The 115,343-nt window shown below is 34.8% G+C and carries 106 protein-coding genes, 1 tRNA gene and 1 riboswitch (1 of these 108 running past the window's edge); of the genes, 40 read left to right on the top strand and 67 right to left on the bottom strand.

Translation table 11 applies throughout. From position 1 onward, the window contains the following. Positions 1–718, bottom strand: partial view of a tRNA pseudouridine(54/55) synthase Pus10 gene (locus IJL02_RS11035; protein WP_292816373.1) — the 5' portion only. The gene continues 491 nt to the left of window position 1, outside the view; only the first 718 of its 1,209 coding nucleotides appear in the window; its start codon is at positions 716–718; its stop codon lies off the left edge, out of view. Position 719: 1 nt separating this feature from the next. Continuing rightward, positions 720–2,069 carry a signal recognition particle protein Srp54 gene (locus IJL02_RS11030; protein ID WP_292816371.1) on the bottom strand — a complete coding sequence of 450 codons (1,350 nt, stop codon included), beginning with the start codon at positions 2,067–2,069 and terminating at the stop codon, positions 720–722. Positions 2,070–2,167: 98 nt separating this feature from the next. On the opposite strand from IJL02_RS11030, the gene hpt reads away from it, so the two are divergent. The 8 genes from hpt (at position 2,168) to IJL02_RS10990 (ending at position 6,605) form a co-directional block, all read left to right on the top strand. Next, on the top strand, positions 2,168–2,737 hold the full coding sequence (hpt, locus tag IJL02_RS11025; protein WP_292816369.1) for a hypoxanthine/guanine phosphoribosyltransferase: 570 nt from the start codon (positions 2,168–2,170) through the stop codon (positions 2,735–2,737). A 1-nt stretch (position 2,738) separates the two neighbouring features. Next, positions 2,739–3,743 carry a diphthamide biosynthesis enzyme Dph2 gene (dph2, locus tag IJL02_RS11020; RefSeq protein WP_292816367.1) on the top strand — a complete coding sequence of 335 codons (1,005 nt, stop codon included), beginning with the start codon at positions 2,739–2,741 and terminating at the stop codon, positions 3,741–3,743. Positions 3,744–3,843: 100 nt separating this feature from the next. After that, positions 3,844–4,386 carry an exosome complex RNA-binding protein Csl4 gene (locus IJL02_RS11015; protein ID WP_292816483.1) on the top strand — a complete coding sequence of 181 codons (543 nt, stop codon included), beginning with the start codon at positions 3,844–3,846 and terminating at the stop codon, positions 4,384–4,386. A 13-nt stretch (positions 4,387–4,399) separates the two neighbouring features. Continuing rightward, positions 4,400–4,678 (top strand): DNA-directed RNA polymerase subunit L, encoded by a 279-nt coding sequence (locus IJL02_RS11010; protein ID WP_292816364.1) that lies wholly within the window; start codon positions 4,400–4,402, stop codon positions 4,676–4,678. Between the two features lie 29 nt (positions 4,679–4,707). Next, positions 4,708–5,130: an NUDIX hydrolase gene (locus tag IJL02_RS11005; RefSeq protein WP_292816362.1), complete on the top strand. Its 423-nt coding sequence runs from the start codon at positions 4,708–4,710 to the stop codon at positions 5,128–5,130. A gap of 80 nt (positions 5,131–5,210) precedes the next feature. After that, entirely contained in the window at positions 5,211–5,519 is a 309-nt protein-coding gene (locus tag IJL02_RS11000) for a transcription factor S (RefSeq protein ID WP_292816360.1), read from the top strand. 11 nt (positions 5,520–5,530) lie between these two features. Then, positions 5,531–6,514 carry a topoisomerase IV gene (locus tag IJL02_RS10995; protein WP_292816358.1) on the top strand — a complete coding sequence of 328 codons (984 nt, stop codon included), beginning with the start codon at positions 5,531–5,533 and terminating at the stop codon, positions 6,512–6,514. Between the two features lie 16 nt (positions 6,515–6,530). Beyond that, positions 6,531–6,605, top strand: a tRNA-Arg gene (locus IJL02_RS10990). Here the strand turns inward: IJL02_RS10990 and IJL02_RS10985 are convergent. Then, positions 6,606–8,435: a helicase C-terminal domain-containing protein gene (locus IJL02_RS10985; RefSeq protein ID WP_292816356.1), complete on the bottom strand. Its 1,830-nt coding sequence runs from the start codon at positions 8,433–8,435 to the stop codon at positions 6,606–6,608. Positions 8,436–8,530: 95 nt separating this feature from the next. Between IJL02_RS10985 and cobI the strand changes: the two genes are divergently transcribed. Next, positions 8,531–9,235, top strand: a complete 705-nt coding sequence (cobI, locus tag IJL02_RS10980) for a precorrin-2 C(20)-methyltransferase (RefSeq protein WP_292816355.1) — start codon at positions 8,531–8,533, stop codon at positions 9,233–9,235. Here cobI and IJL02_RS10975 read toward each other — a convergent pair. Further along, complete coding sequence (locus tag IJL02_RS10975; protein ID WP_292816352.1) at positions 9,232–10,002, bottom strand: V4R domain-containing protein; 771 nt, start codon at positions 10,000–10,002, stop codon at positions 9,232–9,234. The two genes, cobI and IJL02_RS10975, sit on opposite strands and share 4 nt — an antisense overlap. Before the next feature lie 193 nt (positions 10,003–10,195). Then, positions 10,196–10,957 (bottom strand): TatD family hydrolase, encoded by a 762-nt coding sequence (locus tag IJL02_RS10970; RefSeq protein ID WP_292816350.1) that lies wholly within the window; start codon positions 10,955–10,957, stop codon positions 10,196–10,198. Positions 10,958–11,041: 84 nt separating this feature from the next. Between IJL02_RS10970 and IJL02_RS10965 the strand changes: the two genes are divergently transcribed. Both IJL02_RS10965 and IJL02_RS10960 read left to right on the top strand, forming a co-directional pair. Further along, entirely contained in the window at positions 11,042–11,758 is a 717-nt protein-coding gene (locus tag IJL02_RS10965; protein WP_292816348.1) for a tRNA threonylcarbamoyladenosine dehydratase, read from the top strand. Positions 11,759–11,831: 73 nt separating this feature from the next. Beyond that, a complete protein-coding gene (locus IJL02_RS10960) occupies positions 11,832–12,296 on the top strand; it encodes a dCMP deaminase family protein (RefSeq protein WP_292816346.1) in 465 nt (154 codons plus the stop codon). A gap of 51 nt (positions 12,297–12,347) precedes the next feature. Here the strand turns inward: IJL02_RS10960 and IJL02_RS10955 are convergent, their stop codons facing one another. Next, positions 12,348–13,946, bottom strand: a complete 1,599-nt coding sequence (locus IJL02_RS10955; RefSeq protein ID WP_292816344.1) for an AarF/ABC1/UbiB kinase family protein — start codon at positions 13,944–13,946, stop codon at positions 12,348–12,350. A gap of 964 nt (positions 13,947–14,910) precedes the next feature. Between IJL02_RS10955 and IJL02_RS10950 the strand changes: the two genes are divergently transcribed. From IJL02_RS10950 to IJL02_RS10925, 6 genes are all read left to right on the top strand, one after another. Continuing rightward, the gene (locus tag IJL02_RS10950) at positions 14,911–15,177 is read left to right on the top strand and encodes a hypothetical protein (RefSeq protein ID WP_292816341.1); all 267 of its coding nucleotides are present in this window, start codon (positions 14,911–14,913) and stop codon (positions 15,175–15,177) included. A 232-nt stretch (positions 15,178–15,409) separates the two neighbouring features. After that, on the top strand, positions 15,410–16,597 hold the full coding sequence (locus tag IJL02_RS10945; protein WP_292816339.1) for an ATP-binding protein: 1,188 nt from the start codon (positions 15,410–15,412) through the stop codon (positions 16,595–16,597). 912 nt (positions 16,598–17,509) lie between these two features. After that, positions 17,510–17,686, top strand: a complete 177-nt coding sequence (locus tag IJL02_RS10940) for a hypothetical protein (protein ID WP_292816338.1) — start codon at positions 17,510–17,512, stop codon at positions 17,684–17,686. Continuing rightward, entirely contained in the window at positions 17,616–18,110 is a 495-nt protein-coding gene (locus IJL02_RS10935; RefSeq protein WP_292816336.1) for a hypothetical protein, read from the top strand. Before IJL02_RS10940 ends, IJL02_RS10935 begins: the two co-directional genes overlap by 71 nt. Next, entirely contained in the window at positions 18,089–19,297 is a 1,209-nt protein-coding gene (locus IJL02_RS10930; protein WP_292816334.1) for a hypothetical protein, read from the top strand. Before IJL02_RS10935 ends, IJL02_RS10930 begins: the two co-directional genes overlap by 22 nt. A gap of 244 nt (positions 19,298–19,541) precedes the next feature. Next, positions 19,542–19,907 (top strand): hypothetical protein, encoded by a 366-nt coding sequence (locus tag IJL02_RS10925; protein ID WP_292816332.1) that lies wholly within the window; start codon positions 19,542–19,544, stop codon positions 19,905–19,907. 619 nt (positions 19,908–20,526) lie between these two features. Here the strand turns inward: IJL02_RS10925 and IJL02_RS10920 are convergent. The 5 genes from IJL02_RS10920 to IJL02_RS10900 all read right to left on the bottom strand — a co-directional run bounded on the left by IJL02_RS10920 (position 20,527) and on the right by IJL02_RS10900 (position 25,344). Next, positions 20,527–22,386 (bottom strand): IGHMBP2 family helicase, encoded by a 1,860-nt coding sequence (locus tag IJL02_RS10920; protein WP_292816330.1) that lies wholly within the window; start codon positions 22,384–22,386, stop codon positions 20,527–20,529. Between the two features lie 399 nt (positions 22,387–22,785). Continuing rightward, the gene (locus IJL02_RS10915) at positions 22,786–23,733 is read right to left on the bottom strand and encodes an HNH endonuclease (protein ID WP_292816328.1); all 948 of its coding nucleotides are present in this window, start codon (positions 23,731–23,733) and stop codon (positions 22,786–22,788) included. A 3-nt stretch (positions 23,734–23,736) separates the two neighbouring features. Next, positions 23,737–24,297 (bottom strand): hypothetical protein, encoded by a 561-nt coding sequence (locus tag IJL02_RS10910; protein WP_342765188.1) that lies wholly within the window; start codon positions 24,295–24,297, stop codon positions 23,737–23,739. After that, a complete protein-coding gene (locus IJL02_RS10905) occupies positions 24,290–25,015 on the bottom strand; it encodes an ImmA/IrrE family metallo-endopeptidase (protein ID WP_292816324.1) in 726 nt (241 codons plus the stop codon). The genes IJL02_RS10910 and IJL02_RS10905 overlap by 8 nt, the downstream gene beginning before the upstream one ends. Before the next feature lie 2 nt (positions 25,016–25,017). Continuing rightward, positions 25,018–25,344 carry a helix-turn-helix domain-containing protein gene (locus IJL02_RS10900; protein WP_292816321.1) on the bottom strand — a complete coding sequence of 109 codons (327 nt, stop codon included), beginning with the start codon at positions 25,342–25,344 and terminating at the stop codon, positions 25,018–25,020. A gap of 786 nt (positions 25,345–26,130) precedes the next feature. Here IJL02_RS10900 and IJL02_RS10895 point away from each other — a divergent pair. Together IJL02_RS10895 and IJL02_RS10890 are read left to right on the top strand one after the other, a co-directional pair. Next, on the top strand, positions 26,131–28,299 hold the full coding sequence (locus IJL02_RS10895) for a class I SAM-dependent DNA methyltransferase (protein WP_292816319.1): 2,169 nt from the start codon (positions 26,131–26,133) through the stop codon (positions 28,297–28,299). Next, on the top strand, positions 28,300–29,757 hold the full coding sequence (locus tag IJL02_RS10890; RefSeq protein ID WP_292816317.1) for a hypothetical protein: 1,458 nt from the start codon (positions 28,300–28,302) through the stop codon (positions 29,755–29,757). A 174-nt stretch (positions 29,758–29,931) separates the two neighbouring features. On the opposite strand, the gene IJL02_RS10885 is transcribed toward IJL02_RS10890, so the two are convergent. From IJL02_RS10885 to IJL02_RS10875, 3 genes are all read right to left on the bottom strand, one after another. Continuing rightward, complete coding sequence (locus tag IJL02_RS10885; RefSeq protein WP_292816315.1) at positions 29,932–30,150, bottom strand: hypothetical protein; 219 nt, start codon at positions 30,148–30,150, stop codon at positions 29,932–29,934. A gap of 51 nt (positions 30,151–30,201) precedes the next feature. Then, positions 30,202–31,488 carry an ATP-binding protein gene (locus tag IJL02_RS10880; protein WP_292816313.1) on the bottom strand — a complete coding sequence of 429 codons (1,287 nt, stop codon included), beginning with the start codon at positions 31,486–31,488 and terminating at the stop codon, positions 30,202–30,204. Between the two features lie 218 nt (positions 31,489–31,706). Then, the gene (locus IJL02_RS10875; protein WP_394357497.1) at positions 31,707–32,738 is read right to left on the bottom strand and encodes a tyrosine-type recombinase/integrase; all 1,032 of its coding nucleotides are present in this window, start codon (positions 32,736–32,738) and stop codon (positions 31,707–31,709) included. Between the two features lie 277 nt (positions 32,739–33,015). Between IJL02_RS10875 and IJL02_RS10870 the strand changes: the two genes are divergently transcribed. Together IJL02_RS10870 and IJL02_RS10865 are read left to right on the top strand one after the other, a co-directional pair. Then, positions 33,016–34,242, top strand: coding sequence for an FprA family A-type flavoprotein (locus tag IJL02_RS10870; RefSeq protein WP_292816308.1), 1,227 nt, complete (start codon positions 33,016–33,018; stop codon positions 34,240–34,242). A 39-nt stretch (positions 34,243–34,281) separates the two neighbouring features. Continuing rightward, positions 34,282–34,695, top strand: a complete 414-nt coding sequence (locus tag IJL02_RS10865) for a ferritin family protein (protein ID WP_292816481.1) — start codon at positions 34,282–34,284, stop codon at positions 34,693–34,695. Between the two features lie 52 nt (positions 34,696–34,747). Here the strand turns inward: IJL02_RS10865 and IJL02_RS10860 are convergent, their stop codons facing one another. From IJL02_RS10860 to metK, 5 genes are all read right to left on the bottom strand, one after another. Continuing rightward, positions 34,748–35,878, bottom strand: a complete 1,131-nt coding sequence (locus tag IJL02_RS10860) for a site-2 protease family protein (protein ID WP_292816306.1) — start codon at positions 35,876–35,878, stop codon at positions 34,748–34,750. A gap of 16 nt (positions 35,879–35,894) precedes the next feature. After that, complete coding sequence (gene glp, locus IJL02_RS10855) at positions 35,895–37,112, bottom strand: gephyrin-like molybdotransferase Glp (RefSeq protein WP_292816304.1); 1,218 nt, start codon at positions 37,110–37,112, stop codon at positions 35,895–35,897. A gap of 21 nt (positions 37,113–37,133) precedes the next feature. Next, positions 37,134–39,275, bottom strand: coding sequence for a phosphoribosylformylglycinamidine synthase subunit PurL (gene purL, locus IJL02_RS10850; RefSeq protein ID WP_292816302.1), 2,142 nt, complete (start codon positions 39,273–39,275; stop codon positions 37,134–37,136). Between the two features lie 10 nt (positions 39,276–39,285). Next, complete coding sequence (gene ileS, locus IJL02_RS10845; protein ID WP_292816300.1) at positions 39,286–42,522, bottom strand: isoleucine--tRNA ligase; 3,237 nt, start codon at positions 42,520–42,522, stop codon at positions 39,286–39,288. Between the two features lie 176 nt (positions 42,523–42,698). Then, entirely contained in the window at positions 42,699–43,865 is a 1,167-nt protein-coding gene (gene metK / locus IJL02_RS10840; protein ID WP_292816298.1) for a methionine adenosyltransferase, read from the bottom strand. Between the two features lie 277 nt (positions 43,866–44,142). Here metK and IJL02_RS10835 point away from each other — a divergent pair, with 277 nt between their 5' ends. After that, positions 44,143–44,808, top strand: coding sequence for a DsbA family protein (locus IJL02_RS10835; RefSeq protein WP_292816296.1), 666 nt, complete (start codon positions 44,143–44,145; stop codon positions 44,806–44,808). Here IJL02_RS10835 and IJL02_RS10830 read toward each other — a convergent pair. Together IJL02_RS10830 and IJL02_RS10825 are read right to left on the bottom strand one after the other, a co-directional pair. Continuing rightward, complete coding sequence (locus IJL02_RS10830) at positions 44,801–44,965, bottom strand: hypothetical protein (protein ID WP_292816294.1); 165 nt, start codon at positions 44,963–44,965, stop codon at positions 44,801–44,803. The genes IJL02_RS10835 and IJL02_RS10830 overlap by 8 nt on opposite strands. Before the next feature lie 190 nt (positions 44,966–45,155). Next, on the bottom strand, positions 45,156–45,401 hold the full coding sequence (locus tag IJL02_RS10825) for a hypothetical protein (protein WP_292816291.1): 246 nt from the start codon (positions 45,399–45,401) through the stop codon (positions 45,156–45,158). A gap of 524 nt (positions 45,402–45,925) precedes the next feature. Here IJL02_RS10825 and IJL02_RS10820 point away from each other — a divergent pair. After that, positions 45,926–46,252, top strand: coding sequence for a DUF192 domain-containing protein (locus tag IJL02_RS10820; RefSeq protein ID WP_292816289.1), 327 nt, complete (start codon positions 45,926–45,928; stop codon positions 46,250–46,252). Here the strand turns inward: IJL02_RS10820 and IJL02_RS10815 are convergent. The 19 genes from IJL02_RS10815 to rfbD all read right to left on the bottom strand — a co-directional run bounded on the left by IJL02_RS10815 (position 46,238) and on the right by rfbD (position 66,966). Then, complete coding sequence (locus IJL02_RS10815) at positions 46,238–46,930, bottom strand: dihydromethanopterin reductase (acceptor) (protein WP_292816287.1); 693 nt, start codon at positions 46,928–46,930, stop codon at positions 46,238–46,240. The two genes, IJL02_RS10820 and IJL02_RS10815, sit on opposite strands and share 15 nt — an antisense overlap. A gap of 1 nt (position 46,931) precedes the next feature. Beyond that, positions 46,932–48,203, bottom strand: coding sequence for a serine hydroxymethyltransferase (gene glyA / locus IJL02_RS10810; RefSeq protein WP_292816285.1), 1,272 nt, complete (start codon positions 48,201–48,203; stop codon positions 46,932–46,934). A gap of 1,313 nt (positions 48,204–49,516) precedes the next feature. Then, positions 49,517–51,505 (bottom strand): CoB--CoM heterodisulfide reductase iron-sulfur subunit A family protein, encoded by a 1,989-nt coding sequence (locus tag IJL02_RS10805; RefSeq protein WP_292816282.1) that lies wholly within the window; start codon positions 51,503–51,505, stop codon positions 49,517–49,519. A 300-nt stretch (positions 51,506–51,805) separates the two neighbouring features. Next, positions 51,806–52,711 (bottom strand): AEC family transporter, encoded by a 906-nt coding sequence (locus tag IJL02_RS10800; RefSeq protein WP_292816280.1) that lies wholly within the window; start codon positions 52,709–52,711, stop codon positions 51,806–51,808. Between the two features lie 53 nt (positions 52,712–52,764). Continuing rightward, on the bottom strand, positions 52,765–53,700 hold the full coding sequence (gene radA, locus IJL02_RS10795; protein ID WP_292816278.1) for a DNA repair and recombination protein RadA: 936 nt from the start codon (positions 53,698–53,700) through the stop codon (positions 52,765–52,767). A 22-nt stretch (positions 53,701–53,722) separates the two neighbouring features. Next, on the bottom strand, positions 53,723–56,383 hold the full coding sequence (locus tag IJL02_RS10790; RefSeq protein WP_292816276.1) for an OB-fold nucleic acid binding domain-containing protein: 2,661 nt from the start codon (positions 56,381–56,383) through the stop codon (positions 53,723–53,725). A 155-nt stretch (positions 56,384–56,538) separates the two neighbouring features. Further along, a complete protein-coding gene (locus IJL02_RS10785) occupies positions 56,539–57,942 on the bottom strand; it encodes an undecaprenyl-phosphate glucose phosphotransferase (protein WP_292816274.1) in 1,404 nt (467 codons plus the stop codon). A 49-nt stretch (positions 57,943–57,991) separates the two neighbouring features. After that, positions 57,992–58,849, bottom strand: a complete 858-nt coding sequence (locus IJL02_RS10780; protein WP_292816272.1) for a glycosyltransferase family 2 protein — start codon at positions 58,847–58,849, stop codon at positions 57,992–57,994. 3 nt (positions 58,850–58,852) lie between these two features. Beyond that, entirely contained in the window at positions 58,853–59,812 is a 960-nt protein-coding gene (locus tag IJL02_RS10775) for a glycosyltransferase family 2 protein (RefSeq protein WP_292816270.1), read from the bottom strand. A gap of 1 nt (position 59,813) precedes the next feature. After that, on the bottom strand, positions 59,814–60,773 hold the full coding sequence (locus IJL02_RS10770) for a glycosyltransferase family A protein (RefSeq protein ID WP_292816268.1): 960 nt from the start codon (positions 60,771–60,773) through the stop codon (positions 59,814–59,816). Between the two features lies 1 nt (position 60,774). Further along, on the bottom strand, positions 60,775–61,824 hold the full coding sequence (locus tag IJL02_RS10765; protein ID WP_292816265.1) for a CDP-glycerol glycerophosphotransferase family protein: 1,050 nt from the start codon (positions 61,822–61,824) through the stop codon (positions 60,775–60,777). Between the two features lie 57 nt (positions 61,825–61,881). Then, the gene (locus IJL02_RS10760) at positions 61,882–62,163 is read right to left on the bottom strand and encodes a hypothetical protein (RefSeq protein WP_292816263.1); all 282 of its coding nucleotides are present in this window, start codon (positions 62,161–62,163) and stop codon (positions 61,882–61,884) included. Then, positions 62,164–62,430 (bottom strand): hypothetical protein, encoded by a 267-nt coding sequence (locus IJL02_RS10755; protein WP_292816260.1) that lies wholly within the window; start codon positions 62,428–62,430, stop codon positions 62,164–62,166. Between the two features lie 246 nt (positions 62,431–62,676). Beyond that, positions 62,677–63,684 (bottom strand): dTDP-glucose 4,6-dehydratase, encoded by a 1,008-nt coding sequence (gene rfbB, locus IJL02_RS10750; protein ID WP_292816258.1) that lies wholly within the window; start codon positions 63,682–63,684, stop codon positions 62,677–62,679. A 4-nt stretch (positions 63,685–63,688) separates the two neighbouring features. Next, positions 63,689–64,249: a dTDP-4-dehydrorhamnose 3,5-epimerase gene (gene rfbC, locus IJL02_RS10745; RefSeq protein ID WP_292816254.1), complete on the bottom strand. Its 561-nt coding sequence runs from the start codon at positions 64,247–64,249 to the stop codon at positions 63,689–63,691. A gap of 4 nt (positions 64,250–64,253) precedes the next feature. After that, positions 64,254–65,120, bottom strand: coding sequence for a glucose-1-phosphate thymidylyltransferase RfbA (rfbA, locus tag IJL02_RS10740; protein ID WP_292816252.1), 867 nt, complete (start codon positions 65,118–65,120; stop codon positions 64,254–64,256). 331 nt (positions 65,121–65,451) lie between these two features. Next, a complete protein-coding gene (locus IJL02_RS10735; RefSeq protein WP_292816250.1) occupies positions 65,452–65,682 on the bottom strand; it encodes a barstar family protein in 231 nt (76 codons plus the stop codon). Position 65,683: 1 nt separating this feature from the next. Further along, entirely contained in the window at positions 65,684–66,130 is a 447-nt protein-coding gene (locus IJL02_RS10730) for a ribonuclease domain-containing protein (protein ID WP_292816248.1), read from the bottom strand. Next, positions 66,127–66,966 carry a dTDP-4-dehydrorhamnose reductase gene (gene rfbD / locus IJL02_RS10725; protein WP_292816246.1) on the bottom strand — a complete coding sequence of 280 codons (840 nt, stop codon included), beginning with the start codon at positions 66,964–66,966 and terminating at the stop codon, positions 66,127–66,129. The genes IJL02_RS10730 and rfbD overlap by 4 nt, the downstream gene beginning before the upstream one ends. 73 nt (positions 66,967–67,039) lie before the next feature. Here rfbD and IJL02_RS10720 point away from each other — a divergent pair, with 73 nt between their 5' ends. Then, positions 67,040–68,278, top strand: coding sequence for a nucleotide sugar dehydrogenase (locus tag IJL02_RS10720; RefSeq protein WP_292816244.1), 1,239 nt, complete (start codon positions 67,040–67,042; stop codon positions 68,276–68,278). Between the two features lie 21 nt (positions 68,279–68,299). On the opposite strand, the gene IJL02_RS10715 is transcribed toward IJL02_RS10720, so the two are convergent. Genes IJL02_RS10715 through IJL02_RS10705 form a run of 3 tightly spaced genes read right to left on the bottom strand, consistent with a single transcriptional unit; the run spans position 68,300 to position 72,791 of the window. Continuing rightward, positions 68,300–69,553, bottom strand: coding sequence for a UbiD family decarboxylase (locus IJL02_RS10715; RefSeq protein ID WP_292816242.1), 1,254 nt, complete (start codon positions 69,551–69,553; stop codon positions 68,300–68,302). Between the two features lie 8 nt (positions 69,554–69,561). Next, entirely contained in the window at positions 69,562–70,587 is a 1,026-nt protein-coding gene (gene purE / locus IJL02_RS10710) for a 5-(carboxyamino)imidazole ribonucleotide mutase (protein WP_292816239.1), read from the bottom strand. Between the two features lie 56 nt (positions 70,588–70,643). Continuing rightward, entirely contained in the window at positions 70,644–72,791 is a 2,148-nt protein-coding gene (locus IJL02_RS10705; RefSeq protein WP_292816237.1) for a Tex family protein, read from the bottom strand. Positions 72,792–72,945: 154 nt separating this feature from the next. On the opposite strand from IJL02_RS10705, the gene IJL02_RS10700 reads away from it, so the two are divergent. Then, positions 72,946–74,652, top strand: coding sequence for a glycosyltransferase (locus IJL02_RS10700; RefSeq protein WP_292816235.1), 1,707 nt, complete (start codon positions 72,946–72,948; stop codon positions 74,650–74,652). A gap of 61 nt (positions 74,653–74,713) precedes the next feature. Here the strand turns inward: IJL02_RS10700 and mmp11 are convergent, their stop codons facing one another. From mmp11 to hacA, 5 genes are all read right to left on the bottom strand, one after another. Beyond that, positions 74,714–75,652: a methanogenesis marker protein 11 gene (mmp11, locus tag IJL02_RS10695; protein WP_292816233.1), complete on the bottom strand. Its 939-nt coding sequence runs from the start codon at positions 75,650–75,652 to the stop codon at positions 74,714–74,716. A 7-nt stretch (positions 75,653–75,659) separates the two neighbouring features. After that, positions 75,660–76,076, bottom strand: a complete 417-nt coding sequence (ribH, locus tag IJL02_RS10690; protein WP_292816231.1) for a 6,7-dimethyl-8-ribityllumazine synthase — start codon at positions 76,074–76,076, stop codon at positions 75,660–75,662. 147 nt (positions 76,077–76,223) lie between these two features. Beyond that, positions 76,224–77,231 (bottom strand): isocitrate/isopropylmalate family dehydrogenase, encoded by a 1,008-nt coding sequence (locus IJL02_RS10685; protein ID WP_292816229.1) that lies wholly within the window; start codon positions 77,229–77,231, stop codon positions 76,224–76,226. Next, positions 77,206–77,685, bottom strand: a complete 480-nt coding sequence (locus IJL02_RS10680; RefSeq protein WP_292816227.1) for a 3-isopropylmalate dehydratase small subunit — start codon at positions 77,683–77,685, stop codon at positions 77,206–77,208. The genes IJL02_RS10685 and IJL02_RS10680 overlap by 26 nt, the downstream gene beginning before the upstream one ends. A 4-nt stretch (positions 77,686–77,689) precedes the next feature. Continuing rightward, positions 77,690–78,934 (bottom strand): homoaconitase large subunit, encoded by a 1,245-nt coding sequence (gene hacA / locus IJL02_RS10675; protein WP_292816479.1) that lies wholly within the window; start codon positions 78,932–78,934, stop codon positions 77,690–77,692. 129 nt (positions 78,935–79,063) lie between these two features. On the opposite strand from hacA, the gene IJL02_RS10670 reads away from it, so the two are divergent. Then, positions 79,064–80,269 carry a DUF2264 domain-containing protein gene (locus tag IJL02_RS10670; RefSeq protein ID WP_292816225.1) on the top strand — a complete coding sequence of 402 codons (1,206 nt, stop codon included), beginning with the start codon at positions 79,064–79,066 and terminating at the stop codon, positions 80,267–80,269. On the opposite strand, the gene amrS is transcribed toward IJL02_RS10670, so the two are convergent. From amrS to IJL02_RS10640, 6 genes are all read right to left on the bottom strand, one after another. Next, positions 80,266–81,138, bottom strand: a complete 873-nt coding sequence (amrS, locus tag IJL02_RS10665) for an AmmeMemoRadiSam system radical SAM enzyme (RefSeq protein WP_342765191.1) — start codon at positions 81,136–81,138, stop codon at positions 80,266–80,268. The two genes, IJL02_RS10670 and amrS, sit on opposite strands and share 4 nt — an antisense overlap. Beyond that, positions 81,122–82,051 carry a thiamine-phosphate kinase gene (thiL, locus tag IJL02_RS10660; protein ID WP_292816220.1) on the bottom strand — a complete coding sequence of 310 codons (930 nt, stop codon included), beginning with the start codon at positions 82,049–82,051 and terminating at the stop codon, positions 81,122–81,124. The genes amrS and thiL overlap by 17 nt, the downstream gene beginning before the upstream one ends. Positions 82,052–82,124: 73 nt before the next feature. Then, positions 82,125–87,962 (bottom strand): right-handed parallel beta-helix repeat-containing protein, encoded by a 5,838-nt coding sequence (locus IJL02_RS10655; RefSeq protein WP_292816218.1) that lies wholly within the window; start codon positions 87,960–87,962, stop codon positions 82,125–82,127. Positions 87,963–88,277: 315 nt separating this feature from the next. Next, positions 88,278–88,772: a sirohydrochlorin nickelochelatase gene (gene cfbA / locus IJL02_RS10650; RefSeq protein ID WP_292816216.1), complete on the bottom strand. Its 495-nt coding sequence runs from the start codon at positions 88,770–88,772 to the stop codon at positions 88,278–88,280. A 95-nt stretch (positions 88,773–88,867) separates the two neighbouring features. After that, positions 88,868–89,770, bottom strand: a complete 903-nt coding sequence (gene cfbA, locus IJL02_RS10645; protein ID WP_292816214.1) for a sirohydrochlorin nickelochelatase — start codon at positions 89,768–89,770, stop codon at positions 88,868–88,870. After that, a complete protein-coding gene (locus IJL02_RS10640) occupies positions 89,742–90,140 on the bottom strand; it encodes a Zn-ribbon domain-containing OB-fold protein (RefSeq protein WP_292816212.1) in 399 nt (132 codons plus the stop codon). Before IJL02_RS10640 ends, cfbA (IJL02_RS10645) begins: the two co-directional genes overlap by 29 nt. A 170-nt stretch (positions 90,141–90,310) precedes the next feature. On the opposite strand from IJL02_RS10640, the gene IJL02_RS10635 reads away from it, so the two are divergent. Together IJL02_RS10635 and IJL02_RS10630 are read left to right on the top strand one after the other, a co-directional pair. Beyond that, the gene (locus IJL02_RS10635) at positions 90,311–91,252 is read left to right on the top strand and encodes a hypothetical protein (RefSeq protein ID WP_292816210.1); all 942 of its coding nucleotides are present in this window, start codon (positions 90,311–90,313) and stop codon (positions 91,250–91,252) included. After that, on the top strand, positions 91,245–92,111 hold the full coding sequence (locus tag IJL02_RS10630; protein WP_292816208.1) for a hypothetical protein: 867 nt from the start codon (positions 91,245–91,247) through the stop codon (positions 92,109–92,111). The genes IJL02_RS10635 and IJL02_RS10630 overlap by 8 nt, the downstream gene beginning before the upstream one ends. Here IJL02_RS10630 and IJL02_RS10625 read toward each other — a convergent pair. From IJL02_RS10625 to IJL02_RS10610, 4 genes are read right to left on the bottom strand one after another with little or no spacing between them, the layout of a single operon-like run. Continuing rightward, positions 92,108–93,361: a magnesium transporter gene (locus tag IJL02_RS10625; RefSeq protein ID WP_292816206.1), complete on the bottom strand. Its 1,254-nt coding sequence runs from the start codon at positions 93,359–93,361 to the stop codon at positions 92,108–92,110. The genes IJL02_RS10630 and IJL02_RS10625 overlap by 4 nt on opposite strands. A 31-nt stretch (positions 93,362–93,392) precedes the next feature. Continuing rightward, positions 93,393–93,998, bottom strand: a complete 606-nt coding sequence (locus tag IJL02_RS10620) for a potassium channel family protein (RefSeq protein WP_292816204.1) — start codon at positions 93,996–93,998, stop codon at positions 93,393–93,395. Between the two features lie 10 nt (positions 93,999–94,008). Beyond that, positions 94,009–95,082 (bottom strand): precorrin-3B C(17)-methyltransferase, encoded by a 1,074-nt coding sequence (gene cobJ, locus IJL02_RS10615; RefSeq protein WP_292816202.1) that lies wholly within the window; start codon positions 95,080–95,082, stop codon positions 94,009–94,011. Between the two features lie 7 nt (positions 95,083–95,089). Then, positions 95,090–95,587: a hypothetical protein gene (locus IJL02_RS10610; RefSeq protein ID WP_292816200.1), complete on the bottom strand. Its 498-nt coding sequence runs from the start codon at positions 95,585–95,587 to the stop codon at positions 95,090–95,092. A gap of 164 nt (positions 95,588–95,751) precedes the next feature. On the opposite strand from IJL02_RS10610, the gene IJL02_RS10605 reads away from it, so the two are divergent. Next, positions 95,752–97,431 (top strand): DNA-directed DNA polymerase II small subunit, encoded by a 1,680-nt coding sequence (locus tag IJL02_RS10605; RefSeq protein WP_292816198.1) that lies wholly within the window; start codon positions 95,752–95,754, stop codon positions 97,429–97,431. An 11-nt stretch (positions 97,432–97,442) separates the two neighbouring features. After that, positions 97,443–98,030, top strand: a complete 588-nt coding sequence (locus IJL02_RS10600) for a class II aldolase/adducin family protein (protein WP_292816196.1) — start codon at positions 97,443–97,445, stop codon at positions 98,028–98,030. On the opposite strand, the gene IJL02_RS10595 is transcribed toward IJL02_RS10600, so the two are convergent. Further along, positions 98,027–98,194, bottom strand: a complete 168-nt coding sequence (locus IJL02_RS10595; protein WP_292816194.1) for a Met repressor — start codon at positions 98,192–98,194, stop codon at positions 98,027–98,029. The two genes, IJL02_RS10600 and IJL02_RS10595, sit on opposite strands and share 4 nt — an antisense overlap. Before the next feature lie 148 nt (positions 98,195–98,342). On the opposite strand from IJL02_RS10595, the gene IJL02_RS10590 reads away from it, so the two are divergent. Next, entirely contained in the window at positions 98,343–98,591 is a 249-nt protein-coding gene (locus tag IJL02_RS10590) for a UPF0147 family protein (RefSeq protein ID WP_292816192.1), read from the top strand. Between the two features lie 11 nt (positions 98,592–98,602). Here the strand turns inward: IJL02_RS10590 and IJL02_RS10585 are convergent, their stop codons facing one another. Together IJL02_RS10585 and IJL02_RS10580 are read right to left on the bottom strand one after the other, a co-directional pair. Continuing rightward, on the bottom strand, positions 98,603–99,616 hold the full coding sequence (locus tag IJL02_RS10585) for a cobalt-precorrin 5A hydrolase (protein ID WP_292816190.1): 1,014 nt from the start codon (positions 99,614–99,616) through the stop codon (positions 98,603–98,605). Then, positions 99,613–100,575, bottom strand: a complete 963-nt coding sequence (locus tag IJL02_RS10580; protein WP_292816188.1) for a cobalamin biosynthesis protein — start codon at positions 100,573–100,575, stop codon at positions 99,613–99,615. Before IJL02_RS10580 ends, IJL02_RS10585 begins: the two co-directional genes overlap by 4 nt. Before the next feature lie 140 nt (positions 100,576–100,715). On the opposite strand from IJL02_RS10580, the gene IJL02_RS10575 reads away from it, so the two are divergent. Both IJL02_RS10575 and IJL02_RS10570 read left to right on the top strand, forming a co-directional pair. Further along, positions 100,716–101,189 carry a DUF2299 domain-containing protein gene (locus IJL02_RS10575; protein WP_292816186.1) on the top strand — a complete coding sequence of 158 codons (474 nt, stop codon included), beginning with the start codon at positions 100,716–100,718 and terminating at the stop codon, positions 101,187–101,189. 645 nt (positions 101,190–101,834) lie between these two features. Next, positions 101,835–103,004 (top strand): Cdc6/Cdc18 family protein, encoded by a 1,170-nt coding sequence (locus tag IJL02_RS10570; RefSeq protein ID WP_292816184.1) that lies wholly within the window; start codon positions 101,835–101,837, stop codon positions 103,002–103,004. Here the strand turns inward: IJL02_RS10570 and pyrB are convergent. Further along, positions 102,997–103,932, bottom strand: coding sequence for an aspartate carbamoyltransferase (gene pyrB, locus IJL02_RS10565; protein ID WP_292816182.1), 936 nt, complete (start codon positions 103,930–103,932; stop codon positions 102,997–102,999). The two genes, IJL02_RS10570 and pyrB, sit on opposite strands and share 8 nt — an antisense overlap. Positions 103,933–103,961: 29 nt before the next feature. After that, the gene (gene hisG, locus IJL02_RS10560; RefSeq protein WP_292816477.1) at positions 103,962–104,822 is read right to left on the bottom strand and encodes an ATP phosphoribosyltransferase; all 861 of its coding nucleotides are present in this window, start codon (positions 104,820–104,822) and stop codon (positions 103,962–103,964) included. 202 nt (positions 104,823–105,024) lie between these two features. Here hisG and IJL02_RS10555 point away from each other — a divergent pair, with 202 nt between their 5' ends. After that, entirely contained in the window at positions 105,025–105,234 is a 210-nt protein-coding gene (locus tag IJL02_RS10555) for a histone family protein (RefSeq protein WP_292816179.1), read from the top strand. A gap of 42 nt (positions 105,235–105,276) precedes the next feature. Next, positions 105,277–106,569, top strand: coding sequence for an amidohydrolase family protein (locus IJL02_RS10550; RefSeq protein ID WP_292816177.1), 1,293 nt, complete (start codon positions 105,277–105,279; stop codon positions 106,567–106,569). On the opposite strand, the gene tfrA is transcribed toward IJL02_RS10550, so the two are convergent. Continuing rightward, a complete protein-coding gene (gene tfrA, locus IJL02_RS10545) occupies positions 106,562–108,205 on the bottom strand; it encodes a fumarate reductase (CoM/CoB) subunit TfrA (RefSeq protein ID WP_292816174.1) in 1,644 nt (547 codons plus the stop codon). The genes IJL02_RS10550 and tfrA overlap by 8 nt on opposite strands. Positions 108,206–108,386: 181 nt before the next feature. On the opposite strand from tfrA, the gene IJL02_RS10540 reads away from it, so the two are divergent. From IJL02_RS10540 to ribB, 4 genes are all read left to right on the top strand, one after another. Further along, positions 108,387–108,977, top strand: a complete 591-nt coding sequence (locus IJL02_RS10540) for a hypothetical protein (protein ID WP_292816172.1) — start codon at positions 108,387–108,389, stop codon at positions 108,975–108,977. Next, a complete protein-coding gene (locus IJL02_RS10535) occupies positions 108,967–109,269 on the top strand; it encodes a heat-shock protein (RefSeq protein WP_292816170.1) in 303 nt (100 codons plus the stop codon). Before IJL02_RS10540 ends, IJL02_RS10535 begins: the two co-directional genes overlap by 11 nt. A gap of 130 nt (positions 109,270–109,399) precedes the next feature. Beyond that, complete coding sequence (locus IJL02_RS10530; protein WP_292816167.1) at positions 109,400–109,774, top strand: DUF120 domain-containing protein; 375 nt, start codon at positions 109,400–109,402, stop codon at positions 109,772–109,774. Between the two features lie 348 nt (positions 109,775–110,122). Next, a riboswitch (FMN riboswitch) is annotated at positions 110,123–110,256 on the top strand. A gap of 49 nt (positions 110,257–110,305) precedes the next feature. Next, positions 110,306–110,989, top strand: a complete 684-nt coding sequence (gene ribB, locus IJL02_RS10525) for a 3,4-dihydroxy-2-butanone-4-phosphate synthase (protein ID WP_292816165.1) — start codon at positions 110,306–110,308, stop codon at positions 110,987–110,989. Here ribB and IJL02_RS10520 read toward each other — a convergent pair whose 3' ends face one another. The 3 genes from IJL02_RS10520 to gatA form a co-directional block, all read right to left on the bottom strand. Further along, entirely contained in the window at positions 110,990–111,403 is a 414-nt protein-coding gene (locus IJL02_RS10520; RefSeq protein WP_292816163.1) for a hypothetical protein, read from the bottom strand. Continuing rightward, positions 111,404–112,897: an AAA family ATPase gene (locus IJL02_RS10515; protein WP_292816161.1), complete on the bottom strand. Its 1,494-nt coding sequence runs from the start codon at positions 112,895–112,897 to the stop codon at positions 111,404–111,406. It abuts the gene before it with no gap. Between the two features lie 95 nt (positions 112,898–112,992). Beyond that, a complete protein-coding gene (gene gatA, locus IJL02_RS10510) occupies positions 112,993–114,363 on the bottom strand; it encodes an Asp-tRNA(Asn)/Glu-tRNA(Gln) amidotransferase subunit GatA (protein WP_292816158.1) in 1,371 nt (456 codons plus the stop codon). Positions 114,364–114,572: 209 nt separating this feature from the next. Between gatA and IJL02_RS10505 the strand changes: the two genes are divergently transcribed. Beyond that, positions 114,573–115,145, top strand: a complete 573-nt coding sequence (locus tag IJL02_RS10505) for a hypothetical protein (RefSeq protein ID WP_292816156.1) — start codon at positions 114,573–114,575, stop codon at positions 115,143–115,145. Positions 115,146–115,343: the final 198 nt, after the last annotated feature.

Below are 115,343 nucleotides of genomic sequence, written 5' to 3'. Positions count from 1 at the left end.
ATGGCCTGCCGGAACCCAACATTAACACATCAATGTCTTCACGGCCGGCACCGTGGAATTTTGCTTCACGACCTTTGGTTAACTTTAATACATGCTCGGAGATTAACTCTTCTACTGATTCGGGATATTGTTTTCCTGTGAAATTACATTCTTCACATCCTCTGCCTTTACATTTGCTGCAAGGCCATTTTGTCTGAGGTATTCCACGTTTTAATTTATTATATTTACCTTCAATGTATAACGGATTAATCTGAATTTTAACTTTTGGCTTTCTTCTTAAATCAACATTAAAAACAATGTCTTGTCTTTCAAATTCGGCTTCTTTATCATACCTTTCCCAAATTCCAAGACCAATTAACCGGTTTACTTCTTTTTTAATGGTTTCAACAGTTAAATCGAATTTTTCGGAAAATTCTTCATCTCTTTTTTGAATTTCCTTATCAATTTGAGATCCTACAAGAAATGTTTCAAATTCAACGCCTAACTGTTTGATTTTATCATCAATCTTTTTGTATAAATTCTCATCAAGTTTGTCAAACAGGTTATCGCAGATTACGCATTCAACGTCATCCAAGTCAATGCCGAACTCGTCACATACTTTATCAGCTCTTTCAATGTTGTTTGAGCCTTCAATTGTTTTTGATAATTTACGTCCTAAACAATTTTTACAGATTTTTCCATCTGTTTCATCCAAAATTTTTTTAGCTAATTCGTACATGTTATCTGTTCATGAATTGGCCCATCATACGATTCATTGCACCGCCGCCTAAACGGCCACCACGTTTTCCGATACCTTTCATGGTCTTTTTGGTGTTGTTGTAATATCTTAAAAGTTCTTTGACTTCACTTTCATCAACACCTGACCCACGAGCAATTCTGCGGACACGTGACTGTTTGATGATTTTAGGATTTAGCATTTCCTCTTCTGTCATTGAGGACATCATGATTTTATAGGAATCTATTTTATCTTCTGTCATTTTTGACGCTTCTTTTGTAATCTTGTTTCCCATTCCAGGAATCATATTAAGGACCTGCTGCATCGGACCCATACTGTTCATCATTTCAAACTGGTTTTTCATGTCCATTAATGTGAATTTACCTGTCAGCATGTTGTTCATGGTTTTTTCGGCAATGTCCTCGTCAATGTTTTCCTCAGCTTTTTCTATAAGGGATTTGATGTCTCCCATTCCAAGCAGTCTTGAAATAAATCTTTCAGGATCAAATAGCTCAAAGTCATCAATTCTCTCACCGGTACCGATGAATTTGATTGGAGCACCTGTTTCTGCTACAGCAGACATTGCACCTCCCCCTTTGGCTGAACCGTCCAATTTGGTAATGATGATTGATCCTATATCTGTAGCCTGTGAAAATGCTCTTGCCTGTTCACCTGCCTGTTGGCCTATTGTACCGTCAATAACAAGAATAGCTTCGGTAGGATTAATTATATTATCCAATTCGTCCATCTCAGCAATCAGATCTTCTTCCTGCTTGTGCCTACCTGCAGTATCGAAAATAATAACTTTTCTGTTTTTAAATTCCTGCAAACCTTTTTGGGCCAAATCGAGAGCATCCTTATTTTCAGGATCCCCATATAACGGAACATCCATCTCTTCAGTCAGTTGCCTTAACTGTTCGTAAGCCGCAGGCCTCCATGTATCTGTACAGACCACTGCTGGGTTGAAACCTTTCTTTTGCAGGTATCTGCATAATTTACCGATTGTAGTAGTCTTACCACTACCCTGAAGACCCAGGAACAGAATTTTGTAAGGCCTTTCATTAATGTCCAGTCCGGCAGCCTCACTGCCTAAAAGGTTTACCATCTCTTCATAAATGATGGTTATAACATGTTCTCTTGGAGTAATACCCTTTGGAGGTTCCTCTTCAAGAGCCCTTTCCTCAATTTTTTTTGATAAATCTAAAACTAATTTAATATTAACGTCAGATTGAATTAAAGCACGTTGAATGTCTTTGACAACTTCTTTTATTGTTTTCTTATCAATAACAGACATTCCCACTAACTTTTTCATCGTATTAGTAAGATTTTCTCCTAAATTTCCGAGCATTGCCATTTTTAATCACTCAATAAAAAATTCATATTAGCAAAATTATATAATCATATTAAAATATATTTATATTTACTTAAGTTTTAAATTTTTTGTGTGAGACTATGTTAGAGGAAGTAAAAAAATCTTTAGAAGCATCACCAATTGTGAAAAAAGGTGACTACAATTACTTTGTAAACCCAATTAGTGATGGAGTTCCTGCAATGGACCCTAAAATGTTGCGTGAATTATCATTAGCTGTTCATAAACATGCAGATTTAGATGTTGATAAAATTGTGGCTGTTGAAGCTATGGGAATACACTTGGCTACCGCCCTATCTCTTGCAACCGATATTCCATTTGTTGTGATACGTAAAAGACAATACGGTCTTGAAGGTGAATTTGAAGTTTATCAGAAAACAGGCTACGGTTCATCAAACCTTTATATCAACGATTTACATAAAGGGGAAAAAATATTGCTTATAGATGATGTTGTAAGTACCGGAGGAACATTAATAGCTTTAATTAAAACCTTACAGGATTTAGGCCTTGATATAAAATCAACAGTAGCAGTCATTGAAAAAGGTGAAGGAAAAGAAATTGTTGAAAAAGAAACTGGAATAGATGTATTGTCTATCGTGAAATTAGATGTTATCGATGGAAAAGTAGTTATTGAAAAAACAATCGAAGATTAAAATGTCAATGTATGATATGGATTTGGACAAAGTAATCCGTAAGATCAATTCAAAAGATGCACAAACCGTCGGCCTTCAGTTTCCGGAGGGTCTTAAAATGCAGGCGGTAAAAATTGCCCGTAAAATTGAGGCAGAAACCGATGCAACAGTCATTATTTCTGGTGACCCTTGCTTTGGAGCCTGTGATGTAAGTGACTGGAAAATGAAGGGGTCAGTCGATTTGATAGTACACTACGGACACACACCACTTCCACTGAAATATGAAGTTCCGACACTTTTTATTGAAGCTTTTTCAAAGATTGACATTAAAAAAAGTCTAGAAAAATCCCTGGAAGAACTTAAAAATTATTCAAGAGTTGGACTTGTAACAACAACACAACACCTGCATCTTTTAGCTGAAATTAAAGATTACTTGGAAGATAACGGCAAGGAAGTGATTTTAGGATCTTCCCCATCAACCAGAAAAGGACAGGTTTTAGGCTGTAACTTTTCATCCATCAAAGATTTGGACGTTGAAATAATCCTTTTTATCGGAAGCGGAAACTTCCACCCTTTAGGAATTAATCTGTTTGCAAGTACCCCAGTATTGGCTATTGATCCGTATAATAATGAATTAAGAACAATGGATGAGTATGCCGACAGAATTCTGAGGATTAGATTCGCCAGAATTACTAAAGCCCGGAGCGCAACAAAATGGGGAATTATTGTATCATCTAAAGAAGGACAATATCGGATGGAACTTGCAAAAGCAATCAAAAAGAATCTCGAAGACCATGGAATGGAAGCCTACATCATCTTAGCGGACAATATCAATCCGGATATATTGCTACCTTATCTTGAACTGGAAGCATTTGTTGTTAGTGCCTGTCCTAGAATTGCAATTGATGATTCGCAGATGTATAAAAAACCACTTTTAACACCGCAGGAATTGGAAATTGTATTGAATAAAAGAGAATGGGAAAACTACCAGTTGGATGAAATTTTATTCCATGAAAGGTATAAATAGCTTTAAATATTAATATAAATAAAATTATTATATTAAGAAATTTTTTATAAATCTTTTATTTTGGTGATTTTAATTGAGTGAGAAAGAAGATAAAATAGTAATGCCTGGAGATAAATTAGGAATAATCGAACAGTATCTCCCAGGAGAAGGTACTTATGACGATAATGGTGACATAAAATCATCAGTACTTGGTAATGTTAAAATTAATCAAAAAATGAAGGTTATTTCTGTTGAGGGTACTGCAAAACCAGCTCTTCTAAAAGTTGGAGATATAGTATACGGTCAGATTACCGATATTAAACCTCAAAGAGCAAACGTGAATATCGAATGCATTAAAGATAATGCAAGACCTTTAGCTCTTCCTTATATGGGAGCAATCCATATATCTCAAGCTAAAAAAGATTATCTAGAAAAATTATCAGACGCTTTTAGAATAGGAGACATTATCCAAGCTAAAGTAGTAAAAATTACAGGAGATAATGTTGATTTAGGTACCGTTGATGAGGATTGCGGAGTGCTTAAGGCAATGTGTACACGCTGCAGAGATTATATGCACACTACCTCAAAGGAAAATGAACTTCAATGTAATACTTGTAATAAAAAAGAAAGGCGTAAAGTTTCTAAAAACTACATTAATGATTAATTAGGTTGATAAAATGGAAAATATTGAAATTATTGAAGATAAAACTTTAGAATTAACATTTATTGTAAAAGATGAAAGTCATGGAGTTTGCAATGCATTAAGACACATTTTAATGCAGGATCCGGACGTTGAATATGCTGTTTACAATATTGATCACCCTCTAACTGGAAAACCAGAAATGACAATCAAAACAAAAAGAGGAAAAAGACCAAGAGTTGTCTTGAAAAAAGCAGCTGAAGAACTCCAAAAAGAAAGTACTGACTTTAAAAAACTTATTGACGAAGCTTTATAGCTTCACTATTATTTTTTTAATGTGATTTGATGGCAAATTACAAAATTCCTTCATTAACAACTGATATCTTTATTTTTGATGACAATCTTGATTTCATTTTAATTAAAAGAAAAAATGAACCTTATAAGGATTGTTGGGCGTTGCCTGGGGGATTTGTAGAATATGGCGAAACCGTTGAAACTGCAGCCATTAGAGAAGCAAAAGAAGAAACCAGCATTGATGTTACTCTTAAAGACCTGGTTAATGTCTATTCCAAGCCAGATAGAGATCCGAGAGGACATACCGTGACAATAGTTTACACAGCAAAAGGAGACATCAGTGAAAAAAAAGCTGACAGCGATGCAAGTGACATTGCAATATTTTCACTAGAAAAACTGGATGAAATAAATATTGCTTTTGACCATGAAAAAATTATTAACGATTGCTTAAAAACCGTAAAAAAGAGCATATGATGCTATATATTTAAATAATTTAAAAAAATAATTTATGATTATATAGAGTATTTATAAAAAAATTAATAGAGGAGAGTTAAATGGAATTTTGTCCCAATTGTAGAGCTATGTTATTTCCAAAGGATGGTAAATTAGAATGCAAATGCGGATATTCTAAAGATTTATCAAATGATAACAAATACAAAGTTTCTAAAGATATAGAAGCTAAAGATAATGTTAAAATGCTTGGAGAAGATATTGAAGTTGGCCCTACCGTAAATGAAACCTGTCCTGAATGCGGACATGATAAAGCTACTTATAAATTAATTCAAACCCGTAGTGCTGATGAAGCTCCAACCCGAATTTTTAAATGTTCTAAATGTAAACATACATGGAGAGCATATGATTAAGAGGGTGTTTTATGAAAGATTCTAAAGAAAAAGAGCATAGGATTTCTAATCTTAAAGATATGATTGACAACGTGACAACCAGCGAGGTCAATGATGTTAGTGATGATGTTGAAGAAGATGCTGAATTAATTAACTATCTCAACGAAAATCACGAAAACGGAGATTATGAAATAGATGATGAATTCATTTATCATCCGGATGATGATAACCCATATGCCATTAATTTAGAAGAAACCCCTATTGACGATGAATTCATAATCAATACACCAAAAGAAAAAGAATCATCCGAAGAAGATGAAGAATATGAATCTGAAGACATGTTTGATGATTTCACTAGTGACATGAGTGAAAGTTTTGACAACCTGATTAATGCAAAAGTTGGCAGAACCCCTGTTTTGGCACTTGTTAGTGCATTTTTAGGATTGATACTGATAGCTGTCGGCGCATTTGTTTTCTCATCACGTAGTGACAGAGTCATAGATAATGTTGTTTCAGGTGAAACAAACTTTATATCCGTTATATTTTTCATATTTGGACTATTATTATTAATCTATGGATTAATTAAGGTTTTAGGATTTAATCCTCTGGAAGGAATTTCAAATAATATAAATTCCGTTGATAAGGATGATGACGATGAATCTTCCAAAACCAAAAAAGAACAAGAAGAAAAAATCATCCCCAAAAGTAACATTCCATTAGACAAGGAATCTTACAAAATTGGTGAATTTAATATTAAAGACATTAAAAACAAACTTAAAAGACCATCAGCACCAAAAAAACCAGCACCACCGACTCAAGAGGAACTTGATAAAATTCCTCCAGCACGTGAAAAACCAGAAGATAAAAAAGGTTTAACCGCTGAAGAAATTGAAGAACTTGAATATGAACAGGTTGTTCGTGATTATGAGTCTATTGATGATATTTTCGCTGAAGTTGAAGATATTGATGATATTCCAATCATTTCCATAGATGGTGAAGATAAAACAGAAAAATAAAATCATTTTAAATTTTGGGCCTGTAGTCTAGTCAGGATATGACGCAGGACTTCGGATCCTGAGATCGGGGGTTCAAATCCCTCCAGGTCCGCTACTTTTTAACTCGAACAACAGCTTCCTTAAAAAAGTCAGGAATCAATGATCTGTACATCGGACTTTTAAATAACATGTTAATATCGCTGTCAATAATGTATGTGTAACATGAATCATCTTCGGCCCTCATTCCACGACCGTAAGCCTGCATTAATGTCATTACAGTCTTATAAGCATACCATTTCTTATCCCGTTTCATTCTCATATTAACCTGTTTGTCACCAAGATATGGGAATGGCATTTTATAAATTATCTGGAACCTGCATTTATCATAAGGCAAGTCCACACCCTCACTCATTGAAGGTGAAACCAATACCAATGGATTTTCATCCTTTTCAAAGAAATTTAGAATCTGCTCCCTGTTTTTTGATGAATGAGAAATCAATCTTGAATTATATAAGTTATTAAGAATATACTGTTGACATTTATAACTGTGAGTGTGAATTAACCCTTTATCGCCTTCATGCTTTTTAAGAATTTCCTGAAGTATAGGGATGGTTTTCGGAGCAGTATTTTTTATTCTATTAGCTGACATTTTTCCAGCTAAATCAAGGATTATAGGCCTTTTTTCTTTTGTAAATGGACTGTCCACCTTAATATGATAAACTTCATTAGGATTTAGGCCTAGCCATTTGGAAAACATCTTATGTGAAAGGATTGTTGCACTCATAAAAATAACGACATCCCCATATTTTAATAAGTTATCCTTAGCATAATGATGGACCCTTAACGGTTTGAAGACAACACCTGTCTCATCAGCATCAATAACCCAGTTTTTAGGTTCCTTTTCCAGATTATTGCTAAGTGTTTTTAGTCTGGCGATTGTTGACCTGATTCTATCCGCCTTATTTTTAGCAACATCCTTTAAGTCTATATCCTCATAGCTTTCACGGATAGCATTTATCTCCATTTTCCAGTCAGGAAGTTCACCATCTTTTAAAGTTTCATCTGAAATACGTTTACTTATGTCCTTTTCCAAAGTTCTGTTATACAAGGTAACTTCCATTGTAGCCATTAATTTATTTTCAATGTTGTGAGCCTCATCCAATATCAGTAAAGATCTTGGAGAGAAATGTTTTACATAATTCAGCTCAACAATTGCGTAGTCATAATTCATTAATGTAATCGGAGAATTGATTGCATTGGCTTTTTGATTCCAATAATGGCAGTGACTAGGTGACTGGTAAAATACCGCACCCCCAAATGAATCTTCGAATGCCAATTCCGCATCCAATGTCGGATTTTTAGCAATTCCATATCTGCAGAAAAAGTTACTTGAAGTTGGTGTTGTCTTACAGGCCCCCATATCGCATGTTGTCTCCAGATTATCATTCAAACAGGCAAAATTACCTCTACCTTTAACTAAAGGAAAATCAAACTCATTAGAGTATTGGGCCTGCAATTGTTTGGTCATTGTTAAGATATATGCAGATTCATACATTTTAGCAAGGGTTGTTGCAATAGCTGATTTTCCTGTTCCGGTTCCCGCTTCTAGAATAATATATTTATAGCCTTTCCTGATTGCATCGTTAATGTCCTGTATAATTTCCAGCTGACCCAATCTAGGCTCCGGAAATGGGAAATTTTCAATTATTTCATCATCTATTGAAGGGTGAATTTCCTTTAGATAAGCTGCAGTTCCCTCATCCAACTTATGATTATCAACTGAATAGACTTCAGGAATCTCATCATCCAAAATAGATGATGTTCTAGGTTTAGAAAAACTAAACAGATTAGTTGGACCTTTAGACTTATTATTACTTGAATTTCCACAAGTACAGTTACTTTTTAACATTCCGCAATTTGGACAAAACATAGAATTTGACATTAAAAATATATTAGTTAGGATAATATAAATAAATTATAGGAAGAGCATTTGAAAAGAAATATTTTAAATAAAATATTGTTATACAAAGTGATAATATGGCGAAAAAAGGAAAATTGATTGGAATTGGTGTTGGACCGGGAGATACAGAATTGCTTACTTTAAAAGCGGCAAAAGTTTTAAAAAGGGTTCCTGTTATTTTTTCACCAAAATCCTCAAAAGAAAAAGACAGTATTGCATTATCTATTATTAGACCAATACTCGAAGAAAGAGAAGACTATAAAAGATTAATGATTGTTGCACCAATATTTCCAATGATTGAAGACAAACAAGAACTTGAAAAAGTATGGACCAGTGCATCTGAAATGATAGCACAATATTTAGATAGCGGAAGAGATGTGGCATTCATTACCCTTGGAGACAGTTCAGTATTCAGTACTTATTCTTATGTTCAAAAGAAATTAGCCGGAAAATACGAAATTGAAACAATTCCAGGCATTACATCATTCACCGCCTGTGCAGCAACCAGAAATAAAGCTTTAGTTGAACAGAATCAGATTTTAACTATCGTTCCTAAAATTGATGACAGATTGGAACAAGTCCTTGAATACAGCGATTCGGTTGTTTTAATGAAAGCATCAAGAAATACTTCACAACTAGAAGCGACAATTGAGCAAAAAGAAAGAAATAAAGAAATATATTCAGTTCAAAACTGTACACGTGAAAATGAAAAGATTATTGAAGGCTTTTCAAATGAAAAACCTTATCTTACAACTACAATAATCCAATTTGAAGATGATTAGTTGGATTTAATGCCAAGAGGTTCTACCTCAAATACGCATTTTTCATCTCCCATTGTATAACATTGAGTTTCAATGACACTGACTGGGAGATTGAAAAATTCTGTGAATAGACCTTCAAAAATACCGGTGTCTAAAAAGCAAGCTGGTTTTCCGGTTCTAGGAAGCAATCCACATTCAAAACAGTCATAGGTTGTAATTTTAATAATTTGACCAACATCAAAAGTTAGTCTGCCTAATCCTTTTCTTTGCCAAAATTCGGCGAGATTATTCATGAAAATATCCAAATCATCATCATATAATTTATCAAAGATAGATCTGCCTATACTGTTACCTGTAGACTGCAGAATCGGGTCTATATTGATTCCTTCCTGAATGAGCATGGCTTTTAGAGTATGGAACAATAAGGTTGAAAACTCTGCATCTTCATCAACTATATTTTTTATTAAATAATCAGCCTGAGTTTCTTCAATCTCTTTAGGTTCTGAAATATCTACTGAACCTATATATTTAGAATTTAAAAAGAATATTTTTTTTCTATTGTCTACAGGATGCAATTTATATGATATGATTCCGCTTTCCCTTAAACTTTTAAGATGAACAGATACTGTTGATTTTGATTTTCCTGTATTGCTGACAATTTCATCAAACTCCATATCTCTATCTCTGAGCATTTCTAGAATTGTAAGTTTTACTGGACTTTTTATAACATTAACTCCAATGTTTTCATTAGAATTTGAAAAAATTTGAATAGGTTTTTGATTGCTCATTTAATATCCCCCAAACATATAACTATATTTAATATTTTTAGGTTAATAAATATAACTAAAAATTAAAAAACTAATTTTGTTTAAAATAATATGTAAAATATTGAACATGAAAATAAAAATTAAATAAAATGCGAACTGTTCGTTTAAAACAAAATAAAATGTTGGCATACTTAACTATTTACACAACTCAGAACTATATTTTGAATAATCTTTTTGCATTTTCTCCAGTTATCTTTATGACATCATCTTCGCTCATGTCCAACTCTTCAGCCAATTTTCTTATAATATATTTTAAGTTTAGAGGATTGTTTTTTTCTCCCCTTTTTTCCTGCGGAGCTAGATATGGAGAATCTGTTTCTACAAGCATATGATTAATATCTACTTTTTCAAGGACTTTTTTAATTTTTTTATTCTTATCGTAGGTAACCGGACCGCCTATTCCTATGTAGAAGCCCAACTTAATAAATTCATGAGCCATCTCAGCTGAGCCCGGATAGGCATGAAGAGAACCAACCACGTCATGTTTTTTTAATATATCAAAGGTATCCTGTGTTGATTTTCTAGAATGAACTATTACAGGCAAGCTGTGCTTTTCTGCAAGATTTAACATTTTTTCAAATAATTCTTTTTGTTTATCCTTATTGTCTTTTGTATGATAATAGTCAATGCCAATCTCACCTACTGCAACTACATTCTCATTATTGAGCTGTTCATCCAATAAAGAAATATCCTCGTCCGTTATTTCATCTGCAAATGAGTAAAAATATCCTAAAGCTGCATAAGCGTTTTCATATCTGTGTGATAACTCCAATACTTCTTTATTGCTTAGAGGATCTGTGCCATTCAATATTAAACCTATATCATTTTTTGCAGCTTCTTTTATTATTCCCTCTGCATTTTCCATTTCACTATTATAAATGTGACAATGAGTATCTATTATCATGAAAATCCCCAATTTGATATTGCATAAGTTTTTATTTATCCGATTTCAATTATTATATAAATAATTAAATTAAATTAAATTTTTTGGTGAGTGAATATGGATGAAAAGTTTTCAAGAACAGAAATGTTGATTGAAAATGATGGAATGAAAAAATTAGCCAATGCTAAAGTTGCTGTTTTTGGTATTGGAGGAGTAGGTTCATTTGTTTGTGAAGGACTTGCAAGAAGCGGCATAGGCAATTTTATTTTGGTGGACTACGACAAAATAGACGAAAGCAACATAAACAGACAGTTGATTGCAACAACAAAAACAATCGGCAAATATAAAGCCGAGCTGATGAAAGAAAGAATCCTGGAGATTAATCCAAATGCAAATGTTGAAGTTCATAAGGAATTTTACATGGCAGATTCACAAACCGACATCATTACAAAAGACCTTTCATATGCCGTCGATTGTGTGGATACAATAATGGCCAAGATTGCAATTATATGCAAATGTGATGAACTTGATGTTCCGGTCATTTCTTCAATGGGAACCGGAAACAAACTGGATCCGACAATGTTTGAAGTGGCAGATATTTATGAGACTTCAGTGTGCCCACTTGCCAGAATAATGAAAAAAGATTTAAGAAAGAGAAATATTGAAAAATTGAAGGTAGTATATTCCAAGGAACATCCAATAAACACCAATGATTGTGCCATAAATAAAAATGAAAATAAAAAATATAAGGTGAAGGGAAGCGTTTCTTTTGTGCCGTCTGTTGCAGGACTGATAATTGCAGGTGAAGTGATTAAAGACATTGCCGGCAAATAATTAATTAATATTAACACCAATATAATAGTGAAAAATAGGTCTAATTATTTTTGAATGAAAGGAGAGGAAAAGTATGGTAGATGAAAATAATGAAAATCGTATGAGTAAAAATGAGTATTATCTTGCAATTGCTCTTGCCGTGTCAAAAAGAAGCACATGTTTAAAAAGACGATATGGAGCAGTTATCGTCAATAACGATGAAATAGTCAGTACAGGCTATAATGGAAACCCAAGAGGAGAAGAAAACTGCTGTGACAGAGGAAACTGTCAAAGAATGAACCTTCCATCAAATTCAGGTAACTACAATGACTGCTTTTCAGTCCATGCCGAACAGAATGCCATGATTAGTGCAAGCAGAAATGAGATGCTTGGATCAACAATTTATCTGGCTGGAGAAATGTATGCTGATGGAGACTGGGTAGAAATAGAAGATGCTGAACCTTGTCCAATATGCTCCAGAATGATAAAAAACTCTGGAATTGACAAAATAGTTAGTAAAAACGCTATTTTTAAATTACGCAATAATCCTGGAAATTAAAAATATCTGAAAAAAATAATTATGGAGGAAAATAATTCCTCTCAATCCAATTTATTTTAAAACATACCTTTTAATTCCAATAATACTTAATATTATAGCTATTATATAACCGATTAATGAAATTAACGGCATATCAAATACCATTGGACCAAATGAAACGACTGAAGAACCGACAATAAGTGCGGATATCAATGCGATTATTGAAACCTTATCTGTGATGTCGACTTCGAATTTAAATTGCAGTTCCTCATTGTCAATCTTGTGGATTGTTCTTGTAAGGAGTTTCGGCAATGCCTGAATCATATGTTCATACAAGATAATATTGCTTTTCTTGCTTTTGAAATACCGTTTAGGGTCTATTCTTTCTTTGGCAACCTGTTTTGCAATCGGTTTAATTGATGCGAAAACATCGATTTGAGGGTCCAAATTCTCAGCTATGGCTTCAACCATTGATAATCCCCTTGCCATGGTAACGAATTCATTTGGAAGAATGACACCGTATTCCTGCATAAGATTTAGCAGTTCTTCAAGAACTCCATCGAAACGGTTGAGTTCAACACCGAAGTATCTTCCAAAAAGGTCGTTCATGTCTCTTTTCAAAGTTCTTGTTTCGATGTCATAATCCAGAATGTCCATATACATCAACTGATTTATCAGTCCGTCGACATCCTGGTCTACAAATAGTATCATTAATTCTGAAAGGTTCTTTTTGAATTCCTCATCAAAGAATCCCATCATACCCAAATCAAGGTAACATAAGACATTGTCCTCTAAAATCATTATATTTCCAGGGTGAGGATCTCCATGGAAGAAACCGTCAATGAACAGTTGTTGGAGATATGAATCCAAGACATTTTTTGCAAGAAGCTTCTTGTCAAACTCTTCACTGTCACTTACATATACATCGTTTAGCTTTGTACCGTCAATGAATTCCATTGTCAATACTTTTGATGAACAGTACTCGGAATATGTTTCAGGGATATGTATCTCAGGATTATCTTCGAAATTCAATTCTATACGTTGCATGTTCATGAATTCGTTGTTGTAATCTATTTCCTTGTGAATTGAACGGTCAAATTCTTCCATTATTCCCGGCAGGTTTAGTTTTCTAAGGTTGGAGTTCAATTTGTCGGCACGATTGGCAACATATTTCATTATTCTTATGTCCAAGTCAATCTTATCTGTAATGCCTTCTTTTTGTACTTTAACTGCAACCCTCTCACCGGTGATTAATTTGGCTTCATGAACCTGGCCTATAGAAGCTGTTGCTAAGTGTTGTTGTGAAAAATCTTCGAATAATTCATCAATATTTCCATTAAGTTCTCTTTCAACTATTTTTTTAACCTGCTCGTATGATATTGCAGGGTTGTCATCCTGCAGGTTAGCCAATTCGCCTGAAATTTTTTCTCCAACGATATCCGGTCGGGTACTTAACAGTTGGCCTAATTTTATAAAAGTAGTTCCCAATTCCTGAAGCATTAATCTTAATTTTACTGGAACTTCATCATCCAATAAAAGACTTGTTGCCTTGGTATCATCATCCCTATTGCGTATTTTGCTTTTTGCTGTTTGGCCTAAAATTTCATCAAAACCATATTTTTTAATAGCTTGTCTAATCTCACCCAAACGTCCTTTAGTTTTTTTATCCATAATTATCCCCATGCACTTTAAAATATAACTTAAAGCATTTACATATAGCTGAATTTTTAATAATATAACCTAGGTTATATTTTATTTTTTAATTAATATATTTTTATTTATCCTCTTCCTTTTTTTAACATGAGATTCTTGTCAGCTTTTGTATTATATGTTAAAAATTTAGTTAATGGATTTTAGGGAAAAATAGTGGTTAATATAAAAAAGTTCCGATACTTACTCTTTTCAACCACTGAAACTCTGATGAAAAATTTGTTTTCTTGTTATTGATAAATCTTTTGAAACCGTTGAATACATTAAAATTAGATTACCATTACTTCATAAATTCAGTGGATAGTAATATTGCTCTAACTTCGTAAAATTGCCCTAACATTGTAAAATTGTTTTTATTTCAAACAAAAACTATATTTATTTGTGTATTAATAAAATAATAATTAATTATTCATTAATATGGTTAAATAAAAACAATGAAAGAATTGAATGACTAATAAAAGATTTACATTACTAAATAAAAAAAATATGAAATCATCAATCTGAAAATAATAACTTATTGGATTACAGTACTGTATGCAATTTGTTAAATAATTGTATGAATAAAATGAATTAATGGAATCCAATGAAACCGTAGATTTATTGCAACGAAAATATTATGCAAGAGAGATTAAATTAAGTGAAATGTATTTTAAAAGATGATTTAAGTAAAGTAATTGAGTAGAATAATGATTTGAATAATACTTATAAGAAATTAATGGCATTATTTGAAGAGGGCATATTATGAGATGTAACATCAGATATTCTTGTAAGCAAAAAGATTGGTTTCGTAACATGGATAATATTGTAGTGAATTATAAGCATAAGGGAGAGGCAAATGATATGTATCTTATTCATATGTCTTGTCCAAAGTGTCAGATTGACCGAGTAGGATATTATCCAAAGAATTGGAGATGGAGATGATTCAATGATTGAAAAACAATTTACAGTAGAAGACATTGAAGACATGATTTATCAATTAGGAGTATTAATAGCTGATGACTCATGGGGACTCCTCATTACCACTTTGAAAAAAAATTTTTTTGAAGAATATAAACAATTTGACACAGTAACTGCATGGGAGCGTTTCGTTGATGAAGTGAACCGTATACAATCCATTATAGAATTACATGACTTTCTTGCAGAATGTGATAAGGAAGATTTGAAATTATTATTAGAAAGATTTGAAGGATGATTTTGAATGTCTAAAAATATTATTTTATTAATCATGTTCCATTAAATAATTATCATTTAATTTAATTATTCTATCGAATATATTCGATTTTATAGAACTTGTCCAATTAAATAAAACAATCATATTTATTCTATACAATAATATTTGTTCGATTTCATGGAATATGTCCAATAACAAAAAACATATTAATTAGATAAAATAAAATAAGAATAACACAACAGGAAGTTTTAACATGAAAATAATGCCTATTTCAATGCCAAAAGATATTGACAAATACTTTTTTAACAGGATAAAAGACATTAACATGATTAACACACAATTATCCACAGTGAAATTTGATATTCCGCCGCAACTGTTAATAACAGGATATCGAGGTGTCGGTAAAACATTCCTGCTTAGAAAAGTATTAAATGATCAAAATAATGATATTTTAACCACCTTCATTGATCTATCAGAAATCATGGGAAGGCAAAAAGGAAAGCTAACAGAAGAAGAAGTTTTAAAAGCACTTCTAAATGCAATTGATGGTACAATTTCACAAAATAAAAAATCCTACAAAAAATGGATAAATAAAATTACATCATCTATTAAAAAGTTAGAGCTGAAAAATTATGACTTTTCAGACAATGTAAATGTATTTGATATTCCAATTCCAGTAATTTCAGATAATTATGATAAATTATCAAAATTCACAATGGAATTGCCTCAAAAGATTGTTGACTCATCAAATGAAATAAATGGATTCATAATTGTCATTGACGAATTCCAATTGCTTAAAAATGTTGAAGACCCTGAAGCCTTCTTTTGGTTAATTAGAAGTTTCACACAAAAACAATTCAATGTCGGATATGTTTTCACAGGTTCCGTTTCAAAAACCGCTGACATAATAAACATGATAAATGGTCAGGAAGGGGCATTCGGCGGAAGATTGATACAAATAAACATAGAACCGTTTACATCTGATGAAACAAAAAGATATATTGATGAAAAATCAAATAATTTAAAATTCACAGATGAAGGATTTGAGAGATTTTATAATTGTACACGAGGAATACCATTATATATCAATAGCTTATCATCAATTTTGCCAAATAATACAGTTTGTGACGAAGATATTATAAAAGAAACGCTTCTATTAAATATAGATCAAGTAGCTATAATGTGGATTTATATCTGGGGAAGATTATCTCAGGGGGAAAAAGACTTTATCATTTATCTATTGGAACATGAAGGGGCGACAAGGGCAACTTTAGATAAACAATTAGGATATTCCAAATCAAGTGTTACAAGATTCATTGATTCCCTTTCAAATCAAGGGATAATTGAATTTTCACAGGATAAAAAATTTGTTTTGGCAGATAAAATGCTACAATTTTGGTTGAAAATCAAATTTGAAACAAATGGGTGCTATCCATTATAATTAATTTAATTGGAACACGGAAAACAATTAAAATATTATCAATGAATACGAACAATTCGTATAAAACTTATAAAAAAGTTCCGATACTTATCGATTCGAACCACTAAAACTCTACTAAAAAATTTATTTTTTGATAATGATAAAATTTTTGGAAGGCCTTTGTTGGCATTATTATTTCATTTATATAAACAATATAATAAAAAGGATAATAAAGCTCTATTAGGCCTGAAACATTAATTTAATGCTTACTTAGGCATTTCCGATTTATACATTTGACTTTTTTTATAGACAATTTATGTTTTAATGTTTAGCAAAATTTCCAAAAATACAAGGCTTATGGACACAATTTTTTTTCAAAAAAATGAACAGTTTAACAACAAATACTAATAGAAATGTTTATATATCCAAATTGACAAACTATCAACTAGCCTCCACCATTGAAAGCAATTCTATGAAGTGAAATCAACTTTTCACGGTAAAACAACTTTTTTTGGTGAGGTCTGAAAATCAATTAAAAGAGGTAAAATATCAAAAAAGTAACAAGAAAAAATAGATCATAAAAAAGGATTATAAAAAAATAATTTTATTATGAATAACGAGCTTATAAATATTATTTTTTAATATAATCCTAAGGCAAGTCAAGAAAAATAGAAATAGTTAAACAGAGCCAGCAAACTTTGTTAAAAATTAATATTTTCCAAAACTTAACCCAATATCTAGTTTATTTTAAGAAATATATAAAGATTTTCAAATCCAAAAAAACAAAGCTTATCTTATTCTAAATATTCGATAAAGGGTGGAAATACTAATTTTTCTCCAATACTATTTTTATTTTTCAAAGACTTCTGGAAAGAGCGACTTAGACTGTTGATTGTATAACTCCAAATGATGGGAAAAATAGGAGAAAAAATCATGTTAGAAGAAGAAATTGATGGAGCATCATATGTTTATGTGCCAAAGGACCTGTGGGATAGAATGTGGGAAATTTTAGATAGACTTGAAGAATTAGGGAATAGATATGACAAATATAGCGGAATTACCAACAAAGGATACAATAACACTTATCATCAACAAAAAGAACATAGATAAGGTTACCTATGTATTCAAAAACAAGTACGGCAATAAGATTGGAGAATATGAAAACAGATCTCCAGCTACATTATCTTCCAGGAGTAATGTCGCAAGACAGTTCAAACAGATTATAAATCCAAAAGGTGATATGAAACCAAACATCTTCAACAACAAGTTCACAGAACTCAAACAGCTCCTGCAGCTTCACTATGAAAATGAACTATTAATCATTGAACAGGAAATAGCTGACAAAAAGCAAGCCGAGCAGGAAAAGGATACTGTTAAATTAAAGGAAGCTATCACCAAACTGCAATCATTGGATTATCCTTTGATTTATATTGGCAGTATTGTTGAATGGTTTACTGCAGGCGAGCGAAACAACATATTGTATGCATTTACTGTTATGCAGGACAGGTTGTTTTGGGAAGTCCAGTATCCGTAATATGTCTCGGTGAAGCAAGCAGCGGAAAATCCCACATACAGGAAACTGCTCTGAAACTGATTCCAAAACAATACATTGTCAATGAAAAGAAAATCACTGAAGCAGCACTGTTCAATCGTGCAAAAAAAGATGAGTATTTCTATGACGGCAAGATTGTCAACTATGGTGACATGGGCGGAATCAATGACCATGACTTTATGGAAGAGTCCAAAAACCTCATGAAGGAACTGCAATCCGACGGATTTCTAAACAAGCCGTTGAGCATTCCGGACGGTGAAGGAGGATGGGATGTAAGGGATTTGAAACTTAAGGGCAGACCCTGCCTGACATACACTACAATACCCAACCACAATTTCGACGAGCAGGAAATGAGCAGAAGCATATTCATAACTCCAAGAATGGACAACAAGGAAATATTCAATCTCAGAAACACTGCATTGGAATTCAAGCATGGCAAAAGCTACAAGATCTTGAAACAATATGAAAGTGACGCCGAACTTGTGCCATATATGCTGCTGCACCTTAATGAAGTGTTTAAGGACATTGTAATAATAAATCCCTATGTTTACTTTGTCATTAACTTTTTGAAAAACTCAAATTTCTATAAAAGAGATTTTGATAAGTTCAACGGCATATTGAAAACAATAACAGCCCTGAATTACTATAACCATGAAATCCATGACATTGACGGTGAAAGGGTAATCCTTACCAATATTGCAGACGTGCAGCAATTCATGAGCTTATTAAAGCCATACAGGGAAAGCATATCTGCAAACCTGGCGCCTAAAGCGGTTGAAGTTTTAAATGACATCAGAAACAATATCAATGACTGGATGGAGCAGGATGATTCGGAAGTATTGAGCCTAGGAATTACAACCAACCAGTACTTCTCACTCCAAAATCTTGGATTGAGCAAAGATTCTGTGAAGAAATACATATATGAATTGGCAAACAAGGGATTTCTTCAGGTAACTGATCAATCCGGCAAATCCAATGTATATGACTTGACAAAAAGTGAAGTTTCATACATCAATGATGATTTAAAGCACATTGACGATACCGTACATCAAATCATCTGCCGTGAGGTTGGAGAATGGGTTGTAGACATTATGATGGAAGATAAATTTGTAGAAAATTTAAGCATTATGAACTTTGATGATGAAGTGAAAAAGCCACCGTGGCTTTAAAAAACCATGAAGACCTGAAAAGACTTTCTGAAAAGTCTTTTCACAAAATGGTTTAAAATCGTTTTTGAGTTAATTGAAACAATATCTATTGGTTTTGTGGTGCTTTATTATTTGAAAAAACTATCATTTTGAAGATATGTGATGAAGTTTAAATATTGTCCCACGTCTTTAGAAAAATAGTCTTTTCAAATTGAAAATATCATAATAACTATAATTTAGAACATTAAAGACTTAAAACCCCTTGTTGAAAAGACTTCGTGAAAAGTCTTCATGGTCTTTACAAATCAAATCTATTATGAAATCCATAAAACAGCAAATAATCAAAGCTAAACAGGAAAAAATAGAAAGGAAAAATGAATTGTGGTTTGTGGATTACTGCAACAACTGCAAAACAGGATTGACTTTTAAAAATGATGTTCCCTGCCACCATCCATATTACTGCTGGCATGAAGGAGAAGCAGCTATTGTTCAGGCAAGAATTGTCAGAATAGATGAGTATCGAAGACTACATGGATACGTTACAGCGCAAATGTATGAAGAGTATAAACAATTAAGAAAAAGACAACAGCAATTAATATGGCACGGCAGAAGAAAATTACTAAAAGGCTAAAATTAATTTGATCATATTTTCAATTTCAATGCCCAGATTTTCTCGAACCCGGTTCTATTTGTTCCATATCCAAAAAATTCCATCTAACAAATGCATATAAAAGCTTATCTAGACATATCAACATTGTTTTCACACGGATTTAAAGTATCAATACTGAATAATATTTTATATAAGTTATAAATAACAACTAATAATCTATTTTTATAACCCATACTGTATAATCATACATATCATATATTGAATATAATACATACTGTAATATTTATAATATAACTAATTTAATTTTTATATTCATATTCAAAGTCATATGAATCCCAAATGTGGATATAACCTTTAAATTATCTAGTTATCAATACCCATGTTGTGAAACCTGAATCATGTTTTTCATGAATTTACCACCAATACATCCCATTTGATTCAAGATTTCATCATCTTATGATACAAAAAATTGAAATTTTCAAAAAGTAGATATTAGAAATCAAGCTAAAAATCTGACTTGCCATAATTGAATTTCAACATTATCCCCTAGCTACCATTAGTTTTAATATTCTAAAAGAGCCAACTAATCTATGAATAAAACAATATAATTTGTATTTATATTTACACCAATTCATCAACTCTATTCTAATTCTTCCATTTCACTTTTAAATTCAATGACAGTGTTTTCTGACCTGCAATCTTCAATTAATCTTTTATAAGTATCATTATGATTTAATGTTTCGATGTCCCCAATAATTATCAATTTTTTCATTGCACGAGTAATAGATACATTCAATCTTCTTAAATCTTCTAAAAAGCCGAGTTTTCCCTTTTCATTACTTCGAACAGTAGAAATAATAATTATTTCTTTTTCTCCTCCTTGAAATCCGTCAACTGTTTTTACTTCAACATCCGTTTCATTACTAATAATATTAACCTGGTCAGAATATGGACTAATTACTCCAATATCTTCCTCATCAAATCCTAAATCCAAATAATCATTAACAATTTTTAAAGCCAATTTAGCTTCTAACATATTAACATAAGATTTTGAATATTTTAATCTGGTTTCTTGACGTTTTGGATGATTTGAAGTATCAATGAAAACTAACGGACTATCAATATCCAAATCTTCACGAACAATATCAATCGAACTATCTTTAACTTTTTCATAACAAATTAATTCACCATTATAAAATTCCAAGTTGGGAAACTTCATTAATTTCTCATTCATCCTATATTGAACATTCAACAGCTGTTTTTTACTAGGATATTTTTCAATAAATTTTTCAAACAAAGTTTCTTCCAATTCCTTAGCTGAATCACTTGATACAACAGGCGGAAGTTGTTTATGATCACCCGCCAATATAAATCGTTTTGCTTTTGCAATTGGAATCAAAATACTTGGAATTGTAGTTTGAGACGCTTCATCAATTATAGCAACATCAAATTCAATATTTGAAAGTTCATCACGTGCTGCTGAAGAGTTGGTTGTTAAAATAACTTGACTTTCATTAATAATATCTTCCATGATTATTTTTTCAGTATTACGAATAATTTTCTTATTTCTTCTAATTTCATTTATTAAAAAAGGTTTTCTACTTTTAGATTTAGATTTGAATTTAATTTCATCCAATTCTTTAGATAATCTGTCCACATCTTTATTTATTCTTTCAATTTTAGAATATAGCTCATGTTTTTCCAATTTACACACTATCGTTTGACTCTTTATATCTTTAGAAACTTTTTGAGGATGGCCCAGACGAGTAATATCTAAACCACTCACCTTTGCTAATCTTTCAACAATATTATCAACCGCAATATTACTTTCAGCAGCGGCAAGAACTTTATTACCCTTTTTTACTTCTTGATAAATCAATTCAATTAAGGTATCCGTTTTACCAGTTCCAAAAGGACCATGAATTAAAAAGAAGTCCTTAGTATATAATGATTGATTAATAGCTTCTTTTTGATAATCGTTTAAGCGGGCATCTCTATAATTTAAGTCAACATCTTTTTTAGAATGTCCGAATCTAATATTTTGACAAATTAATTTAATTACAAATTTTCCATGTTCATTTAAGTTCTTTAAATTCTTTTTCATCCTAGCAAATGTAACATCGTTTACAGATAAATCCATTCTGATTTCTGAATTAAAAACCGCATCAGGAATTTCTCTATCAAAAGCAACAGATATTGATTTTAATTTTTTTTCTATGACAGTGCCTGTTAATTCACTTCTTAGAGGATTATCTTTACTAATTATAACTAAATCTCCTACTTTTATTTCAGTTTTAATATTTTTTAATCTTGAAAATTTTACAATATATTTGTTTAATTCTTTTTTTATAAATTTACCACTCAAATTATTGACCGCTCTCCCTTTTCTTTCACGTTCATCAGCAGTTAAATCTCTGATTTCTTTTAACATCACTTCTCTTTCATGATCACGTTCACGATTAATCAAACTTAATAAATGTTTTATATAATCCTCAATCAATTTTATCCCTCACTGCATCATGATATAACTTAAATAAATACTAGTTTTCTTTGAATTTGAATGTTTAACTTGCTTAATTGTGGAATCAACTAGTTCAAATGTTGATTTTTCTGTAAATACATGAATTCTTCCATTGTTTTAATGAATGCTTCAGCTCATGACTATCTCATAGCACACATATCTTCGGGTAATGGTCAACTTTCTTATTCTTCTTTTGGTTTGGACAAGCAATAGATCCTAGCCGACGAAAACATGTCGAAATAATATTATTATCTAAACTGTTATTTTTCACATAACCGAGCCATATGTTACAATACTACTGAATTCTTTATCATAAATTTTATAAATTGAACTCTCAAATATTTCACAATCAAATCGACTTAAATGATAGAGTTTCACTCACATCATGTCCATATTAATATTTTCCTTAGATTTTAACCGATTATATAACTCAACTATTTTTAAACTATCCTTTGTAACATTATACTCTGAAATTGAACCATCAAGATTATTTAATAAAAAATAACCAAATAGATTATCTGAAACTAAATTTAAATTTTTAGAAACTTCAATAGAAAATACAAAACAATTAAATAAACTAATAGATACAACTAGAGATTCATCAACCCTCATTAAAAAAATACTATGAAGTGTTCCATCAAAAGGAGACTCTTCACAGTCAAAATTGAAAAAGTATTTTTCTATATCCTCCATATTGTACTTTGAAGAATTTAATAATATGTCCCTAAACTCAACTGCAAATGAATCATCCAAATAATCATCACCAATTACATATGATGCAAACTCATAAGCTATTTTAATTGCTTCGAAAAATAAATCATCTAACTTAATAATCCAATTTATTGGTAATTCTTGATGTTCTTCTAAATAATCTCCATTGTAAAATTTTTCTCTAATTTCATCCTTATCCAATTCAGTATCTGAAAAGTCACGTAAAACATCATCAATTTCATCTTCAGAATCAAATACTAAATGTTTACTTCCATTTAAATCAATTATGGCACTATTATATTTCCAACCTTGAAATTGATTATTATATGGATTATATTGTGGGATACCTTTAATTTTAGGATTTTTTCTTGTAGGTAATTTAGGCCATAATTTTGGAAGTTTACCCTTTTTATTTTTAATATCAAACTTAGACAAATACACTTTAACAAAAAAATTATCTAAAAAATTATTATCAATCGTGCTTCCGAATAAACTATTGCACTTCTCACAAACAGTATCAATCTCAAAAGAACCCCCTGCAGATTCAGGAATAACATGTTCAATATTAAACTCATCGTCTTCTTTTTCAGTATTACAAATTATGCATTTCTTCATCGTTCACCTTAAAAATCTTTCACAATCGCTTTCGTAAAGTTCATCATAATATTCCTTAAAAGAATTTTTAGGTAAATCAATACCTTCGTTAATCATTTCTTTCCATAATCCATTTGCAGTATTTTCACTGACAAGGTCCTTTTCAAATGCTTTGGATAAAATCATTGAACTTGTTATGAGTTCTATATCTAAGATTTCAATATATTCTTCCACATCACTTAAATTGTTGCTTGCTACTATTCCATTATTCAGGTGAGCCAATGCCATTGCTGCTGATTCACCCTTTCCGCAAACTTTACCAGTTTGACTCCAAAACCCACCTTCAATTAACTTATAAGTACTGTATTCTTGAGATGTGAAAGGTATTTCTCTTGTTTCTATAAATCCCTCTTTTAATTTTTTAAAATTTGTTTTTACAATGGGTGGAGTGTTATCATCCATTAGTTCAGTATACACTTGTTCTGGAATGACGATTTTAGAGAATAACTTTTCTAAAATATGTCCTGCGTCTACAAATAAAAAACATTCTAAACAGTCAGTATCATAGAAAACCGGTTTATTCAAGGTCATTCACCTCATTTGAGTTATGAATGATGTCATTTCTAAAACTCCTTAATAATATTTCCCTTCTTTTTCCACCAGTTATCTTTTCATTTTCATATGCCTTTTCGGTTAAGCGTATTAACTCGCCTATTGAGGAATATTTCTGATTTTCTGGAGATGGTTTGTAAAGGCTAGTATCGTAACCTAATCTGTCAGCTTCACGTATTATATTGACTCCATATTCATCAAATTGATTTTGACTAATCCAATTCATTTTTTTAAGACGTACAAGCATGGTAGAACGGCTGACCTGATAATGTTGTTCACATTTAATTACGTCTTCAAGTGTCCAGTCTTCAATTTGGTTTTTATTTTTAAACCAGTATAAGGCACTATCCGGCATCAATAATGTTGATGCGAAGTTATCTGCATTTATTTCAGTTTGGCTATTATTGTTAATCCCACAAACGATAAAGGCTTCAATATCCTCATAAAGCAAGTGGTATAATTCATGGGCAAGTGTGAAGTTTTGCCTTCCAATGGTATGATTGGTATTGATGAATATCACTTTGTCGTCTTTTGTTTTTGAGCAACATCCACTAATGTTGGTTTTCATTGGAAACCAAAGTACTGTTAAATTCCTTATGTTATTATAGACTAAAGAGCGTATATTTATTGAAGTAAAGCTTTCAACGCCCCATTCATGTCTTAACATTTCTGCTAATGCAACGCTATTCATGTTTACTTGTCACCATCCAGTTTTCTTAGTAATTTTAAATATCCTGTAATTTCATTCATTTTTGCAACTACGTTCAAATCCACCTTTTCGTCACTTCGAAATGCTATACTTGATTTCTCATGTGAATCTTCTTCTCCCAATAAATATTCAGGAGAACAATTGTATAATAAACATAATTTATCAAGCAAAGTCATGTTAAAGTTTCTATCGCCATTTTCTATTTTAGAAAGGTTGCTTTGAGTAATTCCCAAATAACTAGAAACTTGTTCTTGAGTATATCCATTTTCCCTCCTTAATTCGTTTAAAATTTTTCCTACAATTTCATTCATGATAATCCACCTTTAGTATTTACTATTTTGTACTAAAAAATATATAAATATTTCCATTAAAAATATGACAAAATTATAATTAATATGTAAAATTAATTTCAATAAGAACAATAATACTTAGAATTGCATAAAATAAAATAATATCATTTAATTAAAGTATAAAATTAATTAAAATAATATATATCAATAAATATTAGTTAAATAATTTTAAAATAATTTTATAAATAATATTAATAATAAAAAAAATCAAAAAATAAAATTTATAGGAATTCTTCTATTATCTAAAACGAAATGAATTTTACATGGTCCTCCGCAGAATGAAATTACATAATATGATTAAACTTTGGTAAAAACTATTGGTTGATTAATATTATAAATATTGCTTTTAATTGTTAAATTGAATTATATCTATTAATTATGCTTGATGATAATAATAAATACTTTTTTTACTATTTTCTTTAAATACTTCAAAGTGATAATCCTATGAAGTTCTAATTGGTAATTTTAATGAAGTATATGATTTAAATGTTTCGAGAGAATATTTTAAACTAGAATAAGTAAATTAAGAATAAATTAGATTAATACTTCCATATAGAAGAAATTAAATTAAATAAAATTACCTTAACTTATTAAAATACACTTATAACTTTAACTTAAAATATAATTTATCATTATAATGTTTCAATATTATTTATCAAATGCTCTCTACCAATAATTTTCTAAAATAATATAATTATAAATAACCTTAATAAAGATTATAACAAATATTTAAGCAAGGATGAAAATTTGATTGGAGGAGTTATTATTTCAAATGATTTCAGTAAAAACAAGAAAGAATTTGATTCAATCTATAGAAATGCTAAAACAATCGTTTCAATTATCCCATTTCACTTAACACGTGACAAAGAAGTCGGATTATTAAAAAATGACGGTTCGCACAATGAAGAATATTATAGACAACAACTCATTTATTCATTAGTCAATAGTGGAATGTATTCTAAAGATTATATGGGATGCGAAATTGAATTTCCTAAAGGAAATAAAAATTCAGCCAATGTTAAAATAGATATTGCTATTTTTGATGATAAACAGTGGGTTTATCATTATGAACAATGGCATAAGATAAATAATCCTGATTCTTTAAATTGGCTTACACACCATTTAATATTCGTCATAGAAGTAAAAAAAGAAAATTCAAAAAATATTCTAGATGTTTTTAACAACCAATTAAAACCATATATGAAAATATCAGATGATAAAAATATTAAAGGTGCAATATATGATACTGGAAAATTATTTTTATTTAAAAATCAAGACGAAGAAATTATTCGTTATGATGACATTTTAAATAATGTTGATGCAAACAACCTTTCCGAAAGACTATCATTAGATAAATTTGACCCATATATAAAATTTCCAGATTTTAAACAAATAAAACAAAAATATTCACAAGATATAGAAAACCGTACAGTAAATGATTTAGATATAATTTCTGGAAATAATCAACAATTATTAGGAGATAATATTTCAAGTATTGTAAAAATAATGGATCAATATTCTTTAAATAATCAAAGAGGATATGAAATTTTAATACAAATGATTGCGTTGAAAATTTATGATGAAAGATATAGTGAAAAATACAATACCTCCTTAAAATTTCATGAAACTAACTCTGAGAGAAAAATTCTCCAATTCTATATAACTGAGTATGAAAGAAGTACAATGGATTTAGATGATGATAATATTCAATCATTTATAACTAGAATGAAAAAATTATATAAAGATGCCTCCTCTGAGTATCAACATGTTCTTAAACCTCAAAGTGATGAAACAATTGTTTGGAACAAACAAGAACATGTTGCAGTTATTGGAGAAATTGTATACCAATTACAAGATTATTCGTTTATTAAATCAGATAATAATGACTTATATCAGCTTGTTTTTTACAAATTTGCCAATGAATTTTCCAAAAAAGAAAATGCCCAATTTGTAACACCACTTGACATAATAAAATTTTTAACTGAAATCATTAATCCAAAAACCCATGAATCAATTATTGATCCAACTGCTGGAATTTCAGATTTTTTAGCTATATCTTATAAATATTCTAATAAAGAGTTAAATGATAATAATTTATATGGTGTAGACAATGATGAATCAATGGTGATGCTTTCTCAATTAAACATGTTATTAAATGGAGATGGAAATGCAAATCTTGAAAAAGGATCTTCAGTGACTGAAAAATTCAGTAATATGAACAAATTAGTTAAATTAAACCCTAAGCTCCATAAAAATGGTAATTGGGATGAGTGGAATACACAAACATCATTAAAAAAATTTGACATTGTATTAACAAATCCCCCATTTGGACAAAAAAGAAGTTACACTGAAAAAGACATAGGAAAAGATAATTTAGAATTATATGAACTATGGAATATAATGAAAAAACCTAAAAGTGGAACTGCAAAAATTGATCCTGGTTTAATTTTTTTAGAAAATGCATATCGCATTCTTGACGAAAATGGTAGAATGGGAATTGTTCTTTCAAACTCCATTGTTGGAGTTGATAACTATAAATTTGCAAGAGAATGGTTAATAGATCATATGCGAATAGTTGCGTTATTTGACCTACCTGAAGGAGTATTTGCAGATACAAATGTTAATACTTCCCTAGTAATTGCTTATAAGCCACCAATAAAAGAATTAGAAAAATTAAAAGAAAATAATTATCAAATTTTTACTAAAAAAATTAATAAAGTAGGATATGATATTAAAATTAAAGACCGTGTTGCTCATTTTAATTACAATTATAAAAGAGACGAAAATCATGAATATATAGTTGATGAATTCACAGGCGAACTAGTTAAAGATGAAGAATTCACAAGTACAATTAAAGAGTTTCGTAGATGGATTAATAGCCAAGAAGAAGAGTTGAAAAAAGTATTTGGTGGTTAAATGTCAAATATTATTCATTTTAATGATATTTCAAAAAATAATTATTCATTGTCTGCTAAATTATATGAAAATCGTGAAGTGAAATATGAAAATTCAGCAAAACTATCAGAGTTCCTAATATGCCCAATACAAAAAGGTAGTGAAGTAGGCAGTGCTGCGTATATCCATGATAAAAAATTTCAATTCATACGAACTGCAAATATTCACAAGAATAACCTTCTATTTGATGAAAAATCTGCTGTAGGAATACCTGAAAAATTTTTTGAAAATCATGATTTAAAAATGAATCAAATTTTAATAGTAAAGGATGGATCTTTAGGTAATGTAGCATTTTTAGATAAAGATTACCCAAGATTTATGTTATCTTCAGGCATTAATGCTCTCTCCTGCAAACATCCCCTTTATGTATTTTCTATTTTACAACATGATTTATTTAAAAAAAATTTTGAATATAATGTGGCAAGTGGATCTACAATTTCTCATGCTAAAGACATCTATTTAAATTTTGACATTCCTTTGCCTAAAAATAACGACGAAAATATTATAAAATTTATAGAAAATATTATGAAATCCATAATTTTAAAAGAAAGATTAATTAAAGAGAAAATTAATTCACTAAATGATTTTATTTCATCTTTACTAAATTTTAACAACTTTGATAATATAAAAAATATTTATCCAACATATTCAGATTTAGTATCTATTAAACGATTAGACTCTGGTTACTACTCTAAAAAATCCATATATATTCGAAACTTAATTGAATCCTATGAAAATGGATATTTTTTATTAAACCCTCAAGATTTAAAAGGTGGAAATACACCAAAAATTAGATCAGAACCTTCACAAGATAATTTAGAATATAAATGGATAATCCCATCTTATATAAGTGAATTCGGATTAAATATAGAACCTTGCTCTATTAATTTTAAAGGTAAGAATAATCTCAATAAAAATGCTTGTTTAATTATCAATAGAACTTCTAAAAAACTAGATGGCCAAAGTGGCAAATATGTAGGCATATCTTCATTTTATGATTATTCTCTTTTTGGGAAAGGCCATCATAATCAAGGATTTTATCGTATAGAAAATTATGATGATATTGATTTAATTACATTTATTGTACTTTTGAATCATCCAATATATCGTGAATATTTCGGTGAAATAAGTATTGGTTCAAAAATGAAAGAAATAAAGAAATATAATCTTATTGAAATCCCATTTCCAAAATTTAATATTGAAATTAAGCAAAAAATTAAGAACATGTATTACAATAAACAGGGATGGGATTTTTTAAACTCAAAAACTGATTCCTTTGAAGAATACGATAAAATTTGGAGTGAAAAAGCTGGAATATTTGATTTATATATCATGTTAAATAAACAAAAAAATGTTTTAGATAACTGTGTAGAACAATTATATGAAAACAAAAATATTGAAATCAACTATATGTTCTAAAAATACCTCCTTTAACAAATTTAATATATTTTTATATAACACACTTCATTTTCTAAATCATGAGTTTTGTATATTCATTCAATGTGATTATCATTGAATATAAAATGATATCCACTGTTTTCGCCTACTGAAAATGTTTTATGTTTTATTTTACAATGATTAACTTTTATAATTTCACGATATGATTTCATCTAGAAAAAATCCATTATCAAAAAAAGATTGATTTTCAGAATTTAATCCACAATTAACATCCAAAATTATCTCAAAATTTTCTCCCCGTTTAATGTCACAAGATTTAATTGAATATAATGGAACTTCATTTATAATTTTATAAGTTATAAGATCAATATCGTTTTGAAGGAATTCCCATTCTAATTTTGATGAATATTTCAAATTAAACACCTTCCTTATAATTTAATTCATATACCCATTCCAATCAAACATTTATCTCAAACATCCTATTGGAATAACTTTCACTCCATCAGCTCTAGTGTAGGCCATTTCACCACCAGTTATCACTGCTAGAAAACTTGGCTCCTCCAAATCAATCTTTTTGTTTTCCACACTTTTTCTGATCAATTTTTTTAGCTTAAGCAAATTTTCTGCTCCCTTATCTATTTCACGATTGCCTAATTTAAATTCTATCAATGCATACCTGCCATCATTTAGATATATGACACAATCCGCTTCAAGACCACTGTCGTCATTGTAATATAACACTTCACCATTGACTGAACTTGAATAAACTAGCAAGTCTCGTATGCACATGTTTTCAAATATGAATCCAAATGTTTCGAAGTCTTTAAGCAATTTTTCAGGTGTTAGGTTAAGGCTTGCTACGGCTATTGATGGATCAATGAATTCTTTTTTGTAAGATTTTCTGATGGTATTTGCTGAGCGGATATTTGGTGACCATGCAGGAATGTTTTGGATGACATATAACCTTTCAAGAGCATCAATATACGAATTGAATGTAGGTAATGAAATATCTTCATATTCTGTTTTTATATCTTTCATTAGTGTTTTTTTAGTTGCTAGTGTGGATATGTTTCTAGCGTAGGATTTCAGAATAGCTTTTACTCTTTGTGGACTGCGTTTAACTCCATCCACTTCTGAAACGTCACTATTACATATTATATCTATGTAATTTGATACGATTGCCAATTGCTGTTTTTTGGTTTTTTTGTTTAGTGATTCTGGCCAGCCCCCTCTGCAGGCAGCAAAAATTAAATCAGGTATTGTTAAGTTTGAAGTTACTCCATCAATGTTTAAATCCTCATTATCAAATAAATCCATTAAAGATATTTCACCTGTGGATTCTCCACTTTCATATAGGCTCATTGGACGCATTACAATTCTTTTTATTCTGCCGGCTCCAGAGTGTGCGATTTTGCTTTCATCAACTATTGTTGATCCGGTTAAAATATACAGTCCATCTTCATCTGATTCATCTACCAAATATCTAACAGTACCCCATAGCTCCGGTGCCATCTGCCACTCGTCAATCAGCATTGGTTTTTCACCTTTTAGGAGTTCTATTGGATTGGTGTCTGCAAGTTTTAAGTAAGATTTTCCATGAACAGGATGTTGTAATTCTTTTAGGCTTTTACATTGTTGTTTGGCTGTTGTGGTCTTACCGCACCACTTTGGACCAGTTATTAGTACAGCACCCATATATTCCAGAGATTCTTTCAGCTCCTGGTCTGTATATCTTGGTAAATATTTTTTCATCTTAATCACTTTTTTATATTTTTCACCAGTTTTATTTTATACTTTTCATTGAATTTATTTTATATTTTTCATCTTATAAATTTTATGTTTTTCACCAAGTTTGTTTTATACTTTTCATCATAAATGGCTCATTGTAAAATAATGGATTTATAAGATTATGTTGATAGCATTCAACACATGCCAAATGCTATCACCATTACTTATTTATATCAATAACATTACCCTTCACCAATCATGTTTATGATGCCTAAAAGTTCTTTTTTCAAACCTCTCATCTCCTCCATTTCATTTCTCATGCTACCTACTTCTAATCTTAATGATTCATTTTCCTTTTCCATTTGAATGAACTGAGGTGATTTGATGGATAGCTTTTCAACATCAGTATTGATTGTTACTGCCGGCAGATGCTTGATATATTCATATTTCAAATCGTCAGGGTTTGTCATGAAATATGCAGCATCTGTTTTGTTTTTGGCCTTTCCCTGCAAATCATTGACCTTGTCCAAGCTCATTCCACTATTATACAATGCTGATGCATGGAACTTGCGAAGCATGTGGCTTCTGAATCTGCGATACTTTCCAACCCTTCCAAGACCTAAAGTGTCATTGATCATTTCAAATGATTGCACCATGTAAGTCCTACTGATCCTAAACAGTGGACTTTCATTAGTCAACGGTTTATCACGCAACAACAGATATGCATTAATAGCCTTTACAGCTTCAGGACTGCAGTATGTGAGGTAATACTTGTTTGTCTTTTTCCTCAAAATGCTAAAGGTCGGAACCACATCATCAACACCGTTGAGATAATCGATTACATTAAAGATATCCATATCCCTTTTTGGCAGATATTCAGATAATGCATCAATGTAATCTCCAATTGTCAGGCTCAATGTTTCGGTTCTGGCACAACCACTGGAACAGGAAAACAATATTATAGCTTTCATTAGAGGAGATGCAATTTGAAATGCTTCCCTAATTACTTCCTTATCCGGCAAGTCCTTGAAATATATCGGAGCAGGATTTTGAATGCTCTTTTCATTGATTTTAGGCAGTGACAGTATCTCTATGTCATAGAATTTGTAAAAATACTTGATGCAGTTCATCTCTTTTCTCACAGTTCCTGGAGCATAATGCTGATACATGTAATGTCTGTATTCGACCAATTTCGCTTTCAAACGACTATGTTTCCATTTTACTCCATTATTTTCATCTTCTTCAGCTTCATAAAGAAGCTCTTTTAAGTTCATACCAAAATACTCGCAGTACTTTCTCAGCGAAAGTTCATAGCTGAAAAATGTACCCTGCGCATGGTTGCAGCTTATTGAAAAATTTTTTAATAGCTCGTCATTCATCATACTTAACACCTCTATTTTTCATAGGTATAATATCTTGAGAGAGAGCGGTTGAATACTAATAAGTATCAGAACTTTTGAAACTGTTCGTATAAAACAAAATTATATATAATAATATAACACAAATAATTATTAATTCGTAAAGAATTAACTTAAAAAAGGAGATTTTAAAATGAAAGCTAACGCACAAAAAATAGCTGATGGAGTATACTGGGTTGGTGTACTCGATTGGGATTTAAGATCCTACCACGGATATACCTTAGATGGAACCACATACAATGCATACATTGTATTTGGAGAAGATGAAGTAGCAATTATCGATAATGCTTATCCAGGAAAAACAAAAGAAATGATGGCACGTATCGACGATGCATTCGCACAAGAAGGAAGAGATGTAAAAGTTGACTACATCATCCAAAACCACGTTGAAAAAGACCATTCCGGTGTTTTAGTGGACTTACACAAAAGATTCCCAGAAGCACCAATTTACTGTACCAAAATTGCTGTAAACGGTCTTTTAAAACACTACCCTTCCCTTGAAGGTGCAGAATTCATTACTGTTGGAACTGGTGACAGTTTAGATGTTGGCGGAAGAACCTTAGCATTCTTGGATGCATTCCTATTACACTGGCCAGACAGCATGTTTACATTGCTTGCTGATGAAACCGGTATCTTATTCCCTAACGACGCATTCGGTCAGCACTTATGTTTCACCAAAAGATTCTCTGATGAAATCCCTGAACACGTATTGATGGATGCTACCCAAAAATTCTACGCAAACTTAATTACACCACTTTCAAAATTAGTGCTTAAAAAATTAAATGAAGTTGTGGAATTAGGCTTACTAGACTCCATTAAAATGATTGCACCATCACACGGTCAAATCTGGACCGACCCTATGCAAGTAATTGGTGCATACCAAAACTGGGCAACAGGAGTATGTGAAGATAAAATTACCATTATCTACGATACCATGCACTACTCTACCCAACAAATGGCTCATGAAATTGCTGAAGGTGCAATATCTGAAGGATACGATGTTGAAATCTTCTTCCTGCACGAAGATGAAAGATCTGAAATCGTCAAAAGTATTCTAACCAGTAAAGGAATTGCTGTTGGAGACCCTACAATCAACGATGTGCCATACCCAAGTATTGGAGACATAATGTACTATCTAAAAGGTCTTTTATTCAACAGAACAGGCATTGTAAGAAAAGCTGTTACCTTTGGTTCAATGGGCGGAAAAGGTGGAACACCTGCAATGCTTGCTGAAGAATTAAACAACTGCGGATTTGATGTAATCGACACTCAGGAAATCACATTTGTTCCAAATGCGGATGAAGAAGAAGCAAGCTATGAGTTAGGTAAAAAATTAGCTCAAGCATGTAAAGAATTATAAATTAAAAAAATCAATATCAATAATAAAGGAATGATTATTATGGTAAAATACGAACATAAAATCGGAATTACTAAAGACACTCCTGTAGAAAACTATGTTGCAGGAAACTTTGAAGGCGAAACTAACGAAGTAGGTATTTACTTAGCTATGTCCAGACAAGCTTCTAGAGAAGGTTATGGGGAATTAGCTGAAGTATTCAAAAGATTAGCATGGGAAGAAGCTGAACATGCTGCAAGATTCTGTGAAATGAACGGAATCATTAAAGATGACCTCAAAGCTAACATCGAATGGATGATGGGCGGAGAAAAAATGGCTAACGCTGAAAAAAGAGAAGCTGCTGATAAAGCTGAAGAAGCCGGAATTGAAACCGCAGCTGATTTCTTCCGTGAAAGCTCCAAAGACGAAGGTCGTCACTACAAAATCTTAGAAGGAATTTTAGAAAGATACTTCTAAACGCCTTAAAACCTGAAAGAATTTATATTCTTTCATATTATTCTTTTTTTTACTATAAAAAACCAGCAACCAGACTGAATACTACTACTATAGCCATTACAACAGATAATGCGTTTGCTATAGACTTTGCTTTTTCATCAGACAATTTATATCTGAGCAATATTTCAAGCATGTGTCCTCCATCCAACGGTTTAAGCGGAAGCAGATTAAACAGGCCGATTCCAAGGTTCAGCATGAATACCCATTCAAATAGCTCAGCAAGCTCAAATAAAATCCAAGGCAGCGGACCTAAGCTATCGTTTATTAACACGAAATGTTTATTTGCCTGAATTCCAAAGAACCCTATGGATTCATTGGTTGGATTTTTACCCAGTGTAATCGTATATGTGCCCTGATCTGTTTTGACCGTCACATTATCGCCCGGAGTGAAAGAACTGACAATAGCAGTATAATCTGTAGAATTAGTTATTTTATGATTATCAATCTCTTCTAAAATCATTCCTTCCTTTAAAATACCTTCACTTGGAGAATCGCCTACAATCCTATCTATTTCAATACCCTCTTCAGCAAAGTAATTTGGAATTCCCGCTGATACTAATGATACCAATAAAAGTGCAATAATAGCTAAGGAAATATTTGCAACAGACCCTGCAGCGTAAACTCTAAGCTGTGATGATTTTTTAGCTTTTTTTAATTCGTCCTCATCAGGCTCGACAAAAGCTCCAGGAAGAATTGCAAACAGTAATAATCCTATTGATTTGATTGGAATTTTTTCGCCAATAGCCTGAATGCCATGTGAAAACTCGTGAACTATCAAAACACTTGCCAGTGCCAAAAGACCATATGCAAATGGAATGTATATTGATGAACCGGGCATTTCCACGCCAGGAATGACAATAGATACTGCAGGTGTTTCAAAAACAGACGGTATTGAACTTATTAATGTCCATGTAATAAATATCATTGCTCCAAATGATACAACAATACCAACATTCATGAACCATCTCCAGAATGTCGGTGAAAAATTAGAAATTCTAGATATCAGCCCACGCAGTCTTTTGGTTTTCCACATTATGACTGGAAAGTTAGTTTCAACACCAAATTTTTCCAATCTCCCGCGTAATGTTAAAGCCAATATCCAGATGATAACAAAGGCTATCAAATAATAATAAATACCGTTCATTAAAATGCCTCTTTACTTACCAAAGTAATGAATCAAAGAAGACAACATCAACTATATCGCCCTTCTGATATCCTTCATCATTTTCGTCTATGATGATATAGCTGTTAGCCTCAACCATTGACCTAATTATGCCAGAACCCCTGTTCAGGACATGCCTTGTATAATCCTCATCAGTGAAAGAACGTATGAAATCTGTCCTTCCAAGTTGTGAAGGCACCTTAAGCTGAGATTCCTTTTTGACAATACTGAAATCAAATGGTCTTCCCTGCATTTCAAACAGGTATTTTCTTGCAAAAATATCAAATTGAGTCATGGCCGCAACAGGTTGACCGGAAAATGTAAATACCATTTTATCATTGACAATTCCGGCACCAATAGGTTTTCCAGGTCTTATTGCAACACCGTGGAATAATATTTCACCAATGTCATCAACAACATCAAGCACTACATCTCCCTTACTGATAGCTGTACCTCCAGTAGTCATTATCACATCATAATCTCTTGAAGCTTCAAGTATTGCATCCCTGACTTCATCAAATGTATCGCCTGCATGTGAAATATCACAGATTGCCCCTGAATCCTCAATCATTGCCTTAATCGTGAACTGATTGGAATTGATAATTTTTGCTTTGTCTATCTCTTCTTTAGTAGGTTCAACAAGTTCGTTACCTGTTATAATTACTTTGATTTTCGGTTTTTTGTAAACTTTTACCTTATCATAACCTGCAGATGCAATTAATCCCATCTCCTGATATCTAATAAAAGTGTTTTTTGAAAGAATAATCTCTCCCTTTTTAATGTCTTCCGCTTTTGGGCTGACATTTTCTCCTGGAGTGACCTGAGAGTAAATTGTTAAGTCATCCCCGTCAGTTGTAGTGTATTCCTTCATGATTACTGCATTGGCACCTTCAGGAATTGGAGCGCCTGTAGCTATTACAATAGCTTCATTTTCCCCAACATTTTTATCTGAAAAATCTCCTGCGCCAATTGCATCTATAACTTTTAACTGCTTAGGAGCTGATTGTGATGCTCCAAATGTATTTTCTGCAATTACTGCAAAACCATCCATTGCAGATTTATCAAAAGGTGGAGAGTTATGATAAGCCTTAATGTCTTCAGCCAATACTCTTTTGTGACAGTCATGTATTGATATCTCTTCGATATCGCAATACTTTTGATTGTCATTGATTAATTTTAAAGCATCGGTTAAAGAATCTAATTTTGATAAAAACATGTGAAAACTCCCCCAAGTTATTTAAGCCATGTATTTTTCAATTACTCCATGATATGCATCATTTAAGTCATCAAAGCTAAATTCATGTCCGTTAACATTTAATGATGTTCCTTTTACCTCACCGATTACCTGCACTTCAACATCGATTTTTGACAATATTTCATCTAAAGCATCAGCTTTTACAGTCAATAGATATCTTCCATGACTTTCTGAGTAAAGCAATTGGATTTTATCTAATTCATCATCAGTTAATGTAACGTCACAACCTAAACCAGATTTAATTACCATTTCTGAAAGTGCAACTGCAAGACCTCCGGCTGAAACGTCATGAACTGCAGTAATATTTTTATCACTGTCTTCATCGATTAGTTTTAATACAGTCTGACCGTTAGCCACTTCTTCATCAATTCTGATTCTTGGAGCAGTTCCCACTTCAAGGTTGTGTATGGTTCTGTGATATTCAGAACCTGTTAGCTCATCATAAGTTTTACCAATTAAAAGAATCTTATCTCCTTCATTCTTAAAGTCCATAGTCCTTATATTTTCAATCTTTTCAACACCAATTACACCAACGGCGGGAGTTGGATTGATTTTGATTCCTTCAGTTTCATTGTAAAAACTTACATTACCGCTTATAACAGGAGCATTGAATTTTTCTGCAACCAAAGCCATTCCTTCAATTGCTGTTTTAAATTGCCATAATATTTCCGGAGTTTCAGGATTTCCAAAGTTAAGGCAGTCCACAACCGCATATGGAGTTGCACCCATTGAAATGACATTTCTGATAGCTTCAGCAACACAACCTGCAGCCCCATCAAATGGAGATAATTTGGTGTGAATAGTGTTGGAATCGGTAGTGAGCGCTATAGCAGTTTCATCATCAATTCTCAATACCGCTGCATCATCACCAGGTTTTACAACTGTTCTTACCTGAACTTCATGGTCATACTGTTTGTAAACCCACTCTTTTGAAGCTATATTAGGAGAAGATAATAATTTTGGTAAGGATTTATAGACTCCAGGCTCTTTAAGTTCTATTTTTTGTGTATCTTCCGGAATTTCTGCTAAAGGTCTGTCGATTGAAGGCGGATCTGCTAAAAGAATTGTTGGCAGATTAGCGAGTTCTTCACCTTCATCTGAAATAATCATGTTGTTTCCTTCAATTACCTCACCGATTACTGATGATACGATTTCATGCTTATCGCAGATTTCCTGTGCAAGCTTGACGTCGTCAGGGTTTAATACGAATACCATTCTCTCCTGTGACTCTGAAAGCATGATTTCATATGGAGTCATTCCGGTTTCCCTTAAAGGAATTGAACGCAAGTCCACCAATGCACCGTTTTGAGATGAATCTACAAGTTCTGAAATACAGCATGTTAGGCCTCCACCGCCTAAATCCTTTACTCCGCTAACATTTATTTTTTCTAAAATTTCAAGTGAAGCTTCGAGAACTCTTTTTTTGGTGAACGGATCAGCCACCTGTACTGCAGGTCTGTCTTCAGTTTCGGAGTCTGATGTTAGCTCTTCTGATGCAAATGTTACACCGTGAATACCGTCACGGCCTGTGGTTCCTCCCATCAAAAGGAATACATCCCCGATATTTGGCGCTTCTGCACGAACGATTTTGTCTTTTTCGACAAGACCCACACACATTACGTTTACAAGCGGATTTGTTCTAAATGATTCATCGAATTCTATTTCACCTGCAACTGTCGGAACACCTACACGGTTTCCGTAATCGGAAATTCCTTTTACTACATGTTCAAATAAGTATCTTGATTTTTCATCTTCTTCAAGCGGTCCGAATCTAAGTGAATCCAAGAGTGCTATTGGCATTGCTCCCATAGAAATAATATCCCTTAATATTCCACCGATACCAGTACCTGCTCCACCATATGGTTCAATAGCTGATGGGTGATTGTGAGATTCCATTCCTACAGCTAATGCATACTTATCAGTTACGCTTACAAGTCCGGCATCGTCTCCCGGACCTAAAATAATATTTTCCCCTTCGGTAGGAAACGCCCTTAAAAACGGTCTGCTGCTTTTGTAGGAACAATGTTCTGAAAACATTACGTCAAGCATTCCTTCTTCAAGTTCATTCATTTGCCTACCAAGGATTCCTTCAATATATTCAATTTCAGAATCAGCTAAAGTCATCTTAACACCCTTATTTTTTAATTGAAATAACTACTTTTTCTCCTTCAATATCCCATTGTTTGGTATAATCTTTAGAGTCTTTACTGCATTCTTCACTGTCAGTTATAATTAAACTATTAGCCCTTACTTCATGAGATACGAATTCACATTGAGGTACAATCAGATTCTTGAATTCTGTTGAAGTTTCCACATCCACACTGATGTTGGCTTCAACGTCAAGATCTATGTCTTTTCTCATGTCCTGAATTCTTCTGATTAATTCACGAGCCATAGCTTCCTGTCTGATTTCCAAAGTGACATTTGTATTTACAAATACGTTTCCGCCTTCAAATTCTGATGATACAAAGTCATCCGGAAGTTCTGAATCGAACAGTACCTCTTCAGGTGACAATTCGATTCCTTCAATGACAACTTTGCCGTTTGCATCCAAATCGGCTTTAATCTGATTACCGTCAGCTGCCTTTAGGCCGCCTACAACCTTGCCCATGTCTCCTTTAAGTTTCGGACCTAAAATCTTAAGGTTAGGTTTTGCAATGAATGACAATTTGTCAAATTCATTAGCGCATAAAACATCTTTGGTATTTGATTGGTCTTTAATAATGTCTTTTAACTCTTCAATAGCATTTAAAACATCTTCATCCTGAGATACGACAGTGATGTCTGAAACAGGCCATCTGAGTTTGTACTGTGCCATATCCCTTGCCCTTATTGACGCTTCAATCACTTCACGGGCAACGTCCATTTTAGCTTCAAGATTGGCATCTATTGAATCCTCATCATAACCCCAGTCATTCATGTGAATGCTTTCAGGCGCTTCAGGATTAACTCCTTTTACAAGGTTTTCATAGATTTCTTCAGAAATGTGAGGAGCTATTGTACATAAAACTGAAATTAATTTAACAAGTGCTGTGTATAAACTGTAATAAGCACCCAATTTGTCAGGGTCATCGCTTTCAACCCAAGTCCTTCCACGGATAAGCCTTACATACCAGCGGCTTAAATCCTCAAGGATGAAATTATTGATTTTTCTGGTTGCCTTGTGGAAGAATAAACTGTCCAAATCTTTGCCAACCTCTTTTACAAGGGTATTGGCTTTGGAAATAATCCATCTGTCTTCGGACCTTAAAATCATGTCATCTTCGGTTAATCCCATTGGGTTAAAGTTATCCAATGCCATGTAAGTTGTTGAAAATACGTATACGTTCCATAATATGTTAAACATTTTGTTAATATTTAGGATTTCTTCCCATACGAATTTCAAGTCGTCCCATGGTTTTGAAGCCCATAATAAGTAGAATCTTAAAACGTCAGCTCCATATTTTTCAATTACTTCTTCAGGAGATACAACATTTCCAAGAGATTTTGACATCTTATTACCCTTTTCATCCAATACGAATCCGTGCATCAGTACTTTTTGATATGGGCTTTTACCCATTGAAATTACTCCTGTACCTAGTTGTGAGTAGAACCATCCTCTGGTTTGGTCATGACCTTCTGTAATGAAGTCATACGGGAACCAATCTTCGAATTTGTCTTTTTCTTCAGGATAATATAATGATGCCCATCCGGCTACACCTGAGTCAATCCATACGTCCAGTACGTCAGGAATTCTTTTGATTGTCTGACCGCACTTATCACATTTTACAAGAACTTCATCCACATACGGTCTGTGAATAAGCTCTGAGTCTGAAACGTTGATTTCATTTAGGGACTCTGATTTCAATTCATCAAGAGAACCTATCACTTTCAGTTCACCGCAGTCAGGACATTCCCAAATAGGAATCGGAATACCCCAGAATCTTTGCCTTGAAATGGTCCAGTCACGTGCATTGTCAACCCAGTCATGGAATCTGCCTTCTCCAGCCCATTTAGGTACCCATTCGACACGTTCAATTTCATCCAACATTTTTTGTTTGATGTCTGTTACTTTTAAAAACCATTGTTTGGTTGCTCTGTAGATAATCGGAGTTTTACATCTCCAGCAAACTCCATATCTGTGTTCAATGGTATCAACATGATACATTAAGTTTTTAGCCTGCAGGTCTTCGATGATTTGTTGATTTTCATCTTTAGTGAATTTATCGACGTATTTTCCACCGTCCTGAGTAAAGCATCCGTCTTCTCCAACAGGACAGAATATTGGTATATCATTAGCCTTACCCACTTCAAAATCGTCCGGACCGTGTCCTGGTGCAGTGTGTACCAAACCTGTACCTTCACCAAGTTCTACATGGTCTCCCGGAAGTATTTTGTGAACCGCATCAATTTCATCGAACTGTTTGTGGATTGGAACTTCATCCATTAAAATGTAGTCATAGCTCATTCCAATTAAATCTTCACCTTTTACTGTTTTGATGACTTCATACATCACTTCTTTTTCTTCTATGACCTTGTCTTCTTCATCTTCATTTTCAGCAGGGATTTTGGTTCTGTGGATTTTAATACGTTTTCCCAATACGTCTTCCATCAGATTTTCAGCCAAAATATAAGTTTCTCCATCTTTTGAAACGTAAACATAATCAAATTCCGGATTTACACAGATTGCCATGTTTGCAGGAAGTGTCCATGGAGTGGTTGTCCAAACCAGGAAATAGGTATTTTCTTCACCGGTTACTGGAAACTTAATGAATATGGACGGATCGACCTTTTCTTCATATTCTATTTCAGCCGCTGCAAGAGCGGTTCCACAGTGAGGACACCAGCTTATTACTCTTTGGTCGTTTACAAGCAGATTTTGCTCATTAGCTCTTTTGAGAGTCCACCATGAAGATTCCATGTATTTTGGATCTAAAGTCATGTACGGATTTTCCCAATCCATCCAAACACCCAACTGGTCAAACTGCTTTTCCATAGCTATCTTATTTTCAATAGCAAATTCCCTACACTTATCTACAAAAGCAGCCATTCCAATAGTATCTTCAATTTCCTGTTTTGACTGAATGCCCATCAGGTGTTCTACCTTATTTTCAATCGGAAGTCCGTGCATATCCCATCCGGCCTGTCTTCTTAAGCTGAAACCGTTCATAGATTTGTATCTGAGATATGAATCTTTAATGACTTTGTTCCATGCGGTACCTAAGTGGATTTTTCCACTACAATATGGAGGTCCGTCTAAAAATGAGTATCTAGGACCTTTTTCTCTAAGTTCATTGACTTTTTTAAAAGTATCTTCCTGTTTCCAGAATTCTTGAACTTTTTTTTCTATTTTATCGTGATCGTATGATTTTTCTGCCTCTTTTATTGGCATTGTAACTCCTCAAAAATTAATGATTTATAATATGTATCTTTTTGTTAAAGATTATAAATAAAGGTTATTGCAAAAGCTGAATATTTCAAAAATTATAATGAATTTAAAAAAAATAGTAACTGAAAAAGAAATAAAATTAAAAAAATAGAAAAAGTTTTCCTCAAATGAGGAAAGGTTTAGTTAATGTATTTTTTCAAGTCTTCAGCTTTGTCGGTTTTCTCCCAAGGAAGGCCTTCAATACCGAAGTGACCGTATTTAGCTGTTTGCTTGTAGGTAGCATCCCTTAAACCTAATGTTTCAATAATTCCATCAGGAGTTAATTTGAAGTTATCACGAACTATTTTATCGAAATCAACATCTGCTGCAGCAGTTCCAAAGGTATCTACCATTACTGAAGTCGGTTCAGCTACACCAATAGCGTAAGAAAGCTGAATTTCACATTTTTCCGCAAGTCCACTAGCTACAATGTTTTTTGCAATGTATCTTGCCATGTAGCATGCGCTTCTGTCTACTTTGGTACAGTCTTTACCTGAAAATGCTCCTCCACCGTGGCGGGCATATCCTCCATAAGTATCAACAATGATTTTACGGCCGGTTAGGCCTGCATCACCGTGAGGACCTCCAATTTCGAATTTACCGGTTGGATTAATGTGTTCTTTAGTATCCTCACTCATCAGTTCATCTGGAATGACTGCCTTAAAGAGTTTTTCACGGATATCAGCTTTTAGCTGTTCCTGATTGTCGGATACTGACTCATCATGCTGAGTTGAAAGCACTACTGCATCAAGTGAAACAACATTGCCGTCACCGTCATAATTTACAGATACCTGTGCCTTACCGTCAGGTCTTAGATATGGAATTTCACCGCTTTCTCTAAGTTCAGTTAATTTATTGGTCAATTTACAGGCAAGATCAATAGGATAAGGCATTAATGATTCTGTTTCATTAGTTGCATAACCGAACATCATTCCCTGATCGCCTGCTCCGGTTTCTTCATCTCCACGGTCCACACCCTGATTGATGTCAGCAGACTGTTCATGGAGTCTGTTTTCAACTTTACAGGTATGACCATCGAATTTTAAATCAGGATTATCATAACCAATTTCAATAATTGTATCTCTTATAATCTTTTCAATTTCATCTTCTGAGATATGTGCTGAAGAAGTAATTTCACCAAATACCATGCAAAAATCTGTTGTTACACAGGTTTCACATGCAACATGTGAATTTTTATCCTGTGCCATGTAAGCATCCAATATAGCATCAGAAATAATATCTGCAACTTTATCAGGGTGTCCTTGAGTTACTGATTCTGATGTAAATGTCCTAGCTATTTCATTCATTTTTTCACCAATAGTCAATGTTAAATTATTATGATATTTAAGAATATAATCGAATATTCATTATAAATTTTATCTTAAATATTATATAAAAATTATTAAAAATCTAAATACTATAATGAATTTCATTAACTTGAAAAAATTGATATAAAATAATATCTAAAATTAATAATATGGGATTTTACAGAAAATACAATACAATTATCAGAACTGTGGACAACTTTGTAAAATTATACAAAGTAGCTAAAAAAGACAAATCAAAGAAAAAAGATGATAAAAAATGAATATAATTTATTTAATTGATTTTAACTGTCCTTATTCATATATCGGACTTGAAAGAATTAAAAAAGCTATTGAAAATCAAAATATTAATGCTGAATGGGAGATGAAAGCTTTTGAGCTTGAATCTGAAGCCGGGAAAAGACCAACCATCAGCACTACCGAGAGATATTGCGAAAAAAATAATGTTTCAAAAAAAGAAGCTGAAAGCAAGATTGCAGAAATAGAAAAAACAGCACAAGATGACGGTTTAAAAATCAATTACAAAGACATGCTGCTTACAAGCTCTAAAGACGCACTCAGATTATCCAAATTTGCTCAAAATATGCATCCGGAACTTACATTAAAACTTGTAGAGGAAATATTCTATTCAAACCTTGTAAAAAACGAGAATATTGCTGACATTAAAGTTTTAACCGAAATAGCTATTTCATGTGGAATTGAAGAAAGCGAAGCTAAAAAAATACTTGAAAACAACTATTACAATATAGAATGCTTCCTTGATATGGAAGAGGCGCTTTCACATGGAATAAGTGCTACACCATGTTTTATTTTAGAGAAAGATGGTGGAAGGCTGATAATTCCGGGAGTGTTTAGTTACGAAGAGTTTGAAATTGCCCTGAAAGATTTTGAAAGTGGCGAGATTAAGGACAAGACATTTATTTAGATAATGTTTTTTCGACAAAATCCAAACTAACATCAGCAATCCTAGCAATATCCTTAATACCATAACCTTCTTTATCCAAACTAATTACAATATTTCTTTTTGATTCATCAACTTTCTGTTGAGCAACTCTTTGAGCATAATCTTCAACAATTTTCATATTTCCACCTACCAAATTAGATATTGTCGTATTAAGAGATTCATCTTCCAAAACTTATCACACAACATTAACAGAACATTAATTGACCAATATCTTTGTCTAAATTAGGCATATTATTTATAGTAACTGGTGAGTTTAATATATTGAATTTAAACTAATATTCATGTGAATTTCATTAAAGTCTAATACATTATTTAGATAATGTTTTTTCGACAAATTCCGGAGAAACATTCGCTAAAATCACAATATCTTCCCTTTTAACACCTTTTTCAAACATATTCCTTACAATTTCTTCATTCCGCTCTTCCAATTTCTCATCAACTTTCTGTTGAGCAACTCTTTGAGCATAATCTTCAACAATTTTCATATTTCCACCTACCAAATTAGATATTGTCGTATTAAGAGATTCATCCTCCACAAACTTATCACACAACATTAACACTACACCTTTAGCAAATTGACCAATATCTTGTCTAAATTAGCTATATTAGTTATAGTAACTGCTGAGTTTAGTATATTGAATTCAATATCCCTACAAGATTTCATAAAGCAAAGTAAGCTTATCATTAGCAATTCCTTTTCGCTAAACTCGCTCTTGTTTGCTATTTTAGCATTCATAGTATTTAAAAATTCATCCGCATCGTAATCTTTTAGTGAATGAATGTATATCGGAAAACTTGCTTGGGGATTAATTTTGTAACATTTTGTGTTTTCTGCTTCAACTGTGCTTAGAACATGCACTTCAATGTCCTTTTTTGATTTGTTTTTGATTTGATCAAATAATGCAGAGTAGAATCTGAATCTACGCTTATCATCAACATCAACATATGTGCTTTGGAATTGTATGAATAAATAATTATATTAACATATAATTCCAATTTGTAGTTTTTTTCTTATATGCTAACAACATTGATCTTAACTTGTTAAAACTTTAAATAGATTAACGAAAATAGTATGTCCATGATTTTAAATAAAACTACAGATGAACTAATAAATATTAAAATAACATATGCAGACAATTTTTTTAAGCGTTTTAAAGGATTAATGGGTAAAAGAAATATTGATTTTGCCATGTTATTCTGCAACCTGAAAAATTCAGGCATACACACCCATTTCATGATGTTTGAAATTGATGTCTATTTTCTTGATAAAAACAAAACCATTTATGAAAAGACGACTCTAAAACCCTGGAAGTTCTACACTCCCCGAAAAAAAGCCAAATATATTTTGGAAACAAAAAAAGATTCCCTAAAATTAAAAATAGGAGATAAGTTAGATTTTATCTAATATCTCTTGAGGACTTTCAAAGATTTGAATATTGTCAATACTGGTTAGTTTTCTTGTATTTTCAATATCAATATCTCTCATATAGATTGTTATGATTTTTCCTTCGGAAATTGCATCATTCGGACATGTGTTTCTGCACAGACCGCAACCTATACATTTGGTTAAATCAATTTCTTCGTGAGGTATAATCGCACCCTGTTCACATGCCAATGCCGCAACGCAATCATCACAAGCCTTACATTTTGACAGCTCCATTTTGGATGGAAGTACAGTATCGATTGGCCCCGGATGAATATCAACCGGCACCATATAAACCGGTACGGCACCTTTTCCTGCCTGTGCCACTGCATTGGTGACAAGAGTATCTGCGATTCCATAGACAATCTTTGAAACGGTGTTTGCTGTAGCTGGAGAGACTATTAATAGGTCGTATTTTCCAAGTGAAAGACGACCGGTAATTGGATATGAAAATTTTTGGTTTGAATCAGTGGCCAGTTCACGATATTTTCCGCCGGTTATATTCACCACATTTTCGTAAAGCCCATACATTTTAAGGACTTCTTCAGCGGCACCTGACAGAAATACAGTGACTTCATGGTTTTTAGACAATTCAACAGCCAAACGCACTGATTCTCTAAGTAAATGACCAGCTCCAGTAAATGCAAATCCGATTCTCATTTTAATCTAAGGTATGATATTGGTAAGCATCTCTGTCTGAGAATGCATAATCAAGTTTTGTGTATTGATTCATGAATTCAGCTACTTCATCAGCAATGTCTTCCTTATCTACTGCAACACGGCGGATAAATTCAGCTACTTCGTCCATTTCTTTTTCTTTTAAACCTCTTCTGGTAATTTCCTGAGTACCTATTCTGATACCTGAAGGATCATCGGAATTGTCCCTGTTATCTCCAGGCAGGAGGTTTTTATTTAATATTACATTGTTGTCAGCCAATTCTTTTGCGATATCGGAAGCTGATCTGATATTGGTCAGGTTAACAGCAACTTGGTGAGACTCAGTGAAACCTAAATCTTCACATAAAACGTCAAATCCTCTCTCATACAATGCCTGACCTAATGCCTGTGCGTTTTTAATGGTCTGTTTTGCGTAAGCTTCACCAAACTCCAACATTTCAGCAGTCGCAATACCAAGTCCTAACAAATGGTGCAAGTGGTGATTACTTACAACACCTGGGAAAACCGCATTGTCGATTATTTCTTCATTTTCTTTGTGTGAGAGAATGATTCCACCTTGTGGACCTGGGAATGTTTTATGAGTACTTCCCATCATTAAGTCTGCCCCTTCTTTTAAAGGTTGTTGGAATTGTCCGCCTGCAATAAGACCAAGCACGTGAGCACCGTCATACATTACTGTAGCGCCGACTTCATCGGCCGCTTCACGAGCTTCCTTGATTGGGTGAGGGAATAAGAATAAACTTCCACCGAATAAAACGATTTGCGGTTTTTCTTCTAAAATCTTTTTGTTCATTGCATCGATGTCAATGTTCATTACATCTTTGTCCAATGGGTGGAAAACAGTTTTTAAACCACGAATACCTGCTGCACTTACATCAGCGTGAGAAATGTGACCTCCTGATGGAACTTCCAAAGCCATTACTTTTTCACCAGGTTTTGCAAATCCAAAGAATGCTGCAAGATTAGCTGTTACACCTGAAACAGGCTGTACATTAGCATAATCACAGTCGTAAACTTTACATGAAAGTTTTTTGGTCTTATCTTCGATCAAATCTACGTACTGACATCCTTCGTAGAATCTCTCAAACGCCTGTCCTTCAGCGTATCTGTGAGCAAAATCAGTTGCCAGCGCTTCTGTTACTTCTACACTTGTAACGTTTTCAGAAGCAATAAGATTGATACTATTTCTCATATATTCAGTATGTTCTTTTGCAATTTTTTCAAAATTTAAAATTTCGTCATGATAATCAGTCATTTACTACACCTAATATCCAATTAAATATTATGAATTAATTTTTGTTTTACATCTAATATAATAGTTATGAAAAAACCACCTATATACTCACTATATAAAAAAATATCTGATATTTTAGGTGAAATGATGAATAATAGAAATGAAAAAAAGAACCCTAAAATTGGAAAGAATACTGCATTCAAGCCTAAGACTCTGTCATGCTAAAGTAAAAGTTTAAAAATAACACAAAATACAATAAAAAGAGATTTTATAAATAATACAAAGTTAGAATTGAATCTAACTTCATATTATTTCCCATTAAATTTACAATATTTTACAGAAACATTCTATAAATTTTGTACATTTACTTATCTTAGTCTAATATTATATAATTATTTGTGATACATATCACGAAAGCAGCAAAAGCTCACCAAAGAAAAATTCTAAAACTTAAAAATTTTTTAACATTCAACCAGCAAATTACGTAAATTTAATAATGATAATGGCTATGAGTCTGAGAACGGTAATAAGTAACATTATTAACAATTCTGATTTTCTACTCAACAGTATCAAACAGTCAAAAAAAGTGTCATAATTGTCAGAAAAACAGATTCTAAAATAATATAAAGTTAGAAGTGAATCTAACTTCATATTTTACCCTATAAAACTTTACAAAATATTATACAAAAAACTTTTCTATAAATTTTGTACATTTACTTATCTTAGTCTAATATTATATAATATTTGTGATACGTATCATGAAAGCAGCAAAAGCTCACCAAAGAAAAATTATAAAACTCAAATTTTTTGACTTTCGACTACTAATTACTATTTAGAAAACTTTTTGTATAATTATGGTGATGAGTTTTAAAATGGTTATTAATAATACCAATAATAATTCATTTCTTTTACTCATTTAATCACCTTTAGAGTTATAGGGTAATTTAATCTAAGCGAGCAAAATCTTTCAAGGACAAGTCCCAATAATAAATTAAACCCCAAATATATAAACTAATCGATAATAAAAGCATTAAAATTGTTTTTAAAATAAAATATTGGCCTAAACTTGTTAAATTGTATGGAAAAGTAAAATAAGAAAAATAGCAACCAAACAAACATCGATTAAATCAAAAGATCAACCAACAAAAATGAAATTAAACAAAAAAACAGTTAAAATAATCACACAAAACTGACATTAACATCGACCATCCCAAAAACAAAACCAAAAGCAAAATCAGGATATATCAATCAGTTAAAAACAATTTAATTTTAAAAAAAGCAGTCGTTAATGTTTTAAAAAATAAAAAAAGAAATAGAGAAATTAATCTCTAAATCTATTTACCTAAGTCTTCAAGAGCAGCACTGATTTGTGCCATAATTTGCTCGGTTTTGAAGTGTTGTTGGTTCATAGCACCGGATGGACAAGCACCTACACAGGTTCCACATCCTTTACATAATGCGGAGTTGATTTGTGCAAATTCTTTTCCACCTACACCAGTAGCGATAGTAATTGCTGCGAATGGGCATAATTCTACACATACTTGGCAAGCACCACAAATAGCTTCATCGTTGGATGCAATAATAGGTTCGATTTCTACTTCTCCTTTAGCCATTGGGATTGCTGCTCTGGATGCTGCAGCTGAACCTTGTGCTACGGAGTCAGGAATATCTTTAGGACCTTGTGCTACACCAGCAATGTAAACACCGTCAGTTAAGGTGTCAACAGGTCTGAGTTTTGGGTGAGCTTCCATGTAGAATCCGTCTGCGGATCTGGAAAGACCTAAGGTTTGTCTTAAATCGTCGGATCCTGCGGAGTGTTCGAGACCAACACTTAATACAACTAAGTCGTAAGTGTATTCAGTTACTTTTCCGAGTAAAGTATCTTCTGCTCTGATAGTTAAGGTTAAATCGTCGTTTTCGAAGATTTGTGCAGGTTTACCTCTGATAAATTCAATACCGTATTTTTCTTGAGATGTTTTGTAGAACTCTTCGTATCCTTTACCGAATGAACGAATATCCATGTAGTAACAGGTTACTTCGGTGTCAGGTTCGTGGTCAATACATAATTGAGCGTTTTTCATGGAGTACATACAACATACTCTGGAACAGTATGGTTTACCGATTTGTTCATCTCTTGAACCTACACAGTGGATGAATGCAACACGTTTAGGTTCGATACCGTCGGAAGGTTTGATTACGTGACCACCGGTAGGACCTGATGCGTTAATCATTCTTTCAATTTCCATAGCGGTAATAACGTTTGAGAAACGTCCGTATCCGTATTGGTAAATTCCGGATGGGTCGAATGGGTCGTAACCGATTGCAGCTACAATAGTACCAACTTCTAATTCGATGATACTTGCTTCTTGATTGTGATCAATAGCATCTGGACCACATGCTTGTACACATAAGTTACATTCGATACAGTAGTCTTTATCGATAGTAGCACATAATGGTACAGCTTGAGGGAATGGGATGTATGCTGCTTTTACCATACCTACACCTTCGTCGTAGTAGTTAGGTATTTCGATAGGACAAGCTTCTTGACATGCTCCACATCCAGTACATAAATCTTCATCTACGTATCTAGGTTTTTTCTCTACTTTTACTTTGAAGTTACCGATGTATCCGTCTACTTCGGTTACTTCTGCGTAAGAAATTAATTCGATGTTTTCGTGTTTTGCACAGTCTACCATCTTAGGTGCTAAAATACACATTGAACAGTCGAGAGTTGGGAAAGTTTTATCTAATTGTCCCATTCTTCCACCAATGGTTGGGTTTCTTTCTACCATGTAGGTTTTGAAGCCCATGTCACCTAAGTCTAAAGCGGTTTGGATACCAGCTACTCCACCACCGATAACTAATGCTTTGTTATCTACTGCTACTTTGGTAGCTTCTAATGGTTCGAGTAATCTAGCTTTTGCAACAGCCATACGTGTTAAATCTTTAGCTTTTGCAGTTGCTGCTTCAGGTTCGTTCATGTGTACCCAAGAGTCTTGTTCTCTTAAGTTAGCAAATTCAAATAAGAATTTGTTTAATCCAGCTTCTTCTACACATCTACGGAAAGTAGGTTCGTGAAGACGAGGGGAACAAGCTGCTACAACAATTCTGTTTAAGTTTTTCTCTTTAATGTCTTCTTGAATCATTGCTTGACCTGGGTCGGAACACATGTACTTGTAGTCAGTTGCGTGGACTACGTTTGGTAAGGTCTTAGCATATTCTGCTACATCTGGACAGTCTACGACTCCACCTACGTTTACACCGCAGTGACAGACGTAAACACCGATCCTTAATTCTTCGTTATTATTTATTTCTTCTGCCATATTAATTCACCTTGTACAAGTCGTGAAAAATATCTAATATATATAAAAAATTGCAATTTTCAAAAATAGTTAGTAAAATTTTACATAGTATTAGATATACTAATGTAGTAAATACACATATTTAAAGGTTTCTTATGAAGTATTAGAGTAAAGTTTATATATGATGAAAAAAAATATTGATTAAAATTACTTAGTAGATTAAAAAAAGAATAATTAAGGCTTATTATTTCAAATAAAGATAAATAATTTGTATTTTATGAAATGATAAATTTAGGTTAGGATAAAAAATGCGATTTTTACCTACAATAGCATGATAATTGCAGGTAGTGTAATCAAAGAGATTACAGTGTTGATTAATATGCAGTCCGATGTCAGTTCAAAATCGAGATTGTAGGTAATTGCAAGAAGAAGAGACATCATTCCTGATGGCATTGCTGCTTCAACAACACTTACTGTATGTTCAAGGCTAACGAGACCTAAAAAATTAGCAACAAATAAAGCTACAGCCGGAAAGAATGCCAGTTTCATAACTGACGTAAATGCTATCATGGCTTTGCTTCTGGACAGAGCAGAAAAGTCAATAGATAAACCCAAAGCAATCATGATTAAAGGAATTGCACCCTGACCGAGATAATTAACTGTATTTACTAAAACAGGTCCTATCGGAATGTTGAACCAATTGAACAGTATCCCCAAAATCACCGCCCACAGAGACGGGAAAAATGCAATCTTTCTAACAGCAGTCTTTACAGTTCCTCCGAATTTTAAAGCCAGAACAAAGGACAAAAGCAGAAATATAGCTAATGTGGCAATATCACAAAATATTGCCCTTAAAAAACCAGTCTGGCCAAAAATTCCTAAATTGACGGGATAGCCCATAAAACCAGTGTTAGCTATCATTACAGTGACAAGAACCGACCATAATTTTTTATCATCAAGCTTCAGCTGCTTTAAGATAATATATGAAATTGTACCTGTCACTATAGAAGATGCTAAAACAACAAAAGGCAATATTCCCAATTTTGGAATTAAAGATAAATCAGCGCTGTAAAGCGCATTAAAAATCATACATGGCAATAGAATGTACATTACTATTTTATTGAATGGATCAATGTCTTTTTGGGATAAAAAATCGATTCGCTTGAGAAAATATCCCAAACCAATCATAAGAATAATGGATAAAATAGTAGTTTCTATTGCATTCATACACTAAATTATGAATTTTGCAATATATAAAATTAAAAAAAGAAAAAATAAAATTAGCTAACGATACCTTCGCTAGTAATTTTAAATACACATTCTCCTTCAGGCAAATGAGGTGAATCGACTAAACGTGCAATTCTTTTACCTGCCAATCCTTTTTTAAGCCAGATTCTGTAAGTTGAAGCGTGACCTAAAACGTGACCACCGATAGCTTTTGTAGGACTTCCGAAAAATGAATCAGGTTTAGCCTGAACCTGGTTTGTAAGGAAAACTGCAACATTATATGTGTTTGCAATTTGCTGAAGTGAATGTAAATGTTGGTTTAATTTTTGCTGTCTTACAGCTAAAGACTCTCTTCCAACATATTCTGCTCTGAAGTGAGCCATTAATGAATCAACAATTACCAATCTGATATTGGCTCCGCTTTGAATAAGTTCATTGATTTTATCAACCATCAATATCTGATGAGCAGAGTTAAAAGCACGTGCAACGTGGATTCTGCTTAATACCTGTTCAACATCCAAATCAAAACCTTCAGCAATTTGTCTTACCCTTTCAGGACGGAAAGTGTTTTCGGTATCAACAAATACACATTCTCCATCAAGACCGCCGAGCTCTTCTGGCAATTGAACAGTTACAGCCAATTCATGGGAAATCTGACTTTTACCAGATCCGAATTCCCCGAATACTTCAGTAATTGATTGAGTTTCGATTCCGCCACCAATCAAATCGTTGAATTCCTGACTGCCGACAGTGATGTGACCTACATCTTTTCTTCTTTCATCGACTTCCAAAGCTGTTTCGAAATCAATGTTTTCAGCTCTACGTGCAGCTTCAATAACCTTTTCAGCAACACCTTCACCAATTTCAGCTTTAACTGATAATTCCTTTGGAGTAGCGGTAGCTAATCTCATCATATCAGCAAAACCTGCGTCTTTTAATTTTTCTGCTGTTTTTTCACCAACACCTGGTAAATCTGCTAATTCTACCATAATAATCATTCCTTTTGTTTATTTAAAAATATTTGTTTAAGATTTTCTTAGGACTAAGCCTATTTTCTTCATTATATTCATCAAAACTAACATTAGCTATAATTTCAACAGTTAAACCGTTTAAATCTTCTAATTTATCTTCAATACTGTAACCGTCTTCGATAAGACTAATGATTTCTTCTTTTTTCATTCCAATAAGCTCTTCTGCTAACTTGTCAAAGAAAGTAACCTGAATATCGCCTGTGTCATCTTCGATTCTTGTAGGAACCATAAGGAGATAATCCGGTTCGTCAAATGTGTGTCCGCAGTTGTCACAGATATATTCGTCAATTGTCTCTTCAACAGTTGATCTGCAGTTAGGACATTTTTTAAGAATTACTCTTTCAGGACTTACACTTTTTATTGTTCCGGTAACACAGACATTGGTGTCATCTTCATATAATGATTCAATGGTTTTTGGAACATAGATTGCTTCCATCAACTCATCGATTGAAGGTAATTTTTCAAGTTCCGCTTCGCTAGGTTCAAGAACTGTAGTGGCTCTGGATACATTAGCTTCAAGGCGGTTATCCATATTCAGTGCCAAACGTGGATTTTGAAGTTTGATTCCATCGCCGATTTGTCTTTCTTTAAGGGCATCCTTATCCCATAACGCCACTCTGATAGTTCCTGTATCATCAGCAATTTCAATATTTCTTACGTGGCCTGAATCGCCTGTGTCCCTGTCAAATTCACGTACTTCATTGATTTCGATTATTCTACCGATAATGATTGTGTCTTCTTCATCTTCATCAAGGTCTTCAATCTTTTTAGGATTGTAGATGGTTTTTTCCAAAGTGGACAGCTCAGGTATAAACATTGCGGAAGCCTGTTCTTCGGACAGTTTGATAACTCTTGAGTTTCCTCCAATGTTCAAGTCAACGCTCATCATTCCAAGTCTTGTTCTTGCATTTTCAATTTGGTATGCATCTCCGACAACATATTCCTCCTGGGCTCTTTCATTCCAGAAGGATAGCTGTACCTTACCTGATTCATCAGCAAACATGACTGAACGGACAATTCCTACACTTCCGTCGTCACGCTGGAATTCATTGATGTCATTTACTGAAAGGATTCTTCCGATGACGTCGATTTCTTTTCCTTCATCATCAATTTCGGCAATGCTGCCTATAGGAACAGGTCTTAACTGTTCTTTGATAGCTTCAAATTCATCCAACTCTTCGATTGTTAAATTTTCAGGGTTGATTGTTATTTGGGTATTGAAATTGGTGTTCATGGAATATCCGGTTTCGGTGTATTCGTCAAAGCGAACATCACCACCGATAATCTTTATTATATCACCTTTATTTATTGGCAATGCTGTATCATCACCCCAAACTGTGACTCTTATTGAACCGGTTGAGTCGCCAACGTCGAAGTTTCTCAATCTTCCTTCTGTGTTGTCTTTTTTTCTTAAAAATGTTTTAATGTCCTGAAGTCTGACGACAACCCCTTTGATTGAAACATCCTTCTGTTCGCTTAAATCGCCGATTTGTGAAAATTCCTGTACAATTTCAGGAACGTCATAATCGCCTTTAATTATTCTTCCATCCCAATGAGTTAAAGAAAGTTCGGCTTCGCCGTCTCTGTTTAATCTTTCACGGGCCTGTGCTGCAAGAATTTTAACGGTATCTCCATCTTCCAATTTTAATTTTTCAATTAATTCAACGTTTTTGTTCCATAAAGTGTATGTAACCTTACCGGTTGCATCCTGCAGCTCAAGGGAAGCCACTTTACCTTGCTTTCCGTTTTTCTCATAGCTTCTTATGGTTGGAATTCTGAGGATTCTTGCTATAATATTTACTTTGGTTTCAGGCTTAATATCAGCAATATCAGTGATTGTTTCTTTATATTCCGGGAACCTTGAAGCGTCGTCTTCTATATGGACAATAGTTGATCTTGGCCTTAAGGTAGCTTCCAGACCTGAAAAACCGTCTTTGATATCAGTGCCTTTGATTTCAATTACATCGCCTTCCTTGAATTTCTTTAAAAGAGGCATGTTTTGAGTCCAGAAAACACATCTCATGGTTCCGGTATTGTCCTGAAGCTCCACATTACAGACTTCACCCTCTTTACCTTTACGGGTCTTAAATGATCTTTTATTTGAAATGGATATTACTCTGCCTGAAACTGATACGTCCTTGCTGCCGTCTTCAAGGTCTTTGATAAATTTATCGGCATTTTCAGGTCTTTCGGATATTACTTCAACTTCCTCTTCCTTGTCTTCCAATTCGCTTACGACCATTTTAGCAAAGTCAACAGGTCCCATAAATGAAATTTCAGAATTGTCATCTTTAAATTGTTCCATACGCTCTAAAAATTGTTCTTCACTGACTTTATCCTCAACTTTAGAGTAAAATTCTCTTATTTCATCAGTCATTGTTAATTTTTCAGTTTCTTGAGAATCATCACTTTCCTGAATTTCAGCAATGTTTGCTTCTGGTGAAGAATCTTTTTGGGATGTTGAATTTATATCTTTAACATCAACACCATGATTTTCCAAAATCATACGTGCAAGGTCTATATCATCCATAAATCCTATATCACTGTAATTTTCGCGTAATTCTTCAATTTCAGCGTTAAACTCTTCTTCGGAAAGCTGATCTTTGATTTTTTCGTATAATTGTAAAATTTCTTCTTGCATACCAAACCCCTCATAGAAAAGTTAATTATAATTTTATCACTAAACCTTATATAAAGTATTAGAGAGAGCATTTGAAAAGTAATCGATACCCTTAATATGAAAAATATTTTTTATAAAGTTAGCCAAAGTGTGAAAATGTGAAAATGTGCAGGCAGCTAATATGCGTTAGGATTTTTCTTTAATGCTGTTTTAATCATTATAGCCAAATCCAAACCCATGTGCCAATTTTCTACGTACTCGATATCATATTCTATACGTTTATTGATTGATGTATCTCCACGGCAACCATGTATTTGAGCCCAACCGGTTATTCCCGGCCTTACCTGGTGTTTGACCATATATTTTGGAATGGTTTTCTTGAACTGGTCAACAAAGTAAGGTCTTTCAGGTCTCGGACCTACAACACTCATATCTCCTTTTAAAACATTGAAAAACTGAGGCAATTCATCAATACTAGTTCTTCTGATAAAATTCCCGACTTTTGTTTTGCGGGGATCGTCTTTTGTGGTCCATTCGGATTTTTCCTCATTCGAATCCTGAACCTTCATACTTCGAAACTTGTACATCTTAAACGGCTTACCGTTATGGCCTATCCTTTCCTGCTTGAATATGATAGGACCTCTTGATGTCAGTTTGATTGCAATTGCGGTTATCAGCATGATAGGTGATGTGATGATAATTGCAATGATTGATATTATGTAATCTGAAGTATATTTCAAAAACTTATTGAATTCATCGTCCAGCGGAACGTAACGGATGTTGATGATTGGAATATCCTCAATCATGTCAACTGAAGGCTGTGCCGGGAAATATCTGATGTAGTCCGGAATGATTTCCGCCTTGATTCCAACCCTTTCACAGCTTTCCACAAGTTCATTGATCTTATAATAATATTTCAAAGGAATCGCCAGAACGACCCTGTCAAAGTTATGGGTTTCAAGTATTTCATCCAAATCCTTAAAAGAGCCTATCACCTTACTTCCGGCTATTTCATTTCCGACATGTATTGATCTTCCCAGAAAACCGCTTACAGAAAAGCCCAGATAAGGATTTTCCTTAATCTTTCTTGCAAAGGAAAATGCAAGATCATTATCACCGACTATTAGGATATGCTTCAGGTTTCTGTTGTTTATTCTGATTTTTCTCAAAAAGCTTCTCACGACAAATCTCTCGATGATTCCGAAAAACGCTCCGATTATCGCCAAAAGGAAAAGAAGAATCCTTGAAAAATCAGGCTGATTAATGATAAACAATATAGAAACCAAAACGAAAAAAGCAACTATATTTACCTTGATAATCTGGGTTGCCTCTGAGAAAATATTCTTATAAGTTCTGCGGGGCTTATATAATCCAAAAGCAAAGTATAAAACCAGATAAGTGGGAATTACGGCAAATACTAAAAATAAAAGATAGCTGAAAAAGCCCAAATGGCCTCCAATCGGACCAAAAATTGTTGTATCAAACCTCAACCAGAATGAACAAATAAGAGCAAGCATTACGACTAAAACATCGAGCAATACCAGCACTATATTCAATAACCGTTGATTTTCCTTTATCATAGTAATTACCAAAAACTAGTTTTAATTATAATATAGGTTGATATATTATTTAACTTTTATTTTTAAATAAATTTAAAAACAGCTTTAAAACGCATAAAACGGCAATTCCAATATAAACAATGATATTTACAATAAATGAAGATTCTCCCGCATGATGTTTTTTATAATAAATATACATTGCACGGTAAAATTCATAAATCAGCTTGTTTTTTTGTTTCTTACTGCTTGAGCCCTTAAAATGAGTTATGGATGATTTGCCGTAATAGACAATCTTCCATCCGGCATTTTTTATCCTGTAGCACAAATCAATGTCTTCACCGTACATGAAAAATGTCTCGTCAAGAAAACCGACTTCATCCAACGCCTTTTTTCTCATGAACATGAACGCACCGGTAAGACAATCGATTTCATAGACCTCTCCGTCAGGCAGGTCTGTGAGGTTATAGTTGTCGTCCTTGCTTTTGGTTGGAATGTGGAACAGTCTGAAAAATGAGTTTTTCACATTCGGAAATGTCCTTTTGCAGGCCTTGTCAAGCTCACCGTCTTCAAGGCGAACCCTGCAGCCGCATGCTCCGACATCATCATGGCTTTCCATATAACTGTAAATGTCTTCAAGAGTATTTTCCCAAACGACAGTGTCTGAATTCAAAAGCAGTACATAATCGCCTTTTGCCTCTTTTAAAGCCAGGTTGTTGCCTGCTGCAAAACCCCTGTTTTCATCTGAAGCGATGAATTTCACCTTATCTGCAAAGTAATCCTTCAATCTGTCCAAACTGTCATCGCCGGATGCATTATCAACGACGATAATTTCATGGCTGAAGGGATAGGAATATTTAAAAATTGAATTGATTGTGTCCCTTGTCAGGTCAAATGTCCGATAGTTTACTATAACGACTGAAAGATTCATGCTTTACCTTTTTAAAAATTTAATGGTGTTAATAATTAATCTATACTCAATTTTTAAATAGTTTTTTGTATTTTTCGATTTGAATTCTGTTTTGGTGATTTTATCTCTGGTGGATAAACCTTCCCTGATACCTGAAAGGTAAACGGAACCAAAACCTTTTCTTAAAAAGAATATGTATTTGATTAAAAAACCTAAAAACAGGAATATGAAATTTATAATCTTTAACGGAATCGGAATGTTCTTGTATACAACCCAAACATTGTTTCTGGCAGCCAGCTTAACCTTAAACTCGTTGTGTCTGCTTCCGCTGGTTGCGCTTCCGATATGGTATACAATAGCTTTGGGACATAACAAATTGCGATATCCGCTGATTTTTGACCTTAATGCCAGATCCACATCCTCCATGTATGCAAAAAAGTTATCGTCAAACATTCCAAGCTCTTCCAATATGGATTTTTTATACAGCGCCGCACCGGCACAGCTTGAAAATATTTCCCTGACTTCATTAAACTCATCCGAGCTGTGGTTTTCACCTGTCTTTTTTGTCCATGCAAGAAGATTGTATTCATCGCCAACGTCGTCAATAAGCTGTTTGTTTTTATACTGAAGCATTTTGGCCTGAACTGAAAATACGTCTTCATGTGATGAAATCAGTTTTACCAGCTCTTTGATTGATCCTTTCTTAATTTCAGTATCATTGTTCAGTGAAAATATATAATCGTATTTTGCCTTTTTAATCCCCTGATTTACGGCAGGCGCAAAACCGAGATTTTCGCTGTTTTCAATGATTTCAACAGGAAAAGCAAATGAATTATCCTTAATGTATTCAAGACTGGCGTCACTAGATCCGTTATCAACGATGATTACCTCACCTATACACTCGCTGTCATCGTCAAGGGATTCGAAGAAAGCCTTTAAAAATCTTTCTCCATTGAAATTGGGTGTTACAACAGAAACCTTCATGTTAATCAATCGAATTTTTAAATCTAAACCAGAGTTTATAATACAGTTTTGGATTCAATAAGAACAGTCTAATTTTTATTTCAAATTTAGGCTCTCCCTCATATCTGGATAATTTAGAAAACAAATCCTTTTTCTTCATTACATACATTACGTCTTCAAAGCCGTAGCAGCTGTAAAAGAAATAGTTCATATTGCCGAAAATAGCTTTGGGAATTCTGGATTTGATGATGAGATTTGCCAGCTTGCCTTTTCCGTGAAGCCTGTAGAAATCCGCCAGATTTTCAAAAATTTCAACAACGTCAAAACGCCTGAATTCAGTTGTTCTGATAGCGGAATCTGACCTTTGAACATAATAATAGGTCACTTCATTACTTATATGTATTCTGTCACCGTAAATCAGCGCCTTAAGTGCAAATTCAGTGTCTTCGCCATAAACTACACCCGGAGTAAAGCGGATATTGTTTTCCTTAATGATGTCAGCTCTATACATCAGCTGGAAAAAATTAAATAGGATTTCCATCTTTAGCTCTTTTTTTATGAATTCGTCAGTTGAAATGAATTCAAAATTAAAGTAATTTGGATTTGAGAGCCTGCCATCATCTTTTTTTGCAAACTGAATCAGACTGAAATCCTGACCTCCTTTGTAGAGCTCAGATAAATGATTCGGAGTAACGTAATCATCCCCATCGACGAAAACCAGATACTCACCAGAGGAAACGTCAATTCCATGATTTCTTGCAACGCTGACACCGCCGTTTTCCTGATGTATTATCTTATATGAAACGCCGCAGCCATTCAATGTGGTATTGATTACCTCTAAACTGTTATCGGTTGAACCGTCATCAATGACAATTATTTCATAATCATCAAAATCCTGATTAATGACTGATTTGAGAGTGTCACCTATATATTCACCACAATTATAAACTGGAATAATTACACTAACACTATAATTTGTCATTTTAGCCCTCATAATTTAAAAGAAAATCAACAACCCTTTGAGATGATTGACCGTCAATTTCATCAAACTGTGTATTAACAAACTTGGATAATCTGTCCTTGTTGAAATCTTTATTTTTTATTATATTTATCAGTTGATTTGAATCACTGGCAATTGGTCCGGGGACGGTGGATTTGAAATCGAAATAAAATCCCCTTTCCTTTGTTAGATAGCTGTCAAAATCATAGATGAAAAACACAATAGGTTTGTCAAGAAGGGCAAATTCAATCATTATGGATGAATAGTCTGTTATTAAAATGTCGCTGATTAAAAGCAGTTCCTGCTCTGAAGGATAACCGCTGCAGTCAATATAACCTCCTTTTGATGATTTTATATCATCACCATAGAAGTTTCTGATTTTGGGATGCAGCCTTAAAGCCAAAGCGTATTCATCGCCCAGAGATTCGTTGAATTTTTCCAAATCAAGAAAGTTGAAAACATTGTTGAACTCCTCCTCATCTCTGAAAGTCGGAGCATAAAGGATAATCTTTTTGTCTTCGCTTATGCCATATTTTCTATAGAATTGGGATTTCAAACTGTCAATGTCATGGTTTTCAAAATAGTAGTCTGCACGTGGAAGGCCCAAAGGCTTAATCTTGTTTTTAGGAATTTGGAATGCCTCTGAGTAATATTCAACGATATTTTTGGATGAAACAATCAAAAAATCAGTGTTTTCACTGGCTTTTTTTAAAATATCCTTGCTTTCACTTTCGCTGGAGGCTCCAAACTTTTTAAATGCCCCCGGAGCATGCCATAGCTGAGTGACTATTGAATCATCCTTAAAGTTCATAAAAGCAATAGGAAAGAAATTGTCATTTAAAAACACGTATCTGGAAGTGGCCAATTTTTTAAAAGCCGAATAGGAAAGCTTATCCTTATAAAAAAAGTTAAATTCGAAATTTCCTCTTTTCTCAAATTCCTTTTTGATGTAATCCAGATTGCCTTTAAATGACTGTTTGGAATCAATTATAAATGTTACTTTATTTTTATCAATGGGAAAAACTTTAAACAAATTAAATAAAGCCCCATAAATCTTATGCTTTAGATAACTCATAAAAATCAAATTCAATTAGTGAAAGAAAGATAGGATTCCAGGAATAGATTCAAGCATTGCCTGAGCACCTAAAATGAATATTGCAAGTCCACCGACGAAATTGATGTATCTTGCATATTTCATGGCAATTTTTGTTCCGAATGTGCCTATTAAAAACCAGCAGATAACCGCAATCAAACTTAATATTGCTAAACCTAGGGGATTCACATGGGCATTTACACCCTGAGCAGCAAGAATTAGGTTTTCAATGTTTCCAAAGACAATCAAAACAGAAAACTGTCCAATATCAGAAGTCATCTATTCACCCCTTACGGATTGGATCATAGCCTGCAGACCTAAAACAAATATTGCAAGTCCTCCGATAAAATTAATAAAATCAACATAATCAATAAGCAGTTGTGTTCCAAAAGTTCCGATGCACAGCCACATAGTAACACATAAAAAACTTACAATTCCGAGTTTTAGCGGATTAACACCAGCGACAACTCCTTGTGAAGAAAGAACCAAGTTCTCAATATTACCAAAAATAATCAGACCAACAAAAGGTAAATATTGCTCCAACATCCAAATCACCATTTCCCCAAAATTTTCGAAAAATACCTTTCCGAAATAATAAACTTACACTAATCAATATTAAAGAATAATAATATATAAAACTATCCTTAATACTTTAAAAATTTCAAATTATATTTTGAATGAAATTATAACAAGTTTGTTAAGATAGTTGAAATTTTATAAACAAATTGATGAAAAAATAGAAAAAAAATAAATAAAGAATGAAAAATGAGAGGTAGATTTCAAGTGTAAAAATTATCTGTCCCCATACATTTTTTCATAATATTTCTGATAATCGCCGCTCTTGACCTGGTCGGTCCAGTCCTGATTGTCAAGATACCATTGGATTGTCTCTTTGATACCTTTTTCAAAAGTATATTCCGGATACCATCCTAACTCATCCTGAATTTTACTTGAATCAATGGCATAACGCCTGTCATGACCTAACCTGTCTGTTACAAATTCAATTAATGATTCAGGTTTACCTAACTCTTCCAATATCAATTTAACAATGTAAATATTTTCCTTTTCATTGTTTCCACCGATATTGTAAACCTCACCAAGATTTCCTTCATGCAAAACCAGATCAATGGCCTGGCAGTGGTCATAAACATGCAACCAGTCACGGATGTTTTTACCGTCACCGTAAATCGGCAATTTCTTATCTTCAAGAGCATTTGAAATCATGAGAGGAATCAGTTTTTCCGGAAACTGATACGGTCCGTAGTTATTGGAGCATCTGGTAATGTTGATTGGCAAACCAAATGTTTCACCATATGCCCTTGTAATTAAATCTCCGCCTGCTTTTGAAGCTGAATAAGGGCTGTTTGGCTGTAGAGGAGTGGTTTCAGTAAAATAACCTGTTTTTCCAAGAGTTCCATAGACCTCATCGGTTGAAATCTGAATGTATTTTTCAACTCCGAACTCCTTGGCGGCATTGAGAAGAATCTGTGTACCGAGGACGTTTGACTTGATGAAAATCTCCGGGTCTTCTATGCTTCTGTCAACATGGCTTTCAGCTGCAAAATTGATTACATAATCACACTGCCTAACCAAATCGTCAACAACTGACTTGTCCCTAATGTCTCCTTTAACGAATGAATAATTATCCTTATCTTCAATATCCTTCAGGTTTTCAAGGTTTCCGCAGTATGTTAAAGCGTCAAGGTTAATGATTTCGTATTCAGAGTATTTGTTAACCATATATCTGACAAAATTGCTTCCTATAAAACCTGCTCCGCCTGTAACTAAAATCTTTGTCATGCTATCACTCGTATTTGATTTGAGATTCCTTAAGGCTCTTCCATTGCTTGTCCTTATCGGATAATATTATCTCGTCAATATCATCTATAGGCCAGTCGATTGCAATGTCTTCGTCATTCCACATTATTCCGCTTTCATCTTCGCCATGGTAGAATTCTGTGCATTTGTATTGGAATTCCGCTTCATCTGATAATACAACAAATCCGTGTGCGAATTTTGGAGGAATATAGAGCTGCTTTTTGTTTTCTTCAGACAGTATTGCTCCTGCCCATTTTCCATAGGTAGGGGAGTCTGCTCTGAGATCAACTCCAACATCAAACACTTCACCTTTGATTACACGGACAAGTTTTCCCTGAGGATAGTTGACCTGAAGGTGAAGACCTCTTAAAACTCCTTTTGATGATTTTGATTGATTATCCTGAACAAATGTCAAATCATGACCTGCACTCTTAAAGTCATTTTCGTTGTAGGATTCCATAAAGTATCCTCTGTTGTCCTCAAAAACTGTAGGCTCGACAATGAACATCCCTTCGATGTCCAAATCTGTAAATTTAAATTTTCCCATAAAATCACTTTTTAACTAGATTAAATAAGTATTGTCCATAATCAGTTTTTTCAAGTTCGCGAGCTGTTTTCAAAAGCTCTTCATCATTAATGTAACCTTTAAGATAAGCTATCTCCTCAAGACAGGCAATATATAATCCTTGTCTTTTTTGAATAGTTTCTATAAAGTTAGAAGCTTCCAGAAGCCCCTCGTGAGTACCGGTATCCAGCCAGGCCATACCTCTTCCCAAGAGTTCGACTTTGAGCTTTCCACGCTTAAGGTATTCTTCATTAACGGATGTAATTTCAACTTCGCCTCTATCAGAGGGTTTAACGCTTTTTGCTATTTCAATTACATCATTATCATAAAAATAAAGACCAGGTACAATATAGTTTGATTTCGGATTATCAGGTTTTTCTTCAATAGACAAGACATTCCACTCACTGTCGAATTCGACAACACCGAAACTTTCAGGATTATTTGTGTAATAACCGAATATTACAGCACCTTCCTCAAGGCCTTTAGCCCTTTCAAGGATTTCAGTGAATCTGTGACCGTGGAATATGTTATCTCCCAAAATCAAAGCGACATTATCGCTTCCGATGAACTCTTCACCGATGATGAATGCCTCTGCAAGACCATTTGGATTTTCCTGCACTTCATATGACAGCTTTACGCCGAAACTACTGCCGTCACCCAGCAAATCCTTATACATTGGCAAGTCACGGGGAGTAGATATGATCAATATTTCCCTGATTCCAGCAAGCATCAGCACTGAAATCGGATAATAAATCATCGGCTTATCATATAAAGGCAATAGCTGTTTTGAAACCGCTTTTGTAATCGGATAAAGACGGGTTCCAGAACCGCCTGCAAGTACTATACCTTTCATAACAATCACTAAAATAAGATTTTATTTTTCATTGTTAATTAAAATAACTATAAAAATGAAAAATTTGTCTAGGCAAATGGAATTAAATCGTATATAAATACTTGTACATAATTACATACAAGGAGTATTTAAAGGCTTGTACATAATTATGTACAAGGCACTTTTTCAAATCCAAAAAAATGTGGATATTCAAGCTATATTTCAAGTAAAATATATTCTTTTTTCCAAAAATATACCAAATCTATCCCAAATAAAAATATAACACTATTAAATTAAATTTACAAACAAAAAACAAGAATTATTTAAATTTAAAAAAAAATGAAAGTTTCCGTTAAGGAAACATCTTCAATTTCAAAAAGTCATTTTCCACAGCCGCATCCTTAAAGGTATCGATAATGTCCTTATCAACGCAGCTTGCATTGACAATCTCGATTTCAAAACTTGCCTCGCACAGACAATCGTAAAGGGCATCCAGATTCTTGCCGTAATAGTCTGGAAAATCCAAAGCCTCCATCAGATAGTCATGGCCTTCCTTTTCAATTAGCTTACCGTCCAACTGCATTTTAAACCTCTTTGAAAGTTTTATAATGGTCCGGAGTATAGTAAACCTTGAAGTCACCGGAATTGTAGACTATCCTTTCGGCTCCACGGGCGGTTCCGTTTGCGTTAATGTCACATTCAATGTATTTCGCATCGCTTTCGGGAAGCACGTGCTGTCTGTTGGTGAATGTATCGCCGCCTATGCTTTTTCCGGGAGCGTATTTTTTAAGCGGTCCTCCCTGCCAGCCAAGACTTTGAGCCTCTTTTTTGGTTATGTAGTTACTTGGAAGTTTATGATACTCTTTAATATATGCTGCAACCTCATCAACAGTGCAGTATTGGCCGTCTTCAGTTACCTTAACGTCTGAATCTCCACCAAAGTTTAAAAAATCAAAAAATCCTGCACTTACGCACCCTATTGTAAACAGCGCAACTATAAGTGCAGCGACAAATACTAGCTTCTTGTTCATTTAATCAACTCAATATATTCCTTAATGGCCAGTTTGTAATCCCTTAACGGTTCAAAGCCATTGTCAATCCAGTTTTTATTTTTCAAAACAGAATAGCTTGGCCTTGGAGCCGGCCTTGAAAACTCTGATGCTGTAACCGGAACAACATTAACGTCGGCGCCTGCAATCTCGAAGATGTATTTTGCAAACTCACACCATGAGCAGCTTCCTGAATTTGTCAGATGGTAAATTCCGTAATGGTCTGTTTCGATTATCTGTGAAATTCCGTAGGCCAAATCGGGAGTGTATGTAGGTGTTCCGACCTCATCATAAACGACTGTAATTTCAGAGTGGTCTTTTGCAAGTTCAAGCATTGTTTTCGGGAAATTCTTGCCGTTTATTCCATATAGCCAGGCTGTCCTTAAAATGAAATATTTGTCAAGTATCTCCTGAATGGCCTCTTCGCCCTTAAGCTTGCTTTTGCCATAAACGCTGATAGGGCCGATTTCACCATCTTCGGCTATAGGTTCCCTTGCAGTTCCGTCAAACACATAATCGGTGCTTATGTGAACCAGAGGACAGTCCACCTGTCTGCATCCAAGTGCCAAATTCCTAACACCTTCCCCATTGACCGCATAAGCAATGTCCTGGTTTGTCTCACAGCCGTCAACATCTGTGTATGCTGCCGAATTAATGACTACATCAGGCTTGTTTTCAATGATGAAATTAATAGTATTTTCCTTATCGGTAATGTCTAACGTCTTTGATGTTGTTAAAATCAGCTCATGTTTGTCTTTTAAGACTTCCTGCAAATCATGGCCCAACATTCCGTTTGAACCTGTAATTAAAATCTTCATAATATCCCTTAAAAGTTTAATAATATGGTTTAATATATATTATATTTAATATTTAAAAGTCGGAGTTAATATTATGAAAGTATGTATTATGGGTCAAGGATATATAGGACTTCCAACAGCCGCACTGTTTTCAAGAAGCCACTGCGATGTTGTTGGAGTGGATATCAGTGAAGAGATGGTCAACAATTTAAATAAGGGAATAATCCATATCGAAGAGCCGGGAATAGCTGACATCATCAAGAAATCCGTTAGAAAAAATACATACAAAGCTTCCCTCACTCCTGAAAAGGCCGACGCTTTCATCATTACAGTTCCGACCCCATACATTATCGAAAACTACAGCTGCGATTTAAGCTATGTTCTCACAGCATGCAGGACAATCCTTCCTTATCTTGAAAAAGGAAATACCGTCATTATCGAGTCAACAATAGCTCCTATGTCAACCGACGAGACAATAAAGCCTATTTTTGAAGAGGCAGGCTTTACAATCGGAAAAGACTTATATCTTGCCCACTGTCCTGAAAGGGTTCTTCCGGGAAAAATCCTTGAGGAGCTTGTTCACAATGACCGCATCATTGGTGGAGTGACTCCCGAATGTGCTGTCAAGGCCAGTGAAGTCTACGGACAGTTTGTTGAAGGAAACCTGATGCTGACTGAAGCAAAAACTGCGGAACTTTCAAAATGTATGGAAAATACATTCAGAGACGTTAATATTGCACTTGCAAATGAGCTTGCAAAGATATGTGCTGAAATTGGTGTTAATGCCCTTGACGTGATAAAAATGGCTAACAAACACCCAAGAGTCAATCTGCACTCTCCGGGACCTGGAGTCGGCGGACATTGCCTTGCAATTGATCCCTACTTCATCTATGCAAAGGCCCCTGAAACAGCAAAAATCATCAAGCTTGCCCGTGATACAAACAACTCAATGCCTGCGTTTGTATGCGAATATGTAAGAAAAATCATTCCTGAAGGCAAAATAGCCGTTTTGGGAGTTTCATATAAAGGAAATACCGGCGATGACAGGGAAAGTCCTGCCTATGAAATAATAGCTGAACTTGAAGGTGACGGCTATGAAATAGCTATTCATGACCCTCACATAGAAAGGGATGATTTCGTAAGCTTTGCAGATGCAATCGACGGTGCTGACTTGATACTTATTTTATGTGACCACAGAGAATTCAAACATCCGGACTACGAACTTATCAGTAAAAAAATGGCCCATCCGGTTATTTTTGATACCAAGGACATAATCCATAGGGTTCCGGACGGAGTAATACTTTATAACTATGGTAACTTATATACGATTTAAAAATTAAAAAAAGAGAGCAGTTTATTCACCGAAACTTACTCTTTCGAATTTTTCCAATGCCTTAAGTGATTTGGTAGCATCGACACCTATTTTTGTAGTTGTTCCGTCGCTTTCAGCTACAGGATCAAGTGATGAACCTCTTACATTAGGAACAATCATGATGTCTCTGTCACCTTTAACGCGTGTTGATATTGCATATTCAACATCTTCAGCGTCGAATACATTAACGTCTGTGTCTACAACAACACAATGCTTAAGTGACGGGTGAGCAGATAATGCCGCCATTATGGCATTTTTTCCGTCCCCTTCAGTTTGTTTTCTGATTGATACGACAGCGTGCAGCCAGCAGCATCCGCCTTCAGTCAAGACAACGTTTTCAACTGTAGGAACCGCATTTTTAACAGCCTTGAATATTCTTGGCTCCTGAGGAAGACCTTGAAGCAACTTGTGTTCAAATCCTGCAGGAATTATTGCATGATAAACCGCATCCTTTTTGATGTGCATGGTTTCAAGATTTATGATAGGCTGGTCACGGATAATATCATAAGTATCTGTTAAATCAACGAAAGGACCTTCGGCAACTGTTTCTGTTACTGATATTTTACCTTCAAGAATTATATCTGCCTGAGGAACGTTCAAATCGCCGCATTTAATAAGTTCAAGATTGCCTCCTTTAAAGGCATTTGCCACATCCATCTCATCATAGTCAATAGGAATTGAAGTTGTGCTTGCAAGAAGTATTGCAGGATCCATTCCGATAGCTATTGCGATTTCCAAATCCTTGCCTAACTTCTCAGCCCTCTGGAAATAGGTATAGAGGTTTCTTGGAACAATCCTAATAACCAGTCTCTTGTTGTCAAGAACCATCATCCTGTGAATTGATGCGTTCTGAATGCCTGTTTCGGGATCTCTTGCAAAAACAACACCTGCAGTAATGTAGGCACCGCCGTCACGCTTATAATGAGTTAAAATAGGAATTTTATCCAAATCAACTTCACTGGTCTCATAATCTGCAAAATCAGTGAACTTATCTACCTTTATCGGCTTTTCCATAGCTTCAATGATTTTTTCTGTGATTTCAGACACTTCACAGTTGATGGATTTTGCTATCTTATCACGTGTATTGCAGATTCCGGATATTACCGGCATGTCAAATCCTTTCACGTTTTTAACAATAACAGTGTCTTTCGGATATTGTCTCAATACCTTTGCAACTTCAAATTCATCTGAAAGCTCTTCTGTTATCTCAATTATATTGTTATCATCAATTTTCATATTATCCCTTATAAATTAATTTTCTTATCTTTCAATTTGTCCAGCAGCTCGGTAATTTCAGGATTTGAAATTGCAAAAATTTCTCCTGCAAGTACGGCAGCGTTCTTACCGTTATTGATTCCGACAGTTGCAACAGGAACTCCAGGAGGCATGCTAACTGTTGTAAGCATATAGTCGTCCCCATTTTCATTGGTGCATGGAACGCCTATGACCGGCCTGTCTGTAAGGCCCACTATTCCGCCTGTAACCTGTGATGAGTTGGAACTGATTCCAATGAATATCTTTGCATTTTTCATGCATTTAACATAATTTGTAAACTTTTTGGTAGACCTGATTGGGCACACTACCTTTGTATCGTGGGAAATTTTAAGCCTGTCAAGGATTACAGTCAATTTTTTGGCTGTCGGCAGGTCAGTCTGCCTTCCGACGATGATTGCCACTTCAGCATCAATGTTTTTGCATGACACTTCCGCATCTTCCTCAACATTTACCCCATTAATTTCAAGATTCTTGATTCTCAAGAAATCATTTTGAATGTATGGCCTGTCAATCTTTTGTACAATTTCCTCATTGCTGTTGTAAACCTTTTTGGCATATGTCCAACGCAAATCTATGATTCTTTGACGTAATTCTTCATCATGAAGAGCTATAAATTGAGCGGCAAGTATTGCTGCATTATCTCCCCTGTCTATTCCAACGGTTGCAATAGGTGAAGGATAAGGCATCTGTACAACGGACTGCAGTGCGTCAATACCACCAGTCTTGACATCTACAGGAACTCCGATTACCGGTCTTGGAGTGTAAGCTGCAATAGCGCCCGGAAGGTGTGCCGCAAGCCCGGCAATACCAATGAACACTTCAATTCCAGCATCACTACCTTGAGATACAATTTCACGAACTAAATTGGGAGTTCTATGCGCTGATGCGATTTTTAAGCTGTATGGTATTTCAAGTTTGTCTAAAACATCCATTGCCTTTTCTGCAATAGCCATATCTGAACCGCTTCCAAGAATTATCATTATCTTTGGTGTCATTAAATCCCTTCTAAAATAAATTATTTAATCATTATATAATATTGATTTTAAAATATTTAAATTATCATAGACAACTGAATTCTGTTTCTGGACAAATCAACATCAAGAACTTTAACGTCCACGATTTCACCCACACTTACAATATCTAGAGGATGCTTTACATATTGGTTTTCAACCAGCTGGGATATATGGACCAGTCCGTCCTGGTGAACTCCAATATCGACAAAAGCACCAAAATCTACGATATTTCTGACTGTTCCCTGCATTATCATACCGATTTCCAAATCCTCAATTGACAATACATTCTTTCTAAGTACCGGTTTAGGCATGTCTTCACGAGGGTCACGGCCCGGCTTTTTAAGTTGCCCAATAATGTCCTTTAGAGTTTCAATACCTATGTCCAGTTCCTCTGAAATGGCATTCAAATCAAGATTGTCAAGCCTCAAATCTGATGAGCCTATATCACTGACCGTGTAGTTCAGCCTGTCTAAAAGCTTTAATGTTGCATCGTATGATTCCGGATGGATTGTGGTATTGTCTAGAGGATAATCCGGATTGATAATCTTTACAAATCCTGCGCATTGCTCAAAAGTCTTTTTTCCGAGTTTTTTAACGTTGAGCAGTTCCTGCCTGTTTGAAAAGCTTCCGTTTTCATCCCTATACTCGACTATGTTTTGAGCAGTTATCTTTCCTATTCCGGAAACGTGATTTAGGAGACTGTATGACGCTGTATTTAAATCAACTCCCACTTCATTTACCACTTTTTCCACAACGCCGTTGAGTGACTCTGAAAGCTGCTTTTGATTCATGTCATGCTGATACTGACCGACTCCAATGGATTTCGGATCTATTTTAACAAGTTCGGCCAAAGGATCCTGAAGCCTTCTTGCTATGGAAACCGCACTTCTTTCACCTTCGCTGAAATCAGGAAATTCCTCATCGGCCAGTTTGGAAGCTGAATAGACCGATGCGCCGGCCTCATTGACGATTATGTATTCGACATTTGTTCCCTTGATGATTTTAGCCACGATTTCCTCGGATTCCCTTGAGGCGGTTCCGTTTCCAATAGCTATGACATTGATGCCGTATTCGTCAATAAGTTCACGAACAGTGTCTATGGATTCTTTAACTCTGTTTTGCGGTTCGGTCGGATAGATTAAGGCTGTCTCAAGAACCTTTCCTGTCTCATCGATTATTGCCAGTTTGCATCCTGTTCTGAATGCCGGGTCCCATCCGAGGATTATCTTTCCCGAAAGAGGTGACTCCATGAGAACCTGATTTAAATTCCGGGCAAATACCTCAATTGACTTTTCCTCGGCTTTCTCGGTTAAATAGTTTCTAAGCTCCCTTTCAACAGCCGGCGCAATCAGCCTCTTATATGAATCGGCGATTGACTCCTTTATTATAGGAGTTGTGAAGCGATTGTATTCAATTTTTTCAGGGATTTTGGAGATGTTTTTTAGGGTATGCCTTGAGAGATATCTTATTATCTCATCTCCGTCGCATGTGATTTTGGCTCTGATTACCCCTTCCTTTTCTGCCCTGTTGATTGCAAGGATTCTGTGGGGTGGAATTCTTTTAACGTCTTCTGTGTAATTATAATATGTTTCATATTCATTTGAAATATCCTTATCCTTGACTTTTGTTTCGATTTTACCTGTAAAGAAGGTATTTTTCCTGATTTTTCCCCTAAAGTCAGAATTGTCTGAGATGACTTCGGCGATTATATCCTGAGCGCCCTGAATAGCTTCAGCGGGTGTTTTTACCTCATCGTTAATGTATGATTCGGCAATTTCTTCTATTGGTTTTTTAGCTTCCTGGGCAAGGATAATATCTGCAAGAGGCTGCAGGCCCTTTTCACGTGCCTTTGTTGCCCGGGTCTGCTTTTTGGCTTTAAAGGGACGGTATAAATCTTCAAGCTCCACTAAAGTTGAGGCGTTTAAAATCCTTTTTTTCAAATCATCATCCAGGCTTTCAAGCTCGTCTATTCTTTTGATGACTTTCTGCTTTTTATCTTCTAGGTTTCTTAGATATTTCAGCCTTTCATCGAATTTTCTTAAGGTTTCATCATTAAGAGAGCCTGTTACGTCTTTTCTATAACGTGCAATGAACGGTATTGTGTTTCCATCGTCAATTAGATTGATTACTTTTTTCACCTGCCAGTCGGCCAGATTCAGTTCATGTCCAAGTGTTTTTGCTATCATTGAAATTTCATCCTGTTTCTAAATACAATTCATTATTGACGGTGAAATAATTTAAAATTTTGTATTTTCGAAAAAAAAGCATAAAAAGACAATACTATTTATATTATTAAAGCAACAAATTTATGAATATATTAAAATAATAACGGTGAATTTAGTGTACTGGTTTATTGTAATTCTTGCATTTTTGCTTGCAAGCATAAAATCTGAAAAGCCTAAAAAATACCAAAAGGTTTCAGTGATTATACCTGCATACAACGAGGAAGACACTGTCGGTAAAGTTGTCGAAGTGGTGAAAAAGGTATCGTTTGTAGATGAAATCATCGTTGTAAACGACGGGTCTAAAGACAATACCGAAGCTGAAGCGGCAAAGGCAGGAGCAATCGTAATAAACCATGAAACCAACAAAGGAAAAGGTGAAGCTTTAAATACTGGTTTTAAGGAAGCTGAATGTGACATTATAGCTTTTATTGATGCTGATATTTACAACCTAACCTCCAAAAAGGTTGAGGCTATGATCAGACCTATCCTTGAAGGCAAGGCCGAAATTACAAAAACCAAATTCGCACGTGAAAGCGGTCGTGTAACTGAGCTTACCGCAAAGCCGCTTTTGAACTTTTTCTTCCCTGAAATCTCATTTGAACAGCCGTTAAGCGGTCAGTTTGCCGCACGTAAAGAAATACTGAAAAAGATTCATTTTGAAATGGACTATGGTGTCGATGTAGGTATTGTTATTGACGCTGACGTTTTAGGAATTTCCATTATGGAAGTGGACATCGGTGCAATTCAACATGACATGTCTCCTCTTGCCGATTTAAACATTATGGCAAATGAAGTGGTTAGAACAATTATAAACCGTGCAAACAAGTACGGCCGGGTTACAATGATTGACGATATCGGTTATTATATCAGAATGGCTATTGTCGGACTGTCATTGGTGATTCTTGGTCTGTTTACAATATTCTTTGTTAAATTCGTACCACTGATACTTGCAGTTATAATCAGCCTTATTGGTATAGTCATTGCCCTATTTTACATGATTAAAGTTGTCGTGCAATCAATTTCCATGTTTAGAAAGACACCTAAAAGAAACCTGATTAAATCATTTATCAAAATTCACTTTCCGATGATCATATCCATAATCATACTGCTTTTGATGATTTCAACATTTATCGGCGCTGCCCATTTTGAAAATGGTGTCATCTCCGTCGAGCCGAACTCAAGAAACCTGATTATATATGCCGATGACTCACCGAGAGAAAATTCAATTACTGCAAGAGGGCCGTTTACAATGGATACCGCAATCGAAAACGAATCCGACCAAATCCGGATGCCTACAGATGCAATGATAACGCTCGGAATCAAGACAAATGACACAATGGTAATTGACGGCGTTACCTATACCATCAGCGAGCCAAGACCGGGTGACCAGGACATCATAAGGCTGCCGCTTGAAGCGAAAAAAGAACTGAATGTTGAGACAGGATCCGTTATCCAGAACAGCCGTTTGAAAGAAATATTTGAAGGCGTCGGTGTGCTGCACCACTATGACAGTGAAAATGTAACCACAATCGAGAAATTTACAATATCCTCAAGAGACAAGGACGGATGCAACTTTGAAGTGTTCGTTGACAATGAGTCTGTGGCAACATCATTTGGAATATTCAGAGACGGCTCCACATACGACATTACAGTCAATGACGAAGTAGTAAAATCCGTAACTTACTCCAACAAGACCTTCAGCGACAGCGAGTTTAGCTATAACGGTCATGACATTAACATTACATTTGTGGATAGAAACAACACTTCCATAAAGCAGTTCGTTAAATCACAGCAAGGCAATTTCCTGAATTTATATATTTAGAAATGGAATTATACTCCATTTAGTAAAAAAATAGTAAAAAATCTAAGAAATATTTCTTAGATTATTTTTTGTCATAAGCTTTTACGGCCTCTTCAACATCATCATAAAGACCTAAAGCTGCCAAAGCTCCTACTTTTCCCTGTTCGCCTGTAACAGCTATTAAAGGAATATTCAATTCTTTTGCAACGCTTTCTGCAGTTTCAACATCCATCATTCCGGATTTAGTGGCAATGGAATATTCCCTTAATTTTTCCGGAATATCCAAACCTTCCAAAATAGCTATGGCTGTTTTATCGGATAGGGTATCTCTTTTAAGAATTTCAATGACCCTGTCAATCAAATCCTGTTTTTTGGATTGCTCAACTGCAAATGTCAATGCAATGGAAACGCAATTTTGAGTCTTGTGCGGATTGTGCGGATATAGCTGAACGATAATATGGTCAAGATATTCAAATCCTTCGCCTGCAAGTTCAACTCCAAGGTTATGGGCCATTGTCCATGTTGCACCGGCATCCTTAGTGTCGGTATCATCAACACCGATTACTACCTTTTCAAGCTTTGGTGTTACTACTGTTGCCTTTCCGGCTTTTGAGCCGCCGCCAACCTCAATTAGCTCAACATATTTGACGCCTTCACCCATTCCTCTGCACATTCCTGCTCCAACGCCTGCTCCTGCAAGACCTGCATGGGTTACCTTAACCTCATCGCCGTCAACGACAATCTCATCTATTCCTGCGGCATTGAAACTGGCCTTCAAATCAAGAGGAGCGCTGCCGACATGACATGAGTAAACATGCTTGTTTCCGTCACGGTAAGCTGAATCTATTAACTCGGAATTGTTTCTGTACTGGTTCAAAAGCCAGTGAGAGCCTGAAATGCATGGGTGATATTCGACTATTTCCACCTTATCCCCATCCACCATGGTGAGAACTTTCTTGTATGGTGCTATCCAGGGATCTTGAAACTTCTTCCTTAATTCGTTTGGTTTTAGGATTTCCATCGAATCACTAGATTTCTTTTAATCTGTCGCACATTTTAATAGCTGCTTCGACTGCGCTTTTTGCATTTTTAACACGTCTGTGAGCATCCATTCTGGTCATTCCAGGACCTGTGATTCCAAGAGCTACAGGAGTGTCGTATTCAAGTGCCAAATCTGCGATTTTACGGGAAGCGTGCTGTGCTACGATTTGGTCGTGGTCTGTTGCACCTTCGATTACTGCACCTAAAGTGATGATTGCATCATATTCGCCTTTCTGCAATAACTTTTTGATTACAAGAGGCATGTCGAATACTCCAGGTACTGCAACTACTTTAGTGATTTCGCATCCTCTGTTTTTAGCTTCTGCTTGAGCTAATTCTAACATCATTTGTGTAATATCATAATTGAATTCAGCAACTACTGCTGCTATTTCGTATTTTGCCATTTTATCTACCTCATTTTAGTTTATCCAAATATTATAAGTAAGAATCCTGCTACCCCACTGACTACCATAATGAATATGATAAAAAGTGCTGCCATCTGCATTCTTGTCAACTTTTTGAAATTCATATTATTTTACTCCATTATTTTTTTATAAATTATTTTTAACCGCTTCGGCAAGTTCCATTGTTGTTGCAGAACCTCCCAAATCACCGGTTAAAACATTAGCATCATTTAATACTTTTAAAATCGCCGCTTCAAACTTATCTGCGGCTTCGCCTTCGCCGATGTATCTAAGCATCATGACCGCTGAAAGCATCATTGCAATAGGATTTGCTTTGCCCTGACCTGCAATGTCAGGCGCTGAACCGTGTACAGGTTCAAATAATGCCGCATCCTCACCAATATTTGCGGAAGGTATCAGTCCCAGTCCTCCCACAAGACCTGCCCCCTCATCAGACAGTATGTCTCCGAAGAGGTTTGTGGTTACGATAACTTCAAAGGATTTCGGCTGTGTGATAAGATACATTGCGGTTGCATCCACGTAAAAGTCCTCGGTTGCAATGTCGGGATATCTTTTTGCAACTTCATAGAAAATTTCCTTAAACAGACCGTCGCTTTTCTTTAATACGTTGGCCTTGTGAACGGCTGTAACTTTAGTCTTATTGTTTTCGACTGCATATCTGAATGCGTAATCGATGATGCGCTCCTCGGCCTTTCTTGTTATGATACGCCTTGCAACGGCGCCTTCATCCGTATATTGTTCCTCATCTGCAATATACATTCCCTCGGTATTTTCACGCACTATCATGAAATCTATATCGTCAAACAGTGAATTGGTATTGGGATATGATTTAATAGGCCTCAAGTTTGCAAACATCCTCATTTCCTGGCGTATCTTGACGATGACGTCTGCGGCGGTCTCTCCGGCTGCGCCAAAAAGGCATGCGTCTGCATTGCGTATAATATCCAAGGTTTCATCTGGAAGGGCTGTGCCTGTCTTTTCAAGGCATTCGTCACCGGCATCACCGTAAACGTAATCGAAATCAATGCCTAAACTGTCAAGAACATGTATTGCTGCCTGCATGACCTCTCTTCCTATTCCGTCACCGGCTACAATAGCTATCTGATATTTATCTTTTGTTTTTGAGGTATTCAATCAAACCACCCTGATTTAATATTTCCATCATGAAAGGAGGCAATTTCTTAAATGTAATGGTATCGCCATTTTCATTTGTTACTGTTCCTTTTTCCATGTCCACTTCAATCTCTTCACCGTCTTTTACAAGGTCTGTAATTCCCGGAGCTTCCAGAAGAGGCACGCCTACGTTTGTGGCGTTTCTGTAAAAGATTCTTGCAAAGGATTCGGCTATTACCGCTGAAACCCCGACGCCCTTAAGTGCGATTGGAGCGTGCTCACGTGAAGACCCGCATCCGAAGTTTTTTCCGGCTACAATGAAATCTCCCTTCTTGCATTTTTTGGAAAAATCCGCATCCAGACCTTCCATGCAGTGCTGGGAGAGCCTTTCTTCATCGGTGTAGATTAGGTATCTACCCGGGACAATTATGTCTGTGTCAATGTCATTTCCGAATTTCCATGCAGTTCCTTTCACTTTATCACTCCGGCGCTACTATTTTTCCCTCGATTGCTGAAGCTGCAGCCACAGCGGCTGAGGATAGATACACTTCACCTTCAGGTGAGCCCTGTCTTCCCTTGAAGTTCCTGTTTGATGTGGAAAGGCTTACCTCACCCGGACCTATTATTCCAGTGTGGCCTCCAAGGCACGGTCCGCAGCATGGTGCAGATACGAGGGCTCCCGCATCAACGAATATTCTGATTAGTCCTTCATCAAGGGCTTTTGAGTAAACTTCCCTTGATGCCGGAATTACAAGCATTCTTGTATTTCTGGCGATTCTGTTTCCTTTAAGAATTCTGGCCGCATCCCTTAAATCGGAGAGACGGCCGTTTGTGCATGAGCCTATAAACACCTGGTCAAGCTCCACGTCAACTTCACTTACAGGCTTTACGTTATCAACGTGGTGAGGACATGCCACCTGAGGTTCCAAATCGCCTACGTCAATATCAATTATATTCAAAGAGGAAGAATCCAAATCTGTCTTATATGCCTTATACGGTTTTTTGGAACGCTTTTCAACGTAATTTACTGTCTTTTCATCAACTTCGACAAGGCCTGTCTTTCCACCCATCTCGATTGCCATGTTGCATAAAACCATCCTGTCGGATATGCTCATGTCGGATACTGTCTTTCCGCCGAACTCGCATGCCTTGTATGTTGAGCCGTCGGCACCGAGCTGGCCTATGATATGCAGGATGACATCCTTGGCATAGACGTTGTCCTTAAGAGTGCCTGTTATTTCGAATCTGTTAGTTTCTGGAACCTTGAGCCATAATTTTCCCTCGGCAAATACCATCGCCATATCGGTGGATCCGATACCTGTGGAAAACGCTCCCAAAGCTCCGTGGGTGCAGGTATGTGAATCGGCACCTACAATAACTTCTCCGGGAACGACATGTCCAAGTTCAGGAAGTATCTGATGGCACACTCCGACATTAACGTCGTAGAAGTGCTCTATTTTTTGTTTTTCGGCAAACCTTCTCATTATTATATGGTTGTTTGCTGAGTCTATGGAGTCTGCCGGAACCTGATGGTCGAAGGGAATGACTATCTTTGAAGGGTCCCAAACCTTTTCGGCACCTATCTTTTCAAATGATTCAACGGAAAGTGGTCCGGTCAAATCATGAGTCATTGCCACGTCAATATTTGCTATTACAATATCTCCGGCTTCAACTTCACTTTTGCCGGATGCTCGGGCTAATATTTTTTCAGACATTGTTGGCATATTTTCAACCTCTTCAATAATGATAAATATATCTATCATTTAAAATATATAAGTTCGTTTAATTTCAAAAAAAATCGGATTTTTGATTATTCTAACACTTATATATAATGTGGAACAAATTATAACATTATGAGTAATTCATTTTTAAATAGATTTAGGAAAAAAGAGCCTGAAATTGAAGAAACAGCACCGGTTATAGAAGATAGAACCTATTGGATTTCAATAATGAAGAAATTGACCCTGCCGGTTTTAAGCAATCTTGCAAAAGGCTCACTTAGGAAAAACATGCCATATGAGTCAGTCAGCCCTGAAAACCAGAAGTTTTCATATCTTGAAGCATTTGCCCGTGTGTTCAACGGAATTTCATCCTGGCTTGAACTTGGACCGGACGGTTCTGAAGAAGGCATTCTTCGTGAAAAATACATCAGACTGACATTAAAGGCAATTTCCAATGCTGTAAATCCTAACCATAACGATTACATTTTTGCTGTTGAACCTAAACAGTCTTTAGTTGATGTCGCTCTATTTGCTCAGGGATTACTCAGAGCCAAAAATGAAATCTGGCTCAATTTGCAGATGGACGACCAGGCAAGAATCATCCGTGAGATGAAAAATACAAGGGTAATCGCCCCTTATGAGAATCACTGGCTTCTGTTTACATCAATGATTGAAGCGGCTCTTCTGGAATTTACCGGAGAATGCGACAAGGAGCGTTTAAGCTACGGAGTCAGCAGATTCAGAGATGAATTCTATATGGGTGATGCAATATACTCCGACGGTGAGGACTTTACCTTAGGCTATTTCAACAGTATTGTCATACATCCTATGCTTAACGACATCCTCAAGGTAATGAGAAAATACGGAATTGCCGAAGGGGAGTTTTTAGACGTTCAGCTTATGAGATCATCAAGGCTTGCATCCGAACTTGAAAGGGTAATTTCACCTGAAGGAACATATCCCCTTTTGGGAAGCTGTCTAAGTTACCGCTGCGGAATTTTCCATCTTCTCTCACAGGCGGCTCTTCTGAAAATACTGCCTAGAAACATCAATCCGGCACAGGTCAGAAGCGCCCTTACGAAAATATTGAAAAATCAGTTTGCAGGAAATACCAACTTCGACAGTGCGGGATGGCTGATTGTCGGTCTTCACGGCTCACAGATGGATATTTCAGAAATGGACATTAACACCGGCAGTTTATACTTATGCTGCAGCGTATTTTTAGCTTTAGGTCTTCCTGAAAGCGATGCGTTCTGGACATCACCGTCTGCAGAGTGGAGCAGCCTACAGGCATGGAACGGAAACCAAATCCAGAAAGACCAGTCCATAGACTTTTAGATATTTCCCAAATGAACGTTTTCAATTCCTTTTTTTAAGGCAATCCTTTTTGCCTCAAACAGTGTTGACTTTTCGGTAGGGGAAATGTCGTTCATTTTATAATATGGAAATGCCCTTGTAAAATGAATCGGAACCTCAGGGCCAAGCTCGTCGGCTACAAAATCACAAAGCCTTTCTATTTCTTCATGTGAATCATTATAGTCATTTATTATGAGGTTTGTTATTTCGAGGTGTTTTCCCTCGGCGTATATTCTTTTGAGATTGTTTAAAACAACACTCAAATCGGCGCCGCATACTTTTCTGTAAAAGTCTTCAGACATCGACTTCAAATCAATGTTGAATGCGTCGACAAATGTAAGTATCTCTTCAACCGATTGTGCTGACATGTATCCGTTGCTGACATATATTATTTTGAGATTTTTCTTCCTTGCAAGAAGGGAAGTTTTTTTGCTGAAAGGTAAGTGTATCGTAGGTTCATTATAGGTCCAAGATATTGACTTGCAATTGTAGTTAATGGCATTTTCAACAATCGTTTCTGGAAGTATTTTAATGCCCCTTGAAAACTTATCATATTCTCTTGATATCATATAGTTCTGGCAGTGCAAACATGTCATGTTACACCCAAAACCGCCGATTGAGTATGTAAAAGTCCCCGCAAGAAAATGATAAAGAGGCTTTTTTTCGATTGGATCGGGACTCAAAGATGAAACAACACCATAACTTTCATCGAAAAGTTCCCCGTTAATGTTTTTATGCTGTCTGCAAATCCCATAGTTGCCGTCGGCAATCTTGCAGTAGTTTGCACATATTTCACATCTGAGCTTTTGTGACTTTGAACTTTTTTTGTAAAGGTTACTGTCCACCAGCATAATGCTCATATCCCCTGTTTTCAATTTGTCTTACTGAACCGTTTTTTAAAGTGATTTCTACCTTATCGGAATCTGTGACACGGCCAATGACCTTACAGTCAATATCCAGATTTTTAAGGTTTTCTTTCGATATAGTAAAGACCAGCTCGAAATCCTCGCCTGTGTGGAGAGCCAAATCAAGATAGTTTAAATTGAGCTTATCAGCAGTGTGAATGTAGTCATCTGAAATTCCAAGCATTTCCTCATGAATCATAAAACCGAAGCCGTCTTTTTTCATCTCATACAGTTCGCTTGCAAGCCCGTCGGTAATGTCTGTTGCAGAACTTGCACCGGCATTTTTAATTGAAATGCCCTCAGTAATTCTTGCTTTCGGCTTTAGGGCCCTTTGTGTGTAAATGTCATCTGAGGCGTTCAGATTAAAGCCCAAAGCCGCAAGGCCGATATCGCCTGTAATGCAGATTAAATCATCCATTTCATAAGTGTTTTTAAGAAGCGGTTTTTTTGTTGAACCAAGAGCGGTTCCTGAAATAATAATCTCTGATGCCTCATTTGTATCGCCGCCGATCAAAGGAATAGAATAAAAACTGCAGGCACTTAAAACGCCACTTATAATTTGCTTAAAGTCATCGACTGGCAAATCCTTAGGAACTGCAATTGAAAGAAGAAAACCGACAGGCTCTGCACCCATTGCCGCAAGATCACTGACATTGACTGTCACCGCCTTGAATCCCATATCGAAAAAGGACATGTTTTCGGGAAAATGCCTTGAGCGGATAAGCATGTCACAGGTTGAAATCAGATTTTCACCGTCAAAAGAAGTTATTGCACAATCATCCGCAGTAATGTCGGATGCGCGGGAAATAATATATTTCACAAGTTCCTTTTCACCAATATCAGAGACTTTAATGGTCATGGATATTAGTATCTATTTTAGAATTAATAAATCTTAAGAAAAAAAGAAAAATTTAGAGAGAAATGAATTCTCCCTAGTTGATTGTTATTTTTGTAGTTGCTTTGCAAGACTTGTAGGTGTTGTCACCTGCGAAGTTTACATTAGCGTTGTAGGTACCTTTCTTGTTGATGTCAAGTTTGAAGGTAGCCTGACCTTTAGCGTTTGTTTTTGCTGTGTAGGTTTTTCCGTTTACAGTGAGTTTAACAGTTTTGCCGGATGCCATGTATGTTTTTCCGTCAATGGATGATCCTTTGTCTGTTTTTAAGGTTACTGTGTAGGATTTTGTTTTAGCGGATGCCTTGTATGATTTTGCAGAAGCGCTTATGGAAGTTTTCTTGAGGTTTACAGTGATTGATTTGACTGTAAATGAAGCATTGTAGTCTCCATCGCCTAAGAATGCTACAGCGAATGTGTAGGTTCCGGCTTTTGCCAGGTTGATTTGTAATTGAGCAATACCTTCACTGTCGGTAGTGGTATTGTATACTTTACCGTTGAATCCGATTTTTACAGATTTGTTGGCAAGGATTTTACCTGCATCATCAACCAGTTTAACTTTAAAGTATCCTCCTCGCTCACCAGCATAGTAGTCAATAGCATAGGTTTCGTAGTCATCACCAACGATAGTAGTGTTAGCTCTGAGTTTAGCCACATCTTTTAATGTAACAGTAGTATTTACAGGTAATGCTTTATCATTGCCAGCATAACTAATGACAACTTTACTGTTACTTGCAGCCTGAATTTCAAATGCTCCGTTAGAACCGGTTGTTGCGTTTTGTTTTACACCGTCAACAGTGTATTCGACAACAGCACCAGCAATGCCATTTCCGTCAACGTCTTTCAATGCTGCGGAAATAACCTTATCACCGCTTACAGTATCGATTACAATTTGGCCTTTGGATGCAGGTTTAGCAATGTTTACTGTAATATTTGTGCTTCCCGGCACATATCCTTCAGCAACATGAGTTATTTCAACATCATATACGTCTGCAATCAATGGCAATTTAACGCTAGCTACACCATTTGCATCTGTAGTGGCTTTGAATTCGCCGCCTGCTACGTTAAATGAAATGGTTTGGTTTGCAATAGGATTATTGAATTCATCTACTAAAGTAGCTGAAACTTCAACAGAACCTTGGGTAGCGTTCACGTCTTTGGAAGTGATGTTTGTTTTGATTGCTTCAACGACTGCTGTTTTATTGGAAGTGAAGTTGTCAAATGAAGCAACGATTTCATATTCACCAACTTTTGGAGAAATGACTGAAACTGTAGCTACTCCGTTTTCAATAGGAACTATGCTTTCTTCACCATTAACTGAAACAGAAAGATTTCCTGCTACAGGATTTCCGGCAGCGTCAATCACGTCGATTGGAACTGTGAGGTTTTCGCCGTATTTAACTGAAACATCTGCAACGGTAATGTTTATTCCATATGGAATAATTTCTAAAATTCCAATGTTTGCAACAGCTTCGCTTGCCGCTTTTAAAGTAGCGTTTACAATAATGCCTGTATCGTTCAGTGATGCTGCATAGCTGACCTGAGCAATACCGTTTTCAACAAATGTTACATATTCAGTTCCGTTTATGATGAAAGTGAAGTCTTCAGCTGAAATTTCATTGCCCATATCATCAGTTACACTAGCATAAATGGTAATGTTTCCTTCACAGAATTTTTTAGTTGTATTGTCTAAAACTGTTATGTTTACGCCATGTATGTTAACTTTTGAGAATGTGTAGATTTCATCGGAATAATTAGCGCTGTTTTCACTCATTGTATTGTTGGATAATGTAATTTCATATATCCTTGAGAAAAAGCCGCTGTATTCACTAATTAAAATAGCACCTGCGAAGTCACCTGCTGTGTTGTTGATTATTTCGTTGTTTGTGATGTTTGCATTACCGTTTACATATATTGCTCCTGCATTTGAAGAAGCGTTGTTGTTTTTGAAGGTACATCCATCGACATTTGCATTTGCAACATCCATAGCAGCACCGTTGGTTGCCTTATTGTCTTCGAATGTTGAGTTGACAATGTTGACTTCCCAGTGGTGATATATAATGGTTGAACCTGAATATTCGGAATTGTCATATGCTTCCAGATAAATTGCTCCACCATCTCTTAAAGCACTGTTGTTTTTGAATTTGGAGTTTGTAATAGTTACGTTGGATGTTGATGTGGATGTAAATCCAATAGCTCCACCGTATCTTGCAAAGTTATTGGTGAATGTTGAATCGGAAATATCCACAACAGCTTTGCTGTAAACACAGATTGCACCACCAGCATGGTAGTTGTAAGGAGTATTGTCATCAAGTCCGTTGTTTTCAAATGTACAGTTGGTTATTGTTGCATAAGTAGTGTATGAATATGGTGCAAATGAACGTGATCCCTGATTGATGTGGATAGCTCCACCGTATCCTCCGGCAGTACAGTTCATGAATGTGCTGTCTGAGAGATATAAATTACCTCCTTTAACAAATAATGCTCCACCAGCCTGATTTCCGGCATATGTACTTGGAGTTGCATTACCGTTTATGAAAGTAATTCCGGATATTGTGAAGTTGGTATCCTCTTCACCGTATAAGGATAAAATACCGTGTCTGTATTTTGCATCAAGTACAGGGTTTCCTTCACCTGTAATGTTGATTCCGCCATAAATCTCATATTCGGATACATCATAATGACCGGATTTTACAACAATAGTATATGAACCTTTTTCACGGGTTGCAAGAAGCATACCTTGGTCGAAAGTTTTTACAGGACTGTCTTTAGTACCCAGGTTATCGTCATTACCTTCAGAATCGGATACGTAAATTACTCCGAAATAATCAGGAACAGCATTGGATACGTTAAGATAACCTTTAGTAACGTTGTTCAATACTGAATAGAAACCGTCTACAGTTAAAGTACCGTTTTCATGAGCTACAAACTTGACTGTGGATAAACCGTCAGTTAAAGTGCTTGGTTTGTATAAAGTAGTGTTATTGTTGACATAGAATGTTACTTCTCCACCGCTGATTGCATTGCCCATATCATCAACAACAGTAGCATTCAATTCGACTGCTTTTCCATCGTTGATTGTTATTGTCTTACCGTTTATGAAAACAACATTGAGCATGCTTGCAATGTCACCGATATTGTAGATAGTACCAAGTTCGCTTGCTTTACAGTTGGTTATTTTATTTCCTTCGAGGTATAATCTTCCACTGTTTGCAATAGCTGCACCGTATGCTGCAGTGTTTCCTATAAATGTATTGTTAACAGCGTCAATAGAACCGTAATAGTCAGATATAGCTCCACCATTGTATCCGTAGTTGTTAATGAATGTGTTATTCAATACAACGGTTTCTAAAAGTCCGGATCTTTGATATTCGTTTTCCACATTTATAGCTCCACCTTGCTGTGATGCATTGTTGCTGTCAAATGTACATCCTTGGATAAGGTTACCTTCGGAATATCTGGTGTTTAACATGTAAACTGCCGCACCGGTACTTGCTGTGTTGTATTCGAATGTGGAATTGAGTATTATTGCACTGTCTCCTTCCCAGTCGATAGCACCTCCACGGTTGGAAGCGTTATTTCCGGAAAATGTAGCGTTGATTACAATACCGTCAGCTCCTTCCCAGTCGATTGCACCACCAAGAGTTCCTGCAGTGTTGTTCCAGAAAATTGAATTTTTAACTAAACCGTCGTCTGCTTCCCAGTCGATTGCACCACCATAATCACCAGCAGTGTTGTTTATGAAAACAAGACCGTCGATTGTTACTTTAGGACTTTCATCAATTAAAATAGCTCCACCTGCAGAGTAATATCTAGGATTCCAATAGGATCCGCCTTTCAAATCAGCAGGTGCTAAACCGTTGATTAGGAACATGTTAGTTAAGGTTACGTTATCTGAACCGGTTATTTTGAAAATTCTGCCCATTGCCTGAGCGTCAATAACAACGTCGTCTTCACCGACAATTTCCAAAGCGGAAGTAATATTCAAATTGGTTTCACTATAAGTTCCAGCTCTTATAACAATCTTGTGCATCTTGTTGTCTTCGCTTGTTGCAAGCTCAATTGCTTTTAAGATTGTTTTTACAGGATTTTTATCGTCACCTGTGTTGTTGTCATTACCTTCCATATCCACATAAATGATTCCTGAGTAGATAACGGTTATTTTATTGTTTTCTTCTGTTACATCATATGCTGTGTCTTCATCAACAAAAATTGGCTGATTGTCATATGCAACGATTGTATTATCTTCAATGATTATTTCGTTGCCGCTGTTTTCAACGTAAATTGCAGAACCTTCATCAGCTGTGTTTTTAGTGAAATTGTTGTTGCTGATTGTTAATGAATCGAATTCGCTCCAATCTTCACTTCCGCCGTCTACGTGAATAGCTCCACCGTAAGTTGCGGAGTTTTCAATGAATTCGTTGTCTGATATTACAACATCTCCACCATCATATCCTGCATATACAATGTTTATTGCTCCACCTTCGATGCATTCATCTCCACCATTTCTGATGAATGTATTTCCGGTAATTTCAGCCATGTTCTGTATTTCAATTGCACCTGATCTTGCAGCAACAGCTGAAACGATAGTGTTGTTGATAAATTTGGAATTGGTTACTTTGACGTTTTCACTGTCACCATCAATTAATATTGCCGGTGCCCTGTCCATTGCATTGTTTTCAAATAGACAGCCGTCGATTATTGTATCTGTACCTTTTGTGTATACTGCTCCTTTATCAGAACCTGTTTCACCTATATTGTTGGTGAAATTACATTTTAAGATAGATACGTCCGCACATCCTGTTTCGATGTCAATACCGATGGAGTTACCGTATACGACATTGTGGTTGTCATCGAATACGCAGTTTTCGATTTTTGTATTTGCGCCTGTGGTTTTTCTTGTTGACCATGAATACTGACCAATTTTTACAACAGCATTACGTGCGGTGTTGTTTGTGAAAAATGAGTTAGTTAGACAACCGTCATCTGCATTCCAAAATATTGCAGAACCTGCAGAAGCTTCATTGTCTAAAAAGTTACAATTATCGATTGTTGTTTTTGCATCTTTGATGTAAATTGCTCCACCATTGGCTGTGGATTTTGCGTTTTTAAATGTAATTCCTGTAACATTTACTGTTTCGGCAGTGTCGATATTAAAAATTCTGCCTAATTTCAAAGCATCGATTATAACTTCTCCATCAGCTGAAATATCCAAAGCGGAAGTAATATTCAAGTCATGTTCTTCGTAAGTTCCTTTATTAACAATGATTTTACCTTTAGATGCAAGTTCAATAGCTTTTGCTATAGTTGCAACAGGACTGTCTGAGCTACCGTTATTTGTATCGTTCCCGTTGACATCTACATAAATAGCATCAGGGGCATCTATACTTTGAGCAGCTTTAACAGCAACTGTTAACTTATTAAATTGACATTCGCTTAACTCAACACCAACAGCATTAGTTAAAAAACCGTTGGACGGATGGAATTCAAGTGAATAAGTCTTATCTGCAACAAAATCAAACTCTAAATCGTTCAAATCTATCTTAAATGATTTAACTTCAGAGTCTACATCCTCTAATGTAATATCATTTTCATCTATATAAACATGCATATAACTTCCAGTCATATCAAGGCCGGTGAAATAGTCTTCTTCATCGCTGATATAATCTGCAGTCACATTGATTATGCATGATTCGCCTATAGTATACTCAACGCTAGACGGACTAGGGGTTGTAGTATACGCCATATCCTCTGAAAGAACGGAATTGTCTGTACTTTCTAGAGAATCATCAGAAGTATCACTGATACCCATTGAGTCAGATACAGCATTATCTGCCGCAAAGGACATAGGTATCATTATTAAAACAAGCATAGCCATTAAAATAAATATGGCGTGCTTTTTAAAATTTGACATTATTTATTTTCCTCCATAATTTTTATTGAAATGAATTAAAATTCATAACGAGATTTATTTATATTATGGAATCTATTTAAATATATCGATGTGAAAAAATAATTATTTTCATGATAAATTAAACATTTTAATGAAAATCATGCAAATTTATAAAAATTTAATATAATTTATTGAAATTATTAAACAAAATATAAAAAATTAAATTTTTAAGATACTAAAAATGAATAAAAAAATAAAATGTTTCAATTCGAAAAAAAAGTAAAAAAAATGTTTCAGAATCTATAAGTGTTCTGAAACTCTGTCCTTAATGATTTCATACAGACGTGCATCGATTCCTAACGGGTCAGTTAAAACGATTTCGCCGTCGAAATGAACTTCCTCTTCATCATGGTCGTGGTCATGATGGTGGTGATGATGATGTCCGTGATCGTGGTCATGGTCATGGTCGTGGTCATGATGGTGGTGATGATGACCTGATACTGCTTCAGCATCAAAATCGCTTTCAATACCTAACATTTGAGGAATATCCCTTTTTGTGTGAAGACCGTGAGCTACAAACACAGGCACTACAATAATCCTGTCCAAATCATTTTCTGATGTCAGTTTTTTGATTGTTTCGGGAATGCCGGGTTTTCTGATTTCCATAAATCCGTATTCTACAGGCAGTTCCGGAAATTCTTCTTTATACATTTCTTTATAAGCTTTAATTACTTCTTCACCATCGTCCAGTCTTGATCCGTGGCTTAAAAGTAAAATTCCAGTTTTTTCAGTCATAATTTATCATCCTTTTAATGAGTATAATTAAGTTATAAGTTAAATTCTTTTAAGTTATCTTGAAAAAATAATTTTTCAAAAAAATATATGAAAAATTATAATTTTTCATCTACCATATCGGCTAAAATTTCAATCAGGATATCATCGGCCTTGATTGGCTGAGGATAAAGTATCTCACCGTCAAACTCTACAGGAGTGAGGTCATGTACGTGATCGTGGTCGTGGCCATGGTCATGTGAGTGTTCATGGTCATCCAAAAAGCCCAAAATATGCGGAATGTCATGTGTTGTGTGCATTCCAGGAGCGATAAAGACAGGAACGACAACCAGCCTTTCCAAACCGTTTTCATCAACTAACTTATTGATGGACTCAGGTATGCTCGGACCGCAAAGTTCCATAAATCCAAAACCTGAAGGCATATCGCAGGTCTTTTCAAATTTATCATATAATTCGGTTGCAAACTCCTTGTTGTAGTTGAGCCTAGATCCGTGAGTGACAAGCAATACTCCGGTTTTTACATCACCTTCAAGTTTGGAATCGGCCAATGCCTCACCGATTCTTTTGTCAATTATTTTTAAAAGTTCATCGCGAGGTCCGATTGAATCCAAAAGTACTATTTCACCGTCAAAGTCAACATCATCTGCAATTGACAGATAGTGCTCATCCGGATAGTTTCCGTCAGGACATCTAGGGTCAACTTCCAATGGGTCCAATCCAAGAAGTTGAGGTATGTCAATGTTTGTATGAATTCCGGGAGCCAAAAATACAGGAAGAGCAATGATTCTATCCAAATCATCAACTTTATTTTTCAGTATTTCAACTGCTCCGGCAATTGTAGGCTCAGAAACCTTCATATAACCTATTTCCGCTTCCAATCCTGTCGCATTAATGAATTTCTCTTTGATTTCAGTGAATACCTCTTCAGCGTAAGGCAGAGTACTTCCGTGACTTACTAAAATAACGGCAGTATTATTTGATAACTTTGAATTTGTATCCATAGGAGATTACTCCGTCTTTTCCATCCTCTCTAATTCTTCTGAATACCATTTCTACATTATCACCGATTTCAATGTCCTCAACATCGCAGTCAACTAGCTGGGATGTGAGTTTTGCACCTTCTTCAAGTTCAATTACAGCAACAGCATATGGTGCTGATTTTTTGAAATCGTCAGGAGCTGATCTTATAATTGAAAAAGTGTGAATTTTTCCTTTTCCGCTAAATTGGAACGGTTCAAGATTACCTTTTCTTCTGCAGTTAGGACAAACTACACGAGACGGGAAGAATAATTCTCCGCAAGTGGTACATTTAGAACCAATAAGATTGTATCTTTGTTGTATATGACGCCATGTTCTAACAGTATCTGACATGTAAATCCTCCATATATTTTCAATATTTATAATATCTAAATGATAATATAAATAAGTATTTTTTTTATTACTATTTTTTGGAATTTAAAAGATTTTTAATACTTTTTTGTGCAAAATCATAAAGTCGCACTTGGACAAAAAACTTAAAAAATACTGTCATATTTTTAATAATGAAAATCGATTCAAATGGAAATCTAATACTTGGAACAACTGTTATCCTCATAACAACATTGTTTTTGATTGCTATATTTGTTTTTGCCGCATCAAATTATATTGCAAATGAAAATATCGATTCAAACGAAAACGACAATTTCAAATATATCGTGGATGACTACGAAAACAATCTGGAAATTCTTGGACGGGAATCACTATATGATGCCGGCGAAAAGGTCTACAACACATTCAAGCTGTTTGACAGCAAAGACCAAATCACCAAAAACCTTGAAAAGAAACTGAAAGCGAAAAATGAGGAATTTGAAGAAAAATATGACATAAAGATATCACCTGAAGTGCTGTCTGTAGAAAACACAAACAGTCCCTGGAAAATACTTTTTAAAGTAAAATTAAATATCGAAAAGGACAATAACCGCTATTTTAGAATTGTTGAAAAGAACGTGTCTGTTGAAGGGCTTAAAGACCCTCTTCCTGTGGCGAAACTGTCTGTTGCATCGGGAGTATTCAAGCAGGGAGACAAGCTAAACTACAAAAACGCCCTTACAAGATATATGGTGCTTAGACATCTCGACTCTCCGATGTCATATCTGTTTGCAACAACGCCGATGTACATCAAGAAATGTCCTTATGACCCATACATCCATCACGGAGATCCGGGAGTCCTTAAAGACTGCCTTAAGAAAGGATATTTTCATGAAAGTGCTGACGGAAGCTGCTATTTATGCAGACTTGAAGGAAAAGGTACATGCCCACATTACGGTTTTGAAGTGTTTATTCAAACCCATACTCCTCTTACAAACGATTCTATCTCCTGCTCGGATCATGTAGTCTTTAATGACCACTATCCCGGCCAAAAAATAAACAAACATGACATTGACAGCCTGATTCTTGACAGCTCCCACAGAAAAAAATACGGACTGGGTGATGAGGATGGATGACAGGGCAAACATTTCGGTTGAAATAGGCCTGGCGCTGGTTGTAATATTGATAATCGCAGGTGCAGTTTTGAATTTTTCAGACATGATGACTCAAAACGTCTTAAAGTCATCTGAAACGCAAAATACAGAAATTATATTAACGGAACTGGTTGACAATCTGATAAACAATCCAGGAGTTCCAGCAAACTGGGAAAAGTATGAAAAGGGAACCCCCGGACTTGCAATCGTAAATGAGGAGGGAAAAACAATTCCAAACAGCGTTTCATACTACAAGTTTATGGCGCTTTCAAAAAACTACAACAGGATGATTGAAAAAAAGACATTGAATTCAAAAATGAAAACCTCACTTGAGCTGATTCCACAAAAGAGCAGCATTTCAAGTGTAAAAATAGGAAACAAAAATGAAAACGGGAACGTCTTTAGTGTAAACAGATTGGTAAAATGTGATTTTTTAAAAAGATATGTGATGAAGGATTTCATAAATGAAGGAAAATGCAACCACAACCACAAGCAGGACACCCACAGCTGCAACTACTTTAAGGTCTTCAGGGGAAATGTGAAAAAATCAGAATATTACCTTCTGATTGATAAAAAAGAAAAAGACAGCGTTAAATACATTGTCGACACGACACGGGTTGTAAAGCAAAGGCCCTGGCAAAATCCGTCATCAGATAGTATTTATCTAAATGATGAAATCAGCTTTTACGATGATGACAGCGCAGTAGTTTTCATCCACTTCGACAGGCCCCACACCAAGGCTGTATTAATATCGGTTCCGAAAAACTTTGATAAAAGCAAATTGAACTATGACTATTTCAGGACAAATGAGTGCAATCTGGTTTTAAAGGCATGGTTTTAGATAAGCATGCCTAAAACAAGCAGTGAAACTGATATTAAAATCAGACTGGAAATTGAATCTGTAATGCTTGTTGAAATTGGAATTACAATATTGTCCGGGTCCAGATTGTGCTTATATGAAATGGTGGATACATAATAAACCAGAAATACCATAATTGTTACCAGTATCAGGCCGGATATTGTACTGATTAATGCAATATTTATAAATCCGACACCTGCTGTTTTAAGAATTACTGATGAAATTTCAGCCAAAAGTCCGATTAGCGGGAAAACAATAACCGCAATTACAAAACAAATCACGAAATTGTCGATTGCATATAAGTTAGGCCTGTTTAAAGGTTCAATCAAACCGGAGTGTAGTCCTGATGAAATCCTTGCGCCTAAAATACTGATTAAGCTTCCGCTTTCTCCTGAAAAGAGTGGAAGCAATGTCAAAAGACTTGGGTTTGTAAGCAATGTTTCAACAGAGCTGTTTAGGATTGCACCGGCAGACCCTCCTAAAAATGAACATAAAAGCAAAACAGGAGTGGATTGTCTTATAATTGTTTTGGTTTCATCAGACAGTCTGTAGCAGTAAACAAAGCTTATTGCAACAGCAATTATGATTACAGCCAATACTATGTCCTTGACTATAAAGTTGAAGTTTATGAGATTCAGTATGAATATTGATGCAATAATAGCCGGAAGTGTAAACAAATCTCCGAATGCGGCAATAATAGGACTTGTAATGTTGTCCGGATCCCATCCATGCTCAAAGCTTTTAAATGATACAAGCATTGTTATCGGAAGCATGATTAAGTTTGAAATAATGCCTGCAATAACACAAATCAAAATAAAATCAATCAGTGACATTGAAGGCTGATGAAGCAGCATGCACAGGACTTTTGCAACTATCGCCAAAAATATGGAGAGAACCAGAGTTAGGACAAATGATGAAAATATATTGTTGTTAAGTTCATCTGAAAACTCAAACTCGGGAGATATTATACCGATGTGCAGGTTGGTAGACAGTCTTGAAGCGAATGAACCGAAAATATTTCCTCTCATACCGATTGCACCCGGAATAATTACCAGAAGTCCAGGGAAAGTTTCAAGGAAAAAGGTCATTCTGCCTAAGATTACACCGGCGAACAAATCACCGATTGCACAAATAAAAAGAGCTATTAATCCTTCCTTTATAACACTGCTGTTATAGAGATAAAACTCGGATAGTGAACTGCGAATCCTCTTCTGCAGGCTTAATTCCTTCACAAATATCACTACCCATAATCATTTTTATCACTCAGTCATCGTCTTCGTCTTCCAATTCGTCTGGAATGTCTTCAAGGGAACATGCTGCGGTTGCAAGCTTTTCAAGCAAGTCTGCACCGGCTTCTGTACCTTTTAAAATTAATGTGTCGTTTGGTAAAATGGTTGTATTTTTATCCGGACCGTAAATCCAGGAGGTTCCTCTTCTAATAGCAATTACTCTCATACCGGTACGGTTAACCAATAATAAATCTCCTAAACTGTTATTGGCCAAATCTGATTTTTCATCAACAACAACTCTTACAATGCTCTTGTCGGATTCTTCCATTACCATCTTGAATACCGGATGCGGTTTGAAACCTGTAATTACCAAATCAGCTAAATCTTTTGCCGCATTTGCAATACTTTCGGCAGCTTCTGCAATCTCAAGCAGTGCGGTCAGTTTTTCAGCGTCCTCATAGGACCGTGCGGCCACAAGTGATTCCTTTTTGATTTCATAATTCATTGCGTTAACTTCATTTTCCAATGTAATAACTTCTTCCGCTGCCGCTTTACTGTTGAACAAAATAGCAGAATACGCCAAATCAACCATAAGTTCCGACAAATTTTTCATTTCAATTAATAAATTCTTGATTGACAATTAAATTCACCTAAAGATCATTTGGATTATTTTTTAATAAGCATGCTCTTCTAAGCTTTAATAAAGTTTTTTTCTTTGATTTTAAATCATCTACTTCTTCTAGAATATTTTCCAGAGGCTCTCTTAAACATTCGACATTGTCCTTTTCATGCAGCCAGAGGCATTCCTTACAGTTCCAGACATCCTTGCCCTTAATCCATTCACCGCCGGTGGATGAATCTCCGCACGGATAAAACGGACAATAGCAGAAATCGCAGTACTGGCCATCATAGTGACATGGATAAAACTCGCATTCACGGTTAGGACCATGTGGAACTTCGCCGTTTAAAAACTTCTCATAATGATTTTGTGATAGGGGATGAATCTGGGACCTTATTACATATCCTCTCGGTGTCACAAGCTTGCCGTCCTGAACGTAGGTCAGGTCGTTTCCAACGATGAGTGTGCAGGACATGTTTACGATGTCTTCTGCCAAATCCTTAACCTTGACGACTGTCTCTTTTGCAGGCTCAAAGGTACTGTCCACAATACCGATTAAAGCGTCTTCACCCTTAATGTCGATTACACATTGCTTGAATCTTCTGAAAGGTTCCTTTCGGGTTTTGCTTATCGGGTTGTAGATAGCTACAATAAGGTTAGCTTTCAAAGCATATTTCAGTTTCTTTTCTATTTCAGACAATGGTGTCAGAATATTGCTTAGGCTGATGGCTGCAAAATCATTCAGTGGAGCTCCGAGCTTGCTTGAAGCATAGTTAAGTGCAGAAACACCCGGATAAACCTTGATTTCAACATCACTGTATTTGCTTACTATCTGATACAATACATTTGCCATTCCAAAGACACCAGGGTCTCCGGAACTTATTAATGAAACGGTCTGGCCCTCCTGACTTCTCTTAATAGCATACTCAGCTCTGGCTATCTCATCACCCATTCCTTTTTTGACAATTTCCTTATCTGCTATCAAATCTTCAATCTGGCTGATGTATTTCTTATAGCCTATGATTACATCTGACTCTTCAATAGCTTTTATAGCTCCCAAAGTCATATTCTCTCTGTTCTGACCAATACCAATTACATTAATCATATTATCACTAGTACAATTTTAAAACTGAATTAATCGCCATTGTGTTCGTATCCACTCTCAATCCGTCTCCCTTATAGGAGGCAACACCGGTTGCTATAATCTTATATGAAGGAACCTGACTGATAACAATCTGACCTGAAGTTGAATTCGGTGAAGCGTAACCCAATGCAGAAATGGTTACGTTGAATTCATTATTTTCAGGATCTTCGTAGGTAGATACGTTAATAGATTCATAGTTGACCCCGTCAACTTTCGACAACGACTCCATCTGAAGCGCAACATCCTTTTTGTTGGAAATTGAAACTGGAGTTGGGTCTTTTACCAATACCTGATTAACGTTTTCCGGACTGAAAAAACCAGTTATTTTTGATATTTGCATATCTATTAATCCCTGAATGTTAGGAGCTTCAGCTGTAACGATGGTGTATGAACCGAAAAGGCCTAATTCAAAAAATACAATAAAAAACACAACAATTAAAATAATTCTAACTACCTTATTTGCCATTTTATCACAATCATTATTCTGTTATAATAACAATATACTATAATATTTTAGATTTTAGTTTTAATATATAATAAATATAACTATGAGATTTACTAACAAAAATCAATATTGCAGATTGAAATTCTCAAAGTTTATTAACATAGAAAATTAAAATTTTAATTAATATGTCGACTAATAAAATTCTATTAAAATTTGCAAAAAAAGGTATCAACCTATCACCTGAAGCATATGATAAAGTCATTAATGCAGAAAACCCTCTGGATTTTGCATCTTCATTAATAGTTAAACTTAAAGGTGATAAATTCTCATCAAAGGACCTGGTCTCAGTTAGCGGGCAAATCATTGATGAAATTACAGGTAAAGCAGTAAAAGCAGATACCACAAAACAGGAAACTATCACCGGCGCCAATAAAGATGAAAAGAAATTGGAGCCTAAAGTTGATGAAAAACCAGCGCCACAGATTAAAAAAGAAAAACAGCCTGAAATCAAACCATCTTCAATCGAAAATCTAAAAAAGGATTCAGACAAGCCTGAAAAACACATAAACCAGGAAATCGTTGAAGCGTCAGAAACCGTAAAGGATGAAAAGATTCTGTTCAAGCGTAATCTCCAAAAGACAAATGTCAAATACGATTTCAAGATTATTCAGGACACAAGTAAAAAGTCTTATACAAGCGGTGAGCTTGAAAACCTTATAGCTTACTTCAAAAGCAGGTATGAAAAACTCTCCAACATTCTTTCAAAAAGGCCGGAGCTTAGGAATTTCACAAAAATAGCTGATATCGATGATTCACAGGACAGCCTAAGTCTGATTTTGATGGTGCGTGAAATTAGAACCAGTAAAAACGGCCATAAGATTGTTGAGTTTGAAGACGATACCGGAACCATATCAATTTTATTTTCACAAAACAATGAAGATCTCTTTGCCGAAGCCGAAAAGCTCGTAAAGGATGAAGTTATAGGCGTTATAGCAAACAAAAGTGATGACAGCGGATTTGCATTCGGACAGCAAATCATTAATCCCGGCGTTTTAAGAGTTCCGGAAAAGGAAATGGACTTTGGTATAGTATTTCTCTCAGATGTCCACATCGGAAGCCTTACATTTCTTGAAGACGCCTTTTCAAGATTCATTGACTGGATTAACTGCGAATATGGTGATGAAAATCAAAGAAAAGTAGCTGAAGACATTAAATATCTTGTTATAGGTGGAGATATCGTGGACGGTATTGGTGTTTATCCTAATCAGGATAAGGAACTCGCCATTAAAGATATCACACAGCAGTATAATGAGGCTGCAAGATTTTTGGGAAATATCAGAAGCGACATCAAGATTATCATCGCTCCCGGAAACCACGACGCATCAAGGGTTGCTGAACCGCAGCCTGCAGTTCCTGAGAAATACGCTAAGGCATTATATGAACTTGATAACGTGGAGTTCATCTCAAATCCCGGAGTGGTTTCACTTGACGGAATCAATGTATTAATTTATCACGGACGCAGTTTTGACGATCTGGTTATGGCAGTTAAGGAATTTACACACGAGAGAAACGATTTGTTGATGGAAGAGCTTCTCAAAAAAAGGCATTTGGCTCCTATTTACGGTGAAAGAACCCCTCTTGCTTCAGAGCTTGAAGACTATCTTGTCATCGATGAGGTGCCAGACATTTTCCATACCGGACACGTTCACATAAACACCTACAGAAGGTTCAATGGAATCCATTTAATCAACTCAGGTACTTTTCAGACTCAGACCGAGTTCCAGAAAATCTATAACATCGAACCTACACCTGCAGAAGTTCCTGTTATTCATAAAGGAAAATATAAACATTTCAAATTCTTATAGAGGTTTATTTTATGAAAAAAAATATTCAAGAAATAATTGAAGTTGCAAATGACATTTACACAAAAGGACTGGTTTCAGGCAAGGCCGGAAACATCAGCGCAAGATTTAAAGGCGAAAACGATGATGTAGTTGCAATTACTCCTACATTAAAGTCATTGGGAAAATTAAGCGAAGAAGATATCGTATTGGTTGATCTTGACGCAAACGCATTGACCCGTGGAAAACCGTCTTCGGAAGTCAATATGCATTTAAACATCTATAAAAAAAGACCTGACGTTAACGGAATCGTTCACACACATTCACCATACGCTACAGGATTTGCTTTTTCAGATAAAAGAATCAAAAGACTTGAAGGTTTTGGAGAAATCAAAAATCCCTATCTTCCTTATATAGAATATGAAAAGCCTGGAAGCGACGAGCTTGCAGTTAAAGCCAGCGAAGGAATAGGATTAGATGATGTGCTGGTTTTGAAAAATCATGGTGTGATTTGTGTTGGCGAAAATTTAAAAGAAGCAGAATCATTGGCAGTTTTTGTTGAAGAGACTGCTAAAACTCAATTTATCACATATATGTTAAATTCAGTTGAAGATATAATCTAATCTTCATCTGAAAGTACATTAGTTTTATTTCTTTTTGACATGCCTTCTTCAATCATTTTAATAATTAATCCTGATAAAGAAGTTTCTTCGTCAATCGCTATTTTTTTTAATTCTTTTTTTAAGTCTTTAGGTAAGTTTATAGTTGTTTTGCTTATATCTGACATGTATAATAATTAAATTTAATTTAATATAAATTTTTCTACTAAATCATTATTTTTTAAAAATACCACAAAATATTTAAAGTGATGACAAATAAATATATTTTATAATACTTATTTAACTTGTTTTTAATAATTTTTTGGAGGGAGTATTATGAGCAATCAGACAATAGATGAAGTTTGTGAAATACTTGAATATATCAAAGAAAACAACACTGTGCCTCGTAACATTCGAGAAGCAGCCAGTGAATCTAACGACTTATTAAGAGATGAGGAACAAGACCAGTCTGTAAAAATAAGTACCGTATTAGGTAAGTTGGATGAAATAAGTAATGATCCAAATATTCCAGTTCATGCAAGAACTTTAATTTGGGAAGTCTTATCAAAATTAGAATCTATCTAATTTTACTTTTTTTATTTTGAAATTGCAATTGATATTGTAACACCATTGTATGATGTCTTTTTATAAATCAGTTTTGAATTGAAACCTGCTGTTATTAATGCTGCCGGTTCACAAACACCATAGATTCCGAACTTTGATTTTACAAATTCTGATTTTTGAATATAATTTGATTCAAACAGCTTAAGCTTATCCATTTCAACAAAATAAACAGGAACGTTTAATTTTTTGGACAAATCCAATATGCCCTTTTCATCCTTTTTAATTTCAGCTGATGCAAGCATATTTATCCTTGATTTATGGACTCCAACCTCTTCAATTGACTTTTCAAGTCCATTTAATATTTTTGAACACTCTTTACCCCGCTTACAGCCAATACCCACAACAAGATTTTTTTCGGTTAAAACAATTTCATGTCCATTTAAGCTGGCATGTATTTCACCATCATTAATTGCATTTGAATACTGAATGATGACATCCATTTCAAGTGTATTATTATTCAGATATTCAAACAGGTAATCATAATTTTTATCAGGATTTAATGTGAAGGTAATCTTTTCACCTTCAAGAATCGCCTTGTTGAAAAATAGGATTTCTTTTGTGTCATTTATTGTTAAAAACAAATCGCTTGCCAAAACATCAATTCCAAGGCGGTTGTTAACATCGCTGGAGGTTGTAATAACTGCCTGTGCACCAATCAAACCGGCAATTTTGCTGGTAAGTTTATTGGCACCTCCCAAATGACCTGAAAGCGTTGATATTACAAAATTTCCATTATCGTCAATGTTTATAACTGCAGGATCAGTAATCTTTGAGTGGATAAATGGGGCAATGGATCTGATTAAAATCCCTGATGCCATTACTGCGACTATTGCATCATATTCATAAAATGCAATTTTCAGGTTCTTTTTGACATCTTTGTAAAACAAATCAGCCCTGATTATTGTGGAATCTTTATCCAACATTTCCTTTAGATTTTTGGCCAATTTCTGACCTTTAGCTGAAACTGAAACAATGGCTATTTTCATAATATCACATAAAATAACGTTATTAATAATAATATTGTTAATGTAAATAATATAATTGTCATTTTTGATAAGTTGACCGCACTGGTAATGTCATCCTTATCAATTTGCTTATTCGGATCTCCCAAGATATAAGTATCCTTTTTAATAAGCTGAATATTGAGTGCACCGGCTGTTGTTGCCATGGTAAAACCAGAATTCGGGCTTGGACAGTTGCGCGCATCTCTTCTCATGATTTTATAGCTGTTTTTACCATCAAGTTTTAAAAGATAAGCTGAAATTACAACATAAACACCTGCAATCCGTGAAGGAACATAATTTAAAATATCATCGATTTTGGCTGAAAGAAAACCGATGTCTTTAAGCTCATCTGTCTGATAACCCACCATTGCATCAAGAGTATTGAACATTCTATAAATCATCGGTATTAGCAATAAGAAATAAAGCTGACCGTTAAAGGGATATTTTAAAATCAAAACTGCAAAAATTGCATAGTAAAATATCGGAGCAACATATGAGTCGGTAATGTTTTCTGTCATGCTTTCAATAACAGCTGATACGATAAAATTTTCTGTCAGCTCATCTGTGCTTCTGCTTACAAGATATGAAACAGACTTTCTTGCCTTTTCAATGCTTTCATCAAGGTCCTTTTTAACATCAACAGCTGTCTTTAAAAGCATATTAACAGAATATGTTGATGACAGCAATACAGCAAACACAATAAACAACAATATCATATTAAATGAAAAAACAGCATACAACACATACAAAATCAGGCTCATAACCAGTCCTGTAAATACAACTAGAAGCAATCCTGACAGTCTGTTTTTGATTTTAATAAACATGTTTTTAAAAAATGTTATAACAGAACCGATTATGACAACAGGATGAATCCTTGTCGGCAGTTCACCGAAGATGACATCGATTGCAAGTGAAAAAACAAGAGCAAATATAATAAACATAAACAATTCAAATATATTAATATTTCCCTGATTCAATAATATTATATCATTTAACAATTTATTATATTCAATCATACTTTATATTATATATAAATAAAAAAATAAATAATTTATTATTAATTAAAAATGATGATGATATTATGAATATCGAAAAAGAAGTTGAAAAATGGTTACTTGACGAAGATTTGCTTATGGAAATGAAATATGATGAAAATGCAGATTTCCACTTTATTGTCGAGTTTCCAAAGGAAAATATTATGGATGTTGTAAAACCAAAGGACAAGGATTGTATTATCATTGCATGTGCTACCCAGGTAGCTCCGCAGCATTTGAATCTGATGCAAATGGCAGATCCTAAAACCCAGAAAGAATTCATTCTGGATTTGAACTTCGGTTTGAATCAGTTTTTAGTTGATTTTGAACTTCAGATTAACCAGGACATATTGCAGCAGTTTGTCATTACCGAACAGATTTTTGAAGATGGATTAACCAAGGACATGTTAATCAGGACTTTAAAACGTGTTTTCAAATCAAAACTCCACTGCATATGGCTTATTGATAAAAAATTCGGAACTCTTCCAAACACTCAAAATGAAAATGACATGTTCGTATAGAGGGAGAGGTGCATTTCAAGTATAACGTTTTCGAAGGTATATTAAGACTGAAGGGGTATATTTCAACTGTAAACACTTGAAATTTATCTCTCTGATTTGCCTTTGTTTTTTCATTTTGAAATCTTATTTCTGTTTTTTGTAATTTTTACATTTGCATGCAAATTTCACATGCAGGTTACACTTGAAATACATGTCTTGATTTTTGTCCTGCGGATGAAAAAGTTTACACTTGCAACAGACCTCTCTGTCTTGATTACAAATCATGATAATTTTTTCAAAAATCATGTCATTGAAGCCATCTGAGGACTTATTTTACCCCTCCATTGGAGATAATTACACTTGAAATTGTTATTTTATATTTGAAATAGTAGTATTTCATGTTTTAATTTTAAATCAATATTTATGCATTATTTTTTAATATAATTAATATTATATTTGTTTTTACTTATAACAACTGATTTAGTCTTTTAAATTGATTTTAAAATGTTTTAAGCAATTTTAATTTTCGCATTTTTTACAATTTTATTACATTTTAAGCAATATTGTAATAAAAACATTTATTTAATAGGTAGATGATATTAATAACACTGGAAATTATACTAATATTTTTTTCATTATTTTTATTAATATGTGTGGTGTATTTTTATGTCAAATGTTTTTGAAGATTTAGAAGATGACATGGAGGGTTTTGTTTCAAAGGCCATATTTAAAGACAAACGTCCTCTTGATCATAGATTTCTGCCTGACAAGCTGGTTCACAGGGAAGACCAGATTAGACAAATTGCAAAATACTGGGTGGATGTTTTAAACAATGTTACTCCGTCAAACGTTACACTTTACGGCAAGACCGGAACAGGAAAAACAGCAGCATCCAAGTTTGCACGTGAACAGTTGTTGGAAATAGCTCAAAAGAAAAATGTTTTCGTTAAAGTTGAATACATAAGATGTACTGATTATACAACAGAATACCAGGTATTGGCCCAGCTGTGTAATAAGCTTGGACGTGACGTTCCTAACCGTGGATGGACAAAAGGGGAAGTTGTAAATACATTCAGGGATATTTTCAAGACAAACGCTTTCGGGCGCAAACTTCACCTGATTGTTATTCTGGACGAAATCGATATCCTGCTTGACAAGGACGGTGACGGAATTCTCTATACTTTAACAAGAACAGACAACGTTTCAGTTTTATCAATCAGTAACTATCTCGACTTCAAGAATCTGATCAAGTCAAGAGTAACAAGCAGTCTCAACGATAAGGAAATTGTTTTCCCGCCTTACGGAGCGGATGAATTATCAGATATATTATCTGAAAGGGCGCAACTGTCCTTTAGGGATGGTGTTCTTGAAAGCGATGTTATTCCATTATGCTCAGCAATGGCAGCAAAAGAAGAGGGTGATGCAAGGTATGCTCTTGATTTACTTAAAAATTCAGGCGAACTTGCTTTCGATGAGGATTCAGAAAAGGTAACAAGTGAACATGTAAGAAGAGCCAAAGATACCATTGAGCACAATAAGGTCATAGAAATCATATCCACACTACCGCTACAGCAGCAAAGGGTTTTAGAGGCTATTTTAAACTTGACAAAAGAAGGTGAAGAAATATCTTCAGGTAAACTCTATGATGAATACAAGGAAATTTCCAAAAAGGATGCTGTTACCTACAGAAGAATATTTGACTTTATAAATGAACTTGAGTTATTAGGTATCATTTCCACAAACACCATTTCACGTGGCCGTGGAAAAGGAAGAACAAACATAATTAAGCTTCAATGTGATGAAACATTACTTGAAACAACCCTCTTATCTATTTAGGGTTGTTTTTTATTAATGTTTTTAAAATTGCCATTCTGACCGGAACGGCATTTGCAGCCTGAGTGAAATATTTGTTGTATTTTGTATTGTCAACGTCTGTGTCGATTTCATCGATTCTTGGCAACGGATGCATGACAATAAGATCTTTTCCTTCAAGCATTTTTTTGTTTATTATATAAGCGCCTTTAATTTTCAGATAATCGCCAATATCTGCAAAACGCTCCTTTTGAATTCTTGTCACATACAAAACATCAACATCATCGATTATTTTTTCTATTGAATCAACTTCCTGCCATGTAACGTTAGTTTTGTTGATGTCATGGAGGACTTCCTGAGGCATTTTTAGCTCAGGCGGTGATACCAGATATATTTTAACGTTTTTAAACATTCCAAGCGCATTTGACAGTGAGTGGACTGTTCGGCCGAATTTCAAATCACCGATTAGTGCTATTTTCAAATTGTCGATTTCACCTATTTCCTTTTTGATTGTATATAAATCCAATAGTGTTTGTGTAGGATGCTGGCCTGCTCCGTCTCCGGCGTTAATGACCGGAACGTCGACAATATCTGAGATGAATTTTGATACTCCTTCAAGTTCATGTCTTATAACCAGCGCATCGCTGTAGCCTTCAAACATTTTTGCGGTATCTGCAATGCTTTCACCTTTCGAAACGGAACTTGATCCGCTGCTTTCAAATCCGATGCATTCGCCGCCCAAACGTTTCATTGAAGTTTCAAATGACATTCTTGTTCTTGTTGAAGGTTCAAAAAACATTAAACCAAGCAGTTTTCCTTTAAGCTCTTTGGAAACCTCCCTGGATTTTGCAATGTCTTCTAGCTTTGAGGCTTCATCGAGAATATATTCGATATCTTCCCTTTCAAAATCTTTTATTGAAATAATGTTTTTAAGTTTAAAAATTCTAATCAACCCTTTTCATCATGTTATAATAGTAATCTTTAAATGATTCTTTCAATCGGCATTACGAGAATGTCTTTGGCACCTGCATTTCTCAAGTCATTTACCAGCTCAAAAACCTGCTTTTCATCTATTACTGCCTGAACTGCAACGGTCTTTTCAGAGGATAAAACTTCGGATATTGTAAGACCTCCAAGTGAAGGCATTACTTTTTTTACCTTATCTAGATTTTCGGTTTTTACATTCATTGTCACAAGTTTTTTCCTGTCGGCATCCAATACGCCCTGAATGCTTGTACTTACAGCTTCAATCAGTTCTTTTTTGTTTTTAAGGCTTTCTTCATTGGCTATAAGCTTTATTGTACTTTCCAAAATCACATCAATTATTTCAAGGTGATTCATTTTAAGGGTAGTTCCTGTACTGGTTAAATCTGTAATCAAATCGGCTATTCCTATGAAAGGTGCGGCTTCTGTAGATCCGCTAAGTTTGACAATTTTTAAATCCAGACCCTTTTCATCGAGATATTTTTTGGTTAAAGTTGGAAATTCGCTAGCCACTTTCATATCACCGGAAATGTCTTCAATTGAATTGATTTTTGACTCTTCGGGAGCGGCAAGGACAAGTTTTGTCTGTCCGAATTTCAAATCAAGCATTTCGACTACGTCCGCTTCGTTTTCATTAATCAAATCAACACCGGTTATTCCCATATCTGCAACTCCGTCATTTACAAATTCAGGAATGTCAGAAGCTCTTGCAAACATCACTTCTATATTTTCGTTAAAAGTCTTTGAAATTAATTTACGGTTATTTTTATCGATTAATCCTAAACCCGCTTTCTCCAGGATGTTTATTGAGGGTTCACTTATTCTTCCCTTTGATGGAACAGCAATTTTTATTTTCATCATATCTTCTCATTTTAATATCTTTGATATTATATTATAAAGTTTTTAATATTAAATTTATCTAATATATTTTAATATTTCTTATTTTTAAAAAATACTTGATTTTTGCAAAATATTTAAATATTAAGTCATATAATAATCTATTTAGCTTATTATTAACATCATTAATAATAAGTTTGAAAAATTATTGTGAGGTGAAAAAATGTCTGAAATACCAAAAGCTCCTATCGCAAGAATTATCAAAGAATCTGGTGCAGAAAGAGTTAGCGATGATGCTAAAGAAGAATTAGCAGCATACTTAGAAGAAGTAGCTCGTAAAGTTGCTAAAGAAGCAAACAACGTTGCTAAAATCGCAAAACGTAAAACTGTTAAACCAGAAGATATTAAATTAGCTATCAAAAACTTAGAATAAGTTTATTAGCTAACTTTTTTTTATTTTTTTTAAGGTGTTATTATGAGTGATAATACTATTTTAATTAAAAACGCATTTATTTTAAACAAACAAAAAATTCAGTCTCTTTTAATCAAAAACGATTTAATCGCTGAAATTTCCGATGAAATCGATGAAAGCAATGTCGACAAAATTATCGATGCCGACGGAAAAATCCTGCTTCCGGGATTTGTTAATACTCATACTCATTTATCCATGACATTATTTAGAGGATTGGCAGACGACTTGAGTTTGGACAGCTGGCTAAATGATCACATCTGGCCAATGGAAGCCAATCTGAATGGCGATTACTGCTATATAGGTGCACTTCTCGGTGCAGTAGAACTTATAAAGTCAGGAACAACCACATTTTCCGACATGTACTTTTACATGGAAGACGTTGCCCGTGCAGTGGATGAAGCCGGCATAAGAGCAGTACTATCCTATGGAATGATTGATTTCGGCGACGCTGAAAAAAGACAGGCCGAAATAAAGGAAAATATGGAGTTATTTAAAAACTGCAATGGAATGGCTGACGGAAGAATCAAGGTCTTTTTCGGTCCCCACTCACCGTACACAGCTTCAGAGGAACTGTTAATCAAAGTCCGTGAACTTGCAGACGAATACAACATGGGAATCCATATACACGTTTCAGAAACCCAAAAGGAAATAAATGACATTTCAGCAGAAAAAGGCATGAGGCCATTTGAATATTTGGATAAAATTGGATTTTTAGGTCCTGACGTTGTTGCGGCTCACAGCGTATGGTTAAGTGATGAAGAAATTGAAATAATCAAGAAAAACGATGTTAAAATTTCACACAATCCATGCAGCAACATGAAACTGGCTTCAGGAATAGCTCCCGTTTCAAAACTGATTGAAAATGACATCTGCGTTTCAATAGGAACTGACGGCGCCTCTTCAAACAATAACCTTGATTTGATTGAAGAGCTTAAAACAGCAAGCCTTCTTCAAAAGGTTTCAACCCTCGATCCTAAAGTCCTCACTTCAGATGAGGCTATCGAAATGGGTACAATCAAAGGTGCTGAAGCTTTAGGTCTAGACTCACAGATAGGTTCCATTGAAGTTGGCAAAAAGGCCGATATCATTTTAATCGATACAGATTCAGCAAACATGGTTCCGGACAGTACCAGTTTGAGTTCCAATATAATTTACTCAGCAAACGGTTCAAATGTCGATACTACAATCTGTGACGGTAAAGTGCTAATGGAAAATAAGAAACTGACTGTTTTAGATGAACAGGCAATTTATGATAAAGCCAGACAGGCCATAAAAGAATTAAAAGAAGCTATCTAGCTTCAAATTCTATTTTATTTTTATTAAATATTATGCTCTTTTTCCACTCATCAAGAGTTTGTGGAAAATCAGATCTGAAATGTGCTCCTCTGCTTTCTCTTCTAAGAATAGCTGATTTTACGGTTAAAATACAGATTTCAACCATATTTATTACTTCAAGGGCAGTAACCAAATCGTTATTGTATTGCTTTTTATCACTTACGTCTAACTCAGTAAGCTCTTTTTGCATATCCTGAAGCTGGCCTAATGCCTCATTTAAGGTTTTTTCCTCACGTACAATAGCTACCTTTTCCCACATCAGATTTTTGATTCTGTTTTTGAATTCTTTAGGTTTTATTGAACCTTCTTTAATTAAACCTTCTATTCTTGAAGCTTCATTTTCAACCATTTCATCGTTGGTTTTAAGTTCTGATTCTTTTGCAGCCTCACTTGCACTTACACCTGCAATCTTTCCGAATACCTGTGTGTCTGCAAGAGCATTTCCGCCCAAACGGTTAGCTCCATGAACGCCTCCGCAGACTTCTCCAGCTCCAAAAAGATTTTTAAGAGAGCTTGATGCGTCCGGGTTTATTTTCAATCCTCCCATAAAGTGGTGTGCGGTTGGCGCCACTTCTATAGGACCGTGCTTTATGTCGACTCCTACGTTTTCAAACTGAAGAACCATTGTCTCAAGCCTTTCTTCAATATAGTCATCATCCAGGTGTGAAATGTCAAGGTAAACTCCTCCGTTTTCTGTTCCACGCCCTTCAATTATTTCCTGATAGATTGAACGGGCAACGACATCACGGGTAGCAAGCTCCATTTTTTCGGGAGCGTATCTGCTCATGAATCTTTCACCATCCTTATTGATGAGCTTTCCTCCTTCGGCTCTTACGGCTTCAGTTACAAGAACGCCCTTTTTGGACTCAGGCGCTACCATTCCGGTAGGGTGGAACTGAATCTGTTCCATATCGCATAAGCTTGCTCCGGCACGGTAAGCTATTGCAAAACCATCTCCATTCTTTTGAAATGTATTTGATGTTACAGGGAATAGTTGGCCGGCTCCTCCGCTGGCAAGAATTGTTGATTTTGCTTTAAAATAAATCAGACTTGAATCCTTAAGGTCAAGACCGGTTGCACCGATAACCTCGTCGCCATCGGTTACAAGAGATGTAATCATTACCTCTTCGATACATTCTATGTCTCTTTTGATGATTTCCTCTTTAAGAGCATTCAATAGCTCAGCACCGGTTCTGTCTCCCTGATAGCAGGTTCTTCTGTATGTCTGACCGCCAAATGGCCTTTGGTCAATTTGGCCTGATTCCTGTCTGTCAAACAGTGCACCATAGTTTTCCAAATCGATTAATCTTTTTGGTGACTCGTTTACAAGAATTTCAACCAGTTTTTCATCGTTAAGAAAGCTTCCGCCCTTTAACGTATCCTTTTTGTGAGCTTCTATCGAATCGTCCTTGTCAACGGTTTTAAATACAGCATTGTATCCTCCTTCTGCCATTCCAGTACAGCCAGACCTAAATGAAAGACCTTTAGATACAATAGTCGCTTTTAAACCTGCATCATCAACTTCAATAGCTGCTCTTGAACCTGCTCCTCCAGATCCGATAATTAATACGTCTGTTGAGATAGTTTTAATTTTCATTTCAATACCCTGTAAAATTTTTTCATTATTACATTTATTTTTAATTGTTAATAAGTTTTATTTTAATATTAAAATTGATTTAAACTTGTTAAATTGCTTTAATCGCCAAGAAAATTTATAAATATTTGTTTAAACTAATATTATTTTGAATTTAATAAATTAAGCTTTGGTATTTATTTATATGTTTGATATTGAAAAGTTACAACAATCTTTTAAAGACTATTCAAAAGATTTTAAAAAGAATAGAAAAAATGCAATGGGAATGTTAAAAGAATTATATCCTATTCCATCGAATTTAACAGATGATGAAAAAAAGTTTTTTTTGATTTGGGGAATTGATTCTTTTCCACTATTAAGTTATTTGAGATGTAATGATGGCCATTTTGATGAATATTTTGAAAAATTTCATTATAATTTAAATAAAGGAATTTCTAAATATGATAATATTAAAGTTAACTCTATCCTGTTTAGACGGGTATTCAATGATTTTTTCATTGTTAATGAGGGTGAAGTTGGAATTTTTAACACTCCATTATCTACAACATTTGATTCGAATTCAAATTTGGATTTTGGAAATCATTTAATAAAGATTCTAGCACCTATTGGTACTAATGGTGCATATATTGAGGAATTAATGCTTAATGGAAACTATTCACAACATTTGAATGAATGGATTTTACCCAAGGGAACGATATATAAAACTTTATATAAAGATTATTCAAGAAAATTGGCTATTATTATCATCATGGGGGATGTATATAATGCAATTTAAACGAAATTTGAAATACTCACTGTGTGAAGACAAATTGGAAGATTATTATCCTGATTTGATCATGTTAGACGACTGGATTCCTTTTGTTATAACTAGTAACTTACCTAATGAAGTATTATTTGATTTGGGAAAACATGTAAAAAATAAAAAGACATATTCCGACCGTTTACTAAGACATAAAATTGAAAATGGACAATCAGGATTAGGATTAGATGAATTGCTTGAAAATGAAATTCATGTTTTTTTAGAAAAATATCCTAAATTTGAACCTTTGTTTTTAATCAATGAATAATTTTAATTAAATGATGTAGGTTAGGTAATAGCAGAATTATATTTATATTCAAAAGTTAATTTAAATTAAAGATATTATTAAAAATTATAATAGTTGAGATATTGTATTCAATTTAATTAGAGGGTATTTAATGAAAATCGATGGTGAAGTTACAACCGGTTTGGGAAAGGCAGCGTACTTTTTATCACAGGACTTTTACACAAAGGAGTTTAAGAAAAATTTGGGTTTTATTCCATATCCAGGAACATTGAATGTTGTTGTAAGTGAAGAGTATTTGGATGAAATAAATAAAATTAAAAATGAATGTGAAAATTTAATCAAGCCGGATACAGATTTTGGAGCAGTAAAATTCATTGAAGCAAAATTAAACGATGAAATTAATGGAGCTATTGTTTTTCCGGCAAAAACTACTCATGAAGAAAACTATTTGGAATTTATAAGTGAAAATAAATTGAGAGATGAGTTAAACCTTAAAGATGGTGACACTGTATCTTTAGAGTTTTAGTTCTTTTCTTATTTTTTTGATTTCTTCTAGTGTTAGTATTGTTTCTTTTTCTATTACTTCGTCACTTTCTCCCTTTTTGATCATATAAGTAGCCATTTTTTTGGATTCTTCTATTCTTCTTTTTGTCTTTGTCCATAATCGTATACTGCACTCATTTTTCCACCTAATTTATTTGATATATATTAAAATAATATTTAACTCTATTTAAATTATTCAGTTTCATCTATAAACAATTTTACACTCTTAAATCAATTTTTTAAACTCAATGCAATTATTTAATTATAAAACAATTTTGACTTGAACATGTGTTACCAAAAAGTATTTTATACATAATAAATATATTTGATAATACGTTCTCAGGGCGGGGTGCAATTCCCCACCGGTGGTGATTTTTAGTAAAAATAAGTCCACGAGCACAAGTAAGTGTTGATTTGGTGAGATTCCAAAACCGACGGTGATAGTCCGGATGGAAGAGAAGAAATAAATTGTAGTTATTTTTAGCCCTGGTTCTAGTAAATATGGAGTGTTACTATGAATCAAGAAACAAATTTAGATAAAGCTCTAGAAGCTATTAGAAATGGTGAATTCGTTCTGGTTTTTGATGACGATGATAGGGAAGGCGAAGTTGATATGATTATCGCTTCCGAATTTGTAACCCCTAAATCCGTTGCTACCATGAGAAATGATGCAGGCGGTCTGATCTGCAACTGTTTACACGCTGATTTTTGTGAAGCTATTCATTTGCCGTTTATGGTTGATATCATGAAAGCGGCAACCGAAACATACCCTGAACTTGCAAAACTTGCACCTACCGATATTCCTTATGATGAGAGATCCTCATTTTCAATATGGGTAAACCACAGGAAATCTTTCACAGGAATTACAGATGTCGACAGGGCAATGACCATCAGCGAATCCGCATTGATGATGAAAGAAGAAAGATTCGATGAATTCGGAGCAACTTTCAGATCTCCAGGTCATGTATGTCTTTTAAGAGGAGCAGACGGACTTGTTAAAAACAGACAGGGACACACTGAAATCGGTCTTGCATTATGTGAACTTGCCGGTGTTACTCCGGTTTGTGTAGTCTGTGAGATGATGGATGGTGAAACCGGTAAAGCTACATCAATAGCTGATGCTCGCAAATACGCTGAAGAAAACGGTTTAGTCCTGCTTAGAGGCGAAGACGTCATAAATAAATATTTGGAAGAATAATTAATTCAAATTATTCTTTTTTTCAACTATATATTCTGCAATGAATTGGGTTATCTGTTGGATTTTGTATGAATTGTAGATGCTGAATGCAACATATTTTCCATCATTCATTCTGATTTCCAAACCATCCTTTACTTCTTTTGATTTGTTTATTTCAGTGATTTTTATCCATGGAACCCTTAAAGTTTTGCTTTTAAGCGCTTTTTCTATATGAATTCCGTCGTCCTTGAATTTGACGATTCTAACGATGCGGCGGTTTTTATCAGATCCAATCTGTATGTCGCCATTTTCGTCAAAAACGTAATCCGGTATAAAGCAGGTTGCTTTCCAGCCATGTTTCATTTTAACTAGAACATGAGCCCTGTCCTTTTTTGTAAGTTTCACGCCTTTTTCGGGACTTAGATTAAGAGCCATTTATATCATCCTGCTTTTGATTTCTTCAAATGAATATATTTTTTCAAATTCCACTTCACGGGCCATATTGATAATCTCATCGATATTTAAGTTATTTTCAATAAGCTCCATTGCATGTGAGGTGAAAAGTTCATATCTGATTTCCACTTCCGGAATAAATCCTCTCATGTCCGCTGATTTAAGTTTCGGAAGCTTTAATATTCTATCGACACTTGTGTTGTTTTTGATGTATGGAACCACATTGTCGAATATATCGTCATTGTATACCTTGTTGAGCAAAATCCCTTCTACAGAGATTCCGAATTTTTCAAGCATATTGGCCTGTGCAACGATATCAATCGCTGCGGATTCAATTCCACCCTTGTTGACGCCTGTAGCCAATATCATCGGAATGTTTGATGACATTGCTATTTCTGCTGCTGAAAATGGTACTTTTTCGTTTAAAAGACCGGTAAATACACTCATAACTCCTTCGATAAGTACAATATCATAGTCAGATGAGTTGAGTTTCGCGACAGTAGATTCTATGTCGGCCCAACCAAGGTGTCCGATTTTCACTGATGCGAAATCTTCCATTTTTCCTTTTGTCAGGTAAAGTCCCGGTATAATATCACGTACATCAGGGCCTACCTTAAGAAGTGCAACCTTATAGCCTCTTTTCCTTAGGGCTCCGGCCAATCCTGTGAGTATGAAAGTTTTACCTGAGTCGGACCCGTTACTTCCAATCATCAGGTATTTCGGTTTTCCCATCGCTTTAACTGCAGGCACTTTGATTCCTGTATGGATTCCGACTTCACTTTCGAGATATTTTTTGACTTCGAGATTTCTATTGTAAATGTCATCGATGTCCTGTATATCTATTTGTTCTACAATATTGTCTACAAGAACCGGATTTTCATCCAATATGCCGTGAATCATTGTACCGATAACGTTGCCGTCATCGTTGCATGCTCCCGAAAAGATGTTATATTCACCTTTTTTGTTTGTATCACCATAGTTCATCCTTTGAACTTGTGAATAGAACAGCGGTTTTGCATCTCCTTCAATTTTTCCATAGGTGTGGGTATGAAAACCGTTAACGTCTTCAGTCTGGTTTTTTACCAGAAATGAGTTATCATAAACTTTTGCCTTTACCCTGTCGCTTGTAATGAGGGGTGAGAAATTAACGTCAATCAGTCCGAGGCCGTCCTTGACGATTGGCACAGGGGATTTTCTTCCTATATCAATCTGGTTTGAAAGCAGCTGAAAACCTGCACATATTCCTATAATTGGCTTTCCGTCACGGGCCATCTTTTTTATTTCCTTGTTTAAATCCATATTAATGTCATTTGACTCAATCAATGTTCCGCCGGGAATGATTAATGCATCCAGTTCATCTGATGCTTTTTTTCCATTGACCAAACCGTTTTCCTTAACGATATCAGTCGGCAAGTTTCCAAAATCTTCAAATCCCGGAACTGATCCGTTTATATAGGCAAGTCCAATTTTTGTCATTCAAACAACCTCTCGTTAATAGGCATATTTCAAGTTTGAACCTCTCTGACCTGTAGAGTCGGAGTATTCTTTCACATTTAAGATAAAAAATAAGATTATTGAGTGTTTTCAAAAACACTCATTGCTTTGATAATTTTCAAGTCATCCAATGGTTTTGCCTGAATCTGCAATCCTACAGGGATGCCTTCAACTTCACCGGCTTTAATGCTTCCTGCCGGAATTCCTGCAAGGTTAGCTATTACAGTCAACACGTCGTAGGCATACATTTCCATAGGTTCGATTTCCTCTCCGATTTCGTGAGGAAGCTTAGGAACTGTAGGTCCTACAATCAAATCAACGTTTTCAAGCATGGAGGTGATTTCTCCTCTGATAACTGATCTTGCTTTAAGAGCCTGTTTGTAGTATTTTCCACTGAATTCAGCTTCTGCAATATGGGAACCTGTTTTTATTCTTCTCAATACCTCTTCTCCACAGACTTCTTCAATTCTGGATCCGTATTCTCTTCCGTCATATTTTCTTGTAGCTGAGAAGAATTCCACATAGTTAATCAGATAATATGTAGGTAAACATAAGTCAATATAGTCAAAGCTTACTTCAACAAGCTCAGCGCCTGCTTCAACAAGTTTGTTTATTGCCAAATTAACGGTTTTGTTGATTTCCTCATCGGTAACGTCAATGAATTCCTTACATACTGCGATTTTCATGCCTTCTAGACTGGTGTCATCCAGCACTTCGGTAAAGTCAGGTTTTTCCCAGTCAAGGGTGGTACATTCGGTTTCGTCATATTTTGCAATTGTATTTAATGCAAGTGCAATACCGCTTACGTCCTTTGCCAATGGTCCGATTTGGTCCAAACTCATTGACAGGTCAAGAAGACCCTGTCTTGAAACAGCGCCGTAGGTAGGTTTGAATCCGACAACTCCACAGTGTGATGCAGGATTTCTGATTGATCCTCCTGTATCTGAACCGATTGAAATGTCACACATATCAGCTGCAATGGCCGCTGCACAGCCTCCTGAAGAGCCTCCAGGAATTCTGCCCATAGCCGCAGGGTTCTGGGTCGGTCCGTAGTATGAAGTTTCAGTTGAACTTCCGGCTGCGAACTCATCCATATTCAAAATACCGATGATTATTCCGTCTTCAGCAAGAATTTCTTCAACGACTGTAGCGTTATAGCTTCCGATGTAGTCTTCAAGAGTTTTTGAAGCCGCTGAAATAATCATGTCTTCAACATTAATGTTTGCTTTTATACCAAATACCAAACCAGCTAAAGCACCTACTTCATCACCGTTGGCTATTTTCTCATCAATAGCTTCTGCTTGCTTTAATGCATTTTCTTTGTTTAATTCAATGAATGCATTAATGGTTTCGTTATTCTCATCGATGACTTTAATGTAGTTTTCAACATTTTCTTTAGCTGTCATTTCTCCATTTTTAATGGAGTTTAACTTTTCAATAACGTTCATTAAAACACCTATAATCGTAATATATAATATTATTAGTTTATTTTTTAATGTTTATAAAGTTGTTTTTTTTCAAAAGTAAAAATTGCTTTAACTTCGTCAAATTGTTTTAACCCTGTAAAATTGTTCTATTTAATACTTAAGGATTTATATAGTTTGAAAAACTAATTAAAAATAAAAAATAGCTATTTTAAGTAATTTTGGTGTCAATTATGACTTCGATTGATAAAATAAGGTTAAAATTTAAAAATTTACTTCGCTTTGATAAATTAAATCCTGTTGATAATTTTGAGATGGCTGAAGATTTTGAAGTGGATTATCATGTAAACAACATTGATTTATTTAGAAATTTGATTTCACAATATGATGAACTTAAGGAGATTATTTGGGTGGCTATCTATCATTGTTTAAATACATTTGATTCTTCTAAAGAGTTTTTAACTGTATTAGATGTAAATTTTGAAATTATTGCTGATTTAATTGAAGGTGATGAGGAGCATGTTATTATTCCGGAAATTATTAAAAAAGAAATTTTAGACGGAAATGTTCTGGCTACTTTCCATAATCATTTTCAAGGTGCTGTTATTCCATCTTCTAAAGATTTTGAAAATACAATTTTACCATTAATTCAATATATGGTAATTACTTCGCAGGGTAACATAGGAATCATTATTAATGATTCTAAATGTGCTGAAGATAATTTCAATGAGTTTAGACGTCAATGGACATTATTTTATTCTTTTTTGAATTGGTCGTTTTATCTTAATAATGCAAGAATACCATGACTTCTGTAAAAGTCGTGGATGAATTGCAAGATGGGTATACTTATATTAAATATGATCTTTAAAGGGTATTTTCTATTTTTATCAGATTTTAGTTTGTTATTTTTGTGTATTTTGTGTTGAGTGTACTTTATTTTTTTTTCTTTTGTTGATGGATATTACTTTTCAATTGCTCTCTGTAAATCTTTATATGTTTTTTTA

The sequence above is a fragment of the Methanobrevibacter sp. genome, from assembly GCF_017427765.1.
Classification (GTDB): domain Archaea; phylum Methanobacteriota; class Methanobacteria; order Methanobacteriales; family Methanobacteriaceae; genus Methanocatella.
The sequence above is the reverse complement of the archived record's forward strand: the minus strand, read 5'-3'. Positions and strand labels throughout refer to the sequence as shown.

Bases quoted from the DNA above. Each gene is read 5' to 3' on its own strand.
- IJL02_RS11030 (WP_292816371.1), bottom strand. From the start codon at position 2,069: ATGGCAATGCTCGGAAATTTAGGAGAAAATCTTACTAATACGATGAAA.
- hpt (WP_292816369.1), top strand. From the start codon at position 2,168: ATGTTAGAGGAAGTAAAAAAATCTTTAGAAGCATCACCAATTGTGAAA.
- dph2 (WP_292816367.1), top strand. From the start codon at position 2,739: ATGTCAATGTATGATATGGATTTGGACAAAGTAATCCGTAAGATCAAT.
- IJL02_RS11015 (WP_292816483.1), top strand. From the start codon at position 3,844: ATGCCTGGAGATAAATTAGGAATAATCGAACAGTATCTCCCAGGAGAA.
- IJL02_RS11010 (WP_292816364.1), top strand. From the start codon at position 4,400: ATGGAAAATATTGAAATTATTGAAGATAAAACTTTAGAATTAACATTT.
- IJL02_RS11005 (WP_292816362.1), top strand. From the start codon at position 4,708: ATGGCAAATTACAAAATTCCTTCATTAACAACTGATATCTTTATTTTT.
- IJL02_RS11000 (WP_292816360.1), top strand. From the start codon at position 5,211: ATGGAATTTTGTCCCAATTGTAGAGCTATGTTATTTCCAAAGGATGGT.
- IJL02_RS10995 (WP_292816358.1), top strand. From the start codon at position 5,531: ATGAAAGATTCTAAAGAAAAAGAGCATAGGATTTCTAATCTTAAAGAT.
- IJL02_RS10985 (WP_292816356.1), bottom strand. From the start codon at position 8,435: ATGTCAAATTCTATGTTTTGTCCAAATTGCGGAATGTTAAAAAGTAAC.
- cobI (WP_292816355.1), top strand. From the start codon at position 8,531: ATGGCGAAAAAAGGAAAATTGATTGGAATTGGTGTTGGACCGGGAGAT.
- IJL02_RS10975 (WP_292816352.1), bottom strand. From the start codon at position 10,002: ATGAGCAATCAAAAACCTATTCAAATTTTTTCAAATTCTAATGAAAAC.
- IJL02_RS10965 (WP_292816348.1), top strand. From the start codon at position 11,042: ATGGATGAAAAGTTTTCAAGAACAGAAATGTTGATTGAAAATGATGGA.
- IJL02_RS10960 (WP_292816346.1), top strand. From the start codon at position 11,832: ATGGTAGATGAAAATAATGAAAATCGTATGAGTAAAAATGAGTATTAT.
- IJL02_RS10955 (WP_292816344.1), bottom strand. From the start codon at position 13,946: ATGGATAAAAAAACTAAAGGACGTTTGGGTGAGATTAGACAAGCTATT.
- IJL02_RS10950 (WP_292816341.1), top strand. From the start codon at position 14,911: ATGATTGAAAAACAATTTACAGTAGAAGACATTGAAGACATGATTTAT.
- IJL02_RS10945 (WP_292816339.1), top strand. From the start codon at position 15,410: ATGAAAATAATGCCTATTTCAATGCCAAAAGATATTGACAAATACTTT.
- IJL02_RS10940 (WP_292816338.1), top strand. From the start codon at position 17,510: ATGTTAGAAGAAGAAATTGATGGAGCATCATATGTTTATGTGCCAAAG.
- IJL02_RS10935 (WP_292816336.1), top strand. From the start codon at position 17,616: ATGACAAATATAGCGGAATTACCAACAAAGGATACAATAACACTTATC.
- IJL02_RS10915 (WP_292816328.1), bottom strand. From the start codon at position 23,733: ATGAAGAAATGCATAATTTGTAATACTGAAAAAGAAGACGATGAGTTT.
- IJL02_RS10905 (WP_292816324.1), bottom strand. From the start codon at position 25,015: ATGAATAGCGTTGCATTAGCAGAAATGTTAAGACATGAATGGGGCGTT.
- IJL02_RS10900 (WP_292816321.1), bottom strand. From the start codon at position 25,344: ATGAATGAAATTGTAGGAAAAATTTTAAACGAATTAAGGAGGGAAAAT.
- IJL02_RS10890 (WP_292816317.1), top strand. From the start codon at position 28,300: ATGTCAAATATTATTCATTTTAATGATATTTCAAAAAATAATTATTCA.
- IJL02_RS10880 (WP_292816313.1), bottom strand. From the start codon at position 31,488: ATGAAAAAATATTTACCAAGATATACAGACCAGGAGCTGAAAGAATCT.
- IJL02_RS10875 (WP_394357497.1), bottom strand. From the start codon at position 32,738: ATGAACTTAAAAGAGCTTCTTTATGAAGCTGAAGAAGATGAAAATAAT.
- IJL02_RS10870 (WP_292816308.1), top strand. From the start codon at position 33,016: ATGAAAGCTAACGCACAAAAAATAGCTGATGGAGTATACTGGGTTGGT.
- IJL02_RS10865 (WP_292816481.1), top strand. From the start codon at position 34,282: ATGGTAAAATACGAACATAAAATCGGAATTACTAAAGACACTCCTGTA.
- IJL02_RS10860 (WP_292816306.1), bottom strand. From the start codon at position 35,878: ATGAACGGTATTTATTATTATTTGATAGCCTTTGTTATCATCTGGATA.
- glp (WP_292816304.1), bottom strand. From the start codon at position 37,112: ATGTTTTTATCAAAATTAGATTCTTTAACCGATGCTTTAAAATTAATC.
- purL (WP_292816302.1), bottom strand. From the start codon at position 39,275: ATGACTTTAGCTGATTCTGAAATTGAATATATTGAAGGAATCCTTGGT.
- ileS (WP_292816300.1), bottom strand. From the start codon at position 42,522: ATGCCAATAAAAGAGGCAGAAAAATCATACGATCACGATAAAATAGAA.
- metK (WP_292816298.1), bottom strand. From the start codon at position 43,865: ATGAATGAAATAGCTAGGACATTTACATCAGAATCAGTAACTCAAGGA.
- IJL02_RS10835 (WP_292816296.1), top strand. From the start codon at position 44,143: ATGAATATAATTTATTTAATTGATTTTAACTGTCCTTATTCATATATC.
- IJL02_RS10830 (WP_292816294.1), bottom strand. From the start codon at position 44,965: ATGAAAATTGTTGAAGATTATGCTCAAAGAGTTGCTCAACAGAAAGTT.
- IJL02_RS10825 (WP_292816291.1), bottom strand. From the start codon at position 45,401: ATGTTGTGTGATAAGTTTGTGGAGGATGAATCTCTTAATACGACAATA.
- IJL02_RS10820 (WP_292816289.1), top strand. From the start codon at position 45,926: ATGATTTTAAATAAAACTACAGATGAACTAATAAATATTAAAATAACA.
- IJL02_RS10815 (WP_292816287.1), bottom strand. From the start codon at position 46,930: ATGAGAATCGGATTTGCATTTACTGGAGCTGGTCATTTACTTAGAGAA.
- glyA (WP_292816285.1), bottom strand. From the start codon at position 48,203: ATGACTGATTATCATGACGAAATTTTAAATTTTGAAAAAATTGCAAAA.
- IJL02_RS10805 (WP_292816282.1), bottom strand. From the start codon at position 51,505: ATGGCAGAAGAAATAAATAATAACGAAGAATTAAGGATCGGTGTTTAC.
- IJL02_RS10800 (WP_292816280.1), bottom strand. From the start codon at position 52,711: ATGAATGCAATAGAAACTACTATTTTATCCATTATTCTTATGATTGGT.
- radA (WP_292816278.1), bottom strand. From the start codon at position 53,700: ATGGTAGAATTAGCAGATTTACCAGGTGTTGGTGAAAAAACAGCAGAA.
- IJL02_RS10790 (WP_292816276.1), bottom strand. From the start codon at position 56,383: ATGCAAGAAGAAATTTTACAATTATACGAAAAAATCAAAGATCAGCTT.
- IJL02_RS10785 (WP_292816274.1), bottom strand. From the start codon at position 57,942: ATGATAAAGGAAAATCAACGGTTATTGAATATAGTGCTGGTATTGCTC.
- IJL02_RS10780 (WP_292816272.1), bottom strand. From the start codon at position 58,849: ATGAATCTTTCAGTCGTTATAGTAAACTATCGGACATTTGACCTGACA.
- IJL02_RS10775 (WP_292816270.1), bottom strand. From the start codon at position 59,812: ATGAAGGTTTCTGTTGTAACACCCAATTTCAATGGAGAAAGATTTTTA.
- IJL02_RS10770 (WP_292816268.1), bottom strand. From the start codon at position 60,773: ATGACAAATTATAGTGTTAGTGTAATTATTCCAGTTTATAATTGTGGT.
- IJL02_RS10760 (WP_292816263.1), bottom strand. From the start codon at position 62,163: ATGACTTCTGATATTGGACAGTTTTCTGTTTTGATTGTCTTTGGAAAC.
- IJL02_RS10755 (WP_292816260.1), bottom strand. From the start codon at position 62,430: ATGTTGGAGCAATATTTACCTTTTGTTGGTCTGATTATTTTTGGTAAT.
- rfbB (WP_292816258.1), bottom strand. From the start codon at position 63,684: ATGACAAAGATTTTAGTTACAGGCGGAGCAGGTTTTATAGGAAGCAAT.
- rfbC (WP_292816254.1), bottom strand. From the start codon at position 64,249: ATGGGAAAATTTAAATTTACAGATTTGGACATCGAAGGGATGTTCATT.
- rfbA (WP_292816252.1), bottom strand. From the start codon at position 65,120: ATGAAAGGTATAGTACTTGCAGGCGGTTCTGGAACCCGTCTTTATCCG.
- IJL02_RS10735 (WP_292816250.1), bottom strand. From the start codon at position 65,682: ATGCAGTTGGACGGTAAGCTAATTGAAAAGGAAGGCCATGACTATCTG.
- IJL02_RS10730 (WP_292816248.1), bottom strand. From the start codon at position 66,130: ATGAACAAGAAGCTAGTATTTGTCGCTGCACTTATAGTTGCGCTGTTT.
- rfbD (WP_292816246.1), bottom strand. From the start codon at position 66,966: ATGAAGATTTTAATTACAGGTTCAAACGGAATGTTGGGCCATGATTTG.
- IJL02_RS10720 (WP_292816244.1), top strand. From the start codon at position 67,040: ATGAAAGTATGTATTATGGGTCAAGGATATATAGGACTTCCAACAGCC.
- IJL02_RS10715 (WP_292816242.1), bottom strand. From the start codon at position 69,553: ATGAAAATTGATGATAACAATATAATTGAGATAACAGAAGAGCTTTCA.
- purE (WP_292816239.1), bottom strand. From the start codon at position 70,587: ATGACACCAAAGATAATGATAATTCTTGGAAGCGGTTCAGATATGGCT.
- IJL02_RS10705 (WP_292816237.1), bottom strand. From the start codon at position 72,791: ATGATAGCAAAAACACTTGGACATGAACTGAATCTGGCCGACTGGCAG.
- mmp11 (WP_292816233.1), bottom strand. From the start codon at position 75,652: ATGGAAATCCTAAAACCAAACGAATTAAGGAAGAAGTTTCAAGATCCC.
- ribH (WP_292816231.1), bottom strand. From the start codon at position 76,076: ATGGCAAAATACGAAATAGCAGCAGTAGTTGCTGAATTCAATTATGAT.
- hacA (WP_292816479.1), bottom strand. From the start codon at position 78,934: ATGCCAACAATGTCTGAAAAAATATTAGCCCGAGCATCCGGCAAAAGT.
- IJL02_RS10670 (WP_292816225.1), top strand. From the start codon at position 79,064: ATGAGTAATTCATTTTTAAATAGATTTAGGAAAAAAGAGCCTGAAATT.
- amrS (WP_342765191.1), bottom strand. From the start codon at position 81,138: ATGCTGGTGGACAGTAACCTTTACAAAAAAAGTTCAAAGTCACAAAAG.
- thiL (WP_292816220.1), bottom strand. From the start codon at position 82,051: ATGACCATTAAAGTCTCTGATATTGGTGAAAAGGAACTTGTGAAATAT.
- IJL02_RS10655 (WP_292816218.1), bottom strand. From the start codon at position 87,962: ATGGCTATGCTTGTTTTAATAATGATACCTATGTCCTTTGCGGCAGAT.
- cfbA (WP_292816216.1), bottom strand. From the start codon at position 88,772: ATGACTGAAAAAACTGGAATTTTACTTTTAAGCCACGGATCAAGACTG.
- cfbA (WP_292816214.1), bottom strand. From the start codon at position 89,770: ATGGATACAAATTCAAAGTTATCAAATAATACTGCCGTTATTTTAGTA.
- IJL02_RS10640 (WP_292816212.1), bottom strand. From the start codon at position 90,140: ATGTCAGATACTGTTAGAACATGGCGTCATATACAACAAAGATACAAT.
- IJL02_RS10635 (WP_292816210.1), top strand. From the start codon at position 90,311: ATGAAAATCGATTCAAATGGAAATCTAATACTTGGAACAACTGTTATC.
- IJL02_RS10630 (WP_292816208.1), top strand. From the start codon at position 91,245: ATGGATGACAGGGCAAACATTTCGGTTGAAATAGGCCTGGCGCTGGTT.
- cobJ (WP_292816202.1), bottom strand. From the start codon at position 95,082: ATGATTAATGTAATTGGTATTGGTCAGAACAGAGAGAATATGACTTTG.
- IJL02_RS10610 (WP_292816200.1), bottom strand. From the start codon at position 95,587: ATGGCAAATAAGGTAGTTAGAATTATTTTAATTGTTGTGTTTTTTATT.
- IJL02_RS10605 (WP_292816198.1), top strand. From the start codon at position 95,752: ATGTCGACTAATAAAATTCTATTAAAATTTGCAAAAAAAGGTATCAAC.
- IJL02_RS10600 (WP_292816196.1), top strand. From the start codon at position 97,443: ATGAAAAAAAATATTCAAGAAATAATTGAAGTTGCAAATGACATTTAC.
- IJL02_RS10595 (WP_292816194.1), bottom strand. From the start codon at position 98,194: ATGTCAGATATAAGCAAAACAACTATAAACTTACCTAAAGACTTAAAA.
- IJL02_RS10590 (WP_292816192.1), top strand. From the start codon at position 98,343: ATGAGCAATCAGACAATAGATGAAGTTTGTGAAATACTTGAATATATC.
- IJL02_RS10585 (WP_292816190.1), bottom strand. From the start codon at position 99,616: ATGAAAATAGCCATTGTTTCAGTTTCAGCTAAAGGTCAGAAATTGGCC.
- IJL02_RS10580 (WP_292816188.1), bottom strand. From the start codon at position 100,575: ATGTTTATTATATTTGCTCTTGTTTTTTCACTTGCAATCGATGTCATC.
- IJL02_RS10575 (WP_292816186.1), top strand. From the start codon at position 100,716: ATGAATATCGAAAAAGAAGTTGAAAAATGGTTACTTGACGAAGATTTG.
- IJL02_RS10570 (WP_292816184.1), top strand. From the start codon at position 101,835: ATGTCAAATGTTTTTGAAGATTTAGAAGATGACATGGAGGGTTTTGTT.
- hisG (WP_292816477.1), bottom strand. From the start codon at position 104,822: ATGAAAATAAAAATTGCTGTTCCATCAAAGGGAAGAATAAGTGAACCC.
- IJL02_RS10555 (WP_292816179.1), top strand. From the start codon at position 105,025: ATGTCTGAAATACCAAAAGCTCCTATCGCAAGAATTATCAAAGAATCT.
- IJL02_RS10550 (WP_292816177.1), top strand. From the start codon at position 105,277: ATGAGTGATAATACTATTTTAATTAAAAACGCATTTATTTTAAACAAA.
- tfrA (WP_292816174.1), bottom strand. From the start codon at position 108,205: ATGAAAATTAAAACTATCTCAACAGACGTATTAATTATCGGATCTGGA.
- IJL02_RS10540 (WP_292816172.1), top strand. From the start codon at position 108,387: ATGTTTGATATTGAAAAGTTACAACAATCTTTTAAAGACTATTCAAAA.
- IJL02_RS10535 (WP_292816170.1), top strand. From the start codon at position 108,967: ATGCAATTTAAACGAAATTTGAAATACTCACTGTGTGAAGACAAATTG.
- IJL02_RS10530 (WP_292816167.1), top strand. From the start codon at position 109,400: ATGAAAATCGATGGTGAAGTTACAACCGGTTTGGGAAAGGCAGCGTAC.
- ribB (WP_292816165.1), top strand. From the start codon at position 110,306: ATGAATCAAGAAACAAATTTAGATAAAGCTCTAGAAGCTATTAGAAAT.
- IJL02_RS10520 (WP_292816163.1), bottom strand. From the start codon at position 111,403: ATGGCTCTTAATCTAAGTCCCGAAAAAGGCGTGAAACTTACAAAAAAG.
- IJL02_RS10515 (WP_292816161.1), bottom strand. From the start codon at position 112,897: ATGACAAAAATTGGACTTGCCTATATAAACGGATCAGTTCCGGGATTT.
- gatA (WP_292816158.1), bottom strand. From the start codon at position 114,363: ATGAACGTTATTGAAAAGTTAAACTCCATTAAAAATGGAGAAATGACA.
- IJL02_RS10505 (WP_292816156.1), top strand. From the start codon at position 114,573: ATGACTTCGATTGATAAAATAAGGTTAAAATTTAAAAATTTACTTCGC.